The organism is Ignisphaera sp. (genome assembly GCA_038735125.1).
In the GTDB taxonomy this organism is placed as follows: domain Archaea; phylum Thermoproteota; class Thermoprotei_A; order Sulfolobales; family Ignisphaeraceae; genus Ignisphaera.
Genome location: JAVYNU010000006.1, coordinates 1 through 105,101, shown reverse-complemented (window position 1 = coordinate 105,101; position 105,101 = coordinate 1). Strand labels below are relative to the sequence as shown.

Genomic DNA, 105,101 nt, shown 5'->3' with positions numbered 1-105,101 from the left:
CCTCATGCAGCATATAGACTCTATTGGGTTTCATCAGCCTATGGAGTGTCGTAAAACTGCTTAACTTTACTGGCTGAAAGTTAAGCACCACTTAACTACACCATCAACCAGCAAAAGCCCCACAAAACCCGCAGGAAATCTTCACAGACTCTCATCAGCTTCATCAAACCTAAGGAGAGTCTTGAGCCCAAGATGGTACTCTCAGAGATGTTTGTATCCAAACCAGCCCATGCACATCTCCATAGATCAATTTTCATTAAAAGATATATATACCAGACCTGCTAGCCACAATACGTAGGGTAAGAAATAGTTAGTAAGATGGCTATGGATGGATTTGTATGAGCATAGATTCAGAGCAAAGCACTATTCCACGGAACTATGTTTTTGGTGACGAGGTTCTAGATCAGCTGCTTGCAGGGGGTATAGAGCCGGGGTCTCTGATACTGGTTCTCGGGCACCCTGGTGCGGGAAAATCAACTTTTGCTACACGTATAGTCTTCGAGAATGTTATGAGGTATAACATAAAAGGTGTTTATCTGAGCTTTGCTGAGACAAAAGCCAAGTTCTACTCCTATATGAGGAGATTCAACATAGATCTGGAGCTGGCAGAGAAGAAACAGCTGTTCGAATTTGTGCAAATGCTTACTATGAGCGGGAAAGACCTTCTAGACTTTACTGTTTCGACCTTGGGCCAAAAGGTTCTTGGTGAGGGCTACTCGATTGCTGTTGTAGACTCGATAACACCGATACTAAATGTTCTGACAACAGATGAGGCTAGAGCGTTTCTACACTCAACGCTATACAACCTAGTGTCTAACACCAACGCTCTTCTCATCTTGATTGCTGACCTCCCATTTGCAGTAGAGACAGTTGATTTGAGGGGTCTTGAGTTCATAGCTGATGCTGTATTTGTTTTTAAGACAAGGATTGAAAAAGGATTGATACACAGATTCATGGAGATTAGAAAGTTTAGGGGAAAACCAATTCCAATGGCTGAAATACCGTTCTCCATAGAGGACGGCAGAGGTGTAAGAATGTTGCTATCGCCAACAGTGATACAACCACCATATACAGCCTCTGTAACAAGCTATAGCGATGAGTGTAGCAACTTGGTTTGGAGAGGGCTTGCCTCTGGAAGCTATGTAGGTGTGGTAGCAACATGTAACGTTATACCATTAACATTTTGGGCACTTCTAGCAAGAATTGTCTTTAGCTATGGAGCAAACTATGGGATTATATCATTTAGAGACTCGCCAGAGAACATAAAGAACATTCTACGCAATGCTGCTGGCCTCATGAAAATACCGCCACACTACATTTTGAATAAGGCGGCATTCATTGAAAGTATTCATCCTGCTGCATATTCAACACAGCAGCTAGAGACCATTATACGCAATTACATTGATAGCAATATCCAGATCCTTGTATTAGATGGAATCGAATCTCTATATCTATACTACGACCCTATACTTGTTGACAGAATGCTCAAATCCATATCGATGTACGTCAAATCCAGCCCGTCAGTAATGTTTGAGCTTGTGGACAACATATACACACAGTCACAAACAATGCGATACGACATTATACACGAGATTTTATGTGATCAGGAGAAGCTTCTACACAGCGCCACAACCACAAGGACATCAACATCCTATCTAAGAACCCCAAGCTACATAGTAAAGGTGTATGATGATGACCTAGCTAAATGCATTGAAACACATCCTTTCACCGTTCCATCAACTTCTCAAAGTGGCTGAAGATAATGCCAGACGTGTATTATGAAGTTGAAGATAGTGAAATATATGTAGTTAAAAAAGAGCAGAAAGAGCCTCTAGCCCTGCTGGGCGTAACTTGGGTTGGTTTCGAGCTTCGTAGCCATGTTGTAGGAGGGCTCCATATCAGAAACTGGCTTGAGATACTGCAAACGGTGAAAGACCTTGGCTTCAACGCGATAAGAATACCGTTTTGCTCTGCCTCTGTCAGACCAAGGGTTTTTCCACATATTCGCTCGATAAACTACGCTCTTAACCCAGATCTCCTAGGTCTGGACTCTCCCACAATACTAGAGAAGATCATTGCAAAAGCAGCTGAGCTTGGCCTCTACGCGCTTCTGAATTTCCATAGCATCAGCTGTGTTGTTATGGAGCCTCTTTGGTACACACCATTGTTTAGTGAAGAGGATTTCATATCCACTTGGGTTTCCATTGCAAAAAGATATGGGAGATACTGGAATGTCATAGGTGCAGAACTCCTCAATAATCCGCATGGTAGAGGCCCTAGACAGGAGTACTATACAAGAGGAGATTCAGCTACTTGGGGTGTTGGCAATACCAAAACAGATTGGAACTTAGCCGCTGAGAGAGTGGGCAAGGCGATCTTAGAGGTTGCTCCCCACTGGCTGATAGTTGTCAAGGGCACTCAATTCACGAATCCCAAATCAGATGATGTGAAGCACTACCCAGACTCTACATATTGGGGCGAGAATCTCAGAGCGGTGAAAGACTATCCAGTTAATCTACCGAGAAACAAGCTGGTGTACGGAGTAAATACCTATGGCCCTGACATGTATGTCCAAGACTATTTCAACGATCCAAGCATCTTCCCGGAGAATCTCCATGTCATATGGGATCAGAACTGGGGCTATGTCAAAAAGCAACTGCGATACCCCGTGGTCATAACTGAGTTTGGTGGTAAGTGTGGCGATGGCGATCCCAGGGATGCTGTGTGGCATGAGAAATTCATTGAGTATCTAATTGAAAATAACTTTTGCCAGTGGTTCTATCTAGCGCTGAACCCCGAGCATGTTGAAACAGGTGGTCTTCTGAAAAACGATTGGAGAACTGTTAAAGAGAATAAATATGCTCTTCTGAAGAAGCTTATGGAATATTGTAGGAATAGGTATTCAAAGGCATAGAAAATACCTATAAAGACTAGCTATGTTTCCATATTCTCAAAGTCTATGCTATATCTAAGTATTGCTATGATCCCCCCAAGCATCTTTACCCTCTCCCCAGGTGGCGACCTACCCGGAACTATAACTACTGCACCACCCTTCTCCACGACATTTCTTAGAATTGCCTCAACCTTCTCTCGATTCTCATCAAACCCCGCAAGCATGTCATCAACCACAAGAAGCTTCTCAACAGCTCCTATACTAGCTGCAAGCTCCACATGGCTAAGCCCATATGCAACCCTATTGATATCTTTTGCAATGAGGTAATCAAATTCCTCAAGAATCCTAGACGCTTTCTCTATCGAGGAGTCTCTAATAATATTTCTAACAACATCTCTGTTTAGAAGTTCTTGGAGCCCTGCATAACCCCCATTAGCAACAGTATCCAAAAAAACCTTTACCCCACTATCCAGCGAAGCTATAGCGTCCCTCACCTTATTTTTCAAACTTCCTGGAGATGCAACAACAACAGCCTCGACATTATATCTGTGAGCAGCCTCAATAATTTTCTTAGCAAGCTCTGAAACAAGCTCTTTTTCAGCAGCCTCAAAATATTCATCGCTTAGAGGAAGAGAAACATTTCTCGAATCCAGAATCTTCATACCCTGCATCTGAAGAACTGCTATAGCATATTCATCGAAATCAACAGCCACGAGCATGACATTCAATGGCCTAACAATCTTCATAACCTCGTCTAAGACCCTTGGATCCCAAAAAACCTTTTGAACAGTAATCTCATCGCCAACACCAACAGAGATTGTGTGGTGAGATCCCTTAACACCAAACCTATCAGGACCTTCAACAACTATCCCATGAATCCTAAGCCTATTTGTAAAAGGCTGAAACTCCATCTTCTCAACCCTCACAGCCAAGATCATAGGTATCCTTCTCTTCTCATCGCCAATGCTAACATCCCTCGAAGTCCTAGCCCTAACAATATCACCTCTAGATATAATCATACTCAGAATCCATAAATCATCAAAACTATCAATACTAATACTTAAAACACCATCCCTATAATCCAAAACCTCTAGTCTCATCACATACCACACAAAGATAAAAACGGTGCACGGCCCCCACTATATGGATGTGTATTGTCTATACAAGCCAACCACACCATACCTCCCCCCGTAGACCCGCGAACGTCGACGGCCGGGGGTTAGGCTGCTCCCTTCCGGGCCTGACCGTCCCCCCGTTAGGATGGTAGCCACCTCCCTACAGAGATGGCCCCATCCACCGTCGACCCCACGGGGCGGGGCTCATAGCGGTGTGGTTGGCTTGTATAGACAATACACATCCATATAGCGGGTTACTGGCTCCCGCATTCGCCCATTTCGGGTCTGGGGGAGGGCGAGCCCCCCGAGCCCTACCCGTGCACCGTTATAGCATTGTGTTTGTGGGCTAATAAACTTTATATGTGGTTTAAGAATCAATACTTTGTCTAGCTAATAATTCATGTGATAGTCAAATAGGTTTAGTCTCAATAATGTTGATACTGTGTATTCTGATTTGGTTTCCATTTGCCTTTACGCCATGTTTTTAAGCTTGTTTTCTTCTTATCTCTTTTTTCGGTGGTTTGAATGGCCTGTACAAAGCCTGTTAAAGTTAAGCTGCCTGATGGTGGGGAGAAGGAGCTGGTTCCAAAGAAGGTTTGGAGCCTGTCTCCAAAGGGTAGGAAAGGGGTTAAGATAGGCCTATTCCAAGACCCAGCATCAGGAAAATACTTCAGAGCAAAAGTACCAGACGACTACCCAGAATGCAGCTAAAACAAAACAAACACACCCATGTAAAAACAAAACTTTTTAAACCATTTTTTACCCAAACTTCTAGGCTGTCTTTGTTGCTTCCAGCAGAGGTTCTAGAGGTATTAGATGTAGTTAGAAGGCATAACATTTGGAGAAAATTTGAGTGTATAAACCTGATAGCATCTGAAAACGCCATGTCTCCATTGACAAAGGCTCTATACGTCAATGATATGATGCATAGATATGCTGAGGGCAAGCCTGGGAAGAGGTTTTACCAGGGATCCATATTCATAGATATCATAGAGACTAGAACATCTGATTTGCTTGCAAAGCTGTTTAATGTCAGGTTTGCCGAGGTTAGGGCTATAAGTGGTAGTGTAGCTAATGCAATTGCGTTTAGATCTTTTGCTAGTGTTGGAGACGTTGCTCTTGTGCCAGCTCTTCAGAGCGGTGCCCACATATCCCATACAGAATTCGGTGTTTTGGGTGCGCTAGGCATTAAACACGTTGAAATGCCTTTCGATTTGGATTCGTGGAACATTGATGTTGACAAAGCTGTGAAGCTCATAGAGTCTATTAAACCACGCATAGTTGTTTTGGGGGCGTCGCTCTATCTATTCCCCCATCCAACGAAGTCTATAGCCGAAGCTGCACACTCTGTGGGGGCTAGGGTTGTCCACGATGTTGCCCATGTTCTTGGTCTTATCGCTGGCGGTGTATGGCCAAACCCTGTGCATGAGGGTGCTGATGTAGCAACAGCTTCTACCCATAAAACGTTTCCTGGGCCCCAAGGAGGGTTGATATTAACTAGCCGTGAGGATGTGTACAAACTGGTTTCAAACAATGTCCTCACATTTGTCAGCAACCATCATATCCATAGGCTTGCAGCAACTGCTGTTACAGCTATTGAGATGATGCATTTTGGGAGTGCATACGCTGAGCAGATAACTAGGAATGCTAGGGCTTTTGCAGAAGAGCTTGCCTCCCAAGGGCTACCTGTAGTTGCTGAGAATCTTGGATACACAAAGTCACATATTGTGGCTATAGACGTTAGAAAGTTTGGTGGAGGCGCCAAAATAGCTGGATTGCTTGAAGAGGCCAATATCATAGCCAATAAGAATATTCTGCCATGGGACAGACCACAAGATGCTCCAAACCCAAGCGGCATAAGATTCGGTGTCCAGGAGATGACTAGGTTCGGAATGAAAGAGGGGGAGTTCAAAGAGATTGCAAAACTCATAGCAGATATCATTGTTAGAGGGGCAGAGCCCTCCAGCATAAGGAGAAAGGTTATTGAGCTCAGAAAAGACTTTGTCAAGGTACACTACGGCTTCGATCTACCAGAGGACCTCGGTAAGAAAACTATATACGAGTTCATTGAAATGGGCATATAAAGTAATTTTGTATATTCTTTACACAGTCCAAGGATCCAACACATTTTTGGTATAGGCCATGGAGACGAGCAAAACAAAAGCCTTTCTAGAGATGGTTTTTCTAGAGGTTGTTGCCTTAGCCATATTCACAGCAATAGTTGGAGCAGGCATTTTGAGAAACTTGGATAGCTCTCTATACAACATACTCCGAATAGGCAACACATCAGTTGTCTCGGCATTTTCCGAGACTGGGAGCATATACATCTTTGTAGCAATAGTTGTAGCCCTTTTCATAGCAGATCTCATAAGATATAGACGGATAACCTTGTTTACAGCAGGACTGGCATTGCTGTTTATATTGAATAGCGCCTTGGTGTCGGTTCTCAAAATCTCTCTCCAAATTCCGAGACCGATTACCTCTAGCAACAACAGCTATGCAAACCTGCTCGAGGCGCTAGATGTCTTCAGCTACCCCTCGGGACACGCTGCAAGAGCCTTTGCAATAGCATCATACTACAGCACCTCTGCAAGAAAGCAGAGTAGGATCGTGGCTATATCTCTCTACATGTGGGCGATAGCAATAGCATTTTCGCGGCTTCTTCTAGGGGTTCACTGGTTTAGTGATGTAATAGGTGGTGTACTAGTCGGCATACTATCAACACACCTGGTAAGCATGTCCCTGCCTCACATAACCAAGACTCTCCCCAAGAAAATCATAAAGATTATAATTATATAGATCCAGGGCCAACAAAACCATTCTCGCAGCAATACATCATCAATACATATGTTGCCGCATATAATCACCTGCAGGGGTTTGCTAGCCAAAAACACAGAGCTAGAGAGAAAAGAAGAGTCTGTAAAGGAGCAGATAACGCTCCAACTATAACTGCATGCCAAGGTGACGAAGAGGATATTCACTACAGTGTTTCATTGTTTCATTTTGCATAAACATATTTTACAGAGACATGAAGAATATAGAGAAGCATTCCAGCAAATAGCAACGCAAATAGTAGTCCACTCGGATAGCTCCAAGCATTATACAAAGGGTTTGCCTGAACCGGGTAAAACGGCTTGATATCGGTGTATAGCGGTGAATCCATCAATATGTGGAGATCCCACCCAGCCAAACCCCCAACTAGATAACCAGCAGAACCAATTTCATTCTCTACCAGTGCCAATCTTTTGAAGAGCCCAGCATGCATTTTACGAGTAATATACATCGCATAGCCCAGCAACACCCCACATAGAGACCCCAACAAAAATGTGTGCATATAGCCATGAAGCGGATACCGCTGCAAAACACCGACAAACACAAGAAAAGGCTCTAAATCAACAACAACACTCGCTAAGATAAATGTGGGCCAATGAACCTTCTTACGGAAGAAATATCCTACCAAAAGCACGAAACCAAGATGATAAAGTGTAAAAGGCATATGTTGCTTACCCATACCAAATGCAGCCGAACACACCTATTTATTTAAACATTATTTACAGATTGTTTGTAGACTAGACGGCTTCTTTATGCATATTCTACTATTCTAGAAAGTCTCTAGATGGCTCCCTGAATAGACAATGGTTTAATAGATAGAGCATTAAACAATTGGCCAGCTATTTTAATGAATAGAGAGCAGAGCATAATATCTTCTAGGAGTTGTCAGTAACCCTAAATCGTTTACAGACCTCGCTAAGCACCTCTCTAACTACTGTGACAGTCCATACAAGATCCTTATGTGATATCTTCACGTAAACATCGTAGTCAACAACAACTCTCTTCCTTCTTAAATGAAAGAGCTTATCTGCTAGATCTGGATGACCTGACTCCTTCAATATATTGATTATTAGCTCATGTACACCACACTTACGAAGTTCTGAAAGCTGTCTTAAGTAGTTTAGATCTTCGTATTGAGGTCCTAATGCATGTCTCATCATTGTGAATACTGCATAGTATGCTCTACTGATTGCACTTCTAAGCAAACCCTCATCGACTTTCAACGGACAAGACAACACATTCTTATTACAACATTGCAAGACTGTATCTGCTAGCTCAAGAAACTGCTTACCTATAGTAGGAGCTCTACTCAGCAGGTTCCACCTCTACGTATATATACCTAGCAAATTCCTTTGCAGTATCGGCTACTTTCTTTGATAGCTCGCTCCATATCTTCTGCAGCTTTTGGCTGTCCCCCATCATCAGCACCCTTATTGATATAGCCTTCCAGCCCTCTTCAAAATCTTCATATGCGTCCACATAGCATGACACGAGCTTAGTCCCCTCGATGCGGCTAAGCTCAATACCTCTTCTAACCACCTCTACATAGCTCTTGATCACGATGTCTAGAGGTATTTTCAGCCCCTCGACAACCCTATCAATATTAGCAAAGACTCTAAACATTCCCATTCTAGAAATATGTTTAGCCAATTCTAGAAGCACATCAGGGGTGTTCACAGGGCCTATAATGACCCTTTCTATGGCGGAGCCTATCAAGTGTTGCATAGAGAGCAAACGTTCATAGAGCTCTGATATTACCATCTGCTGCAAAATAGGTTCTTTCATACACCATTACCCTCAATACGAAGTACTTTCGGTATCTCTTCGAGAAACAACTTCTCTAGCTCCTTAGCCAACTTTTTCAACTCATCTCCTAGCTTCATCTTCTCATCCGCTGTTAAAGCCTTTATATCCTTACCAGTAAGTATGTAGAGTCTAAAAAGTATAGCAAACATTCTTCCTACAACATCGGAAGGCAGTTTTTCTAAGAGCTTCTCCATAGCTTCGGGACTCATATACTCGCTCGTGAGCTGCTCTAGGGACTTCCCCGTATTTTTCTCTATCCTTCCTATTGCTATCAACATATCTCCGTACGCATCAACGAACTTAGTTAAAATGCTCATATACTCCTTATACTCCTCAAAAGATTCCTTCCCACTCATTTCATAGGAACCTCATTACGCTATTGTTTGTTGCACCCGCTCTCCTACTCTTTATTGTCTTACCTAAAAAACGCTACACACAACATGTGTAGATATATAACAACGCTTAAAAATTGTTAGCTAGAGTGAAGAATAGCTAACAATTTTTAACTCTTTGTTTACATCTATCACTATCGATGTTGGCTTACTACATGCTCCCACCCTAAGGCTGTGGATATCCCTAACTATTTTGTATTGACATTCGAGGTGCGCTACACTGCCAAGAACTATGAGCTAACAGATAAGATAGCTGGGAACCTGCTTAGCTATGGAATCAATGTCACAGGTTATCGGCTGTTGCTTCCCATAACACCAGATGGGGGCAATGCGAAGTCGTTCAAAGAGCTTGCGGAGATGGGTGTAGCGTGGATAAACCTCGAAAACGATCAGGTAACAATAAGCATGGATCTGCTGGGAGCAATGCAAAAAACTAGCACAAGCGACGCAGAACAAACAATATGCAGAGGCGGCTTCGGGTCAATAAATTTTGTCAAATCCAAAGCTTTTTGTCTCTGGTGATGTTCTATTATATAATGTGTTGCCCCTGATGTTACCCCTTCAATTCATTTCTCGTAAAACTTTTCTTCTCTGGTCATCGGGCGCTATATAAGGGGTAACTCATGCCCTCTTTGTGGCACATAAAGAAAGTGAAGAATAGGTATTATCTCTACCACGGAGGCAAGTACATCGAGCCAATTGACAAGATTGTAGAAGTATGGAAAATGATTGTGGCGCCGGGGGCGGGATTTGAACCCGCGCGGGGTTTTCCCCCACCGGCTTAGCAGGCCGGCGCCCTACCAGGCTAGGCGACCCCGGCTCGCAGAAAGTCCGATACAGTAGTTTTGGTGTTGGGCGTTATAAGGTTTTTACATAATTGGTTGCTGTTTTGCGGTAGATTTCAAATATATTCTGCTGGTAAAGCGTTTTTTAGTGGTTTTATGGCTAGGATTGATGTTGGCAGGGCTCCCAGTAGTTATGCTGATTTGGATTCGAGGAGTCTTGTTGAGAAGTTCATTGCTGTTTTAGAGGCTTCGGGGGCTGATGAGAAGACTGTTAAGAGTTATAGAGCGGCTTTAACGGATTTCTTCAATTTTGTTGGCTGGAAAAATGTTAGGGAGGTCGCATATGACGATTTCTATATGTGGAGAATTGAGAGACTGAGAAATGGTTTTCCCGGTGAAAAGTATGGGGATAGAAGGTCTAGAGAGGCAACGCTATACTATTACACAATATTTCTTAGAAGGTTTTTTGAGTGGCTTGGAATAGAAATCAAAATCCCACAGGTTAGGAGGCCCCGCAGAAAAGAGCCTCCGGTCCTTAAACAGGAAGAAATTGTAAGACTCTTTAACGCCGCCAGAGACTTTCTAGACATGTTGATTTTGGCACTGCTACTGGAAACAGGCTTGCGTTCTGAGGAGCTTCTAAGCCTCAGGTTTAGCGACATCGATCTGGAGTCGAGGGAGATAAAGGTAAGGAATGCTAAATACGATGAGGAGAGAACCGTTGTTATAGGGGATCTCACATACAACCTTCTCTCACAGCTACTATCAATAAAGGTTTTCGATCCAAACGAAAGGATTGTGCCCCTAAGCTATAGCGGGCTATACAAAAGGTTGAAGAGCCTTGCAAAAAGAGCTGGCATAGACCAGTCGAAAATCAGGCCACACATACTCAGACACACATTTGCGACTGAGGCTCTTAAGAAGGGCATGAACATAGTCTCTCTACAGAAGCTTCTTGGCCATAAGGATCTTAAAACAACACAAGTGTATCTACACATCATGAGAGAGGATGTTAAAAACGAATATCTAAAGATGTTTAGAGGTGTTTTGCCTATTCCAACAGCTCCTATGTCTAATAATGGTATTGAACAACAAAAGAATAAGAAAAGAGATGAGTTTACCTGTCCCTACTGTGGATCCGAAATCCCGCCAAACGCTAGGTTCTGCCCGTATTGTGGTGCTAGGATTCAGAAATAGCCTAATTCATTCATCTCTGTTTCAAATTCGCCGTCAAAGTCCTCTGTTCCCAGCAACTTGTATTTACCATCATCATCTATAGTGACGATACCGTCATCCATTAGTCTCACTAGGCATCTCCTAATCTTATCCTCACTAGCTATGCCTGCAAGCTTTGAATGCATATCCTTTAGAGTCTTAGGCCCTTCTCTAAGCATATTCAAAACAATTTCTCTAAGCTCATCCTCGTTAGGAGCTGTAAAAACAACGACATCCGGATCCTCATACAATACCTTTAGTGTTATACTCTCCACATCCTCAACTTCTTTATTCATATCCTCGACAACTCTATTGCTACCCCCATTCCCCCTCACATTACTATTCCTTCTAGACATATATGATCACTCAATTATATAGCAACACATTTTTACTTGGAGAGCTTAGAGGGCTCAACATAGATTACTTAACCCAGCTTATAGGCTTTTCACATACTAAAAGTGATGCTACTTATAAAAAGTCTACCCATAGAAACCACTTAGTTATGCTGGTGAGTCTTTATGCCATGTCCTTGGTATCAATATGGCTTTTGTACGTCTCCAAAACTTCCAGGCCCAACAGATGTCATTGTATCTGCACAGAGATGCTTATCTGATACAGAGTACAAAAGCTGTCAATACTATGTAGAGCCCTCAACATCTAAATCAAATCAGCAGAAGTCTGTTAGAAGAGATAAGCTAAAGATTTACACCCCAATCCACGCAATTCCACAGGAAATACATATAGAGTGTCCGTTTGCCACAATAACTAAAGTGGAGGGAAGTATACTCATAGCTTATTGTAAAATACTTGACAGGCCTCTAACAAAATACGAGGCAATAACTTGTAGCAAATATTGGAGAGACTGTCCCTACAAGCTATTGTCACCAGAGTAAAAAGCTATGCTGATATTGGGTACCTGGCTATTGCTGCTAGGCAGAAGAAAGTATCTTTAAACCATTGATATTCATCAACGCTATTGGTTATCACAATTAGTTTGGCCCCGCTTTCGCCACTCAGTTTCTCGTATTTTTCGAACTCTGGATGATCCTCACATATAAGAAGTTTTTCAATAACACCATTTCTAAGAGCTTCTTCAACATCCTTTTCTCCGTAGACCACATATCCGTCATCTTTGGCTATATGGAGCTTGAACTCCTCGAATGTGTTCAAAACCTCTACAAACCTCTGCTTGGATAGTATGTCCCTAGCCTTTGTAACCACTTCTCTAAGCCCTACAACACCTTGGTATGCAACATCTATGGGCTCTCCAATAACGAGGCTTCTAAGTCTATAGTCTAGGTTGTCTGCCTCTTTCAGAAAATCTAGTTTCGCATAACCTGGACCCGCTATAATGATTCCCTTCAGCTTCTTGGACTCCAGCAATGGAAGGAAGTAACTATTGGCTTTCTCAGCTACATGCTTATAGAACTCCTCGACCATCTGCTCTATAATCCTATCAAATCTTCTCTGACTCTGCCCACCCTTATGGTGCTTTCCTGGAATGAACCACTCAATCTCATCTAAAACAAGCACTCCAGAGGGTTTTAGCAGTCCTATTGTAGCCTCATCTCGTTCAATAATTATTATCCCATATACATCAGATTCCTCAACCATGGGCTCCAAAAACTCTGTGTGAAACTCTTTATCAGTTCTATAGAAGTATACAGGTACTGGATCAGGTGGCGAGAACATAAACACAATGTTGTCTCCAGTATCCTTGTTTATGCCTGCAAAGACCACTAACCCGTTCTTGGGAACTTCTCTAAGCATTGAAAGCCTCTCTATAGCTGCTGTCAAAGCCCATTGCACAGCGTCTCTGGTTTGCTTCAACTTTATGTTCTCTGTTATTGACAACTCTTGACGGAGCAGGTTAACGACATCGCTTATCGGCCTTCCAGGGGGTATATACAAGCTTAGAAGAGTTGTTGCATGGGCGCGCCACTTCTTCAACTCCTTTATTATTCTCTTAAGAGTTATTCTATCTACAGAGAGTTTCTCTTCTATGTCACTAAATAGACATCCCTCAAACACCTGCTTGGAGATGGTTTAATACTATCTATAGGCTTAAAAGCTTTGCTTATATGCACTTCGCTACGAGAAAATATATACATTAAAGCTCTGTTTCTAAGGCTACAGGTAGCTTGTAATGCAGAGGAACATGCAGGATCAAAGCACTTCTGATGCATCTGAAGGAATTCTCTTTCCCCAGCCTTCTGAGGTTTCCTTGGAACCTTTAGAAGATTCGCGCTATTCTCTATCGGATAAGGGGCCTAGATCTAGAGTTGTTGAGGCAATACTTCTGCTACTCTATGCAAAGCCCATGAAAAGCTCTGAAATAGCTTCAATTCTAGGCAAGAAGACAAAGCTCATAAGCAGCTATTTGAGTTATTGGAAGAGTAGAGGATATGTAGTGCTTAGGACAGGGTACTGGTTTTTGACAAAGAAGGGAGAAGAGCATGTGAAGGCTTTGCTGTCCTCGTTGGATACCCCTGTTCTATCCCCCTATGATGTGGTACGGTTAGCCCAGAAACTTATATCAGAACCAGTTCTAGAGACAATGAATAGCTGGAGAAGACAGGATGGAAAACCAAAGGAGACTGTAATACAGCAATTCACAGCCTCAAAAACTGGTTCGTTAGTGGGAAAACAGGGGACTAAAAACGAAAACACAGTCGAAAAGACACTTAAATGCCTAGAAAAGATAATAAGTTCAAAGGATCTCCTAGAAGATGAGACAAACATTCTTAGACACATGGTTAAGCACTATGCAGAGTGGGGAAGCACCTACTTGTACCTAGATCAGATAAGCGAGGAACTCCACTACCCATCAAATGAGCTCATGCTCATTCTTCGAAAACTGCAAACAAAGAAGCTGATATACATGTACACAGACAAGAGATTCGGTATTAGGGTAGGTCTTGGAAAGAGCCTCAAACAACTAATAGATGCTTGCCTAGCTAGATAGCTACAACCTCTTCTATGTGAGACTAAAATAAACTTCCAAAATCTCAAATCCATTTAGAATCCCATTCTTTAATATAATCATTATACAAACCATTAAGAAAAACTACACTCTCTGACAATAAGTTGTTGTATTAGTAGTTGTATTAATAGTCATAAACATGGTTGCTCCATCCATATTCCCCTACCAGTGGGACAAAGACGCATGGAACGCTGTCTCTAATTCTAATGTGTCCACTAGAGGTTTTCTCGACTATTTGAAGAATTTGCTCCCATCTATTACCCACAGGTATAACTAATCTGCCCCCAGGCTTTAGTTGCTTCAAAAGAGGCTCCGGGATTTTTGGTGCAGCTGCTGTAACAATTATCTTGTCGAATGGCGCAAAAATCTCAAGCCCCTTGCTGCCATCACCTATGGCAAATGTTATAAAATCTAGGAGTTGTGGGATAGCATTTGCAATGTTCTTTATAGCCCTTTTTGTTAGGCTCCCTATTTTCTCTATTGTATAAACATGTCCGTTACCCTTTGAGGTTATGTAAGCTAGAATCGCAGCTTGGTATCCAGAACCTGTGCCAACCTCCAATACTGTGTCCCCTGGTTGTACATCCAGTTCCTCGGTCATTATCGCAACCATGTGGGGAGCGCTAATCGTTTGTCCAAAGCCTATTGGCAGTGGGCTATCGACATATGCATACAACTTCATGTGCTCAGGTACGAAGTGTTCTCTTGGGATGGCTAGAAAAGCTTCTTCAACTTTTCTACTCTTTATTATCCCCTCACTCTTTAACGCATAGACCAGTCTTTTCCTCTCTTCCTCAAAATTCATGTCTGGCCACGCTAAACGCTTTTTTACTTGCCTTGTCCTAGCAGAATAGTTGCTAGACGGGTATTAATCTAAAATGGCAATGAGGAATATTGTGGTCTATGACCGTGTTGAAGCCAGAGGCCACGAAAGCATCAGGGCATTACATACAAAAACCTTTGAGTTGACCAAAGACATTGACTTAACGCCAAGAGGTGACTGCATAATAGGGGTTGGTCTCGATAAAGCCGTTGCCGAGCTTGATCCAAATCTCATCAACGTTATTAGAAAAGACCATAGCGTTGTTGTGTTGGTTCTCGAGGTTGGGGAATTGAGAGACGTGGTTTTGGCTAGGGGTAGCCAAAAACTTGTTCTAGGGGATAAGAGGAGGATAGTAGTTAGAAAAAGCAGGTTCATAGGCCCTGAAACACTTGCTATCGAGGCCAACAAGGCTGCTAGAGACATAGATAGAAGGATTATTCAAAGGCTTCAAAACCCATCATCAAGACTTGTGGTACACATTTACGCAATTGATATGGAGCCCTATATGAGTACAGGGTATGTGCCCAGTATCCGCACAACTCTAAATAATCTGGTAGGCATATAGAATGTTTTTAGCGTGGTGTACACATTGAGGATTGCTGTTGTTGTTAGAAGAGACTGTGAAAAGTGCGGCATTATTGCAAAGAATGTTTTAGAGTATGGTAGAAGTGAACTAGGCATAGATATGTGCATAGATATTGAGGTCGCAGATCAGATACAGTGGAGCAACATTTGCAGGGTTGGATATGACCACATAGATGCAGCAATTGTTATTGGTGGCGATGGCACGCTTTTCAGATTTCTTCACAGAATTGGCGATCAATGCAACATACCCATCTTCACTGTAAAGGCTGGTCGCAGAAATTTTTTGATGGAGGTAGCCCCCGAGGATGTTTTGAAGAGGCTGAGAGATTTTGTTGATGGCAGGTATATGGTTGAAGAGTATATAAGGATAAGGCCAAGGATACGCAACAGAAACTCGACGCTACCCCCTGCCATAAACGATGTTGTTGTAGCTGGCTGGGGCTCAAGCAAATTCAAGGTAATCAATCTCGATGTTTACGTAGATGAGGAAAAGCTCTATAGCGTGGCAGGAGATGGTGTAATTATAGCCACACCTGTAGGCTCAACAGCATATGCGCTGTCGGCAGGGGGTCCGGTGCTTGACCACTCTCTCAACTGCCTTGTTATTGTCCCTGTTGCACCGATACAATTCAATGCCAGACCCGTGGTTATACCGTCTGAGAAGAGGGTATCTATTAGGGTCGTCGATGGCGAGGCAGTTGCTGTTGTTGATGGGCAGGTGGCTGAGAATCTTTTTCCAGGTGATGTAGTCGAAGTTGTTAGAGAGTCTTGTACTGTGAAACTAGTTAGGTTTGAAAGGTTCTCGACGTATGCAAGGCTCTCCAAATAAAAGGGTTTTGCTGCTCGATACAGCGGCATTTATATCAGCAACTCATCTATATGTATATGACAGGTTGCTATATACAACACCTTCGGTCTTAGACGAGGTGAAAGACTCTGAAAGTGTTCAGAGATTGTCGTTGTCTCGCTCTGTGGATAGGATAGTTGTTGTGGAGCCTAGCAAAGAATACGTAGAAAAAGCGCTTGACCTAGCCAGAAAATCCGGTGCATTGGACAAACTATCTAAAACAGACCTAGAGGTTTTGGCCTTGGCTCTGCAACTGGTTTCAGAAGGCTATGATGTAACCGTCTTGACAGACGACTACGACTTGCAAAAGATTTTGAAGAGCATTGGAATAGCGTTCAAACCCATTAAAACAATTGGTATAAAGTAGGTACACCATTCAGCATCTCTTCACAATTTTTGCAATGAAGTAACCTGTAGTGTCGTGTATATGAGGATGGAATCTAGCAAACATTTGGCTATATCTAAAGCCGGGCACACCTCTCGAACATCTTTCACAAGGTATCTCAACCACATCGATGCACCTCTCTGCCTCAGCTATTTTTTCGATTATCTCCTCATTTTCCTCTACAGTTACAGTACAGGTGGAGTACACTAGCACGCCCCCAGGCTTCAACACTTTTATAGCTGATTTCAGAAACTGGAGCTGGTATTTAGACAGGGTCTCTATGTCTGTGTAGCTCTTCCTATCAATTATCTTCGGTCTTACGCCAAGAGATGAGCAGGGAGGGTCAACAACAATTTTGTCTGCTCTCAGCCAGCTAAAATCGATGTGCAAATACCTTGAGTCAGCTTGCCAGATCTCTGCCAGAGAATCTTCATGCAATCTTCTAAGATGTTCTCGCATTTCATCTAACCTCTTCTTGGAGTGGTCAAATGCTATCACATAGGATCTCCCACCAGAGTACTCTATAATGTGGCTTGTCTTGCCCCCTGGCGCGGCACAGGTGTCTACAACGAGCTCTCCTGGCTGGGGATCCAAGACATGTGTTACATACATTGCTGGCAGGCTCTGGGGATACAAATACCCATTTACATACTCTGGCAGCTCCCTAATCTTTGGAGCTCTATAAACAGACCTGGTAGTTTCTGCTGCAACACCTCTCCTAACCCCCCTTACAACAACATCCTCGCAGTCTACAACAGCAATAGCATTGGCTACAGGTGTGCCATCTTCAGCAACAACAGTCACCTCATTGCCTTTCGAAACACCCTTACAAGATATAACACCAGGGGCATAGACATTGGCGCCCATGTAGATAGACTCGGCGGCATACTTATCAACAACAATCCTCTTATCAAGTTCCTCCACCTGAAAAGGCCCCTGAATAGGAAAGTATATGGCCTCAGCTAACTGCTCATCCCTATAAACCTCTATCCCTCTACCCCTAAGCCTCTCAACAATTTCATCAACAGAAATCAAAAGCGTGTTAACTCTTGTATATAACCTTGAACCAGGCCTCCTAATAGCTTCTAAGAAATCTTTATAGCCCTCCCCATATACACGCATCAAAGCCGCTATAACACCACTGTCATATATTATCATAGCTAACACGCTGAACAACCATTAACGCTGATTAACGCTAATAAAACTTGTTACATAAAACTATATGTGTAGAAGATGACAAAAGTTGCCGGGGTGGCCGAGTGGTCAAGGCGGTGGGCTCGAGACCCACTGGGGCTCTGCCCCGCGCGGGTTCAAATCCCGCCCCCGGCGCCACCTATAATGTATTTCTGCATTACTCTGATCAATTGATAGTTATGGTTCCCCCGTTCAATACTTAGTGGGAATTCTCTTCCGAATCCAAACCCGTTGGTGGATGATTTGATAGTGCAAAATGTTGCTGATCTGAGCTATAGAGATAGGTGTAGCATTCTAGAGAAGGTCAGAAACTAGATTTCACGAAGACATGTAAGCGGTGGACGTAGCTACATACGAAGTTAATTCAAGAACTGTTTTGTGCAGCACTTACATCATGTCCTCGCACTTTACCGATTATGTAAACCGATAACAACAATAGTATATAGTATCGATGACTAATACCGCGTTGAAACATACTATGAGAGTTTAGGGTCGAGATTCATAAAAACCAAATCCATACTGTGTCATGTATATGCAGATGTTAAAGAAATGAAGGGGATATATGTTTAGATGCCCATATAAGCGGCGCTATTCTCTAATAATATTTATAATATTTAGTTTAACGGGGGTTCTCATGGTTAGGATTATCGAGGTAAGGTGTCTCGTTAAGGTTTATCCTCCTAATATTAATGCATTAAGGGGCATCACCTTTGATTTGGCTAGTAATGGTCTATTTGTTGTTTGCGGACCTAATGGTGCTGGTAAAACAACTCTTCTAAGGATTCTCTATACAGCTCTTCTACCCACTTCAGGTGATGCACGTGTTCTTGGCTATGATGTTGTTAAAGAAGCTGCTAAGCTACGTAGGTACATAGCTGCAGTTCCACAGGATGCTGTTCCAGAACCATATCTAACTCCTAGAGAGTTTGTAGAGCTTTACTTAATTGCAAGAGGTTTTTCCCGTAGTGATGCTGTTAAAGAGGCTAGGAGAGCTCTCGAGATCTTGGGTCAGGATCACGTTAAGGACAGGATTTGTTTGAGTCTTAGTGGTGGTGAGAGGAAGCGTGTTCTTGTAGCAGCCGCTTTAGCAACAAATGCTGAGATAATGTTTCTCGATGAGCCTACGGCTGGTCTAGATCCCTTAGGTAGGGCAAGCGTTCATGAAGCTCTCCGAAGCATTGTTAAAGCTGGCCACACCGTTGTAATGACTACGCATCTACTAAACGAAGCCGAAGATATAGCAGATCTCGTGATTATGATAAATAGGGGTGCACTCGCAGCTATAGGTAGACCTGAGGAGGTCAAGATGAACATCCTTATGTACAATTATCGTATAACTATACGCAATCTCAGGAAACAGCTAGTAGACGAATTGAAGGATATGGGCATAGAGCTTCGTATTGATGACAACAAAGCTGTTGTTTACATCAATAAAGCTTCGTTAAACGATGTGCTAGCACTCCTAGCAAGGTATGAGGTCGAGTTCTCTGTTGATAGAGTTGGTCTAGACGATGCTTTTCGAGAGCTCGTTAAGCAAGGTGCTCACTTTGGCTAAACTTAGCTCTATCCTAGCTATTGCAAGGATCTACTCAGCATGGTTCATGAAGAGTAGGCTTTGGATAGTTAACCAGCTCATCATACCCATGTCGGTCTATATCATGTTCCTCTTAGTGATAGGCAGGGGATTCGAGATCAATGCCCTTATAGGTGGCTTAGTTGCCTTAGCATGGAATGCTGGTAGCAACGCACTTTCGCAACAAATTTTCGATTACAGATTTTATTACAGACTTCTAGACATGTTTATAGCTAGCTCTGTAACGCCAGCAATGTTTATAGCTGGTACAGCTCTTGGGAGCCTGCTCAACGCCCTGTTACCAGCAATACCGATATTCATTCTCGTAGTCATCTACAAAGGGTTCGGCGCTGTTTCACTAATACCAGTATTCCTAGCATCGTGGATTCTAGGCTCAGTAACAGGCTTCTTCATGGCATGTAAGGTTAGGTCTCCAGCTAGATTCTATGCACTTGCAAACCTCCTATACTACCTGCTAACGATTCTTCCACCTGTCTACTACCCAGCAACGGCTATACCTGGTATTGGCATGTACATAGCGCTCCTCATACCAACAGCAACACTGAGCGACTTAGCACGCATAGCTCTATCCATAGAGGAGCCCATGAACACGCTCTACGACCTCACCATAGTCATCGTATACACAGCAGTAATGCTCACATTAACGTTACGGTATGCTGAATGGAGAGAACAGTAAGTATCGAGACTTCTACCCCAAGTAAGCCTAAAGCTGTTGGTGCTCCTAAGGTATTTCGAGCCCATCATCTTAACACCAATGGGGTCTCTAATTTCATCTTATTTCAACTCGAATCAGTCACGCTGATCATTTTCTGAGCGATTCAATAACTATTTGATTAAGCCCAGAAACGATTTTCGGCTTCCGAGACACTACAGATCCTTGAGACTGATTAATGTACGAGCATACCTTGAGAGCCTATGGGGATAACCCCGCACAAGTTCAAATCCTGCCTCCACCATATTCGAATGATCGAGATAATGTGTATAATCACGTTATTGAATTGAGGTAGATCACAAAAAGGCTGTAGCTGGTTTAAAGTAGTTACAAAAATCTATCTTTTATAATTGAATTCTAAGGGCTTGCAAAAACGTTTTTTGCATGCGATGATATTTCCCCGTTTACAATCTCGACGAGCTCTGTTGCAAGGGCTTTCAGATCTCTGTACATGTAGTGTGTGGCTATCAAAACCATGCCACCCCTCTCTCTAACTATCCTCATAATATCCTCGATTAAAAGCGTTGAGCGGGTGGAGTCGAGGTAGGTGAACGGCTCGTCCAGTACCAGGACTGTGGGCGCTGTGACCAGGGCTCTTACAATGGAAACTGTCTTTGCTTGACCGGCACTCAATCTATTTACACTTTTGTTTTCCAATTCTTTGAGTCCATATCGAGTAATGTAATACTCTACTATGGATTCGTCAACTCTTTTCTTAAGCCTTAGCCCAAGCTCTACATTGAATTTTACTGTGCCTCTAACTAGGATTGGCTTGTCGTGGACATAGACAATAGAGCCTCTAATAGAATCTCTCGAGTTGTTGTCCAAATCCCAGAAGCTTGCACCGTCTACTAGCACCCTACCTTTCGAGGGTCTTATTATGAATGAGACTATTTTGAGTAGAGTTGTCTTGCCGGCTCCATTTGGACCTATAAGCAGGTATGTTCCGGGGCTCTTAAACCTTAGGCTGATGTTTCTCAGAACATATGTTTCTCCATCGTAGCTATGCCAAACATTTTCCAGGGCTATCTCCATAGTATGTACTCACCAGCGATCTTAACAGCAAATGTTATTGCTATGGTTATGAATATCAGTATCAGCCCTATCCAAATAGCATACTCGTAGTTGCCTATAGACGTTTGAATGGCTATAGCTGTTGTTAGAACATTTGTGTAGCCCTCTATACCGCCGCCAACAATTAGAGCAACACCCAACTCACCAATGGCCCTTGAAAAAGATGTTAGATACGATGAGACTAGAATTGGTGTGAGCTCTCTTAGAAGCAATCTTGGAACATGTTTTTCCAGTCCCCCAAGCGATAGCACAAGCTCTCTAACACTATCTCTTAAGCTATAGAAGTGTCTGAACATGGTTGTAAAAGCCATTGGCAAGGCCACAAAAAACTCTCCTATGATTATGGCATAGGGTGTGTAGAGAATTCTGAGAAACCCCAGTGGCCCCCCAGGGAATAGAAGCATGTAGACAAGAAGCCCTATAACAGTTGTCGGCACCCCCACCAACGATTCGAAGAAGGATAGCACCATCTCAGCTCTCCTCCTCGTTAGTTGCGATACCAGCAAGCTGAGCAACGTTGCTGCAATAAAGGCCAGGAGAGAGGCCACGGAGGATACATACAAGCTTCTAAGGGTTATTGAAAAAATGGATTCTGCCATATTAAAAAGCCTTTTTGTTTAGCCTAGTCTTGTTAAAGCATGCCAAGCCTGCTCTATTAAACTTTCATTGCCTCTAACAGGATTTACAAGACCCTTGTACTTAGTTGATAGGAGATCCTGCCCACCATTCAATATATAGTCGCTGAGCTTAAGCGCTATATACCACGTGTAGGGATTGTCGCAGGAACTAGCTTTTGAAAGGTACATCGAATACACGTTGACTAGGTAGAGCGGATCTCTTTTAAGTATCACAATATTCTTTAGCTTGCCCTGGTTAACGAGATTTAGATAGCTTCCAATATCTGTTAGCGTATAGGCATTTAGGTTGTCGGCCATTAGAAGCGTTTGGGCCATTCCCTGCCCACTCTTTAAATACCATGGCCTCCCTTCTGGATTGAGCTTGGTTAGATTCCATATCTGTAGTTCTCTGATGTTAGTACCTGACTGGTCACCTCTGCTAACAAACTTTGCCAAGCCCTTTTCGCCAGCTTCGTAGATCCTCTTGAAGGCGTCGACAGAATCAGAGGCGTTTCTCACATTTGCGGGGTCGCTGGATGGGCCAACAACAACAAATTCGTTGTATCCAAAGATAGCGAGCCTCATAATCTTTCCTTGATTCATGTATTGTAGCTCAGGTGATGGCGCATGCACAAACCCTATACATGCCGAGCCATCCGCCAAAAGCCTCAGTGCCTCGCCACTGCCTTTTGCAAGGACATTGAATGTTATGTTCATATGGGTCAAGTTGTTGAAGTTGTTGAAGAAGTCGTTAAGTATACCGATTTGGTATAGAGACGTTGTTGTTGCAATCACTATAGAGTTTTGCTGAGGTGTTTCCACAGTTTTCTCGCTGTAGTGTCTCCCAATGTAGTAGCCTGCAATACCTGCTATAATCACTATAATGATGAAGGCTACATACAATAGTGTTTTTCTCATTGACTTCCCACCTGAGGCTCTACAGCCTTGGCGCGGCTTTAAAAGCGTTATCGCAGGTCTTGGATAACGGTTCTTGTCAAAAGACTTCATCACAGCTTGATTATCTCCCCAATGTTTTTAGGAGCTCTATAACCTTCAAGCGATTCTATTATCGATATAAATTCTCTATCCTTTAAAATACTTGCAAACCTCTTTACAAATTCAATGTCTACGCTATCCAGCGAGAATACAAAGTCGAAGCTCTCCCAAGCTATGGGAATAAACTTTATGTTGTACATCTTGGACAAACATGCTATGCCAATCCCTATATCTGCCTCATTTTCGCTAACGGCTTTCGCAACATCGTTGTGTGTCTTCAGTTCCACAGTCTTCAATATAACGTTCTTCTCTTCTATCCCATGTTTGCTGAGATATTTTCTCAAAAGTGTGTTGAAAAGGAGTCTAGTTCCCGTGGCAGGGGGTCTCAAAGCAATTACTTGCTCCCCGTTTACAACACCTCTCAAAATGTCTTCTACATCCATTGTAGACTTTTTTAGGAAGAATCCTTGGAGTCTTTCATAGCCTTTGACAACCACAACCTTGTTTTCTAGTCCAAACATTTTCAAAGTCTCTATGTTGCTGGGGATGAGATCGCTGTTCACTATATGTATTCCAGCAAAATCTGATTCTCCTAATGTCAGAGAGGCTATTCCTGTTAGAGACCCAACCCACTCAGCATATACAAGTGTCTTGCTTTCCTCAAGAGCTTTGATTAAGTGGTTGAAGGCTATGTCGTGACTTCCCCTATAGTACAAGAATATGTTCTTGGCCTCTGGATATAGATTCTTGAATTCACCTGCAAAGATTCTGTGGTACTGGGATAATGTTTTCCTCAGCAGTTTTAAAGCATCTTCAGACAGAATAACACCACCGCCTTCTCTCCCACCCTTCTTTACATAGCCTATGTTAATCACATCGTCTACTCTCTTAATCAAGTTCCACGCTTTAGAATATCGCATGCCAAGTGCTTTCGCAGCTCTATTTATAGAACCATACCTGTAGACATTAATCAAAAGCCTGAGAACATCTACATCAACAGTTTTAAGATCTCTAGCATTCGAGGAGGCATCAGCAGGCATGGCAATAAAACCTCTGGTTTGGTAAACCTTGCTAGAGGCGATATAAAGATATATTAGCTGAGCGCAAAACGTCTTAAGTAAGAATAAAATTTGGTCTAGAGTACACCATCTTGTTAACGCGCTAAGCAACTACATAATCTAGAGCCGCAAAGGGCTAATGGGATTCGATGGGCGGACTGATAAAATGATGAACCATTGTAGAGCCAAGGCCCGCGGAAGCATATTAAAAGTTTAAAACTCTTACACATTAGAAATTATGACAGGGCCCGTAGCTCAGTTTGGTAGAGCGCCCGGCTGATAACCGGGAGGTCGGGGGTTCAAATCCCCCCGGGCCCACTTCTGGCAAGGGTTTCAACAACTTATTAACCTAGGAAAACAGAGAATTTTTGCAACATGTTACTAGATCAACTAGCACACTGGTGCGGGGGTGCCCGAGCTAGGCCAAAGGGGGCGGGCTCAAGACCCGCTGGCGTAGGCCTGCGTGGGTTCGAATCCCACCCCCCGCACCAACACTTTTCTATATTAGAGAATCCACGAGGCGGTCTAATTGTCGACCAAAACTTTATTTGGATTGTGTCTAAAGATTTTTGGATTTGAGCCCATAGCTATTTATACAGGGTTTAGAGAAATAGCTTTGGCGAGATTCGATGGCAGACAATAACAGACGTGGATGGTTGCTGAAATGTACTGTATGTGGTGTGAGATGGGTTTTAGAGGTAAGCTTTGATATAAGGGATGTAAAGTCTGTTTATCACTATTGCGAGACATGTAAGAAGAACACTTTTCATGAGGTTTTAGGTAGAGTAGAGAATGTAAATAACAATGATAAGTAATGCTTTTAATCCGCACAACAAATGATTAACCAAAGTGGTTCTGTGGGCCGGTAGCTCAGCTGGAAGAGCGCTCGGTTTGCACCCGAGAGGTCCCGGGTTCAAATCCCGGCCGGTCCACCAAAACATAATTTTGAATTTTGTTCTTATATCCATGTCATTACCTGTACATGCTCTAGGTGCTTTGAGAGCTATCCATAAGTTAAGCAAAAAATTCTATTGTTGTGTAAGGGAGAACATAATAAAAATCGCAAGAAAAATTAACTTAATTTTTTTATATGAAAGCTTTTAAGTGTGCAAAAGCTAAGGAGATAACCGCAACAAACTCATCCCGCGGTACCGGCGGCAAAGCGGGACTCGGGAAAAATCCCGTGAATGAACTGCTTGAACTCCAACCGCGGGAATACAGTGCTATAAAACCTCATCTTGAATGGGGACCCGAATAGACCCGGGGATCCCTACCCCGGGGAGGTCGGGTCTCACAGGGGTGTTTCACCACCAGAGAACCACGCAACAGCTTTACTCCCGCCACCCCGCGGCCTTGCGGCCGCGATACCGGTTGATCCTGCCGGACCCGACCGCTATCGGGGTGGGGCTAAGCCATGGAAGTCGTACGCCCCGCAAGTGCGGGGTGTGGCGGACGGCTGAGTAACACGTGGCTAACCTACCCTCGGGACGGGGATAGTCCCGGGAAACTGGGGCTAATCCCCGATAGGCGGAGAGGCCTGGAAGGGTCCTCCGCCGAAAGGGCTAGACCGCTGTGAAGGTCTAGCCGCCCGAGGATGGGGCTGCGGCCCATCATGGTTGTTGGCGGGGTAACGGCCCGCCAAGCCGATAACGGGTAGGGGCCGTGAGAGCGGGAGCCCCCAGATGGGCACTGAGACAAGGGCCCAGGCCCTACGGGGTGCACCAGGCGCGAAACCTCCGCAATGCGGGAAACCGTGACGGGGCCACCCCGAGTGCCCCGAAGAGGGGCTTTTCCCCGCTGTAAGAAGGCGGGGGAATAAGCGGGGGGCAAGTCTGGTGTCAGCCGCCGCGGTAATACCAGCCCCGCGAGTGGTCGGGACGCTTACTGGGCCTAAAGCGCCCGTAGCCGGCCCGGTAAGTCCCCACTGAAATCCCCGGGCTCAACCCGGGGACGGGTGGGGATACTGCCGGGCTAGGGGGCGGGAGAGGCCGAGGGTACTCCCGGGGTAGGGGCGAAATCCGATAATCCCGGGAGGACCACCAGTGGCGAAGGCGCTCGGCTGGAACGCGCCCGACGGTGAGGGGCGAAAGCCGGGGGAGCGAACCGGATTAGATACCCGGGTAGTCCCGGCTGTAAACGATGCGGGCTAGGTGTTGGGCGGGCTTTGAGCCCGCCCAGTGCCGCAGGGAAGCCGTTAAGCCCGCCGCCTGGGGAGTACGGCCGCAAGGCTGAAACTTAAAGGAATTGGCGGGGGAGCACCACAAGGGGTGGAGCCTGCGGCTCAATTGGAGTCAACGCCGGGAATCTTACCGGGGGCGACAGCAGGATGACGGCCAGGCTAACGACCTTGCCCGACGCGCTGAGAGGAGGTGCATGGCCGTCGCCAGCTCGTGCCGTGAGGCGTCCGGTTAAGTCCGGCAACGAGCGAGATCCCCACCCCCAGTTGCTACCCCGGTCTCCGGACCGGGGGCACACTGGGGGGACTGCCGCCGATAAGGCGGAGGAAGGAGGGGGCCACGGCAGGTCAGCATGCCCCGAATCCCCCGGGCTGCACGCGGGCTACAATGGCGGGGACAGCGGGTGCCGACCCCGAAAGGGGGAGGTAATCCCTGAAACCCCGCCGTGGTTGGGATCGAGGGCTGCAACTCGCCCTCGTGAACGTGGAATCCCTAGTAACCGCGCGTCAACATCGCGCGGTGAATACGTCCCTGCTCCTTGCACACACCGCCCGTCGCTCCACCCGAGCGGAGGAGGGGTGAGGCCCATTCCACTACCGGTTACCCGGTAGTGGGGTGGGTCGAACCTCTCCTCCGCAAGGGGGGAGAAGTCGTAACAAGGTAGCCGTACCGGAAGGTGCGGCTGGATCACCTCCTTAAATAAAGGGTGGCGGGAGTAGAGCTGCGTGAATGTTCTCTGGTGGTGAAACACCCCATATGATGTTGCTCGAAACCCCAACTCACTGGGGTTTCGAGCAGAACTAGCAAAGGGGTTAATCCCCTGATGAGCGCTGTGCAGACCCGATACACACCAGCCCCGCCCCAGACCTCGGCAAGAAGCCGCTCGGTGGATGGCTCGGCTTGGGCGCCGAGGAAGGGCGCGGCAAGCGGCGATATGCCTGGGGGAGGCGCAGGCAGCCGTTGAACCCAGGATCCCCGAATGGGAATTCCCGCCACGGGTCAAACCCGTGGCATCCGGGAAACCTGGGCAACCGGGGAGTACCGGAGGGGAACCCCCCGAACGGAAACATCTTAGTAGGGGGAGGAAGAGAAACTAATAAGGATCCCCTGAGTAGGGGCGACCGAAAGGGGGGAAGCTCAAACCAAATCCTCACGGGATAACCGTGAGGAGATGTGGTGTTGAGGCCGTCTATCGAGGACAGGCCCGACCCACGGTAGCCGAAGTGGGCTGGAAAGCCCCGCCGTAGAGGGTGATAGCCCCGTAGGCTAAACCGTGGGGGGCTGAGATAGACGGCCAGAGTACCACGGCTTGGTTTTGCCGTGGGAAGCTGGGGGGCACCAACCTCCAAAGCTAAATACGTCCCAAGACCGATAGCGAACTAAGTACCGTGAGGGAAAGCTGAAAAGTACCCCGGAAGGGGGGTGAAAAGAGCCTGAAACCGAGCGGCTAATCACGGTGCGGCCCGAAAGGGATGATCTTTCCCGAAGGAAACCCGGGTGACCGGGGAGTACGAGGGAAGGGGACCGGGGTCGCACCGTCCGTCTTGAAACACGGGCCGGGGAGTTCACAGCCGTGGCGAGGCTAAGGGGGTTAACCCCGAAGCCGTAGGGAAACCGACGGCCCGCAGCCGAGGTCTTCCTCGGCGAGGGGCGGGGTCCGACAAGGGCCTGTAGTCACGGCTGTGAGACCAGAAACCGGGCGATCTAGGCGGGGGCAGGGTGAAGCCGGGGGTATCCCCGGTGGAGGCCCGAAGGGGTGCTGACGTGCAATTCGCTCCCATGACCTCCGCCTAGGGGCGAAAGACCAATCTAGCCCGGTGATAGCTGGTTCCCCCCGAAGTGCGTCCCAGCGCAGCCCCGCCTGAGGGTGCCCACGGGGTAGAGCTACGGATCGGGGGTTGCTGGCGGGATGACCGCCAGTGCTCCCGGTCCAACTCCGAACCCGTGGGCCCCGTAGACGGCGGGAGTGGGGCACCCGGGGTAAGCCTGGGTGCCGAGAGGGGAACAACCCAGACCGGGGTTAAGGCCCCTAAGTGCCGGCTTAGTGCCAATCTCAAAGGGCGTCCCGAGCCTTAGACAGCGGGGAGGTGGGCCTAACAGCAGCCATCCTCTAAGGAGTGCGTAACAGCTCACCCGCCGAGGCTCGGGGCCCCGAAGATTGGTCGGGGCTAAGCCGGCCGCCGAGACCCCGGGGCAGAGCCGCTATGCGGCTCTGATCCGGTAGGGGGGCGCCGGAGTGGGACAGAAGCCGGGCCGTGAGGTCCGGTGGACCCGCTCCGGGTGCGGATCCCGGCGGTAGTAACAGCAAAGAGGGGTGAAAACCCCCTCCGCCGGAAGGACCAGGGTTCCTTGGCTACGATTGTCGGCCAAGGGTTAGCCGGTCCTAAGGCGGGCCGTAACTCGGACCCGCCGAAAGGGAAAGGGGTTAATATTCCCCTGCCGCGGGGGTAGGTGCGGCAACGCAAGCCCTGTCCCCGACGCCTCGGGGTAGGCCGACTGGGGCAGTCATGCCCCAGCTAACTACCCGAAGGCCGGGGAGTGCCGTAAAGGCGAGAACCGGCTGAAGGGAGGAATGGCCGCCCGTTAGGGCGGTTCGGCCGAGCCCTGGGGCCCATGAAAAGGGGACAGGGAACGATCCCCCGCGCCCGTACCGAGAACCGCCACAGGTGCTCCTGGGTGAGGAGCCCAAGGCGTGCGGGGGCTAACCCGGGCTAGGGAACTCGGCCAAGTTAGCCCCGTAACTTCGGGAGAAGGGGTACCTGCGGTTCTGGGGTTAACCCCTGGAACCGCAGGTCGCAGTGACTAGGGGGTCCTGACTGTTTAATAAAAACATAGGTCCCCGCTAGCCCGAAAGGGTGTGTACGGGGGCCGAATCCTGGCCACTGGCGGTCCGTGAAACCGGGGTTCAACCCGGCGAAGCGCCGCTGAAGGCCGGGGGTAACTCTGACCCTCTTAAGGTAGCCAAATGCCTTGCCGGGTAAGTTCCGGCGCGCATGAAGGGATCAACGAGGGCCCCACTGTCCCAGCCCGGGTCCCCGTGAAGCCCACGGAGCCGGTGCACAGGCCGGCATCCCCCCGTAGGGAGAGAAGACCTCGTGGAGCTTTACCGCAGCCCGGTGTATGCCCCCGGCCTCCGCTGCATAGCGTAGGCGGGACCCTGTGAGAACGGGCCTCCGGGTCCGTTGGAGGGGCCAATGAAACACCGCCCAGTGGGGGCCGGGGGCATTACCCTGGGGATTACCCAGGGGACAGCACCGGGTGGGCGGTTCGGCTGGGGCGGCACGCCCGCGAAAAGGTAACACGGGCGCCCAAAGGCCAGCTCAGGCGGGTCAGAACTCCGCCGTAGAGTGCAAGGGCAAAAGCTGGCCTGACCCGGCTCTTGACAGTAAGGGGCCGGGCCGGGAAACCGCGGCCTAGCGAACGCTCGTGCCCCCTTGGTGGGGGCCGGGCATGACAGAAAAGTTACCCCGAGGATAACAGGGTCGTCGCGGGCGAGAGCCCACATCGACCCCGCGGTTTGCTACATCGACGTCGGCTCTTCCCATCCTGGGGGTGCAGCAGCCCCCAAGGGTGGGGCTGCCCGCCCATTAAAGGGGAACGTGAGCTGGGTTTAGACCGTCGTGAGACAGGTCGGACTCTACCCACGGGGGGTGCAGGCCGCCTGAGGGGAAGGTGACCTCAGTACGAGAGGAACGGGTCGCCGCGGCCTCTGGTGTAGCGGTCGTCTGGCAAGGCGTATGCCGCGTAGCTACGCCGTGGGGGGTAACCGCTGAAAGCATCTAAGCGGGAACCCCTCCCCGAAAAGAGGCGGCCGTTCCCGGGCTTTGCCCGGGAGGAGGGCTCCCGTAGAAGACGGGGTTGATGGGGCGGGGGTGTATGCCCCGAGGGGCTTATGCCCCGAGGGGTGTAGCCCACCGCTCCCAATCGCCCGACGCCAGTCTGGGACGGGGCTGGGTATAAGCGGGTCTGCACAGCGCTCATCGGATTTTCTATGAATGTGTTTCTCGTGATGTGGGCTATACCCTTATTTTCTCCTGGTGCAGATAACTTGGTTTAGACAAGTTCATAGATAAACGTCTATGTGGTGAGAGCTTCATGACCGTGGATCAGCAGGTAGGTGAGAAGCAGAAGGATGCTAAAAAGGCTTGGATACAGAAAATGATAAGAAGTGCCAAGCTTCATCACAAGCTTTGCCCATTTTACGATAGGAAAAAGAGGCTCTGTTTTCTCAAGCTTGGAGAGAAGTGTACACTTGATGGAAGGTTTGAAAATTGTCAAATATTTATTGGGTTTCTTGATAGGAGATATGATGAGATTGTTGCATCAGGCAAACCTCTTCCAATAGATTTTGAGGATCCTCTGGTTCAGTTTGGTGTTTCATAACTATGTGTGGTAATCCACTAGAAGATGTTAGAGCTTGTATAGCAGAGTCGCTTGAGGCTTCAGTGGATAATGTGAGGATGGGGTTCGATATCCCGAGAGAGGAGTTTGGAGATGTTTCAATAATTTTGTCAAAGGCTATGATAGAAAGAGATAAGGTTTCGCCAGAGAAGCTCAAGGGCTGTAGGTTTGTATCTCAAGCTGATCTGAAGGGGATATACCTAAACATTTTCTTGGATAGAGAAAAGTTTACGCAACTGGTTTTGGGCTATGTTGTAGACAAGAAGGATTACGGTGTTTGTAGAGAGAAGATACAGAGAAACATTGTTGTAGAGTATGTTTCTGCGAACCCCATACACCCACTACACATAGGGGCAGCGAGAAACGCTGCACTAGGAAGCTTCATAGCAAGGATTCTCAGAGCCTTTGGAAACAATGTGCAGACAAGGTTTTATATAAACGATGCTGGGAGGCAAACAGCTATGGTTGCTCTAGGATTCAAGCTTCTCAAAGAGATTGAGAAGCCGGCTAATATGAAGTCTGACCACTGGGTGGGGATAATATATGCTATAACAAACACTGTTGCCGAAATCCAGAGGATTAAGAAAGAGCTTGAAAAAACAAGTGGGGAGGAGGCAAAGAAGCTGAGGAGTGAGCTCGATGAGCTTATGGCTGATGCAGCCAGGCTTTACAGTGTCGCTCCAGACGCATTCAACATCATATCAGAGGCTATGAAGAGCATAGACTTTGAAGAGGAGGTATCAAGAATAATGAAAGACTATGAAGAGGGAGAACAAAGCACAACATCTCTTGTTAGAAGCATAATAAACATGTGTATAGAGGGATTCAAAGAAACCCTCAAAAGATTTGGTGTAGAGATAGAGGTCTGGGACTGGGAAAGCGACCTCATATGGAGTGGCGAGGTAGAGAAAATATTAAGCGAGCTAAGAAAAAAAGCAACAATACACAAAGGGGCTTTGGCAATAGACTTCAAGGAAATAGACAGGGAAGACATTAGAGAGAGGCTCAGAATAGAAAAAAGCTTGGAAGTACCACCACTAATAATACAGAGAAGCGATGGAACAACACTCTACACTGTAAGAGACATTGCATATACCCTGAAAAAATTCAGAGAATTCAACGCAGATATGGTAATAAATGTGATCGCATCAGAACAAAAGCTACCGCAATCACAGCTGAGACTAGCACTATACATGCTGGGCTACACAAGAGAGGCCGAGAACCTTATCCACTATAGCTATGAGATTGTAAATGTTGAGGGTACGAAGATGAGCTCTAGAAGGGGAAGGATAATAACATTGGACGAGATAATGAATGAGGCTAAGAAAAGAGTTCTGATAGAGCTCGAGAAAAGAGGTGGAGGATCAGAGGAGGTAGCGGAGAAAGTAGGCATAGCAGCAATAAAATTCTACCTACTATCAGTATCCCCATCAAGACCAGTGAAGTTCGCATGGGACTCTGTTCTAAACTTTGAAAGAAACTCTGCCCCCTACCTACTATATACATATGCTAGGACAGAAGGGATATTCAGAAAAGCAAGAGAGCTGGGAATAGAGCTGAACTGGACCAAAATGCTCCAGAAAATTGACAAGAGGCTAGCTGAAAACACTAGGAGGTGGAGACTGATAAAACTTGTTGCATCATTTCCAGACATTCTGTATAAGAGCTACAGAGAGTTGGATCCATCACCACTGGCTATATATACCTTGAAAGTAGCTGACGAATTCAATACTTGGTATGATGAAGAGCCAATAGTTCTTGAAAAAGATGAGAGTCTGAGAGACTCGAAAATACTGCTAGTGTATGCAGTAAATAAAGTACTTAGAAACTCTCTCCAGATGCTAGGTATAGAGCCCATAGACAGAATGTGAAAATGGTAAAAACTATGAGTGAATGCACAAACACTGTATCCACATACGATCTTGAGGGTTATGCGATGGCAGGTCTTGTAATGGAATCCAAATATGTATCGTGTGGAAAAGGAAAAGAGAGAATAATTGTTAAGCTAGCAGATGGCAGAACCGTGTGTAGCGAATGCACAGAAACAAAATTTATTGAAACAGCAAAAAGGGTTGTCGAGCTATACAAAGCATTTAGGTTGTTGCAGAAATGATGAATGGTATTACCACAGAGCCGCAAGCGATGAAGAAGACACTAGACACTGAACCATATTGACAGCTATAAATTTATAAACCTTTAAAGATAGATAGCTAGGAATCAATCAGATTTGCTTAAGGTGGTGAAAAACGCAGTTTTGTCCGAAGTGCGGAGGCTTAATGAAGCCAATGAAAAAAGATGATGGTTCAATGGTTTTGAAATGTAGTAAGTGTGGCTATGAAATACCCTTCTCCGGACCCTCTTCTGGAGCTGGCTATACAATGGGTATACAGACGTCATCTAGCGACAGGGTTAAAACAACATCTGTTATAAGTGAGGGGAAAAAGATTGGGAGGAAGAAGGAGGAGATAGAGCAGGAAAAAGAGGAGTACTACAAAGAGATTTTCCTCGATCTCCTCCACGAGGAGGAGTATGGCGGTGAAGAAACATAGATATTGATGTTGAAGATTATCTAAAGAGAATTGTTGATAAAGCCGAGAAAGAGTCCGACAATATATACAACAGATTGGTTGATAGTATTAGCTCTAAGAGATCGATCGCAATAATATATTGTGGATCTGTGGAGGGCGTTGCAAGGCATTTAGAATCAATTCTAAGAATATCAAAACCAGGGATCAATCTATTGACAATGCATGGAGATTATATACACAACATAATGCTACCTTATGTAAGCGAGTCTATAGACCATGCAGTAATCTTTTCACATAGCCTTGCAATATCATGCCTACAGAGAACATATCAATCACTAAAGCTTCTAGGTGTTGATCTTTCTGCAATTGCTCCAAAACCAATTAGTATAGAAAGGTCTTTGAAATTTGATGAAGAGAGCCTTATAGAAATCGATGAAAGAGTGTACAGGTTGGCAACAACTTTGGCTAGTATAAAACTTGGTGTTAAGCTTGGTGGCAGGGATATTCAAAGAATTAAGAGAATGGAGCAGGAGGTGACACTATCTAGCATAGTTGGGGATATAACGAAGAAGTTCGGTGAGGATGCTGATAAGGCTAGGGAATGCGATTTGGTCACAGCTACATACTCTATGCTGAGTGTCGCAGAGGAGCTTGGAGATCTAGGCTACTTATATACTACAGTCGATAAACTACACAAGTTTATAAGGATTGCAAGAAACGTTGCAACATTCTATACAACAGCAGAGGAGCACATAATGAGAGAGGTCATATTAAGTACAAAGAGGTTTACCACACAGAAAAGCTTTGTGGAGATAAAGATTAATACAGATCCTTTTACAGCACCATTATACGGATTGGTCATAGCCTCTTACATCTCATTGAAGAATCTTCGTAAAGAAGAGAGTACGAGATTAATTATATAAGCTTTTAGACTCTGCACAAAACTAGGAGTCTTGTGTGCGGCGCCGGGGTAGCTCAGCTGGTAGAGCGCGGGGCTGTTAACCCCGTGGTCGGAGGTTCGAATCCTCCCCCCGGCGCCAAACCAATGTTGTCAAACTATGATGAGGCTTGAAAGGGTTGATTTGTGATAGGCTCGCGCAGGTCTGAATCCAATGAAGATTTTCCTTGGAGTTACTGGTGCTAGTGGATGTGTTATAGCATTGCGATTAGCAGAGGTTTTGAATAGCCTTGGCCACGAGGTTTATGCAACAGTTTCAGAAAATGCACTGGTTGTAGTTGATTATGAGTGCAAAAATAGGAGCTGGTTCCTAGATAAGATAAAAAGCTTTTCAAAGGTTCTTTACAGCGAAAAAGATCTTCATGTAGCTATTGCTAGTAGTAGCAATGCTCTTGATGCATACATAATCGCACCAGCATCGATAAAAACCATTGCAATGATTACTAATGGGCTAGCCGATAACCTAATTGTAAGGGCTTCTTTAATAGGATTGCGAATGAAGAAACCTGTGGTAGCTGTTGTTAGAGAGGCCCCATTAGGTGTTGTAGAACTCAACGTTCTTCTCAATGCGGCTAAACTAGGTATATCAATTGTGCCTGCTGTTATAGGTTTTTACTCACATCCACAAAGTCTTAGAGACGTTGTAGACTTTATAGTAGGTAAGGTGCTCGATCTTTTAGGCATAGAGCATAATCTGTATAGAAGATGGGGAGGCTCTAAAGATCCTCAAACCCGAGATCCTTGCGAATACCTCTACGACTAAGCAAGTTCTTAAGGCTATCCGAGCCCTCTTGTTTCTCAACCTCCTTCAAAAACTCGTTCTCGGACTTTTCGCTACTCTTAATAGCTGCAAGGCATCTGCCATCCGGCAAAAGATATCTATTGCTACAGGATGCATATTGACACTTGTATCCAATGCAGTAGTCATTTACCCAAGTACACCATGCCATAGGCTTTCCATCAATAAGTTTTAGTATCAGTGCTCTTTTTGCACATCTGAACAAGGGACACGAAGGGCTGCACTGGCTTCCAATAGGCCTTGGTACAAGCTCTTGTCTACTCTCTTTATGCTCTACATATTGGCGGTGTATAGGCTTTGAATGTCTCTCATCTCTTCTAGTATAGTTCTCTCCTCTTGAGGCTTGGCCATGCCTAGGAAAGTGCTTACCTTGTCTCTCCCTACCATCTTCCTTCTTATTATGCAAACGATTTTCACCATTCCCAATAGACAAAACTTCTATTTCTGGGTTTATCCTATAACTTAACCCATTTAAAAATTATATAGTTTACAGAGTAATCCTTCTCATTTACAATAGCCAGAACAGACTTCTTCCTAACACTATGCCCCATCCTTCCAAGCCCCACTATGTCCACAGCCCTTAAATAGTCATTACTTGAAGCTACCGTTACAACATATGGTGCATGTTCGAGACCAGGACCGAGTTCATATACTGTAAAGTCTGATCCAAATTTCATTCCACTTCTAACTATGTAGCCTTGTTCCCTCAAATGCTTAAAAACAGTATACTTTCTCTTGAACTGTGGCATAATATTCACAAAATACTTTTCAAGATCGCTACAACTGATTCTGGATCCGTGAAGCAGCGGAGCTGCCACACCTTTTTCACATAGATACAATGATTCATACATTGATAAGATAAGTGGTGTATTATATACAGCGTTTGGATTGGGTTTTGCAACACCTAATGGCTTGCCTATGAACATCTTGAAAAGCTTCATAGCCTTCTCAACATCGGCTACAATACCCTTCCAGCCGACAATGTATATGCTTACCCTTAGCTCTTCTTCGCTATGTGAAGGCATAATAAAGCCTCGTATAGTTTAGATGCTGATTCCGCCAGATCCGCGGCGTTGTCTGATAACACATATGAGTATGTATCATCATACACATTATTGGCTAGAGCCTCGTAAACATAGCTCTCTATACTGTTTACGGTTTTTGACAGATAATCTATTGTTTCATCAATTTTGTTGCTTCTTGAGATTAATGCAGAAAAGTAGTTTGTTACAGTCTTCAGATATGAAATTATCATGTTCACTAATTTCTGTACCTGGATAAGGAATTCTTCATTTCCTTTTATTCTTTTCAGTGATGTATTTATAAGCACCAAAACCTTGTATACATCTTGAAGAATGTTCCTGATGTTGTTAAGCAAATTCATGTAATGCACTGTATATGAAAAAGTTGTTGAAACCTTTGCTAGGTAAATGTATGAAGACTCTATAGAATCCTTACAACTATGGAACAGAGCCACAGCCTTCTGAAGTCTATTTTTAGCACCTTCTAATCTATCTGAGATCATATCATCCAATATTTCTTTGATTATTTCAGCTAGTTGAGCGATCTTTGCAGTTGTATTGCCAAGGCTCTCTATAAGGGATTCCTCTGCTATTGATAATTGCATAATGTCTGGGCTCAGCACATCGCTAGGCAAACTCTCTTCACCATGATATGTTTACATCTGCTAAATTAGAAGCTGTAGAGAGAATATAAATGTTATCATGTTTATGCCTCTTTAAGAAGGGATTGCACATGCATATTAATGACTTTTGCAAGCTCTTTTATCTTGGCAATCCTTTCAATTTCCTCATCAATAACTATTTCAATGTTCATTAAACTTTTTCTATATGTTTCTAGATTACTCCAAAACTCCATCTCCTCGGTTGTGGCCACCTCGTATATGAAGAATGTGAGTAGATCCAGTTTGGTAAGAGATTCTTGGTCTAGCTCTTTTAGGTTGTACTGTGTTATGGAATAGAGTGTTGCACCAAGTTTCTGGGACAAGCTCTTTAGTTTTTTCACATACTGCTCAAATGTTTTTGTAGATGCGCTATTAAGTGGTTCTAGTCTTACCTTCCTACTTTTTCTTAGATGCTTACTATGCTCATGCACCACATTTTCTAGGAGCGTTATTATGCTCATGCACCTGTCCCAGATCTAAGCAGCTCTAATGGTGCATATACTGTTATCTGCTATACCATTCTTTTTCATTAGCTCGGGATTCACATAGACAAAGTTTGGAGATGCAGAATCATCTATCACAGCTTTTAATTTAAACCTCTTCTTGCCAGCCACACTAATTTCTATGTAATCTCTTATACTCAATTCTTTTGCCAATGATGAAGCAATTTTCGCTTCACTTTCATTAACACTATTGTCATATAGTAGTCTAAGCCGCTTCTCCTTTGCTCCTTGCTTCTTCCTAGACAAAACTTCTGATGGCGGTGGTACAACTGCTAGCAGCTTCTTCAAATCTATTTTCTCATGTTGCTCGATCTCCTCTGTAGCATCATTCTTAACACTATCACTACTCACGTCAAAAACCACCTTCAATTATCAATCAAGGAATATAGCTTTACATAAAATAAAAGTCTTTCTATCTTTAACTGCAAACTCTTTTTACTTCCTAACTTCTAATCTGACTGAGATTCTATTACTGGGTACCCCAAACCGAGGATGTCCACACCCTTAAGCCCCATATCAATCACCTTTGCAACATCATTAATTGGTACACGAATCTGTTTTCTAGTATCCCTATCTCTGATTGTGACATCTCTTTTGTTTATAGAGTCATAGTCTACAGTAATGACATATGGTATTCCAATTTCATCTGCTTGGGCATATTTCTTGCCTATTGATCCGCCCTCTAGGTATCGTACATAGTAGAGCTTTTTGAGCGTATTGAAGATTTCTTGAGCGATTTTCTCGAGAGGCTCCTTATCAACTAGCGTGGCTATGCCAACTTTTATTGGCGCTAGCCTCTTTGGTATTCTAAGCACGGTTCTGTCCCCTTCTTCGCTATAGGCATACTCTAACACAACATACATGAGTCTCTCAGCGCCAAAAGAAGGCTCAGCAACGTGGGGAATGAACTTCTCTGTCCACGCACTCTCTTCAACCGTTTCAATCCTTAGAACGTTTTTGGGTATGTCAACGCCGCCAATATTAATGTAATCGCCTTTAGTCTCTTCAACAATCTTCATAAGATCCTCATTACTTGTCGTAGCCAGGGCTCTAAATATTGTAGAGGCTTTGGCGCCAAACATGCTTACAATAGCATTTTTATCATATTTAACAACAACCCTCTTAATTATTTTAGGGGATTTTAACTGTCTTATAGCATATAGATCAGCTTTGCTAAACGCAATATGTCTTTCAAGATCGTAGACATGGCGATACGCATGCCCAGAAACCTCTAGTTTACCCAGCTTCTCAACAAGGACTATCTGGTCGAAGGTCTGTTTGGAGTAGTGTGCTCTTTCACTAGGTAGCTTCTCCTCAAAATATGTTTTTTCATTAGCTACACCAAGGGCATTGATAAACCTCTTTGCTATACACATCCAATATGCTAGCCAGGGGCTTATAATTATTTTTTCATTGAATGCCTCTACAACATTTACTGAAATATATTTATCCTCTCCTCTACTTCTCTGCTCAGCTGTTAAGATATTTATTCTCTCATTTGCACAATTCTCGTAAAGCAGTTCACAACGAGGGTCTGTATCGTCGTAGAAAAACTCTATTTCCATGATCGTAAACTCTCTTAGTCTTATCGGTCCTTGTCTAGGCGAGATCTCGTTTCGCGCTACCCTCCCTATCTGCGCTATTCCAACAGGCAGCCTTCTCCTCATCAATTCATATACACGTTTAAAGTTTATGAACATACCCTGGGCAGCTTCAGGCCTCAAATAGGCTAGGTTGCTTGGAGAGTATGGACCTATGTATGTTTGGAAAAGTAATAGAAATTTGTGGACATTTCCAAGAGGACCTCCACAGATAGGGCACTTAATGTTATTCTCTCTTATCAGTTTGTCTAGTTCCTCAGCACCGAGCCCCTCTGCTGATATTCCTAGCTTTTCCTCAACTAGGTGATCTGCTCTAAAGATTCTGTGGCACTGTAGACATTCCACAGCATAGTCTGTAAAGTTCTCTTCATGTCCGCTAGCCCTAAGCACCATTGCTGGTGTAATAATTGGGGTCTCGATCTCTATAACAAAGTCTTGGTGTTGTTTAATAAAATATTCTCTCCAAAGCTCAATAACGTTGTTTTTTAGTAACACACCCAGAGGTCCAAGGTCGTAGAATCCTGCTTGTCCTCCATAAATTTCATAGGATTGCCACAGAAAGCCCTTTCGAACAGCAAAGTCTATGATCTTATCATATTTTGACGACATCCTGCATCACTATATTGCTTACCTGTAGATATTCTCATCTTTTAACTTAAAAACTTAAGCTATAGAGAATTTAAAATCGTTTAGACGGGCGATAACATATGAAAAACATCTATCTAAGTAACATCTTAGAGTCAAATGCTTTTCTCGGATTCAATAAATCACTTGAAGAAACGCCATTCATGGTTGTTGGAGCTCCACTAGATATGTCAACATCGTATAGAGGGGGTTGTAGCAGAGCACCAAAAGCGTTGAGAGAAGCCTCAAAATCTCTTGAGCTCTGTACAGCGCTCTCAAATATTGATTTAGAGCAAATCGGTTTCCATGATCTTGGAGACATAGTTTTAGCACCAGGCGATATTTTACAGTCTTTGGCCCGGATCGAGAATGTCATTTACGAAATACTTGGATACAACAAAATCGTGTTTATACTGGGTGGCGAGCATACTATAACTCTACCAGCATTCAAGGCTTTTTCTAAGCGCTTTCAAGACCCATGCCTAATAGTTTTTGATGCTCACACTGATCTTAGACACGAGTATTTGGGATCTAGGTACAATCATGCAACAGTTATTAAGAGGGTATCTGAAGAGGCTCAATACAAGAAGATAATAATTGTTGGGGCAAGAGCTATAAGCAGAGAGGAGATAGAACAAGTCAAAAGCATGGATAGCAGAATAAGTGTTATTAGGGTAACAGGCTCAGTCCAGGCTAACGTTATAGAGCGCCTAGAAAAGGAAATTGAAGTCTGTAAAAATAATCCAAAGTATCTCTCAATAGACATTGACTTTATGGATCCATCGTACGCGCCAGGTGTTCAAACACCAGAGCCTTTAGGGTCAACACCAACAGATTTGTTGAATGCTATAAGTAGGATTGTAGACGAAAAGTTGCTTGCTATTGACATTGTTGAGATAACCCCAGAGCACGATCTTTCGGAGATAACAACTTTTTTAGGCGCTAAAATATTGACGGAAATTGCAGGGATGGTCGCAAGGAGGTTAAATATAGGAAGTGGTTGTTGGTAGCCGGGCGGGGATTCGAACCCCGGTCACGGGGGCCAGAGCCCCGCATCCTTGGCCGCTAGACGACCCGGCTTCATAGGCAGTTTATTTTTGTGGAGTATTTAAGTCTATGTCAATATTCTTAAACTTTAATTAAATGTTCAACAAAATCGATGCAATATATTGTGGCGAAAAGTTTATAAACCTTTTGCAAGAAGGATTAAGAGGCGTTATAAAAATGGTTATAAGGCCTTCTGAGCCTTCTCAAGAAGATATTTTATCTCAGTGTCCCAGCGGAAACATAATTTATGATGAAGTTAGGGGGGAGTGGATATGTGCAGATAGTGGTGAGGTTATCGCCGAGCATGTTATTGATAGAGGTCCTGAGTGGAGGGCTTTTACAGCCGAGGAGAGGGACAGGAGAAGCAGGGCTGGCGGTCCAATAAATGTTGCTCTACATGATAGTGGCCTCTCAACAGTTATAGACTGGTATGATAGGGATGTGACTGGAAGAAAGCTTGATCTTAAGAAAAGACTGGAACTTATAAGAATTAGAAAGTGGCATAGCAGAATGAGGATTCAAAGTGCTGTAGATAGAAACCTCATACAAGCTCTAAATGAACTCGATAGACTTGCTGACCAGCTGAACCTCCCTAGAACTGTTAGAGAAGAAGCTGCAATGATCTATAGAAAAGCTGTTGAGAGAGAGCTTGTGAGGGGCAGGGCTATAGATAGCATGGTTGCGGCTGCACTTTACGCAGCTTGCAGAATCCATGGAGTTCCTAGAACGCTAGATGAGATTTCAAAGTTTGCTAAAAGCACTAGAAAGGAGATTGCAAGATGCTATAGACTACTTCTTAGAGAACTTAGCTTAAAAATACCTATTGTTGATGCAGCAGACCATGCACAAAGAATTGCATCAATTTTAGGGCTAAGCGGGGCAACAGTAAAAACAGCTATCGAAATCATTCAGAAAGCTAGGGAACGCGGGGTCACAGCTGGTAGAGACCCAGCAGGTGTTGCAGCAGCAGCTGTTTACATAGCAGCGCTCTTAAACGATGAGAGAAGAACGCAGAAAGAAGTGGCAATGGCTGCAGGCGTTACAGAGGTTACTGTAAGAAATAGATACAAAGAGCTCATCAGTGTATTGAGTAGTGAAGAGCTTAAGGGCGGTAAAAAGTATTAGCAACTTGGCATCTTTGTATTGCAAGTACATGTAATTGTTGTCTTGACCAAGTCATCAAGGCTCATATAATTTTATTGGCTAGATAGCCCTAATAGTCTTTACTTCGCCACTTCTGGCCTTAGCTATAACCCTATATCCGCAATAAGGGCATCTTATAGTCATCATAACTGTTAGTTGAGATTCATCAAATTCTCTTCTGCATCGTATACATATATACTTGACCATGGGCAGACGCCTAGCATGTACTTAAACAGAGTCTGCACGAAGTAAACTTTTAAACTCTTCTGTACAAAGACCTTTTTGGGCATGTAAACAAATGAAATCAGAATTAGAGTGTATGGGACTACCACCAGAGCTATGCACACAGTTAGAAATGGAATCACAAGTAATCAAAATCAAGCTGGAACATAGAAAGATGGGTAAGGTTGTCACAGTTGTTGAAGGGATTGATGAAAAAGCATTTGATTTGAAAAAGCTAGCCTCTTACTTGAAAACAAAATTGGCTGCTGGGGGAACTATTAAGAACGGTAGAATAGAGATTCAAGGCGATCATAGATCAAGGTTGAAAAAAATATTGATTGAAGAGTTTGGTTTTAAACCGGAGAACATAGTGTTCATAGAAGAAGAGTGAGGGTGTAGTTGCTACATACAAAATATTTTTGCATAGAAATTGCGTAAAAAAGAAAATGCATTACTTACTCAGTGCGAGAGCTTATCATCATACATCCGACCTCAGATGGTTTGCTTATCATCATTTTCTAGCAAGTTGCAATACATACCTTGCTATATTTTTCGCTGGGTTAATACCTGTAACCTTTTGTATTCCTCTCCACTGGGGCGATGCATTAACTTCAAAAACTACGTAACCCTCCTTCGTTTCTCCAAAGTCTATGCCTGCATAGTGAAGCTTTAAAACATCTAAGATTTTAAATGAATATTCCTCCAGCTCTCTATCAAGTTTCTCAATAGGTTTTGCAATGGCTCCTTGCGCTATGTTTGTCTTCCAATTCTTGGGGTCAGTTTGTATTCTATAGTAAGCAGTAACAACGTCATTACCAACAACCAGCACCCTGATGTCCCTGCTAGGCTTCTCGATAAACTCTTGAACATATATAGGCTGTTTTATCTGTGCAAGAGTCTTTCCTATGGTATATGCAAGATCCGGATTATCAACCTTTATAACCCCAAAACCGAGACTGCCTATAAGAGGTTTTATAACAGCTTTAGAAAGTGTTTCAACAGCCTTGATTGCCGTGTAGTGATCTTCTACAACAATAGTCTTTGGAACTGGTATCCCAGCCCTACTGAGCAGGCATAGGCTTAGATATTTGTCTCTTGCTGTCACATATGACTCAACTGGATTCACAACTGGTATACCTGTAAGCTCCACATGTTTGAATAGGTCAACTCTTCGAAGATATGTTTCAACAGTTGTTGCAACACCTAAATCACGTAGGATAACAGCATCAAAGTCAACAGGTTTCAAAGAGCTTGTATAAACTATTTCATGGATCCCACCAATAAATGATGTTATATCTGATGGTCTTATATACGTAGCTTCACCACCTAACTCCTCTATTGCTAACATTATTTGTCTAACACTCCAGGGGGGTATGGGTTTATCTGCTACAACACCTACCTTCATACTAATCATCATTGTCCTAAGTCTTTCACTAAACACTTTTTGTAAGACATATAAGTGTTGTTAAAGATTTACAAAATATCTCTAGCCATTCTATCGCTATGGTTGAAACATATATTGCATCATATTCGCCAGCACCGCCAATAATCAACATCTTTGCTCTCATTTCATTGGTAAAATAAACACCATGTAGAATATCAGATCCTATTATTATGCCTAACTGCGTAACTAATGGAAGTACATGAGGATAGAATTCACTACCACCATACAGAAATGATGTCAATATAAAATATGGCATCACATATCTTAGAATATTTATGGCAAAAAATTTGCTAGTTATTATGGTATTTAATGATGATAATGCTATAGCCAAGCTAATTAGAAAAAATAGTGATAAATAGTCTATACTTTGGAAACTCCATAGAGCCATCAATGTTGATGTTACCAGAGGAACCACAGCCCCTCTTAGATCTAACGCTATTCTTCTAACAATCAAACTAACAGCATTCTTAGAAGCTTTTAATCTAATAAAATCTATGCTAAGAACTACTATCAGCACTGCTATAGCTATTGATATATCTTTCAATACTGCAAAGCTATAGACAATTATAGTTGCTATAAATAGAACATGGATTTTTGTATTCAATAGAATCACCTCTTAATGCATTTGATTAAAGCAAATAAATTAAGTTGTGAGACTGTTTATCTCAAGGTAATGAAAAGATGATAACGGAGGTTATCAAAGCACTGTTTTATGCGTGCAACAGCTACCCCAAGATATCAGCTCCTCACAGGTATAGCCTCTCAGATGATTTTGAGTTATGTGTTCTTTCTTCGATATTGCCAGCTACAACATCTCATGAGATTGTATACAATATTGTTGCTGAGCTCAGGTCTGGGAGGAGAACTATAAGGGAGCTAGAAATAGGCAAGATGATCACGAGGAATATAATGCTTCTTTTAAAGGAGCTGGGATACAACATTCCAATACCAGTTGTGATATCATCAACAATTATTTTGTACATAGATGCCTATCTTTCTAACAAAATAGAAAAAGAGTTTCATGAAGCAGTTAAAAAAGTTTTCAATGCTTTAAATTTAACTCCATCCCAAGAAACCGTGGAATTGCTTAAGATATTTAATAATGTAGGTGGAGAGTTTCGCAAAATTATTGATGCGAGTGAACTTACAGAGAGGAGGGTACTTACTGAGGATCTAAGCTTGGGTCAGATGTTTTCAATTATATCAAGATATAACAAAGGCTTTGCATTCTTTATATCACTACAAAGAATCTTGAACGTTTTAACAATGGCAGACAACCTCTTCAAATCTCTTCAAAGCATTAATAATATCTTATCAAAAATATTCATAGAGCTTGCGAAAGACGACATCCCAACTGGAATAGACTTTGATAAAACAGTTTTCGCTAACCTCATAAAAATAGATTTGGAGATGAGAAAGAAGGGCATTGATCTTACATATCTAATGCCATATATAATGCTAGCATCTTTCTACTTAGTGAAAACTAAATTGTAATTAGTTTAACGCCTTTATTAGCAGGTATAGAAACATTGTAAATAGCTGTGCCATTTATATTAGCTTCTGTTTTTTGAGAGTTATGAGCATGACCATGTATAGCGATATCAGGTTTTATATCCATGCCTTCTATTATAGGATATCCCAAGAAATGATATATCGATGGGTTTTCCCCAAAGATTGTGAGATAACTTGAGGCATAATGTGTTATCAAGATGGTGTAATAATCTTTTTTGCAGGCTCTGACCATATTTATGATGTTCCCTAAATTCCTAGAATAAATATTTTCAATTCCTTTAATATTTCTCTGTTGCCATGTAGTAGGCTTTTTTAATACTCCTCGATCTCCTACAAAGCAAATTTCAAAGTCATCTAACTTAACAATTCTGTAACTGTTATTAAGCCATATTACTTGAGGATAAGCCGAATAGTAATTTTCTTCTGTACCAAAATATTCTTCATTACCAAAGACCGCTATAACAATTGGCCTGCTATAAATGTGTGGAAAAAGCTTCTGTAGAACGGATAAGACTACTCTCATGTACTCAATCCTTCCCTTATCAACAATATCTCCAGCCATAACAATAAAATCAACATTCTTAACATTGATTCTATTTAATGAGGATATCAACATACTTAGATACTGCATGCCATGAACATCGGCAAAAGCAATAATTTTTATAGTCATAATTCCGACCAATCTAAAAAGCAAAATTCAGCATCTCAGCTTATAAAATCTGTGCAATGATTCAAATTTGTAAAGTTAAGGTGTTAAGGTGCTAAACAATGTTAAGGCCTAGGGGATGTAACGCGTCAGGGCATAAAGGCTGGTATGAAGTCAAATGTTCGATATGCGCTAAGAAACTTTATTTAGGAGACGACATTGTTTATCAGTGTCCCAAATGTGGATCCAAGTACAATTTGTATTACTGCCAAGCAGATGCTAAGAGGCTTAATATGAAATGCCCATTTTGTGGCTCAGATCTTGTGCTGGTAGTATATCCTACTTAGAGGGTTGATATGGGGGTAAGAGACTATTACATCGATGATCATAGAAAAGTTGTTTTTATAAACGAAGGCGAATCAACAATTATAATATCTGATTTGTATCCATGTCAAATAAAGGATATAGGTGATTTTAAAGACATCTATAAGGTGATAGAAGTAGATAACATGAAAATAATTACTAGGCATATTGATGTACCTAAACCGTTTATCGATGGAATGCTGGAAATAGCATGTATAGGCTCGACGGATAAATGTTTTTCAACAAGCATAATATTAAAGATTTCTCATAGCATTAACAATGTTTCGAGAATCGAAGAAATGATAAGAGATGTTATATCCTCGTATGAAAGATGCTTGCAAAACCACAAATAATTTGTATTTGTATCCTGTTTTTACAAACCATCTTGTTACAGGTTTAACCAATTTGGCTCAAGGAGAATTCCATTTTTATGTTATGATAGGATTTGATGCAACAAAGAAATGCAAGTATAAAACCTACTTGCGAATTACCTCAAGAAGCCTCTTTAGCTCTTCCTGGACCATTACTTCAATATCTTTGGAATGAACCCTTATAAGATGAAGATACATTCCTCTCTTTGTAAATGGTCCTTTGTCGCAGAGATTGCATCTCATCCCACTACCCTTTTTTACAAGCATTGAAGCCATTTTTTCAACAGATTTTTCAAAGATTGGAGCAATAGATGGTGCTACTAAGTCATCTAACTCATATTTTTGCGTAAGTGAAGCAGCCTTACGAGCTACATACTCCACTATTTTCTTTAATGCTATTTCCTGCCTCATTAGAGTTACACCCTTCAATAATATCTATCAAGAATTTACCTATTTTAAGGTGTGAGTCCTAACACCTACACCATTTCCTATCCTATCAAATGCTAGAGACCGGATGAGAATAAGGAACCTCAATAATAGAGCTATATGAAGTGCCATACCAATTTTATCTTACACAACTGTAAAAGAATAGCGAATTTCAGCTGTTAAGAAGGTTTATCATAAAAACATATAAAATTAATATTGGCATGTATTGCTACATGGTAACAAACTTGCACCGCTATAAAGCCTGTAGCAAAAAGATGGGATTTGCTGCAACAATACTACTAATATTAATTGCAGTGCAAACTCCTTACGAATTGAAAGGGCAAAACAATGTGTTGTTTGTTGACGAGCATAACATGCTATGGGCATATACGAATACATCAATTCCACAATCGCCCTTCAAAGATTTTTCAATAGCGTTCTCTTATAGCGGTATGAGAGCAACATTTACTATAGAAACAAGTTCAGCTAGCCAGAATGTTATATCCGTAGCTAATCTCACAATAAATATTATTGGTGGTGAGCGAATACACTATCTATATACATCGTTCGTAGAAAACAATACTGTGAAAAAGCTTGTAGAGAATGCTGAAGGAAACATTGCAATAGAGAAGGGTATAATATTAGTACAGTGGCATAAGCATGAGGTAGTAATGTTAGGCAAATTCAATGAGACGCATGTTTGGATTCCATTCAAGCAGCCCTTAGTAGAGCTACTGAATAATGTGTCAATTAATCCTGGCAAGGTCATAGCTGATGCTAGTGGGGTCTATGTAGCAGAAGCTACACAGGACAATCTTAGATCTATTTACTATCTTTTCGATGTTTATGTAAATAAGAGTAAGTACCTAAGACTCTATATAGGCCCTTCACAAAACTGTGCCATACTTGATTCTCTTCCAATGAGAACAGACATAAACATAGGCCTAAAGATGCGTGGATATGTTAATACATATATTATGTCGGTGGATGGCTCTATGCCTAGTGACATAGTAAACGGATACAAAGCAACTTTATGTGTACTACCTCTGCTGATCAAGCTCCAAGACATGATTCAATATATAGAGGCTAATATAACGCAAACAAACATTCACAGTTTTGCATCATTTAATCTATTTCTAACATCGGTTATACCAGTCTTCTTAAGAAACATTACAAATAGTTTAATAAATAGTTACGCCAATGCAGTTTCAGTGCCTTATCTAAGGGGGCAAAGCAATGTAATTGTTGTCTCACTTTATAATTACTCATCTTCAAAGATGGCATTAGCAATATATAACATGAACTCAACCAATGATATGAATTACAAGGAGATCTTATGCAACCTATCGAATTATACTATAGCCTCCTTTGTTAATCAAAATATTTGTGGTGAGATAAGTAATGCAGTTGTGATTGTGAGACACTCAAATATAACAACACCACCAGCTGTGCAAGGAATCTCTATGGATACATTTTTAGCATTATTTATGCTGATTATAGCAATAGTGGCTGTAGAAACTGGGATAGTGATATATATGACTCTGAAAATTATGAAACATAAAAAATGAAAGCAAAGCTCAGTATATACCCATTAGAAGCAATGCGGCAACTCTTTTTCCATTAATGAACCTCGTACTAACCTTCCTAGACCTTAGCACATCATCGACATATTCGGAATTCAGTAACATGCTTGTATCGATTTTCTTGGATCCTATAATAAAATTACATGAATAGCCAAAAGACGGAATCCAGACCTGGTATTCAGCAACATATCTGAATACTGATTTGATATTATTAGCTACATATTCATAGACCTGAGTATAGAAGAACCTTGAACCTGCTTGAGTAACCATAACACCATTTTCTGCCAGTATACTGTTCGTTTTGACAAAGAATTGCTCTGTATACAGATCTTTTGCAATTTCGCTTGAATAGGGGTCAGTCAGATCAAGTATAACCACATCATATTGCACACCTTTTTCATATTCTTTCTCGACAAATCTTTTTCCATCGTCGATTACTACCCTAGCCCTTCTGTCAAAGAAAGATCCTTGATGCATCTCTGGCAAATGTTCTTTAGCTAGCTCAACAACATCCTTATCTATATCAACCATAATAGCCTCTTCAACAGTACTATGTTTCAAGACCTCCCTAAGAGTGGCACCCTCGCCTCCACCGATTATTAAAACCCTTCTAGGGTCTGGATGTAGAACCATGGCTGGATGAACAAGTGATTCGTGATATATAAACTCGTCAGATGTTGTACTCTGGATATAGCCATCTAAGACAAGAGCCTTTCCAAAATCCCCAACCTCAGCCACGATAATTTCTTGGAAAGGAGACTTTTTAATTGAAATGAGGGCGCGGGTCTTCACCACCATCAAACTATTTTCGCCGATGCCTTGAACGATTACAGTTCCTAGTATCATTTTTCTCACATCGATATGCTTATCTATATCAGATGTTAAATTTAAATATAGGCTTTAAATACTTTGTATGTGTAGATTTGGAAGCTGTATGATGATCATACTAAACGCTGACTAATTTTACTGACTGGTGATGTGGGGCCAAAGCGCTGATGAACAAATGTGATGTGTTTAACATAAAAATCTATAATTCAATGGATTTCTAATCCTCTTACCATGTTAGCTTGATGGTATGCCATTTCCAGCAGACTGTTGTTGGGGCCTTTTATAATAATTTTTATTGGTTTTTTCTCTATAATAGTTATTATGCTACCCCTAACTATGTGTGCACTAGCTAACTTCATTATTATATCATCTTGAAAAGAGCACATAATTCTTGTTATCTTTACTTTTGCACCCTCATTAAACAGCGTCAAAGGTTTGTCGTCTTCAATTTCATGAAGTTCATTCTCATTATATTCGGGAAGTCCTGGGATCAGGTTTCCATGTGGACAAGTACTAGGTTTTTTCATAAATATCCATAGTTTATCAAAGAACTCGGAAGGCATGTGTTCTAGCATGTGGGCATATTCATGGGCCTTGATAAGGTCAAACCCAAGATAGTAGTAAAGAAAGTACTCTGCTAGTCTATGTTTCTTAACTATATTTATAGCGATTTTCCTTCCTTTCTCACTTAGCTTAACACCTTCGTATGGGAGCCATACCACGTAACCGTTCGACTCCAGTTTCTTTAGTGTTTTAGAGACTGTTGCAGCAGTAACCTTGAGTTCTTTTGCGATATCACCTGTTTTAGCGTATCCTAGTACCTCCTCTAATCTGTAAATAGCTTTTAAATAGTCTTCTAAAGCCCTCAAATCTCTATTCAAAACTTTATTCCCTTAGAAATATATCTAGCTATGGAAATTATTATAGATTTCTTTAATGAAATGATTGATTGGATCTAATTGATATATTAACTTAAGGTATGTGTTATTAAGGTTCTGCAAAACCCTTACAATTTATAGAGCAGCAGACTAGAAATTAATATTAATTGAGCAGGGTAAAGAAATGTTAGAAAGGCTGTCAAAAGTTATCAAGGAGGCAAACATAGGTGCAACAAAAATTAGAGTAGCATTCAGTAAATCGATGAGTGGAATATCTAGACCCAAACTGCTTAGAGGTAGAAGAAACTTAGAGGAAGACATCTCTGATATTGCTACAGTGCTAATTAATATGATGTTAATGGGCAAGGAGAAAGCAAGCAAATGCAGATACTACGATACTGAGACAGGTTTATGCATGTTTCATAGGCCAAATGTTATAGTGCCAACCCTAGAATACGTGAATAAGAATGGCGTTCTATACATTAATGCATCTAAACATCCAGAGATATGTGCAACATGCCCTTATTGGACTCCCAAGCAATAGGTTACCCAAACCCAAGTATATAGACGACTTTTCTTTCATGAACGTTAAAAATCCACACAAACAATTTACACAATTCATATTGTGAAATACTGTGTTAGTAGTAGCTTTAGATCCTCCACATAATGTTAATGTTGTAGAGTGGATTGAAAGAAGGTATAATGAGCTTAAGGATCTTGTTCAAGGCTTTAAGCTAGGACTTCCAGCAATTATAAGGGTTGGAGTAGAGGGTCTTGGCAAAATCTTCAAAGATTATAGTGGTCTTCTAATCGCTGATTTGAAACTTGCTGATATAGGAGACATAATGGCTATTACAGCAAGTATTTTAAAAGAACATGGATTTAATGCTGTAATAGCCCATGCTTTTGTCGGATACAGACAGGCGGTTGATGAGCTTAGTAATGTTTGTAGAAAGGAGGGTTTGAGACTCATACTAGTTGTTTCAATGTCTCATAAGGGTTCTGAAGAGTTTCTAGATAAGCATTTAGAAGATTTCATCGAGGTTGCTAGAGCTGCTGGTAGCTGGGGTCTTGTGGCACCAGCTACGAGACCCTTGATCATAAAGAAAGTTAGGGAGATTATTGGTAAGGAAATGAGAATCTTATCTCCTGGTGTTGGGGTGCAAGGTGCTGAGCCAGGTATGGCGATATGCTATGGCGCTGACTATGAAATCGTTGGAAGAGCTATAACATATGCTGATAATGTAAGGCAAAACGCTTTAAAGATTTTAGAGAGTCAGAGACAAAGGGTTGCAAAATGTCATGGATAGCAGTAGACCTATACAAGTGTGGAATGATCAAGATAGGTAGTTTTAAACTCACTTCAGGCTTAGAAAGCCCTTACTACATAGATTTGCGTCTTTTATATAGTTTTCCAGAGCTTAGAAACAGAGTAATAAACGAAATTATATCGAGGTTTAGCATATTAAAGCAATGCGATGTTGTCCTAGGTATTGCGACAAGCGGGTTAGTGCTAGCATCGATTATGGCAGATAGGTTGAATAAACCTCTTGCCTATGTTAGAATTGAGAAGAAGGAACACGGAACAAGATCGTTGGTAGAGGGAATAGTTGGCAACAAGGGTGTTGTAATAGTTGATGATGTTGCTACAACAGGTGGCTCTATAGAGCATGCAGTAGTGGCGGTCAAGGACACGGGGGGAAGAGTTCTTGCCGCCATCACAGTGATTGATAGAGAGCAAGGAGCAAGACAAAGACTAAGGAGATATGGAATTGAATTATATAGTCTTATCACAGCTCGCGAAATTTTTGATACGCTCTATAACAATGGGTATATAGATTTTGACACATATCATAAAATAATTAGATATATTCAAGCTACAAGCACAGGTAACATACTATAGAATGCAAGCCAAAGAGCTTATATTTTTGCACAACTAAATGACTCTCCTGGGTCTTTGTGAAAACCTCTTTTTACCAACGTGATGTCATATCGATATTAGACTTTGACAGGGAAAGCATTGAAACACTATTTGAGTATACAGATAAAATGATAAAATATGCTGACTCAAAGCTTAATCTATTAAACGGGAAGATAGTTTCATTAGCATTTTTCGAACCATCGACAAGAACTAGGCTAAGTTTCGAGGTTGCGGCTAAAAGGCTTGGAGCAGACGTTATAGCAATTGTTGGGGAGGAAGCTTTAAGTATAAGCAAGGGTGAGACACTTGCTGATACAATTAGAATGCTAGATTCATATTCAAATGTCATAATAATTAGGCATAGATATGAAGGGGTAGCAAAGTATGCATCAGAAATAGCTGAGCATCCTGTTATAAATGCTGGTGATGGTAAACAGCATCATCCAACACAGGCAATGATTGATTTGTATACCATTAAAAAGCTTTTCAATGGTATAGACGGTCTTGTTTATGGGGTATTAGGGGATCTGAGGTATGGTAGAGCTACAACATCATTCATATATGGTCTATCCCTGTTTAAACCAAGGAAGATATATATGATATCGCCTGAAAGTTTAAGAGCAAGAGAGGAGGTGTTGCATGTATTGAAGGAGAGAGGTATTGTCTTTGAAGAGAAGCGAAACTTGGAAGAGGTTATAGAGGAGCTAGATGTACTATATGTTATAAGGATTCAGAAAGAAAGGTTTCCAGACCCGCTGGAATACGAGAAGGTTAAGGGATCATATAAAGTTACACTTGATGTTATTAGAAGAGCTAAGAAAGATTTAAAGATTTTACATCCACTTCCGAAGGTAGACGAGGTTGATGAAAGAATTGATCACACACCCTATGCAGCATACTTTATTCAGGCAAGGTATGGGGTGCCGGTAAGAATGGCTCTTCTTACTCTCATTTTTGGTGTTGAGCTATGATTGAAGAGCCTACCCTCACGGTTTCTAAGATCAGAAATGGTACGGTGATAGATCATATACCTGCTGGAAAAGCTATGGATATACTAAATGTGCTTGGGATTGATGGTAAAGAAGGTTTGAGAATGGCGGTACTGATGAATGTTGAGAGTAAGAAGCTTGGAAGAAAAGATATAATAAAGATAGAGGGTAGAAGGCTTTCACCAGATGATTTAAATGTAATAGCTTTGCTAGCTCCAAATGCAACTATAAACATTATTGAGGATTTCGCTGTAATAGAGAAGTACAAAGTCTCATTACCGAATGTAATCACAGATGTTCTTAGATGTCCTAATCCAACATGTATAACCAACAAAAAGGGAGAGCCTGTTAGGACAAGGTTTAGACTGCTTTCCAAAGAGCCTCTCAGGCTACAATGTGAATATTGTGGAGCAGTCATTAGTGAGGGTGAGGTGGCTAAGCTGGTTGCTAGAAAGCGCTAAGTTAAGATATCTAATTAAACCTGCTAGAGTTGTTGAGAATGAATCTATATCTAGTAGTATGTACCTACTTAGAATTGAGTTGATTAACCATTCTGTAGAGATTGAGCCATTTAACTTTTTCAATATATGGATACCCAGGGTAGATGAGATTCCACTTAGCATAGCATATGTCAGCAATAAATCTCTATTTTTCATATACAGGATAAGGGGTGTGGGTACAAAAGCATTATCACAGTTAAAACCCGGTGAATTTGTGGGGATTAAGGGACCACTTGGAAAAGGCTTCAAACCTTCGAATAATAGAAGATGGCTTGTAGTAGCAGGTGGTGTAGGCATCGCACCTGTGCCATTTTTACTAAGCTTTGCAGCAAAAACAAATACAAAGATTGATGTGATTTGGGGTGTTAAAAAAAGTGATGAATTTTTTGATTTGTCAGATATTTTTGGTCTAGAAAAGGGTGGCTGGAGACTGATTAAAGTTTCAGAAGATTGTCAAGAAGGTTTATGCGGAACTGCATTGTCGGTTCTAAACAGTGTTAGTATTAATGATTATGATGTTGTATTGGCTATAGGTTCTCAGCAAATGTTGCTATCATTTTGCAGAATGTTTGAAGATAGAGATAATGTCTATGTATCGCTAGAGAATATGGTTAAATGCGGCATTGGAGTTTGTGGTTCGTGCTACGTGAAGGGGTCTCACAAATTGTTATGTGTTGATGGACCTGTTTTTAAATGCTCTGAAGTGGTTGAACACCTTGAGAGTGCTGTTTCTTAAAGCTCTACTTGATGAGGTTAGAGAGGTTACAGTATTTGTTGATGAAGATGGTTTTGTAACGCAGATAAAGAATGGTGTGTACAAGGAACTTTGTCAAGAATATGAATGCGAGGATCTAACAATGCATGGTATAGCTCTTCCAGGTTTCATAGATATTCATACGCATTTAAGAGGATTGATGTTGGCATACAAAGAAGATGAGGAAAGTGGGACAAAGGCTGCAGCTAGAGGAGGGTATACAGCAGTAGTAGACATGCCTAACACCGTACCCCGAATAGATAACTTAGATGCTTTCGAATCCAAAATAGCAAAGCTAAGCAGAAATGCCTATACGGACTTTGGTATAGCTATTGCACCTCCACAAAATAGGAGTTTTGACGAGTTCAAATCTCTTGTATTAAAACAAGAGGTTGTAGCAATTGGCGAAATATTCCCAGAAGAACTAAGCATGCTACCTCAAATTCTTAGCATCTTGGATCAGCTTGGAGTTAAAAAGCTTGTAATGGTGCATCCAGAGCATGAAAAATTTATTAATGAATGCGAAAAAGGTTCTAGGTGGTTATGCAGACCCTTAGAAGCAGAGATAAAATCGTTGATAGAGATACGCAAAACTGTATCTAGATCGTACCAGCATATACCACTCCATGTTACACATGCAACAAATCCTATTACTATAGCATATGCGAAGAATCATGGATTTACAGTTGATACAACACCACATTACATTTACTTGTCAAGCGAGGATGAATACAGAAAAGGTTGTTTAGCTAAGGTGAATCCACCACTAAGGCACATCTCTACAAGTATTTCAATGCTTCAATATCTACACCATGTAGACGCTATCACAACGGATCATGCACCACACTCAATCGACGAAAAAGCTAGGGATTTTTCCAGCTGCCCACCTGGCATAGCATCCATCGAGATAGCTCCAGCACTTATGTTAAATCTTGTTTCAAAAAATGTGATCAACTTAAACATGCTTACAAAGCTTCTGTCTTTAGGTCCATCAAGAATTCTTGGTTTAGAAAAATGGGGTTGTATTGATGTTGGATGCGTGGCTAGCTATACTATAGTTAACCTATGGAAAAATTGGGTTATAGATTCATCGAATTTCTATTCTAAAGCATCTTATAGCCCTTATGATGGTCTCGAAATTAGAGGGTCTGTTGAGGCAACGGTAGCCCGTGGTGTTGTTGTGCATTTAAGCGGAGAAATAGTTTCTAAGCCTATCGGTAAACCCATTGGGTGTCTACATCATGAATCAAGAGCCTTTGCTAAGGGTATCAATTGCTGGGATTAAGCTTTTGCATCCAATAATGAATGCAAGTGGGTTTCTGGGCTATTCAAGGGAGCATATACGTAGATTGACTAGCTATGGTTTTTCAGCTGTTGTCACAAAAACTATAACTCCATATCCCAAAAAGGGTTATGAGCCTCCAATAATAATTGCATTGCCTAATGGCGGACTTTTAAATGCTGTAGGACTTGAAAACCCTGGTAAAGAATGTATAAAGGAGATGGTTGAAGAGGCTAAAAAACTAGGGATACCAATAATAGTTAGTGTAGGAGGGTCAACAGAGGAAGAATTTGTTGAGGTTGCTGAAGAGGCTGAGCTTAGGGGGGCCACAGCTATAGAGTTAAACCTTAGTTGTCCTCATGCAAAAGGTTATGGAATTGAGATTGGGATAGATCCGCAGAAAGTATTTAGTGTTGTAAAAAATGTGGTGTCGGTTACAAAAATACCTGTCATAGCAAAGCTGGGATTATCAGACAAGGTTTTAGAGTCCGCTGGTAAAGCTCTAGAGGCTGGGGCTACTGGACTAACTTTAATTAACACGATTAAGGCTATGGCCATAGATATATACTCCTTGAAACCAATTTTAACAAATATATTCGGAGGATTGTCAGGACCTCCTATACATCCAATAGCTGTACGCATTGTTTATGAAGTTTATAAAGAATACAAAGCTGATATCATTGGCTGTGGTGGTGTATCAAAATGGGAGGATATAGCAGAGTTTGTGGTAGCTGGTGCAAAAGCTGTTGAAGTAGGTACAGCAATTATCTTTAGTCCAGCTTCACATAAATTTGTAGAGGAGATGCTGATTGGTCTAAGAAACTGGCTTAAAATGCTTGGTTTTAAGAGCATTGAAGAGACTATTGGTGTGGCACATAAGGTTTGAGTGGGACTATGCTCAAAGGGGATGTTATCATCAGAACCAATTGCTCAGATAGAGAGCGGTGGATTAAATTAATAAAGAAGGGGGAAATGAATGCAATAGATCTTTGCCTAGAAGAGTACTCTAAGAATGAGGTAAAGGAGATCAGTAAGATCTTAGAGGAGCATAACAGAATTATGATAGTATATGCAACACCTGTTCTGAATGTATTCTTTTTGCTTGTCGGGCGGCTCCTAACTATATTTAAGCAATTGCAAAAAATTAATGTTGAAATTGCATTAAGTAATAGATTGTTGTCGCAGATAAAACATTTCATACAACTCAAAGATAATGGATCAGTTGCTATAGAGAACCAATTGCGAAAAATATTGACGACCCTATACTGGGACATAAATATAGAGTTACATGTACGAGAGAACAGAGATTGTGTCATAGTGGTTGTTGGTTCAGGTATAACTTACAATAATAAGCTAAGTGAAATAGGGTATAGGATAGAACTCAACACCATAAAAGATATTGTATCAGCAAGCATAAGTTCGATAATCGAAGTCTTGAACTCTGAGGATTTCACTTTGAGAGGCTTTAAGACATTTATTGATATAGGAAAGGTTGAAGGCATTTACACATTGTATATCAGTAAGCTTATAGAGAAAAGAGTTATAGATGTAAAAGAAGTTTTCTAGCATGCTAAGATCCATATTTATGTAATGAACTATAAGATATTGTTATGAAGAAGTTAAAAGTATTCTGTTTTGGTGCCGCGGCCGGGATTTGAACCCGGGTCTCCCGCGCCTTTCTATGAGGGCGTCACGGGCTCGAGAGGCCCGCATACTTGTCCGGGCTATACTACCGCGGCACTATTATCAGAAATCAATTTGTAGTTACCTTAAAAGCTTATTTTAGCATTATATCATTATTAAGGCGATTTGTTGTATGATAAGACATAATAGGAGTATTATCAGGGACATTGCAGTAGAGCGAATGGAAATTTTGTTTAAACTTGGTGTTGAGGCTGTTGAGAATGGGCATATAGACCTAGCCAAGCGGTATGGCGAACTTATAAGGAGGATCTCAATGAGGAATAGGGTCAAAATTCCCAAAGAGATTAGAAGGTGGATTTGTAAGCAGTGTCATACTATAATGGTTCCAGGGTTTAATGCTAGGGTGAGAACCCGTAGAGATGGAAAGGTTTTAAGAATAGTAACAAAGTGTTTCTCCTGTGGTTGGGTACACAGATACCAGTTTGTGGTGAGAAGAGGTAGTGGCAGAAGCTAATAGATCTTTCAAAAATTTGAAAAAGATTAAAATAGCTCAGCATAGAGCTGATGTGAATATCGGGAAAAATGGTTTACATGAAGGTGTAATAAGCGAAATTAAAAGGCATTTAAAAGATCATGGAGCTGTTAAAATAAGGATTCTTAAAAGTGCGCGTAGCAATATTACTGATGAAGATATTAGAAGGCTTGCAAATCTTCTCAATGCTTTCATTGTGGATGAAAGAGGATATACATATGTGCTTATAAGCAGAAAGCGTGAAAAGAAAGCAAGAAGATGACTTGGCGTTGGTTTGATGGTTTATGGTAACAGTTAGAGATGTACCAGCAGATATGATGATAAGAAAGCTTGCAGAGTATTTGAAAAGTAATGTTTCAGCAGTCAAACCACCTTCATGGGTGTTATTTTCAAAGACAGGTTCCCACAGAGAGAGAGTTCCAGATGACCCAGATTGGTGGTATATGAGGGCAGCAGCAATACTCAGGAAACTCTATTTAGCCGGGGAGCCTTTAGGTATAGGTACGCTTAGGACTATTTTCGGAGGGTTAAAGAGGAGGGGGTCAGCACCTCCTCATTTCAGGAAGTGTGGGGGATCAAATATAAGAAAGATTCTTCAGCAACTAGAAAAAGCCGGCTTAGTTAAAAAAACGGATAAGGGTAGAGTAATATCAGATGAAGGGAAGAGGCTATTGGATATGCTAGCTTTAGAGATATTCAAAGATTTATTAAAAGCTAACCCTGAGCTCTCTAAATACGCTCCTAAATCATTGATTGCAACAACAAGTTAATTACCCACTAAAAAATATACATTTCAGACTATTGTATATGGTGATCTTAAGTGGCAGATGAAACAGTTATGTATAGTGATGATGAAGTAGAGGCATTACTTGAAAGAAGATATAGAGAGATGCTAGCTAGAAGACAAGAAGCGGAGCGAAAAAGGAGAGAATTGGAGGAGGAGGCAAGGAGACAGGAGATATTAAGAGCAATTTTAACCCCAGAGGCAAGGGAAAGACTCTCAAATATTAAGCTTGTGAGACCAGAGATTGCCAAAGCAGTTGAAGATAGGTTAATAGCCTTAGCAGTACAAGGTAGAATAACCCAGCCTATTACTGATGAAGAGCTTAAGAATATATTAGCGGAGATCTATGAGAGGACAAGGAGAGATTTTAGAATTAGTATACGTGAGAAATAAATGATGTTGTGTGTCTTAAATGGCTAGGAATAAACCAATAGCAAAAAAACTCAGACTTATAAATAGGGAGAAATCAAATCAACCTATACCCGTGTGGGTAACAGTAAAAACTATTAGGAAGGTTATGAGAGGCTATAGATTGAGGAATTGGCGCAGATTTAAACTAGGTGATGTGTGACATGCCTAAAGATAAAAGTGAAGGCATAATCTTAGTGCCTTTAAGACATGTTTATAGAGCTGGAAGTAGAAGGGATAGGGGAAAAAGGGCAATAGGATATATAAGAAAATTCTTGGAGAGACATTTAGGTGGTAGGGTTATTCTGGATCCTACAGTTAGTATGTATATCTACAGCAGAAAAATCGAGAAGCCGCCGAGGAAAATACTGGTGAGGTTCCTGAAAATAGATAGTGGTATATTCAAGGCTATGCTTGCTGTTGAGGTGAAGAGGTAGAAGGATGATCATTATTGAAAGAGCGAACTACAAAGGCAATCCAAATATAGGTGTATATGTTTTTGCAACAGATAAGTATGCTTTAATTCCCTTTGATGCAGACGAAAAATTCTCAACCCTCGTCTCAAGAATTCTCCAAGTTCCAGTTGTAAAAGCATCGATCGCTGATACTGGTTTGCTGGGAATATTCGTGGTAGGCAACAATAAGGGGTTACTTCTTCCACAATTGGTGAAGGATTGGGAGCTTAGATTGATAAAAAGTAGTATTGATTTGAATGTAGGGGTTGTTAAATCGAGGTATACAGCACTTGGAAATATATGCCTAGTTAATGACAGAGCAGCTCTTATTCATCCAGAAGCCTATGCAGATCTCAAAAGAGTTATTTTTGATGTGTTAGATGTTGAAACGGTTGAAAAAGGGATCATAGCTGGTTTTTCAACTGTTGGTTCAATAGCTTTTGTTAATAATATTGCAGGACTTGTTCATCCTGAGGCTAGCGACAAAGAGGTTGAGTATCTTTCAAATATTTTCCAGGTTCCATTTGATATAGGAACAGTCAATTTTGGAGTTGGATTTATAAAGTCTGGTCTTATTGGTAATACAAAAGGAATTATAGTTGGGGATAGAACTACAGGTCCTGAACTTTTGAGAATAGGTAAGGTGTTTAGGGTGATAACCTCATGGCAGATGTGAAGATATATAGAGTAGATGGAGTGATGCTAATATCAGTTGACAGACTACCAAGATGGCAAAGGTTTTCGATGGAAGTAAGGGCGCTGAACGAGAAGCACGCCCTGGAACATGTCTATTCCGTGCTTGGGAGCAGACACAAGGTTAAGAGAGCAAATATAAAGGTGCTTAAGATAGAGGAGGTGCCGCTCGAAAAAGTTGAGAGTAAGTATATAAGGGATTTGGCCACATTAACTAGGATGGTGATTTAATGAGTATTAATAGAACTGAAGCAGAAGAGGCTGTGCAACAACTGCTTCTCCAACTCGAGGAGCTTAGAGAGGCTATTAGAGTTGTGCAAACAAGGTCTCTCGCTATATCATCTGAATTACAGGAAATTAGGATAGCGTATGAGACGCTTAACAACATTCAAAAGCTTTCAGAGCAAAATGTCTTTACTTCGCTCGATAGAAATGGTTACGTATTTGTAAAAGCAAGGCTATCTTCAATTGATGAGGCAATCGTTAGGGTTGGTAGAGAATACTATGTGTCGTTACCAATAGACAAGGCAAAAGGAGTTCTTATGGAATATGAAAAAGAGCTTGCTGATGAACTAAGGGAGACAGAGTCCGAGCTAAAAAAACTAACAGAGTTATATAACCAAGTCCAAAGAAAGATACAAGAGTACATAGCTATGCTGCAAACTGGACAGAGAGGTGGAGGTGCGAAATAGAGCTAAACAAGGTATTTTGTGTTGTTTGGAAAAATAAAAAAGATTTTTCAAGATTTTACACAGCAGATAGCAAACACAATTTTGTATAAGACATTAGACGAGAAAGAAGTTGACGAGTATTGTAACAAGCTTTTTATGCAACTTGTAGAATCTGATGTTGCTTACGAAGTTGCTGAAAAGATTGTTAATGGCATTAAGCAACAACTGTTAGGGAAAAAGATTAGGAGAAGTGAGGACATAAAAAGCTACATAGATAAGGTTGTGGAAGAATCGTTGGAGAATATGCTTAAAAGTATAGGATCCTTCAATTTAATAAGCTTTGTAAAAACCACGTTATCCAAGGAAAAACCTGTTAAGATAATGTTTATGGGCATTAACGGTGTTGGAAAAACAACCACAATAGCTAAGGTTGCAAACACTTTGAAGGGTAATGGTTTAAGGGTTTTAATGATAGCTGCCGATACATTTAGGGCTGGGGCACAAGAACAACTCCAAAAACATGCAGAAAGGGTAGGCGTGGCATTTATTGGTGGTAGATATGGAGTTGACCCAGCAGCAATAGCGTTTGATGGCATTGTCTATGCGCAAAAGAATGGCTTTGATGTTGCTTTAATTGATACAGCTGGCAGAATGCATATAGATGTTGATCTGATGAACGAGCTTAGAAAGGTTGCAAAAGTTGTTAAGCCACATCTGAAGCTTCTTGTTTTAGATGCTTTGACAGGTAATGATGCATTAGAGCAGTTAAGAGGGTTTGAAGAAGCTGTTGGTGTAGATGCAGTTATTTTAACAAAAGTTGATGCGGATGCTAATGGAGGAGCGGCCCTAACTGTATTAATTGGTGTTGGAAAACCGATTGCGTATCTAGGTGTTGGCCAGAGGTACACCGACCTAATTGATTATGATCCTAGTGTTGTGCTTAAAATGCTTTTTAAGTAGATTTTTAGTGATAGCAATCGTGAGAGGGTAGAAAAGTGTCGAAAACACTGGAAGAAGCGTTCAAGAATATGGGAAAAGTGCTGGAACTAGCAGAGAAACCTGATGCGGATGAATTCAAACAAATCTTAAAACTGACTCTTCTAGGCTTCACACTTGTAGGTATCATATCATTTGCTGTAGCTACTGGACTCTACTACTTGATGGCAGCACTTGGCATAGCATCGATATCTTAAGGGATGGAAGATGGTGGAAGAGGCACAAAATAAAAATGAACAAAAACAAGTTGATAGTGAAGTGGCAACCTCAAAGCAAAACAACTTTTTTGCTGTTAGAACTACGGCTGGTCAAGAACTCAATGTTCTTCTGATGCTTGAGGTAAGAGCTAGAACAGCTAGTTTGCCTATATATTCAATTGTTTCGTTACCCAATCTAAAAGGTTATGTGGTTATGGAAACATCAGGTCTTCATGTTGTTTACGAAGCCATAAGAGGGTTGAAACATGTTAAGGGCAAGGCTTCTGGAACCCTCAAGTGGGAGGATCTAGAATCATTGCTAAAGCCTAAGTCCCTTATTGATATGCTAAAAGAAGGTGAGGAAGTAGAAATAATAGCAGGACCTTTTAGAGGAATGAGGGCAAGGGTTGTTGGCGTGGATAAAGTTAAAAACGAGGTCTCATTAAGTGTTTTAGAAGCGAGTTATCCATTAACAATAACAGTTCCTATAGACTATATTCGATTAGCCAAGAAGGAGTGATCGAACCATGGCTCGAATAAAAGTAGTGAAAGTACAGATAGAAGGAGGCAAAGCATCAAACGCACCTCCCTTAGGACCCGCTTTAGCTGATGCAGGACTTAATGTAAATGAAGTAGTTGAGAAGATAAATAATATGACCGAAGTCTATAAAGGACATACAGTTACAATTAAAATTGTTGTTGATTTAGACACCAAGAAATATGATCTATTCCTTGAGTTACCTACAACAACAAGTTTATTGCTAAACATGGCCAAGGTTTCAGAACCTTCTGGAGATCCTGCTCATAAAAAAATTGGCAACATAACTCTAGAGGATATCATTAAAGTTGCTCTACTTAAAAAACAAGAACTAACAGCAAAAAGCCTAAAAGCAGCTGTCAAAACAATTCTTGGATCAGCCAGAACCATAGGTCTGACAGTTGATGGAAAAGACCCTAAGGAGCTGATTGCAGGGTTAGAAAGAGGGTTATACGATGAAATTTTGAAAAAATATGAAGAGGAATGGCTTAAGAGGTGAAAAACTGTGAGTTCTTCCATAGGTGAGTTAAGAGAGCCTTTGAAAAAAGCAATTCAACTCGCTTTACAGGTAAAGAGACCCTGGAAATACGTACAATCAGTTGAATTAATATTAACATTTAAAGGTGTTGACGTGAAAAAACAACAAGAATTCAGATTTAGAGACACGGTGTTTCTACCCAAGGGAATTGGCAAAGATATTAAGGTTTGTGTTGTCACAGATGATACTATGGTTCAGAAGGTAACAGATGCTGGAGCATTTATGGCCATGGGTAAAAGTGATTTATCGAAAATTGATAAAAAAGGGGCCAAAAAGATTGCAAGTAAATGTGATTGGATCTTAGTCAAATCCGACTTAATGGGTGTGGCCGGCAGAGTTCTAGGGCCAGCGCTTGGACCTAGGGGCAAGGCGCCTATACCATACTCTCCAACAGCTGACATAACACAGCTAATCAATCGATACAAGAACGCTGTTAGACTCCATTCTAAGGAACAACCATGGGTAGGGTGCAAGATAGGTGTTGAGAAGATGTCACTAGATGACTTAGTTGAGAACGCTCTACATGTTTTGAATTATATAGAGGAAAAGATTAAAAGACCTCTATTACAAGTTGCAAAAATATATGTTAAAGCAACTAGCAGTCCACCAATAGAAGTTTTCTAGGGTGCTGACATAACATGAAAGCAAAATTTGCAAGAGAATTGAACAAGATAGTGAAGGCTTATTCCAAACAAGGAGTAGGAGAACAACACATCAGAAGAGCTCTTGAAGAAAAGAGGAAGGTTGTTGAAGAGGCAAAGAAGCTTTTACTGTCTTATAGAAGCCTTATTGTAATAAATGCAACTAACATTCCATCGAGGTACATAATGTTCCTCAGAAAGAGGTTGGAGGGCCTTGGCGTGGTTAAACTTTATAAAAATAACTTACTTTACATAGCGATGAAAGAACTCGGTATGGCGAATGCAGATGAGATGGCGAAATACTTGCAGAATCAAAACATTGTTGTATTTATAAATGTGAATCCATTTGAGGCTAGGTTACTGTTAGACAAGATTGCATTGCCTTGGAAGGCTAAGCCTGGTGATAGAATTGAGCATGAAATTGTTGTTCCATCAATCAACACAGGTGTTAAGCCTGGTCCTATGATGAGTCTCTTTAGCAAGCTTAAAATACCTATTCAAGTGAGGGATGGTGTAATTTGGATAGCTAAAGAAGCTGTCATAGCTAGACCAGGTGATGTTGTTACACCAGAGCTTTCATCGTTACTTGATAGACTTGGTATCGAGCCAAAGTTTATAAAGCCTAATATAAAAGTTGCTTATGAAAGAGGTATTCTAATACCTGGAGAAAAGCTTGTTTTGGATATTGATGCCGTAAGAAAGGAGTTTATTGATGCAATCTCAAATGCTATCAACATAGCCTCAGAGGTTGTGGTTCCAGACCCAATTGTGGTAAAGGCCTCAATTTTCAAAGCATATTCAAGGGCATTGAAACTTGCCATAGAAACTGGTATAGTAACAAAAGATACGGCAGCTATGGTACTGACAACAGCAGTTGCAAGAGCCTATGCTGTGGCATATGCTTTAGCATCTAGATCTTCTGAGCTTGCTCAACAACTACAGCTAGCTATTACAGCCATTTCACAAGCTAGCCAAAAAGCTGTTGATCAGCAGGCTCCTAAGGCTGAGGAGAAGAAAGAGGAGGAGAAGAAGGAGGGTGTTTCAGAAGAGCAGTTATCAGAAGGTTTATCAGCACTCTTTGGCTAATCAAAAGCACTATTTAAAGGTATTAACTTATTCGTTGCAATTTTCACTTTTTAAGAACTCTCTGATAAGCATGTATTGACAACGCTAGGAATTCGAGATTAAAACGAAGGTACATTTAAAAGCGTAATAATAGAGCTGAAATTAAAAGTTAACTAGAGCATCTTGGGCGGTTTACGTGGGACATGTCATTTAACCATAGAGCTAAACTAGACCTCTATATTTGCATGTCTCTTTCTAAGCTCTTCTTCATTTTTCCCAAGTCTATGCATAAGCTCAGCTATGATAGCGTCAAGAAATACCATGGCGCAGTCCTCAAAAAGTGTTCCAAGAGGGGCCAGTGGCTCGTGTAGCCCTAACACTTGCCTAGCAAAGTAGTCTTCCACTTCACTTATCTTTGTTCTTCCAGGAATCTCAACTACAACGTCAGCTATTTTCGCTAATGGAGAATCTATATAGGTTGTTATCGCAATAACAGTTGCATTAACCTTTTTGGCAGCTTCAGCGGCTGTCACAATAAGTGCGGTTCTCCCAGAGCCGGAAATAGCTACAACAACATCTCCTTTTTCAACAGGCGATACAATGGTGTCTCCCAGCACATAAACGTCGTAACCAAGATGCTTAAGTCTCATGGCGAAAGCTCTTCCGACAAGACCACTTCTACCAGCACCCATGACAAGTATTCTTTTTTTCTCTTTATAAGCCTCCTCCAAAACCTTGACAAAGGCCTCAACTTGGGTTTTTTTGAGAACTGATAGAGAGTTCATCACAAAATTGGCAATTTGTAAAAAGGCTCTGTAAAACATTGGCAAGGACTCAGCTAATTCAGGGTTGCTCAAATTTCTCACACCTACGTTGTCCTCAATCTCTAGTAAATAAAATAAGTTTTTATTAAAGACCAAATCTTTATAAAGTATCGGAAACCAGCAATAAAATTCAAAAGCGTGTCCCGCCTAGAATAGATATAGTGTTTGGGCCGCCGTAGCTCAGCTCGGTAGAGCGCCGGCCTTGTAAGCCGGTGGCCGCGGGTTCAAATCCCGCCGGCGGCTCCAAGGATTGAATTCTAATGTACTCTAATCTATAAGACAAATAATAAGTGGTGTATGGCTGTAAAACATTTTTGTATCAATTATCCATATTAATTGCAAAAGGTTTTGTTCGAATTTATTGATAGAGTATTACGTGATTTGAAATAGTCATTATAATTTCTTGTTTATTGCAAGTAGCAGAATATTATTTATTGTTTTTAAATAACTAGGCAATGTTTTTTAACGTTGTCAGAGTTACATGTAGAATTAGAGTTTGTATTCTTTCTAAGTAGGTCAGCAAAAGAAAAAGACAGAGTTATTTTTATCAGAATATCTGGTTGATCCAGCAATTGTATATAGAAGAGGGAAAACTCCACGTAAATAACTATATCCAATTTTATAGTCCTTGTAAGAAACAGAGCAAAGCAAAATATAGTAAAAATCTAAGTTTCTGTTCCTTCATTGGATTGGAAGTTTTGGCGGCCTAACACCTCTTTGTCCTTGGTATCTACCAGTATATGGTTTCTGAATAGGTGTGGAAACTTTTGAGAATACTATGTGGAGAAACCTAGTATTCTTTTTGATTTTTATTGGAAAAGTTGATGTATGAATCTCTATTGTTATTTGACCCTCAAATCCACCATCGATTATTGTTGGGGGTATCGATAAACCCATTCTTGCAAATGTTGATCTAAGTTCTACAAATGCCATAAGTTCTGGGGGGACCTTAATATACTCGACTGTTGTAGCTAGATATATTTTCCTTGGTTCAAAGATTATTTCATCTGTTTTAAAGCAGTTATAAAAGGTGTTTATATCAACATTGGCATCGTATGGATCTAAAACTTTGTTTACCTCATTTAAAATACATACTTCGTCTCCAATTCTCAGATCCAAGCCATTCTCTCTAACTATCTCATTTGAAAAAGGCTCTATTACAAGCCTTCCACTTCTTATGTAGTTAATTAAATCAAAATCCGATAGTATCACAAAATATACACCCTAGATGAGATTTTGTTACATCAATACCTAATACATTGTGTATAAATGCAAAATTTAAAAGTAGTATTGGATTTGGCTCTGAATCTTTATCGACATTTTGCAGCATACTCCATATTGAGATTGCGCTCTTTAACATCACCATATGGTCTTTCTTCGTAGAATACCCTGCTTTCGTAAACAAATAGCTTGGTCTTGGGATCGTACCAGCAGTCTGGCTCTAGCCCTGCCTTTAAGCATCCTTCTGCAAGAAATGTTTCTACGTCCCAACAGTAATCCACTGGAACTTGTGGTAGAAGTGTTCCGGAACTCCACCCCCTTGAAACTATTATCCCATGTGCACCAATTATGATTTCATTTAGCGGGTTCTTTACTGGTGCTGGAGGTGATAGGATCGAAACCTCTATTACAATATCGTTAAGCTCTTCTTCCCTTAGTGGAGGGAATCTTGGATCTTCAGTAGCGGCCGCAATTGCTGATTCTATTACTACCCTTGCTAATGATGAAATTGGTTGTAAAAATCCTATACAACCTCTAAGCTCTTTCTCATTTGAACCAACAATTCTTTCTATGGTTACAAAACTCATCCCACGTTTTAGAAACTTCTTATTTATATCTTTATCAGGCTCAAGTTTAATACCCTTCTTTATATACTCCTCTATTGCTTTTCTAGCTAATCTTACTAGATAAGTTCCATCCTCTAACGTTAATTCACTTGGTAAAATGATGTCACCTTGGCTCATTCTCAGCACCTATACCACTATCTTCTACACTAACTCTCTTCATATTAATAGCTATGTTTCCTAGCATACTAGCTTTTTTAATTTTAGAACTCTCTAGGATCTCATTTATTGTTTTCCAATGTGTTCCCCGCCAGTAGACTTTTTTACATGAAGGGCATATCCAAAATTCTTTATACTTCAATGCAATATTTTTAGAAACTCTGTGTGCAACATCGGCAATCGATGTTGTGTAGCGAAGAGGAGCGTTACAGTTTGGGCATCTCGTATCATTCTTATTAAACTCTAGCTGTATGTTAAACCTAGCAGAAAGTTCAGCTAAAACAGAACTTATATCAGGATCTTCAATAAAAAAGGCTCTTATATGTAATTTTTTTGCTCTGTTGTAGAGTCCTTGATCTCTAGTCAAAAGGATTCTATCTTCGTTTCTCGCTATTTTCAGAAGGGTCCAATCATCTATTTTCCTATGATATAGCGTATCATAGCCTAAAAGCCTTAGCCATCTAGCCACATGACCAAGCATTGAATCCACTATGAACCTTGGGTGGCTTGGCATTAGCTCTTCCTCTTTTTATGCAAAAACTATGTTGTATATTTTGATTATAAGCTATTTAGATGTTTCTCTATAGCATGTATAGTCGAATAGTGTTTTGGTCGTTCTATTTTCTTCGTGTAACAGCTTTTTTACTGTAGCCCAAGACCTTCTAACAATTGGGGGAATCTCTTTATGAAGTCTATAATAGTTTTTCAGCCATTCTATTGTTTTCCTATCACTTGGATAGCCACTACCAAAATTGCCATATATAGCCTTGAGGCTCTCTATATGCTTATCGCGCAGAACCTTTGCTACTATGCTTGCAGCTCCAACCACTACATATTTGGAATCTGCCTTAAATTCTGCAAAAATTTTTAAGTCATTATCTACTGACTTCACTTTCTCTGTGATTTTACCCGGATCTGTGAATGCGTCTATATAAACCTCGTCTATGTATATCAACTTCTGGGCTCTTCTAATTAAATCTAGAATAGCATTCATCTCTAAAACATTAATATTATATTCGTCTATCTGATTAGGCTGGATCCTGTTTACAATAACTAGAGATGAAAGAGAGAGTATTATAGGAAGCAACTGCTCTCTTTTTGTTTTAGATATTTTTTTGCTATCATTTACCCCAGCTACCTGTAGTGCTGGGAGGTATCTATTCTCCATAGCAACTAAGGCTATGAACATATCACCTATAAGTGGCCCTCTCCCAGCTTCATCAATACCAGCCAAAATCTTTGTATACATTATTACTACCTTGAAGTCTCTTCCATCTTTATAGCATCCTAAGGCCCTAAACTCGAGTTAGAGCTTAAATATTAAAATTAAATATCATTTTTAAATTAGGTCAAAATAAGGAATTTTGAGTTCATATTAGTGGAGAGATAATCATATGGATGATGAGCATTTTGAACCATCTTGAAAGGTATAAAGGTTTGATGCAACCCTAAGAAAGCACAAGAAGACAGAACATGAGAAAATGAAGTAACATCATAAAAACCTACATGATGTTTGAATCTTACTTTTCTATCTCTCTTAAGACGTTTTTGAGCGTTTGCGATGGTGTTTCAAGAAGAGTGATTCTCTCTTTTGCGAACATTTTATAGTGCTCTAATTGTTTAGCTGGCATATCTATTAAATGTCTAAATGTTTCATATGTTTTTTGCATATCCGATACATGGAATAGTGGAAAGCCCCATTCGGATACACATTCATTTACATAAAGTTTCATGGGGAATAAGCACATACCTGGTGTTCCAAGTAGTGCTGCCTCCCTTGCCATGGTTCCTCCACCAGTAATAACAATTTTTGCATAGTAACTAATCTTTGAAGCGTCTACATCTTCGGCATTGCTTGGGATAATGACATTCGAGTCTTTTTTATGTTTATACATCAAAGGATCATCTTTATATCTTGGTATGTAAAAAACCTTGTAACCTTTTGCTATGGATTCTGTAATAATCTTTTCAAGCAGTGCAATAATATTATGCCCCTGCATTGTGTAATATGAGGCCTTTGTCTCTGGTGGTCTAATCACAACATATTCGTATGGCTCTAAACCCCATTTACTTATGTAGTGAGAGTCTGGATTGAATTCTTTTAGCCACTCTACCTCATCTACGCCGTGGAATTGCCTAATGATAGTTTCTTCCCTGTATACATATTTTTCAATCTCTTCTTTAGGAATACACGAAGAAAATATGACAGCGGTTGAAAGAGGCAGGGAAAGTCTTGAGGGAGCTTTGCTGTGTGGACTATCAGTGAATGCAATGTACGGTTTTCCCAAGCCAAAGGCTATTCTGGATGCAACTGGATTGGGAAAGGCTATCAGAACATCAAAATCTTCTAAAATCTCAAGAAGAGACAACATTCTTTTTGCTTCTTCAATAACCTTTTCTTTTAAACCCTCAACATATTGTCCAACAGCTTTATATTCTATGCCAATGCTTCTTAAAACAGAGAATGTGTATTCATAATTCCTTGCAGTTAAAATAACCTTGTAACCATTTTCTCTTAGATTTAGATAAATATGGCCAAAAAGTTTTGCCTGTTTTGGCGTTAAAACGTCTATCCATATCCTCATCAATTTTTTCTACCGCATTATTGCATAAATAAACTTTTAAACAAATTTATAAAGTGATTGCTCTTCAGAATATGCAAGATCTATCATTGGCTGGGGTGAAGCTAATGCAGAAAACAATCGAAAGAAAATTGTTTGGGACTGATGGTGTTAGATGGATCGTGGATAGAGAAGATGTATCATTTCCCTTGAGACTAGCTATGGCTATAGCAAGTCACTTTCCTACAGGGTCTAGAGCATTGATAGGCAAGGATGCAAGGATTGGCAACAATCTAATTTACAATCTAGTCATAGCGGGGCTGGTCTCAGCTGGTACAAAGGTTTATGATGCAGGCTTCATACCTACGCCAGCTCTACAGTACTGTGTTAAAGAATGTGGTTTTGATTACGGCGTTGTTGTTACAGCAAGTCATAATCCCCCTGAGTGGGTAGGAATAAAAGTTGTTTTAAGCGATGGTATAGAAGCCCCGCCTGAGGTTGACGCTGAAATAGAATCGTTGTTATTTGAAGCAAAATTTAGGCACCTGTCTTGGTATGATTTAAAACCTGTTGAGAGATTCGATTCAGCAATAGATTATTATGTGAATGGTGTTAAGAAACACTTCGATGCTGAGAAATTTAGAGGAAAAGAGATGAGGGTTGTTGTGGACTGTGCTAATAGTGTTTCAGCTTTGACAACACCTAGAGTTTTAAAAGAACTTGGTTTAAAGGTTCTAACAATAAATGCTGACCTAGGCTTGCCCTATAGACCATATGAGCCAACAGCCGAAACTTTAGTGGATCTAATGCAGATTGTTAAAGCTGTTAATGCTGATTTTGGCGTAGCCCACGATGGAGATGGTGACAGAGCCATTTTTGTTGACGATCAAGGTAGATTTGTGGATGGTACAATTTCTGCAATAATATTGACTAACTATGTGTCCGAGAAGAACCCCAACCTGCCAAGAAGAGTTGTTACAGCCATATCTACAAGTCATATTCTATCAGACAAGTATCTGATTAAAAATGGTATAGAGGTTGTATGGACAAGGGTTGGTTTCTTAAACATAGCAAGAAAAATTGCTGAGCTGGGTGGAGCCATTTCTGGGTTTGAGGACAATGGTGGATTTGCTTATGTCCCTCATCAACTAGTTAGGGATGGAACAGCTTCAGCGGCTTTAATGGCTGATATGCTTATAGAGAAAAGCTCTAAGCTTTCATATATTGTGGATTCAATTCAAAAGCCAGTTATACTAAGAGCAAAGATTCCAATTACTAATAGGGAAGAGGGATTTGCTATTGTGGAAGCTCTAAAAACATATTATAGTTCATATGAAACAATTGATATAGATGGGATAAAGGTTGTTATGGATAGTGCAGCATTTCTTGTGAGACCAAGTGGTACTGAACCATTGCTGAGGATAACTGTGGAGTCGTGGGATGAAGCAGTATCGAAGAGGATATTATCTGAGTTGCTAGACAAAGTAGAGGAAATCAAGAAAAGGTTAGGAAGATGAAGCATAGACTCCTAAATTATCTAGCATGTCCTTACTGTAAAGACAAGGGTTTTCCCTTGAAATTATTTGTAATAGAAGCTGTGCGATACGAGCATAGAAGGATTCCACAGAATGCCCAAAAACCACTCTGCGATTTGTACTGTTCATTCAAAAATGCTTATATCAAGGATCTTAGTGAGAAGAATGAGGAAGCACCATGCGATGAATGCATAAAGATTGAGGTGAAGACAGGTGTTCTTTACTGTGAAAATTGTGGTAGATGGTATCCTATACTAGATGAAATTCCTAGGCTATTGCCAGATAATTATAGGAAGAAAGAAGAGGATGTCGCATTTCTTAACATATATAAAGATAAAATACCAGAGGAAATTAGATTGCATGGAAAACCATATAATTTATTAAGCAAATAACACAACTTAGGTTAATGTAAATACAGGAAAATGGCATGGTATTATTTGGGTGCAACATAAAATGTCTTCAATGTATGACAGCTTAACGCAATGGATTGAAATGCAGAAAAAGGTTAAGGAATGGTTCGGCAATGTTAATGAGAATGCCAAGAAAGGTGACAGACTCGAACTGATACTTTATACCAGAATGGCTTTTCAGCACATGATTAGGACGCTAAAAGCATTTGATAACTGGCTTCAAGACCCCTTTATAATCAGTAACATGCCTAAAGAAGAGCTTGAGTTTGTGTGGGCCACTGTTTACAATATACTGCAACAATTAATAGATTTAGACATTAAGCATACATCTGAGTTTAGAGATTACATATCTAAATTAGAGAAAGAGGGTAAGCTGAATCCTCTTTTGCTAGAGTTGTTTAGTGAAAGTGGCGGTAGAAGAAGAAGAGGAGAACGCGAAGGCATATCATTATCAATTTAATCAGAGGACACTAAGCAATTCACTTCAAAATATATCTAAATAAATTTTTGATTTGTTTTCATTTGTTTTCAGCATTCTTTATTCTTTTACTACTTTAATAGTTATTTTAGTTATTTCCTAACTTGTTTCACTAGTTGTGTTGCTGTCACAACCTCTTCATCTATTGCAACTACCTTGCTCTTCAATTCTTCTACTGAGCTTAGAACCTCAGATAATTTTGCATCCATGATTTGTAATGTTTCCAAAAACTCTTTTCCTCTACTGGTCAGCTGAAGCTTTTTGGTTTTTGGATCTGCTTCGATCAGACCTACATATAACAAGGCTTTTAGGTCCTCAAGCAGATCTTTTACTATAACTCTGTTGCCCAACTTGACAATTGTGTAACCTAGATCTATCTTCTTTTCGTCGTGGAGTATAGTTACTAAATAGGACAAGCCCTTTTCGCTGACTGCGTTTAGCACTTTAATTATGTGTAGCAATGTCATTTTTCTCTTATCATTTTTTATCGTATCTATTGTGACAACTTGTGTTGAAAATGTTTTAAGTTCCTTAGTTTTTTGTTGTTGTACCTGTTTTTCAGGCATTTTGAAAACACCAAGCAATTTACCTTACTTTGTTAACATCTGTAGTGTACTTAATAAGCTCACTAGCTTCATTACCATAAACCTTAATGAAGAGACTCTCACTTGGTATGGCACGTTGATTGTCTGAAACAGCCCTCAACTTGTTTTCAATAATTGTTTTTAATACTTCTATCATATGGTAAATAGATGTTGCAATACTGATAGCAATCTTATATGTATTTGCTTGCAGAACCAAGAATCTAAGTAGTGCAACTAGTAGAGTTATATTAATTATGGTTAGAATAATGATTACAAGGCTCGCAGATGGATGCAAAATTAAACCAGCTAAAGAGGCTGTCAATGATGGGAGAATAGCTAAAGGCTCTAGAGTAAGCACCAATAGCAATTTAAGGTATAGCGATAAAAGTGTAGCCATTATTATGAACAATGTTATGAATGTGAGGGATAAGAAGCTAGTGATATTTAATATTTGAAATTGATATAAGATGGCTAATGAAGTGATGCTAGAAACCATTGAAATAAATGTTACAATCGTAAGAAGCAGGCTCAATCTAACTGTACAAACACTGAATTCAATGCCTAGCTCTTTTACATCACTTGAAATACCTTTGATAATGGGAGTAACCTGAGTTAAAAAGTCTTTAAGCTCACTTTTTTCTAAGAGTTCTTTAAGATTAGTTAACTGTGTAAGGATTTTTTCCAATATTTTTAGCGATTTTATAGAAATGAGAAATTGTTGACTTTTTTCCAGTTCATGGATGGAACTCCTTAGATCATCTACATTAAGACCTAGATGTGAAAGGGTAGCAACTAAGTTGCTAAGTGTTTTTCCAAGATCTTTTTCTATAACCATGTTTTCAGCCTAACAAAACCAAGATTATGTGCCATGCATTTTCGAAGACATGTTTCCATGCTTCAAAGGTTTTGATGACAGTCTCTCTCCAAATATATTCGTACAGCTGTATGACAAGGTAAATGTAGATATATGGCGTTATTTGGACCGCATAGAAACTGTACTGCGATCTAGAACCGACAAGCCAAAGCATTACATAGGCTAAAACAAACCCAGTTAGTATAAACCAAGGTTTTTTACTCACGGAATCAAAGACTCTATAAGCTGTTGTGAGCATCAATAGAATAAAGCTTAGAGCATAAGCCGGCACAAAGCCTTGTGCATATATCGTCACTCCCATTGGGTATATGTAAAGGGGGAAAGAGTTTAGACCGAAGAACCATTCCCAGGGAGCAGATGATATAGGACATTCATTTCCAACACATTTGACTCTAAGATGCCATGAGATGGCTCCTAACATACTTTGGTTGAGCCATGTATCCAATCCAAACTTGAGTATTATTGGTATTGACACCGCTAATTGGAAAAAGATAAAGGATAGTAGCATCAGTATGAAGAGATCCACGGATCTAGAGACTATTTTTAGGAATCTTTTTTCACCTTTTCTAATAAGGTTGTTTATATATAACAAAAGTATTGGTAGAAAGGCTAGAAGTGCTGTAAATTTGAATGTAGATGCAAAGCCTAGTGCTATAATGGACTCTCTATATCTTTCATTAACGGCTAGTAGAATTGCTAGGGCTGTAGACATAGCCACATATATATCCAGTAAAGCAATAGAGGCAAGATTCCTCATCATAGGATCAACAGCTATTGCAGAAGCTATTATGAGTCCAAGCTCATTGGATTTTGTGAGCTTTTTTGCAATTAGAAAAGAGATTATAACCGTTAGAGAACCCATTATAATTGATGGAATGCGCCAATAAAGTGGTCTATCTCCAAGCAAAGCCATGACAATAGCTATTATGTACTTTGCCATTGGGGGATGCTCAAGATTAAAATAAGTGTTTATACCTTCGGCATCGCCTAGGATCCATCCATAGACAACATCACTCGCATTGGTGGTAGCTGCAAACCTCTTTATATTATTTGCATCTTTTGCGTGAACGTAAATAGCGTTTATCTTATTAAAAGATGTTGTGATAACTGTTACTTCATACTGTGATGCAATTGATGCGGCCTTTAAAGCATCATTTTTAGTGGGGTACACTAATGTTGCATTAAATCCGCCTACCTGCTTAGGCTCTAGTCCAAATACTGCTCTCAAAATATTTCTAGCAGCATCAACATACCACACCTCATCAGATACATAGCCTTTTGCACCCAAATAGAATCTCTGTAGCTCCTCTTTCTCAAAGCTTAGAGCTTGCACTGCGGCTAGATATATATGAACAGCAATGATTGCTAACAAAATAACTAATGTAATATAATCAAACTGTTTTTTCACCATGTATACCCGCTGACCATTTTTGTTGGCTGGGTATGGATATAATTTCTATTTTATAGACACTTTTAATAATTTTCATCAGGTCATAGTAACAGCTCACCTAAGATAAAAGGTTATAAGCTTGGAATTGTATAGAGATAAATTGATGTAGATGATTGGTGAAGTTTTTTGAGTATGATAAGAGAGGTAAAGGAAGAATCGAAAAGAGAGATGTTGAAGAGGATAAGTGCACATAGCCACATAAGGGGGCTGGGTTTAGATGAGAAAGGTGAGCCAAAATACATTGCAGATGGTCTTGTGGGACAGCTAGAGGCAAGGAAGGCGGCTGGAATAGTTGTTAAGATGATTAAAGAGGGTAAGCTTGCTGGAAGAGGAATATTGTTTGTTGGTCCACCAGGCTCGGGCAAAACAGCGCTTGCAATTGCAATAGCAAGAGAACTTGGCGAAGATACACCCTTCGTAATGATAAATGGTGCTGAGCTTTATTCGACTGAGGTTAAAAAGACGGAAATTTTGATGAGAGCTGTTAGAAGAGCAATTGGGATCAGAATAAGGGAGTTAAGAAGGGTTTATGAAGGTGTTGTAAAGGAGATCAAGTTTGCTTTAGCATCTCACCCATTTAACCCATATGTTAAGGTACCACGTGGTGCTAGAGTAACCCTTGCTACAAAGGATGAAGAGAAAACACTAGAGGTAGACCAGTCTATAGCTATGCAGCTTGCGCAACTTTCTGTAAGGAGAGGTGATTTGATAAGTATAGATGCTGATTCTGGTGAGGTTTTTAAGCTTGGCAGAGTGAAGGGGGTAGAAAAGGCAAAATACTATGATATAGAGACATCTAGGGTTTTAGAGGAGATTCCAAAGGGGAGGATATTCAAGGAGAAAGAGATTGTGAGAACTGTTACGCTACACGACTTGGATGAAGCATACGCGGCGCAGAAGAGGGCTGTAATATCATTGATTGGTGTTGGATCCGAGGAGAGGGAAATAGATCCCGAGATCAGAAAAGCTGTTGATGAATCTGTTAGAAAAGCGTTGAGCGAGGGCAAGGTAACCCTTGTTCCAGGTGTGTTATTCATAGACGATGTGCATATGCTTGATATAGAGGCATTCAGCTTTCTAACAAGAGTGATGGAAAGCGAGTTCTCACCAATACTTATACTCGCCACAAACAGAGGTATAACAAGAATTCGTGGCACTGATTATGAAGGCCCTCACGGCATGCCTCTCGATCTTTTGGATAGACTTCTAATCATAAGTGTAAGACCATATAACCCAGATGAGATAAGGGAAATAATAATGATCAGAGCCGAGGAGGAGGAGATAAAACTCTCTAAGGATGCAATAGAGTATTTAGTTAAGATAGCAAGTGAAAGAAGCTTGAGGTATGCAATCCAATTAATGCAGCCAGCTAGAATCATTGCCGAGAGGAAGGGCAGAGACGAAATAAAAGAAGAGGATGTTGAAGAGGCATGCAAATTATTTATAGATGTTTCACAAAGCGTTGAGTTAGCAAAGAAATGGGAGAGCAAGTTCCTTAAATAGATTAAGCTTAGGATAAAAAGGTTGGAATGTTATGTCTCAAGATACAGACCTAATGCAGAAATTTCTAAAGTTTATGGACTATGTTCATCCTCTGGGGAAAAATGAAGAACATATATATACAGTTAATGAACTGGCAGAAATGTGGGGCATCGATAGAGAAAAGGTTAAGACTATTCTGAGGAAGTTGCGAAGAGAGGGCTTCATAAGAAGAACCAAAGGTGGTGGATACAAACTCACGCTAGCTGCAAGGATTTTGATTAGAATATATAAACGGGTCAAAAAGTAAGAAGTTCTTAGATGATGATCACGGCTGTTTCTGAAAACTTGATGACAACCCGTGTTACTGAGCAACTCTATTAATTAACTAGGTAAAGTAAGTGGGGAAACCATGTCAAATTTTGATATTGTTAATCTGGTTTATGGTTGGCGTATAGAGGAGGCTAGAAAAAAGTTGGAAAAGAAGCTTGAGAATGAAATTTACATTACTGATCTAATTTACTGTCCACTAAAATACCACTACCAGAGGATGTATAAAGAGATAGCAATAGCAAATGCGTTTGACCCTATTACAATATCTGGAGAGCTAATTCATTTAGGCATTGGCAAGGTACTTGCAGATCTCTTAGGTAAGGATAATGTAAAATTAGAAGTAGAATATGAGAAGGAGATGGTGATTGATGGTGCCACATATATTGTAAAAGGGCGTGTAGATGCTGTTGTAGGTGATTGGCTAGTAGAGATTAAGTCTAGCAGATCTGATTTAAGCATTCCACATCAGCATCATACTCTACAGGTTAGGCTATATCTTTGGTTAACAGGATTAAGAAAAGCTGTATTGCTCTATATTACACAAAACAGGATATCACAGTATTTCATAGAAGACCCTGTTTCAGATGGTGAAGTAGCAGATCTCATTCGAAGTATTCTGTCGTTAAAACCAGCTCCTAGATACAGTTGGGAGTGTTCATACTGTCAATACGCGATTTTATGCCCTAATAAGAAAACAACGCAATCATGATAAAGGCAGAAATGAAAGCTATGCCGCTAACTAAATGAATAAAACTTCAAAAAGGTTTAGCTATTTATTTAGCATAGAGCTTATAAGCCTGCTACTCATAGCTAGCCTGTCTCTAGGCGTCAAACAAAAATGGATCAAGGCAATAAAAATCAAACTGAAATGGATAGAATAGTAGGAAAGCATGTGTATGGAAATCTATATGAAGTCGATGTAGATATAGCTAAAGATGAGGATAAGCTAAGGCAAATAGCGATAGAGGCGGCTAAGATAGCTAACATGACTTTGCATGAGGTTAAGAGTTGGAGCTTTGGAGGGAAAAAAGGGGGTGTATCAGTGATAGCACTTGTTCTCGAAAGCCATATAGCTATTCATACTTGGATAGAATATAGATATGCGACAGTCGATGTTTATACTTGCGGCGAGAAAAGCGATCCCTGGAAAGCATTTGAATACATTGTAAGAAACTTAAAACCAAAGTACTACACAGTAAACTACGCAGATAGAAGCAGCTTCGAAGCAATAAGATCATAATCATAAATAATGCGATAAGTCGTGATGATGGTAAAGGCACTGATGTGTGATGTAGCTGAGCTACTCTGATTCTCGTTTATATAATGTTTTTTAATTTCACTTAATTGGACATGATGTTGGTGTCCTAGCCTGACTAAAAATAATGATGAGTTGATTCCGGCGCTGAAGTGTATGTTCTTAGTGATGAACTGGAAAGCTTATGTGAATAATGCAACGCATGCCCATAAAATCTCTTATCAATTCTTGAGAGGGAAGGGAATAGTCTTGCGCTAATAACACATGTGTTAATATTTGAACTATCTATCTATTTTTAAGCCTAGGCTGTAAATAATTTGTACAACTGCAGAGTGGTGATGATAAGTGGATAAGATAGTTGTGATTGGATTAGGTGAGGTCGGCAGTGCAGTTTATAGAGTATTTGAATATAGTGGCAAATTTGAGGTTTATGGATATGATATAGATCCTAGCAAGACAATTAATAGGCTTGAGGAAATTCCCCAAAATATTGATTTCATGCATATAGCAATACCTTATTCGCCAAGATTTGTTGATATCGTGAAACAGTATGTAGCTAAATTTAGGCCAGGATATATAGTGATACATTCTACAGTAGCTCCAGGGACAACGAGAGAGATTTACAATGAAACCTCTATTCCAACAGCATTCTCGCCTGTAAGAGGGAAGCATCCAAATATTGTTAGACATCTATACTTTTGGCCCAAATGGGTTGCAAGTCTTCCTTTAGGAAAGTTATCAATTTTTATCTTACATCATTTTCTCGCCGGATTCAAGGTGAAGGAGTATAGAGGTAATCCGGAGACACTGGAACTAGCAAAACTGTGGGAAACGGTTTACAGAGCTATAATGATAGCTTCTTGGCATGAAATACATAGGATCGCCTTAAGGTTTGGTGCAGACATAGAAGCTATTGCGCAATTTGTTGGTGAAGTACATGAAGTTTTGCATGATAGACCAATATACTATCCAGATTATATAGGGGGGCACTGTCTTATTCCAAATACTAAGATACTTAACTCGGTGTATCCATCAAAGATATTTGAGTTTGTATTGCAGTCGAATGAAAAGAGGATAGATGAATTGAAAGATGAGAAGGTGCGTAGTGACGTTGAAAGAATGAAGCTACTGGTTCAAAGGTACATTAACAGAGATTATTATTCGTGACGATTTTCACATGAGAAATGCTTTTAAGTAGAATCAGGAAGATGTTAGAGTATCTCGAGTAACGGTGAACAAGAAATGACATCAGAATATGCTTTACCACCATACATTGAAGAGATGTTCAAGTTTGATGTCACAGATAGTGATATTGAAGCACTTAAAGAAACGTTAAGGGATATGAAGACACAGGTCAAACTAAAGCTTTTCACAACTGGGAATAATAGGCAATGTTTCTCATGCTTAGAGACAGAAAAGTTGCTGAATGTTTTAATTGAAGCAAGTCCGCCAATAGGTTCCGAGAAAGCCATCATAATTGAAAAATACGATTTAGAAACAAGCACTGAAATGTTCAAGAAATACGATGTTAGTAGGGTACCAACCATACTGCTTCTCGATGGTGCTATAACGTACTATGGAATGCCAGCAGGAGAAGAAATTAAAGCGTTAGTTGAAACAATCATTAGAATAAGCACAAGCGATCATGGACTTTCTACGACAACTATCAATGAATTATCCAAGTTGAAGGGCAAAGCCATTATCGAAACTATTGTGACACCACCATGTCCCTACTGTCCATATGCTGTCTTGCTGGCAAATATGTTTGCATATGCCAGTAAATTGTATGGGTTCAACAATGTAAAATCTGTAGTTGTTGAGGCATATGAGAATCCAGATATAGCAGATAAATATGCTGTTACAACTGTTCCCACAATTGCAATAAATGGTAGAGTTGTGTTTGTTGGATTACCATATGAGACACAGTTGCTTAAAGCAGTAAAGAGACTAGCACAACTAGAGTTGTAAAAGATCAAACTATTTTTGGTTGTAGACAAAGTCTTATTTGGGATTCAGATAATGGTGCCATAGCCATTCTTATAACGTTATGCCTATAATCATATTCGACATCATCTATTTGAATTTTCATGACCCTACTGCCATAAACCTTAATGATGCTGTTGATAGCATTGCTGGTAATGTTGTACGAAGTCATTTCTATGCAACGATTATAGAAGTTATGTGGAATTAGAATTGAATATGGGTCGACAACCTCTATAAGAGGTGTATAATGTAATTTGCCAATGGCTATGTTAGATCTGTGTATAGCTGTCTCTACAAGTAATCTCCTAACGGCTGGTACCACAGGCTCTCTTGATACATACATGCAATCCCCATGGTATTCGATAGAGATGTGATGACGACTTGAATATGCAATTCTAGCTGGATCCTTAAAAACTATAGATAAACCCGACTTTTTTTCTTCCAGTATGTTAATGGCTATGACTGATGATAATCCGCTGGTCATCGCTAATTCAGCCTTTAATAATGCAAAAGGCTTAGCTCTAACTATTTGCAGAGACTCGAACTTTTTAGAAGAATAAATGGTGATGTAATTATTGCTTCCACATATTTTACAAAGATTATCCAAGCAATAGATGGAGCTTTCAATTGAGAACTCAAAAGAAAAACCGTCATATTCAAAACTTTTTGAATGATGTTTGAGAACCTTATCACTGTCAATGGGATAGCATACAGACATTCCTAGGCAAAGAAGGTGCTCTTCTCCCCATATAACATTAGATGTATAGGGAAAAATATTCACAAGCTCGTCTCCTTGTCCATCAGAAAAACCGATGCTCTGCATAAACATAAGGAAACTATGTGCTATATGGTCCGTTCGCGATAATATCTTCATCAAATCTGTAGGGGGCAAGTTTCGTCATCCCATTTCAGAGGCTACCAAATTCCTCATTAAAGGTCCATCGGCTACGACCAAGATCATCACTTATCCTATATATGATTCTACTCACAGCAATATATGTTTTAAACATTAATGGGTCACAAGTTTAGAATTCTACGTGAAAATATATAGAGTCCATAGATGATGAGGAGACCAATGAAAATCAACAGTGATAGTGAAAACCCATCACCAAGAATTTTTCGTAATATGTTTATGAAACTTAGAATAAGTAGGATAATCGCATCTATCAAGGCTACAAATATAGTTGAGTACATAACAACCTTTACAATATTTCTTCCAGTGGTACACCTACTCAATATTTTCAACCAATCTAATTTCTTAATTTAAAATTTAAAATTATTTTAATAAATTATTAAAGAACTAAAGTGATACATAAAGGTAGTTCATGCATGGCTAACAACGTTAACGAATATTTTGTTCAACTAGCATATAAGTGGAGTAAAATATTAAACGAGGAAAAGCTGTATCAAGCAGATCCAGACAGTTCCAAGCCAAAATTTTTCATAACTGCTGCCTACATGTACCCTAATGGACCTATTCACATAGGCCATGGAAGAACTTATCTTATAGCTGATATCATAGCTAGGTTCAAAAGATTGCAGGGATACAATGTATTATTTCCAATGGGATTTCACTATACAGGAACACCAATAATAACAATGGCTGAGGCTATCGAAAATGGAGATAAGGATCTGATTTATCTGCTTAAGAATGTTTATGGTGTAACTGATGAAGATATCAAAAAAATGGTGGATCCATTATACTTGGCAAGATATTTTCATAGCGTGTCAAAGGAAGTCATGAAGCTCTACGGGCTCTCAATTGATTGGAGGAGAGAATTCACAACCATAGATGAAGACTATAAATCATTTATACAATGGCAATTTCTTACACTCTATGAGAAAGGGTACATAGAGAGAGGTACGCACCCCGTAGGATGGTGTCCAAGACATGAAATGCCTGTGGGAATGCATGACACCAAGGGTGATGTTGAGCCAGAGATAGGAGAATTTGTGGCAATACTATTTAGGGACGAGAATGGTGTGGCATATCCAACAGCTACATTGAGACCCGAGACTATATTTGGCGTGACCAACATATGGGTGAATCCAGATAGGTACTATCTAAAAATAAGGTTAAATAATGGAGATTTATGGATAGTTGGAGAAGATGCTGCCTCGAGACTTAAATATCAGTTAGACTTCGAGGTTGTGGATAGGTTTTTAGGAAATTCTCTTATTGGTATATTTGTCACAAATCCAATTACAGGAGAAAGAGTACCTGTATTGTCTGCGCCATTTGTTGATACATCATTTGCTACAGGTATTGTTATGAGTGTCCCTGCTCATGCACCTTATGATGCTATTGCCTTGGAGGATATTAAGAGCAATGAGAAACTAAAAGAATTTGTTAGTGGTATAGCGCCAAAGGTAATTATCGAAGTTGATGGGGAAAGAATTGCTACAGCTTATCAAGCATTAAAGCAATTCAAAATCTTATCGCAAACAGAGAGGGAGAAGCTCGATGAAGCAACCAGATATGTGTATTCACTAGAATATCAAAGAGGATTTATGATTAAAGATCTCAAGGTTTTAGATCAATTCAGAGAATATATAGAGAAGGAGGTATGTGGCAGCCCTGTTAAGAATGCTCGAGAAGCTATGAAGAACCTTATGGTGAATAATAACTTGGGTGTAATTGTATATGAAATATTGAATAGACCTGTTTATTGCAGATGCGGTACAGAAATTGTTGTGAAGTTGCTAAAGGATCAGTGGTTTATAAATTATGGAAATGAATCTTGGAAGACCGTTGCAAGAGAAGCTTTAGAGAAAATGAAGATAGTGCCTCCAGAGGCGCGGGCACAATTCGAAGCAACAATAGATTGGCTTAAAAGAAGGGCATGCGCGAGGACTAGAGGACTTGGAACACCTTTACCTTGGGATGAAAAGTGGATTATTGAAAGTCTTAGCGACTCAACTATATACATGGCTTTTTACACAGCGGTTCACAGAATTAGGGAGATTTTGCATGGGATTAAGGCATTGCCTAAGGAATTCTGGGATTATATATTCTTGGGTAAGGGTGATTCAGAAAGTGTAGCCAGGTTAATAAATGCAAAAGGCAAGGATATTGAGGATCTGAGAAAGGAATTCCTATATTGGTACCCCTTAGATATGAGGGTTAGTGGTAAAGATTTGATTCCAAATCACCTCACATTCTTCATATTTAATCATGTGGCTTTGTTTCCAAGTAGCCTATGGCCTAAGGGTATAATAGCCAATGGATGGGTTCTCATAAAACAACAGAAGATGAGCAAGTCTGCAAGAAATATAATACCTCTTAAGAATCTTATTGATGAATATGGGACAGATATAGTTAGGCTATTGTTAGCATTGAATGCTGAGGTTTATCAGGATGAAAACATAGACATGGATATGCTTAGCAAATTAGGTAAATCTGAATATCCTCAGCTATTGCTAGATATACACGATATGATAATCCAAATCTATAATAATGCGTCTAGACTAAGAGCAGAGGAAACAACTCTTGATCAACTGTTTTTCACAAAATTCGATTACATTGTCAACGAAATAGTGGAGTTAATGGAGGAGTACAAATTAAGGGAGGCAGGAATCAAGATATTCTATGAAATAAAAGAGCTGATAGATTCATATCTAAAGCTTGTTGAAACACCCTCAAGGAGGATTATAAATGCGATTAAAATATGGCTTGGTCTAATAAGCGTTTACACACCATATATAGCAGAAGAGATATGGAGCAAAACATTTGCAGAAGGTAGGATAACGGCGGAGGTACTTGAGCTACCTAAGGGATACGACAAAAACATGTTAATGTCGTTTAGATATGCTGATACGATAATAGATCACATAAACAACATAGCAAAAGCTTTGAAAAAGCCTAGTATTAACCTAGTTGTTGTATATGTTGCTTCAAAGAATATGCAGAAGATTATGAAGAATGTGCTTAAAACATTATCAATCGGTTTAAAAGTGAATGATATAATAGATAACGTATCTAAAGAAATGAATTTGAGTAAAAAAGAATTTGGAAAGGTAATTAAGGCACTCTATGATGTTGCAGTAGCAGTTCCAGAGGATCTGAGGAAACTCTATATGGAGAGTGATATTGATGAGTTAGATGCCTTAAAGATAGCGAAGATATATATCGAGAAGAGGCTCAACGCAAGGGTTATGATATATGATGCAGAAGACCCAACGGCACCAGATTATGGAGCAAAGAAGAAGATAGCGCAACCTCTGAGACCCGGTATATATGTTGAGTAATAACGCTTTTTTATCTCAGTAAAGCTTATTTTGCTAAATAATAGCTGAAAAACCCTATGGTGAGAAATAATGAGTTCGGAGATGGGAGGAAGAACAAAGGCTAGGCTTGTGGAGGTGCGAAGAATTGTGGGTAAGAAGCGTATAAGAGATAAGACATATAGTTATGATTACTATACACTATCATTAAACTTGTATGTGCCGAGGAATATTGTTGATAAGTATGGCAAAGAATTTGTTGTTATTAAGGAAGAAGAAACAGGCATAATCACAATAATGCCAAGAAAAATAGCGGAAGAGAAGGGGATAAAAATAGAGAGTAGTAAGTGAAGGTAGGCTTAAATAAAAATATCTCCCCAATAATACACAGATTTTTAAGGAGTCTTCAATGACAAGTTCTAATCCAAGGTTCTATATATTTAGTGAAGAAGATATTAAAAAGGGGTATGCTACAGACATATACTTCGTTAGAAGCAGGGAGATACTAGAAAGATATGATCTTTGCAACAAAATTGTCAGATATGAGATTCATGCATATGGTCTTCCGAATAACTACAAATGGGCTGTTTTCACAGGTCTGGAAGAGGCTATAGCACTATTACAAAATTTACATGTAACACTTTACTCCGTGCCTGAGGGAACATTGTTTTCATCGTTGCAACCACTAGCTGTATTAGAAGGCAAAATATGTGATATAATAACAATAGAAACATCATTACTAGGCATATTGAGGTTTTATAGTAGTGTATCAACAAAAGCAGCTAGGATAAAGAAAAAAGCTGGCAATAAACAAGTAGTATTCTTTGGGCTAAGAGTTCAACACCCAGCAATAGCACCTGCATTAGATAGAGCAGCCTATATAGGGGGCTGTGATGCCGTTTCTGGAGCCTTTAGCAAAGAATACCTCGGTATCGAACCAAAGGGAACAATACCACATGCGTTAATAATAGTTTTTGGAGATCCAGTTAAAGCATGGAAAGCATTTGACAGTGTGATGCCAGAGGAGGTTCCCCGCATTGCTCTTGTCGATACATTTTATGATGAACGCTATGAAAGCCTGCTTGCAGCACAAGCCCTTGGGAAAAAACTGTGGGGAGTTAGGCTTGATACACCAAGAAGCAGAAGAGGAGATATCTACCTAATTGCTCAAGAAGTTAGATGGACCCTTAAACTCCACGGATATGAGAACATTAAGATAGTTATAAGTGGTGGTCTTGATGAAGACAATATAGAAAGATTAAGAGATGTTGCAGATGTTTTTGGTGTTGGTACATCAATAGCGTTTCCACCATCAGTTGATTTAAGTATGGATATTGTAGAAATCTATGATGAAAAAGAAGGGAGGTGGATTCCAATCACAAAACGGGGTAAGCTTCCGGGGTTTAAGCAATTATATAGATGTAAACCAATTATTGAAGACTATGTAGATATCCCAGGAAAAACAATTATGTGCAGTAATGGCGAAATAGCAAAGCCCATGCTTAATAAGGTGTTAGAAGACGGAAAAATATTGGCGCAGCTCCCTGAACCTCATGAGATAAGGCAATATGTATTAGAGCAGCTTAAATATGTTGAAATTTGATAAAAATTTAATGCTTTTTATGCAATATAATACTCAAGTCTAGTAATTGTAGGTTAAATAATGAAAACCATTATAATAAGAGTTGATGAAAAAACATATGAAGAACTATTGGCCAAGGCTAAGTCAGAAGGTTTTCTAACTGTCTCTGAATATGCTAGGGCCCTAATAGTTAAAAGCTTAGGGAAGGAAACCGTAGCAAAAGAGGTGGCAGAAAAAGCAGAGAAATCAGTCACTATGACAGCCGATAAGATAGTGCAACTTCTTGAACGGAGAATACAAGATAAAATTAACCCTTTTACTTCGAAAATAGATGAGCTCAATAGGAAGTATAGCGAGTTTATCGAGAGACTAGAAATATTAGAAGAGAGAATAAAGAATCTAGAGGAAAAAATATCCTCATCTCATCAAGTTGCTGAGAAATCTGTGACCAAGGAGAAGAAAGGAGGGGGCAGAAAATCAGCTATAGATATTCTTCGTGAACAAAAGGTAATATTTGAAAGAGACATTGCGACAAGAATAAGGGATAGAGATAGTTTTTTCAGCAAGCTTGAAAGAGAAGGGGCAAAAATTATTGAAGGAAAGGATGAGAGAATAGCAGTAGAATCTGCTTACTGGAATGAATTTATTAAAAAAATAGAAAGCTTGGATACTAATAATGATGAAGAATTGCAAAAAATCTTAGATGCAATAGACATGCGACTCTTTAAAAAACTCAAGGAATCTGCATTACTTGTATACAATACAACATTAAAGAAGTGGCAAGTACTCGTCTAATCATGGATGTGATGAAGCCCGTGCCTCAGCTGATGAAATGATGTTAGAATCCCCAACTGACTTTGATATACCAATACAATGTCTAATTGTATGTATAATCATCTCAATGTCTTACCTAAAGGTTAAAAACAACATCATTACCTGATATACATATCCTAAAATAGTGTATATTTTGCTGGGTTTAAAACTCAGAAAAATTGGCATTAGGTTTTTAGTACAGTTAATGCCGGTGTGGATCTATGGAATTTGATTGCTCAGCATGAATCTAAATAGATCTTATTTTTTGGGATAATGAAAGAGACTGACTTAATTATGATGATAGGAGCTTGGAAGCTTTAGCACAGACGCTAAATTCATCTGAGTACCTTAGTAATGCTGTAGAAACTTCTCCAATTAATCTCATAATGATAGACCTCTTAGTAATGGCATTATCAGCATCGTTTATTAAAATAGTATCGCTAAATTCATTGAACTTTATTTTTATCTCTCTCTCACTGAATGATATCGAGTTTTTGTGATAGGAGGCAGTGATAGATGTACCATCATATGAAATGCTTATTTGAGGCTCAATTCTTGATAATGATACAATCGGACCATTTTCATAGTAAAACCACTTAAAGCATATCCTACCATTCTTTATATTGCTAAACGTTTTATCCATTACTATTGCCTTGCTCAGGAATGTTCTAACGGAGGTTATAAACGATACTACCTCTGATAAAACTTGTAGATATCTTTTATCAACTTTGCCCGAAGTTGCTTTCTTCAACGTATCTTCATATGCTTTTTCTAATGTTTGGACATATTTGAGCATATAGGAGATATTCATACTCTGTATCCTCTAGAGTTCTCTTAATTGATAAATCATTTTTATAGTGAATAGCCATCTTTATTCTACTTCAGTGAAAGGTTTAAAAGCTTTGAAAGCTTTTAGGTGCATGTTTAATGTCTAATAAGAGCACTCCAATACTGTCACCTGAATTAAACGTGTTAAATATGGGTTGTTGGAGGGTGAGGACAAAGGGATTTAATATAGGATAAGTAAATTATTGGTTGAGTATGGAATGTGCAAATATAAAATGAAGCACGGCTCAGAATAAGTTATCAATCTATTAAATATTAGGCATATCATATATTCTTTGATATCAAACAGAAGTAGCATAATCTATGTACTTCATCTAATTCAATGGAACAGTTATGACATACTTTTCTTCCGCAGTTGCTACATCTGCCCACCGACAAAGAACTCCTACATATATCACATAAAGTCTCGGCACATATAGCGCACATTCTATTCTTTTCATTGTAGTGCGTTTCGCATACATATCTATTGCATATTGTACATATATATTTAGCTGGTTTAACTTTGCAAATCTCGCAATATGTGACGTATAAGCTTAATTTTGTTTTAGTGTCTAAAGATTTATAGAGGGATGACCTAAGGAGCATCTCTGACTTATGATGTTGGGTGGAGCGACGGGGACCTCGCATAATTTTTCCTAAATAGCTGATGCATTTGCATTTTTAATATTGTTAATTAAGCTTTGTATACTAAGATCATTTTTAGAATACAATATTTTTTTACACATGTTTAACAATTCACTACTTTGCACAATGTTATTCTCTATATAGATTCTTATACCAAGATCAAGATATTTAGTGAAAATATCTCGGTATCTAAAAGCATTTTTTGTTGATGATGCAATAAATATTAATGTAAAGAATTTTCCTCTGCTTCTTCTGGTCTCTAGTGCTGTAAAATCTAGTAATTTTTCCAGTTCCTTCTCTGGAATGTTTTCAGATGCTATACTACAAATCATCTTTCCCACACCCATTTGCTTTCATCTTTATAATCGAAAATCTTTATACCTAATGCCAGGAGTTCTTGTCTTATTCTATCACTTAATTCATATTCTTTTCTCTTTCTAAGCTCAGTTCTAACCCTAATTATTAGGTCAACAAGTTTCTCTATGAGCTCTAAATCGACGGCGATTTTCTCCTTTAGATACTTATCCAAAACACCTAGCACAGTGTTAAAGTTTACAAGGATTGAGTAGGCTCTTAGCGCTAGCTCATATGTTTCTTTTCTCATGACATCCTTAAATATTGTAGAAAGAACATTGTTTACTGCTTCTAGTGCTTTTGGAGTATTGAAATCGTTTGACATGGCCTCGTGGAACATCATTTCACCGGCTTCCAACTTGCTTAAAATTGAAATTTCTTCATCGGTTAAATAATGTGATATTCTCGGGCTTTTTATTATGTTTCTCAAATTTTCAATAGCTGTTACAAGTCGTTGGTATAAAACTCTGTACTCTTGTAATATATTTTCATTGAATTCAAGTTGTTTTCTGTAATGTGCTGAAAAAACCCAGAGACGAAGAACCTCTGGCGAGAATTTTTCTATAGCCTCTTTAGCCGTTATTACATTGCCTAGACTTTTACTCATTTTTTCTCCTCTTACTGTTAAATAACCTACGTGAAGCCAGTATTTTACCCAAGGCTTTACACCATATGCTGCCTCGGCCATAGCGATCTCATTTTCATGGTGAGGGAATATAAGATCTTGTCCACCACCATGTATGTCAAACTGTGTTCCAAGATACCGGCTACTCATTACAGCACATTCTGTGTGCCACCCTGGTCTTCCACGTCCCCATGGAGACTCCCACCATGGTTCTCCAGGCTTTGCTGCTTTCCATAATGCAAAATCGTATGGATTTCTTTTCTCTGCTAAAAACTCTTCCTCTTGACGCCATTCCTCACTCTTAAACCTTTTTGAAAGTTTACCATAATCCGAAACTGTTGACACATCGAAATATACAGAACCACTTGGTGCTACGTAGGCATGGCCTTTTTCAATGAGTTTTTCAACGAATTCTATTATCTCTTTGATATGTTCCGTAACCTTGGGATGAATATCAATAACTATGTCAAGCTTCGTCAACACATCTAAGTATTCCCTTGTATACCTATCTGCTATTTCACTCCAAGACACACCTTCTTCATTGGCTCTTTTAATGATTTTATCATCTATATCTGTAATGTTTTGAACGTGTATGAAGGTATATCCCCTAAGCTTGAGGTACCTCTTTATAAAGTCAAAGGCTAGATAGGCTCTTATATGCCCTAAATGAGTATAGTCATAGACTGTTGGTCCGCAAAAGTATGCTTTTATCAATGGAGGTGAAAGAGGCTGGAAAGGTTCTACAGATCTTGTTAACGTATTATATATTTTTATTGACACAAAAGTTTTTCACCATAATCAAGATTTGTTGTTTGCTAGACTTAAAAAAGATTTTCTTAAAAAATTTCATGTATAGCATAGAAAAACAGTGATTTCATGTTATTAATGGGTTTATCAATAGCTTAAAAAGTTTATAGTGTAAAATGGTCTTGGTGCAAACAGAGTGTCCTATTACCAAGGTAGGAGAAGAGGGCTTTACATAATTGATGAAAGATTTGTTGGTAGAAGCATAGAGGTTTACACCATTGATGGTAGTAAATTAATGGGCCTAGTTGATGAGGTTACAAATCATGAGATAGGAATGCTAGTTGAAAACGTTGCCGTAATTGTTTCTAGACAGGCTATAGTATATGTGGTTACAGGGCAGAGCGATGTTCATGGCTATGGAGAATGTTGTGATAAGGAATACGTTCTTGACGAGGATTTGATAGGATCCGATGCTGATATAAAACTTGTTAATGGTCAAGATTTGAATGGAAGGATTGTGAAGATATCTAGGAACGAGGTTGCTTTGCTACATCAAAATAGAGCTTATGTGATCCCACGAGGGGTAATATCATATATTAAAATATTGAAGAGGTTGTAAAATGAGCTTTAACGTCTTAATAACCCTAGATCCAAGCAAAGAGAACATTGATTGGGCATTTTCACAAGTGAATAACTGTGTTGGAACCTCATATGTTATTGTAAAGGTTAGATCATCACTTATTCTGCTCAGCGTATCCGAGCCATATAGATTCTGGTTTGAAATGAAGAAGTGCTTGCAAGGAAAAGACACACCTATACATAGGATTATACCAGTGGATGATTTAGTTGATCCCATGATACATAAGGTTGCCGAAAAAGCAAGGAGCCTTGCACTTGCGAGAATCCCTCCAAATGCCTCATATAGAATTACGTTGCATGGTAAGATATTCAAAGTAGATGATAGTGGAAAGCTTGTCAAGATGCATACAATTGAAGCTATAAAGGTAATCGCTGAGGGAATCGAAAGAAGGGTTGATTTAGAGAATCCTGAGTGGGTTGTGTATATAAGGACAGTACCCATGAGAAGATGGTATATAGTGGCTACGATAAGTGTTGCTAAAGCCGCTGTTTTCAAAAATATTAGACTCGGTGAAGCAGTGGATCCACTATAAGACAATCATGGTATATAATGCTTGTCTAAGTAGATGAAGATCTCCACTGGAACTTAACTTTTGATGACCTCATTATGAGCCCTAATACTAAGAAGAGTATGCCAATACTGATAATTATACCTAAATATTTTGAAGCAGGTTGTAGAATTATCATTCCATATCCGGAATCATAGCTCGCAACTTCATGGCTTTTCCAATAAGTGGTTATAGTTGTAATGCTATGCACCGCTTTTTATCCCTCCGTACTTCTCTAAAGCATTTTTAGCTTTGTTTATATCTGATACATAAAATCTATATGCATACCGCGTTGATCTATCAATTATCTCAAAAAAATTCCTTTTCATATTAATGTTTACTTGATATCTATTGGTATCTATTGGGAATGTTAAAACAAATCCGCTGGCTTTTATTCCATCACTTCTTATCTCATAGCTGTTAATAGGCATTATCATCTTCTTAGGAGTTACAAAGTATGTTGCGATTCTGATGATACTGATCAATATTGAATAAAATATGATATATCCAACAAATCTATGAAGAACATTATTAGATGTAATTATTGGAGACAAGGCATTCGATACAAAACCTGCAAGAAGGAACCAAAGTATTAGTGGTATGAAAGTCATCATAATCATTGTCACGAATTGAGGTCTCAATTCTTTTTCTAACTCATCATCTTTTAGCGTTAGGTTCATAATTTCCTGAGGTGAAGCTTTAAGTATAATTATTCCCTTGATTTCAACGCTCTTTTTTCTCATTATAATTCTTGGTATGGCCATAGCTATAAACATAAAAGCTATGATGTATATCACATTGGCTATGTAGATGAAGCTTGGTGGTATAAATGTGGAAATAGATGAAAAGGCAACTATAGTGATAATCGTTATCCCAACTGTGTATAATACTGTCTTTGATAGTGGCATTAAGTACAACACCTAAATGTTGAACATAATTTTTAATTGCATGTTCATAATACTGTGTTAAAAAATCTTTTTATTTAAATTTTTCATGCTGTTTTACTATATAAATCTTATCTCCATTCAATCTTATATTTATCTGTTCAGTCATTTCCTTGTATCTGCATACAGGGCAAAGATAATTATATGAAATTATCACCTCCTTTCCTCTGTGCTCACTCTCTATAGCCACTTGCAATGTTGTTCCACATCTTGGGCACATGACTAGGCTTCTTCTTATGATGCTCATTATGTTGCTCCTCTTGATTTCTAATTTGTTGTTTTAGCATTGTAGCCGCGTCTCTAACTCTATAACCAAGATTATTACTGTAGCCGCTCATAAATTTTTTGTCTAGCTCCTACTATGATATTTTAAGGCGGTTGTTTTGGAAACATTATTTAAGATAAGAGTTGAAAAGTTAGTTAATGAGGTCAAAAAGTATTTTGATGCAGATGTCATTATCTTGAGAAGTTTTGATGCACTTTCATATCTCTTTGCAGATATGTATAATCCGCCACCAAATGAACTGTCGATTATGTATATGATTATAAATACAAAAACATTAGAGGCAATTACATATATTTCATTGCTTGATTATTTTCGCGCCCTTGAATATTATGGCAATGTTTCGATGGTTAGGTTTGTACCAGTGTTCTCTAGTTCGATGAAATTACCAAATGATGTAAGTGTGATTAGCTTTGAAGAGATGAGAAGATTTATTGAGAATGCTTTGAATAATGCTAGGGTTATAGCATCAGATAATATGTCTTCTTGTGAATCAAGATTGTGTGTGAATATTAGACCCATTATCGACCTAGTTAGGAGAGTGAAAACAGATGCAGAGATTTCTCTAATTAGGGAAGCTATTAACATAACTGAGAGAGCACTTAAGGAAATTTCAGCATTGATAATTCCTGGAACTAGTGAAAAAGAGATAACAGGAAAATTAATAGAATTAGTGTTAAACTATGGCGCAGATGGTATTGCATATTCACCTATAGTTGCTATAGGCAAGAACACTGCAAAACCTCATCATTTGCCCCAGACTACACGATTTGAAGGCGCGGAGCCAATATTAATCGACTTTGGTGTAAGATTCAGGGGTTATGTATCAGATGTAACAAGGATTTTTGTAAAGAGTAATCTATCTCCCGAATATTCTGAAATACATAAATACATTGAATTAATAAGTGGCGTTATAGATGCTGTAGTAAGTGAGTTGAAGCCCGGTGTCAAGGCAAGCTTCATAGACTCTATAGCAAGAAACTTATTGAAGAAAGAAGGCTTAGATCAATTCTTTATTCATGGTCTTGGACATGGCATTGGGGTTGATGTACATGAACCTCCTAGGCTTTCCTCAAATTCCACGGATACTTTAATGCATGGCGATGTTATTACAGTTGAACCAGGAATATATATGTACAACAAGTTTGGTGTTAGAATAGAAGAGAATGCATATATTAATGAGTCCGGAGGAAAGGTTTTAACCTCCCTGCCTAGAGTCATATACCTATAACGTGGTGTTTAATATTGTCTGGTTTCAGAATAAGAATGTTTGAACCTTTTATAGAAGATGAGGATGTAAATGCTGTTGTATCTGTGTTGAAATCTGGTTGGCTTGCTCATGGACCTATTGTAGAATCTTTTGAGGAAAAATTTGCAGAGTATGTGGGAGTTAAATATGCCGCAGCTGTAAGCAATGGAACAATCGCACTAATGCTTTCACTGAAAGCCTTAGGTATAGGGAATACTGACAAGGTTCTGGTACCTGACTATACATTCATAGCTACAGCAACTAGTGCATTAATGGTTGGAGCAACACCAATATTTGTAGACGTAGACTATAAAACATTTAATATGGATGTGAATGATCTTCAGAAGAAAATTTCTGAAGTTAACCCCAAGGCTATTATAGTTGTTCATCTTTTTGGTCATCCTGCAGATATTAGAGCTATAAAAGAAATAGCATCCGATAAGAAAATAATTCTCATAGAGGACGCTGCTCAAGCACATGGTGCAGAGGCCTGGGGTAAAAAGGTAGGTAGTTTTGGGGATGCAGCAATATTTAGTTTCTATGCAACAAAAAATATGACTACAGGTGAGGGTGGAATTATTGTATCAGATAACAAGCAAGTCATTGAAAAAGTTAAATTGCTTAGGAACCATGGGCAAACAGCTAGATATATTCATGAAGAACTTGGAGGAAACTATAGAATGACATCAATCCAAGCAGCTCTAGGAGAAGTACAATTAAAAAAACTTGACAAATTAAATGATATTAGAAGGAAAAATGCAAGCTTGCTAACTGCAAAGCTTAGTGATTTGAAGGACTATATTGAACCTCCTTATGAGGCGCCATGGGCGAAACATGTATATCATGTATATGCATTAAAACTATTCACTAATGTGAATAGAAAATGTGTTATTGAATGTATGAGCTCAAAAGGAATTGAAACTGCTATACACTATCCTCTACCCCTTCATAAACAACCACTATTCCAGAAGCTAGGTTACAGAGATTGTTGTAATACTGCTTCTACACTTGCTGAAAGAGAATTGAGTATCCCCATTCATCCTAAATTAACGGATAGAGACATAGATTTCATTGCTGAGGCCTTTAAGCAGTGTTTAAAATCATGCATCTAAGGAATAGAATGAACTTTATTTTGATACTGATGTAGTTATACAAATCTAAATAGACCTTATATTAAATTATCTATTAAATTATCTCGTTGTCACTTGGAACGTACTTTATTGTTATGCCTTGGAATTGCTCGCCAAACCATCTTAATCTATCTTGAATTGATTTTCTAATTGACTCGTTGATGGCAAACCTTTGGCGAGACCACATGACAGCATCTTCATTTATATTTCCTTCAGACTTGCTGGCAGCAAGCCTGATTAGAGCATCTATTTCAGCATGTGTAAACCACCTTGTCGAATCAGCGATGATGTCTAAAATCTCTGGTTTCAATTCTAAGCCATATCTTCTTGCACTTTTAATAGCTATGTATTTTCTAAATTCTCTGTCCGGATATCCCATAAGCATTACAACATCTATTCTACCAGGTCTTATCAAAGCTGGATCCAGAAGTTCAGGTGTGTTCGTAGTTAAAATGACTAGAGGTCTTTGCTCGCTCTGTAGAAATCTGAGAAATATTGTTATTTCAGATACGTGTGTCTCATGAATAGCTAGATGTCTGCCAACAAGAAAGTCAACATCGTCTAGAAGCACAGTTACATCATTCTTACGTTTTACAGCCTGTAATGTCTCCTCCAAGATCTTCTCTGTTAATCCATACCACATAGAACGATATGTGCTGGGACGTAGTTCCACTATTCTCATTTTTAATGCGCTTGATATAGCCTCTGCAGAAACAGTTTTTCCAACGCCTGGAGGGCCAGTAATCAGAATTCCTCTAGGGGCATAAGGAGCTTTGTTCAATATTGGTTTAACTATTATTGTTTCAATATCATTTCTAAGCTTTGGAGGTATATCATTCAGACTCCATTCAGATTTTCTTATGGGTATCCTAACCTTTATAGCCTCATTGAACTCTGGAATAGCAATTTCAACAACATCGCTTTCTTTCTCTAAGGTAAGCTGGACAAGTAGTGTATACACCCTTTGTGGTGGCGCAGAATCCAAATCATTTCCGGCTGTTCCACGGAGCTTGTACGCTATTAAATTCCAAGACATCTTATAGAACTGTCTAACCATATTCATTTTAATGTTTTTCTCCATAGCCTTTACAATAGCTATGAAAAACGTTGGTCTTTTACCAATATTCCTAAAGCTTTTTCTAGTAACCAATGCAACTGTATGTAATGTTGCGACATCATTCTTCGGTATACTGATGTAGGAGATGATACATTGGAGCTGAGGATCAAAATTATGCAAATACAAAGGAATAGTTGAAGTAGCCATTAAATAGACAACATAGCTTAGTTCGTCATCACCGAGCTTTGTAAAATTTTTGCTTTTTACCACATGTTTAATGTTAATGTTGATTGGCTTATTCAAATCCTTTGAAATTATGTTAGCTAAACCTATAACCTTAAGATTTGCCTTCACTGGCGCAGTCTCTAGTACAGCAACCTTGTAATCGCTAAGCTTGACCGGTGTGAAAGTTACTAGCCTGATGTGCTCAACATTATGACTCACTATTAACTGCACCTCAAACTAAGCCTTGTTTGCTGAAGAGCTTTTAAATGCAAGATCTAAAACACAATATTGACGGGCTGAAAGAACGGTCTAATTTGTATTGATATAGTGAAACCATAAACTTATAGCGCGGGATAAAATGATTTCAGTTTATCGATCACAGGTTTGTAGAATCTTCTATAAGGTTCTCCCTTAATCATTTTTTCTATCAAATCTTTTGTCCGCACATATTTTTGTTCTTGGAACACCTTCTCTCCATATTTTTTAATGTATTCTTCAACTGGAACACCATATGTTTTCTGTGGGGTGTCCCTATATATATCGTTGAGTATATTAAAGGCACAGAATGGCACTATTCTTCCATCAGGTAAAGCATAGTGAATAACGCATCTCATAACTCTTTCCACATCGTAGTTCCATTCATCCATGAAATGCATCATTCCTAAGAATAGGAACTTGTAATGGAATTTTCCTAGAGCTTCATAGTTTCTATGTATGAAAATGTCTAGTAATATGGATCTCAGCTCCTTTCTTATCTCATCTGGCACCTTATCCCAAAGTACAAATCTATTCAATATAGACAGTATTGTTGTGGCTCCCAGAATTTTTGTTAGGAATTTTGGTTTCTCCTTGATAGATTCATATCTTTTCTCCAGATAGTCCAACAACCCCTCTGCATCTATGAATCTCGTTATTGGTATGAATTCCACATTGTTATCAATTCTCTTTACATACACATATGTAGCAGCACCACAGGCTGGATGTGTGGTGAACTCTGCCCTCTTTGAAGGATCCAATAGCTCCAAAAACCTGGCTATCGGTATGGCTGCACCAACAGGGAACCAATCATTCTTTGTTATTTCTCCATCCAACTGCTCCTCAACCTTCTTTATAACCTCTGGAATTGTGATCCTATACCTGCTCCTATCCTGTTTTCTCATCATGCCCACAAGACTAACCGGCTGGAAGTTGACTGCTCTTACAACATCCATATTGTACGCTGCCACCTTGATTATGTCGCCCAGTTCACTGTCATTAACGTTTTTAATGACCGTCGGAACGAATACTACACTTGTCATACCACTATTTCTAAAAACTTCGATAGTGTATGGCACTTCCCAGTGGTTTTTAGAATTTGTCTCTGGGGTCACACCATCAAAACTTAGATATACTGTATTTACCCCAGCTTCTCTCAAACCTTTGGTATATTTAATGGCTTTTTCAGGATTCTCTAAATAAAGCTTAGCAAACTTTATTCCATGCGTATTCAATTGTATGTGTCTAACCCCCATTTCTCGCAGAGTCTTTACAATATCGTAGAGATCTTCTCTTAATGTTGGCTCTCCTCCTGTAAGCTGAACAGCAACAACAATATTCGGCTGCTTCTTTACGGCTTCAACCATTTTCTTGATATCTTCAATTGAAGGCTCGTACACATAACCTGCTCTTTCAGCATAATAGAAACAGTACCAACAACTTAAGTCGCATCTGTTAGTTGCAACAATATTCAATAGAGCTGTGTGTGATTTGTGCAATGGGCAAAGACCGCAGTTGAATGGGCAGGGAGCAGTCGCGGCAGTATATACATGTCCAGGACCTGTTCCTTCAAAGCCATATTTCTCGAACTTTCTATACATTTCAGCATCTTCAAAGTATATTTCTTCGATTTCGCCATGCTCTGGACAATGTCTCCTTATATACAACTTGTTATCTCTTTCAATTATTACAGCAGGTAGAAGCCTGAAACAGTATGGACAAAGAGATGAAGTATATCTTATCAGTCTTTCGTCATTTCTTACGCTAGGAACAAATCCTCCAAGGGGAATAACCCTTTTGCCAACATACACAACATTTTTTTCTCTATCAATGTTAGCAACAATCATTGGCTTTTCGAGATCTGGCAACCAAAGCACCCACAAATTGTACTATCATCCTTTGTAACCCTGTAATATATATTTCTTTCGCATATGACATTGAAGCACTATTGAAAGCATAGATACATTGAATTCCTTTTTGGGTTTGATATCTAAAGAGGTTAGTGTAGTGGTAATAACAGTTCTTGGTGTTCTTGGGTGAGCATTCCAAAGATTGTCTTTGTGGTTCCAGATACTATGATAAGGCTATGGGATTACATACCTGATATAGAATTGATGATCAATAGTATTAGATGGAGATGGAGTAGACCACCAGCATCTTCTATATGGGTTGATTCAGGGGGTTATCAAATAATGGTTAAAGGGATGAAATTATCAGTTGAAGATGTCTTTAATAGGTACAAAGGAATTGAGGGCGATTACTTCATGTCCTTAGATATTCCTCCATCCCGCTTTTGCTGTGCAACAAAAGAGCTTGTGAGAGAGAACATAAAAAATTTTGAATATCTATACACAAAACTTGACTACAAAAATATCATCCCTGTTATACACTGTTATGAGAGTTCATTACTATTCGATGCCATAGATGCATACCAAAGATACGGAACTAAAATGGTTGCTTATGGAGGTGTAGTCCCACCTTCACTTGCAAAAGGAGGCAGAGGAAGCAGAACAACACCGTTGATTCCACTAGCAATACTAACTAAGCTTTTTAATGGAAATGTTCATGCATTAGGAATCGGCGGAACATCTACACTATATACAGCATTAAAAATCATTGGAGTGAGATCTTTGGATTCATCATCATGGAGGGTGAAGGCTGCTTATGGTAAGGTTGTTGTGCCAGGATATGGAGAGAGATATGTGGGGAATGGTAAAGCAAGTTTTGGAAGAAAGGATCTATCAAGAGATGAATATGAAAAACTAGTTGAAGCACTTCAAAAATCACGATTCCCTTACATAAACGAAGTCGATACGCTTATTAAATCATTTCGTGGAAGAGCTATAATAAACGCATGGATTGTGAGGCACTACCCTAGTGTATTCGAGAATTCCAATGGATACTCATGGATCGTAAGATATGCAGAGGTGCTTAACAGACTTAATATCGATGAGCTTGTAGAAATGCTGGATAAAAGAATAAAGAATATCTATGGCTAATACTCGCATGTTTGACAATTGCTATGCGCAATATCCTCTATAGCTTCGCTAATATTACCTAACGATGTTAGTACATAGCTTTTCTGTTGCTGCCCACCCTCTTTTGCGGGCCTTTGACTCATTTCGCCATGATTTTTCTGCGACAATGACTGGCTCATTTTCACACCTACATATATGACCTGTTGAGTCTTAGACTTATCCCTGTAAATCGTTATTCCTTTACATCCAAGTAACCATGCAAGAGCATAAACAGTTCTCACATCATCTATAGTTGCATCAAATCTCATATTAACAGTCTTTGAAACCCCAGCACAAACCCACTGCTGCCATGTAGCTTGATGAATAACATGCCACTTAGGATCAACATCGTGGGCTGTTCTAAAGATTGCTCTCAGCTTTCGTGGTATAAATGGTATTTCAGCTACACTACCTCTTTCAGCAATAAGCTTTATTAAATCGCTATTGTCAAGTTCATACTTTCTCAAGTATTCTAGGAATAGACTATCAATTTCAATGAATGTTCCCACAGTAACATGTCTCTCATAAGCGATTGCAAACAGAGGCTCTATGCTTGATGATGTACCTGCTATTATACTTATTGTGCCTGTTGGCGCTATGCTTGTTAGTGTAGCATTTCTAATTCCTATTCTTTTTCTAAGCTCCTCTACATAGCTCCAGTTAATGGGGGGTCTATCAGATATTAATTCCAGTACCCTCTTGCTAGGGCGACCATCAATATTCGATATCCTAAGTAATTCCTCTAGAGGCTTTGCTGTCGTCCATGTAGGTCTATATTTTTCAGGGTCATAGGCAGGGAAAGAGCCCCGCTCTTTTGCAAGCTCTATGCTAGCTAGTGCAAGGTTATACTCAATCCATTCGCCAAGGTAATAAGCAAGATATATGGCATCAACACTATCATATGGTATTCCAAGCTTCACTAACATATATGCCCAGCCCATTACGCCGACGCCTATCTTTCTAGTTCTTTTGGCTGCTTGTTCAAGTTGTGGTAAAGGCCATTTGGCAACGTCAATGACGTTGTCCATGAACCTTACAATAACCTTCAAGTCTTCTTCTAGCTGCTTCCATGCAATTCTAGGCAAACCTTCAGAATCTATGTACACATATTTTGATAGGTCAATACTTCCAAGGTTGCAACTTTCCCATGGAAGAAGGGGTTGCTCTCCGCAAGGATTAGTTGCATTTATTTTGCCAAGGTACCACACTGGGTGTCTTCTATTAATTGTATCAATGAATAGAAGTCCAGGGTCTCCAGAATCCCAAGCATTTCTAACAATTTTCTCAAACAGTTTTTGAGCATCCTCATACTTTACAATAGCATTTGTGTTCTCTGCTATAGTCATGGCCTCGTCTAATGTTACAATAATAGAGTTGTCTATCCATACACTACCACCTTTGAGCTCTAATTCTTTTATTATCTCTTCTTGAACCCAATCCTCATGGATATAGTGCCTCGCTTTAGATATTATATAATACCTCGAATCATTGCCTAGATCTGGACGCAGGTTAGTCTTTCTTGGGTTTATTAGGGGGACCTTTCTTCCTTTGATTACAGCATCCATGAAATAGTCGTATGCACCAACAGATATATTGAAGTTTTGTAGGTTAACATCTTTGAGCTTTCCGCTTTTCACATCTATAAACTTCTCTATGTCTGGGTGCCACACATGGAGGACACCCATATTAGCTCCTCTTCTTTTACCACCTTGCTTAATCACATCTGTATTAGCATCAAACATTTTCATAAATGAAATAGGACCACTTGCCACACCTCCAGTTGATGCCACTACATCTCCTTCGGGTCTCAGTTCTGAGAAATCAAATCCTGTTCCACCACCCTGTTGAAATATTATTGCTTGGGCCCTTACAGCATCATATATACCCTCACCATCTGGGGTTGTAATTGCATCTCTAACTGGTATTACAAAACACGCTGAAAGAATCCCAAGCCTTGTACCAGCATTCATCAATGTTGGTGAGTTGGGCAAGAATCTTAAATCACTCATTATATCATAAAACTTCTCCTCCCAATATTTAGAAACATTATTGCAATACTCATCACTATACCCAGAATTCTTGCAGTAGATAAACTCAGCCTTGGCAATGGCCTTGGCAACTCTTCTAAACATCATCTGGGGGGTTTCTAGAAATCTTAGCGTGTTAGGATCTTTAAGCAAGTATCTACTAGCCAGTACCTTTACAGCGGAGAACTTTAATTTCATATCTCTTGGATCTATCGAAATAGGTTTACCTTTGCCATACACATCTTTATAAATTTTGCCAAGCTCATATACCTTTGCTATTTCAAACCATTTAGGATCTTCTATACCCTTTGAGATGAGAATCCTCTCTACCCTATCAATAATCTCATCTGTGGAAACCTCGGTTCTATCCTTAAGTTCAGCAATAATCTCCTTCACGATGTTCTGTATTTCTTCCTCACTACACATATCATTACAAGACATAAAGATGCTTCTCATCAGCTTACCAATATCGAATTTCTCTTTGGTGCCTCTCCTCTTAATGACGGCTATATTTACAGCTTCTGTGCTTTGTATACCCAAAATTGTTGATAACCCTCTCTGCTCAACTACCATGAATTACTGCCCCTGGTAAAGTATATTATTTGCTTAGGTAACTAATATGTATAGAGCTAAACGAAACTATGTGTACATCATCATGGTACCAGTATTAACAAAAAGTTTACCTCAATATGAAAATGTTTCAATGTTTCTATGTAGCTATAACGCAACTTCAGTGTGTTTATATATTTCTACTAGATTGTGTCTAACTTTCATCGTAGTTTCACTAATTTTCAACTGAACCACAATTTCATATTTCATAAAAACATATTTATGTATTAAAGCATTGCTTTACATGTTTTCTAATAATGTATACTGTGGCAAAACAAACTTAAGCCAGTGTGACACAATGGTGTTGAAACATGCCCAGATCAAAACGATCTAAGGAGGAAACCGCCGAAGCTACAGATTCTAAATACAAGTCTAGGTCGAGGGCATCAAACAAAAAACGTTTTGTGGATACTGAAGAGTGGGTTTCAAGACATGTTAGTGATCTTATATCTTCTATTGGCCTAGAATTTCTAAATTTAAGTAACGATGAGTACATTACAGTGTTTACAAGAATTGTTGATGTGCTTAGAGGAGAGTCTTCAACTCTAGATCTAGACACCATCATTAGAAGGATTAGGAGAAACCTCGATAAGGTTTATCCGATGATAGCATCGGCTATTCTTGAGCTAAGAGAGCAATTAGATGAGGCTCAGCTAGAGTTTGTGATTAACAATATAGGCGATTCTGTGTTGGCTTACGCTCCTAGGCTATATAATGATGCTTTGAGATTTGGTAGAACCGATTTAATTGAAAGGCTAAGGGATTTGTGGAGACACACATGGTTGTCAAAGCGTTATCCGGTTCTTCCATTGCAGTGTCCCAGATGCGGATTCAATTCTTTGATGCCAGATCTATCCTGCCTAGTTTGCGGAGCCTCTATTTCCGAAGGAGAACTAAAGAAATCCATTAATTTCAAGAACATGATTACAGAATTTGCATATAAAGAGTCGTTGGACGGAGTGAAGAAAGCTTTAAGCTATGGCTATGTTTACTTAAGTAGTATAGGTATAAAGCCTCCTAGTGAAGCTAAGGATGTTTTAGATATTGAGATTCTTCTAACTAATGAAGAGAGAAATATTTTATTAGACATACTCAAGCAACGTGAGAAACAAGATGGTTATTGAAATAAGAAGTCGTGAAGAGGCTAGCAAATATATTTCAAAGCATAAGCTAATCTTAATTGCATTAACATCTAGAAACACCGATAAAGATTATATCACTAGACTTCTAAAAATAATAGAAGAAGAATCGCACCCAACAATATACACAGCCTTAGTCTATGATACAAGTAGCGAAAACAAGAGAGCTCATCACATTGAGTTGAATCTCTACATAGATGGCTTCTGTGTTTTTACCCAAGAAGGTATTTTTAATGATATTGAAAATGATATCATAGCACTTAAAAGAGGCATTAGAGAAGCTCTCAAGTCGAGATCTATACAAGTAAAATTCATGAAAAGATGAATTATAATGATGACTAAAACCCATAATTTGTTATGTTCCTCATGTGGCAAGAGAATGGCCACATACTATAGATTGACATCAGGAGAAAAACTGTGTAGACTTTGTCTATTCAATAGTGTAGTGAAACAAGTGCGAAAAACATCTTATTACTACAAAATGTTTAGAAAAAACGAGAGGGTGATTTTCGCAATAAGAGGCGATGACATAGCTTTGTCTCTGGAATCGTTTTTCGTGCTAAGCAATGCTATGAAAGACTTTGATTTAGAATACAAAATTCTGTGCCCAGATAACTTAATTGATTGCAAGATCATAGGGGAAGAGGTTAAGAAACATGTTAAAAATAACTTCGAAATCTATGAGGTGAAATACCCTGTCGACATAATTTCGAAATCAATTATCTACATGACTAAATATATAGATGCTTATGCTACAAAAATAGCACTAGAGGATCATGTGGAGTATGTGACATCTCTATTATTCAGAGACGAAATATCAATGATGTTAATCCTTGGTCTCTTACTCATATCAAAAACTGTTTTTGGGGAGGGTATGCCAATAAAATACGTTGAAAATATAAAAATAGTAAGACCATTTTATAATGTGTTTTCGCAAGACATTCTTTACCTAGCCTATTCATCACAAGAGATTCTGAGAATAAATGATTCTGTAAATAGAATTGAAATAAATGTTGATGGATATATTAAAAAGGCTTACAATATATTAACTAAATCACCAGAGCTAATGTATTCAAGTTCAAAATCAATTGAAATGTTGCAAAGCTTTATTATATCGAAGCCAAGCAGATGCTACTTGTGCGGATCTTTTAGCGATGAGGTTGTTTGCGAGTATTGCAAGGCTTTTGCGAAGATTATTAAGGGATGAACATAGCTTGGAATTTTCATAAAAACTTATATAGAACCTCTTCTAAACACTGACTAAATAATGGTGGTGTAAATATGGCAATGTATGGCGTACCTGTACTAATACTGAAAGAGGGCACTTCAAGAACTCATGGAAGAGAAGCTCTGAGAGCTAATATCATGGCAGCACGTGTACTGGCAGAAATATTAAAAACAAGCTTGGGTCCCAAAGGCCTTGATAAAATGCTTGTCGACAGCTTTGGCGACATTACCGTAACGAATGATGGTGCAACAATAGTTAAGGAAATGGAGGTTCAACATCCAGCAGCAAAGCTATTAGTTGAAGCGGCAAAGGCGGTTGATGCTGAGGTTGGAGATGGAACAACCTCAGCTGTTGTTTTGGCAGGTGCCTTGCTTGATAAAGCCGAGCAGCTCTTGGACCAAGGCATTCACCCAACGACTATAATAGAAGGTTATAAGAAGGCTTTATCAAAGGCGCTAGAAATTCTTGATGAGATAGGGATGAAGGTTTATGTTGGTGATTTAGACAAGCCTGAGGATAGGGAGAAGACAAAAGCCGAAATCAAGAAGGCTCTATACACAACACTAGCAAGCAAATATATTGCAACACCTGATGTCATAGACAAGCTAATGGACATGGTTATTGATGCTGCCTTCAAAGTTGCAGAGAAGAGATCTGATGGAACATATGATGTAAAGCTTGATATGGTTAAGATAGAGAAGAAGAGGGGTGGTAGCTTGCTAGACAGTATGCTTGTTTATGGTGTTGTTTTGGATAAGGAGGTTGTCCACCCTGCTATGCCTAGGAGGGTTGAGAATGCTAAGATTGCTTTGCTTGATGCACCACTAGAGATAGAAAAACCAGATATTACTGCTAAAATAAACATAACTGCACCGGAGCAGATAAGAGCGTACCTTGAAGAAGAAGCAAAGATAT

Annotated in this window: 118 protein-coding genes, 9 tRNA genes, 2 rRNA genes, 1 other RNA gene and 1 pseudogene; 82 read left to right on the top strand and 49 right to left on the bottom strand. The window is 40.0% G+C overall.

Translation table 11 applies throughout. The annotated features are described in order from the left end of the window. The first annotated feature begins 338 nt into the window (after positions 1 to 338). Positions 339 to 1,757 carry an ATPase domain-containing protein gene (locus QW284_07490; protein ID MEM0339504.1) on the top strand — a complete coding sequence of 473 codons (1,419 nt, stop codon included), beginning with the start codon at positions 339 to 341 and terminating at the stop codon, positions 1,755 to 1,757. 5 nt (positions 1,758 to 1,762) lie between these two features. Continuing rightward, a complete protein-coding gene (locus QW284_07485) occupies positions 1,763 to 2,914 on the top strand; it encodes a glycoside hydrolase family 5 protein (GenBank protein MEM0339503.1) in 1,152 nt (383 codons plus the stop codon). Between the two features lie 20 nt (positions 2,915 to 2,934). On the opposite strand, the gene QW284_07480 is transcribed toward QW284_07485, so the two are convergent. Together QW284_07480 and ffs are read right to left on the bottom strand one after the other, a co-directional pair. After that, positions 2,935 to 3,993 (bottom strand): mRNA surveillance protein pelota, encoded by a 1,059-nt coding sequence (locus tag QW284_07480; GenBank protein ID MEM0339502.1) that lies wholly within the window; start codon positions 3,991 to 3,993, stop codon positions 2,935 to 2,937. A 26-nt stretch (positions 3,994 to 4,019) separates the two neighbouring features. Continuing rightward, positions 4,020 to 4,330, bottom strand: an RNA gene (ffs, locus tag QW284_07475) — signal recognition particle sRNA. 203 nt (positions 4,331 to 4,533) lie between these two features. Here ffs and QW284_07470 point away from each other — a divergent pair. The 3 genes from QW284_07470 (at position 4,534) to QW284_07460 (ending at position 6,807) form a co-directional block, all read left to right on the top strand. Continuing rightward, on the top strand, positions 4,534 to 4,719 hold the full coding sequence (locus QW284_07470) for a chromatin protein Cren7 (protein ID MEM0339501.1): 186 nt from the start codon (positions 4,534 to 4,536) through the stop codon (positions 4,717 to 4,719). 71 nt (positions 4,720 to 4,790) lie between these two features. Then, positions 4,791 to 6,092 (top strand): serine hydroxymethyltransferase, encoded by a 1,302-nt coding sequence (gene glyA / locus QW284_07465; protein ID MEM0339500.1) that lies wholly within the window; start codon positions 4,791 to 4,793, stop codon positions 6,090 to 6,092. A gap of 58 nt (positions 6,093 to 6,150) precedes the next feature. Then, positions 6,151 to 6,807, top strand: a complete 657-nt coding sequence (locus QW284_07460) for a phosphatase PAP2 family protein (protein MEM0339499.1) — start codon at positions 6,151 to 6,153, stop codon at positions 6,805 to 6,807. Positions 6,808 to 7,006: 199 nt separating this feature from the next. Here QW284_07460 and QW284_07455 read toward each other — a convergent pair whose 3' ends face one another. From QW284_07455 to QW284_07440, 4 genes are all read right to left on the bottom strand, one after another. Continuing rightward, positions 7,007 to 7,468, bottom strand: a complete 462-nt coding sequence (locus QW284_07455) for a hydrolase (protein ID MEM0339498.1) — start codon at positions 7,466 to 7,468, stop codon at positions 7,007 to 7,009. Between the two features lie 247 nt (positions 7,469 to 7,715). After that, positions 7,716 to 8,099 (bottom strand): hypothetical protein, encoded by a 384-nt coding sequence (locus tag QW284_07450; GenBank protein ID MEM0339497.1) that lies wholly within the window; start codon positions 8,097 to 8,099, stop codon positions 7,716 to 7,718. A 46-nt stretch (positions 8,100 to 8,145) separates the two neighbouring features. Next, positions 8,146 to 8,625: a hypothetical protein gene (locus QW284_07445; protein MEM0339496.1), complete on the bottom strand. Its 480-nt coding sequence runs from the start codon at positions 8,623 to 8,625 to the stop codon at positions 8,146 to 8,148. Further along, positions 8,622 to 9,002 (bottom strand): hypothetical protein, encoded by a 381-nt coding sequence (locus tag QW284_07440; GenBank protein ID MEM0339495.1) that lies wholly within the window; start codon positions 9,000 to 9,002, stop codon positions 8,622 to 8,624. Before QW284_07440 ends, QW284_07445 begins: the two co-directional genes overlap by 4 nt. A gap of 210 nt (positions 9,003 to 9,212) precedes the next feature. On the opposite strand from QW284_07440, the gene QW284_07435 reads away from it, so the two are divergent. Next, positions 9,213 to 9,560, top strand: coding sequence for a hypothetical protein (locus tag QW284_07435; protein ID MEM0339494.1), 348 nt, complete (start codon positions 9,213 to 9,215; stop codon positions 9,558 to 9,560). A 210-nt stretch (positions 9,561 to 9,770) separates the two neighbouring features. Here QW284_07435 and QW284_07430 read toward each other — a convergent pair. Continuing rightward, positions 9,771 to 9,858 (bottom strand) — tRNA-Ser (locus QW284_07430). Between the two features lie 121 nt (positions 9,859 to 9,979). On the opposite strand from QW284_07430, the gene QW284_07425 reads away from it, so the two are divergent. Next, entirely contained in the window at positions 9,980 to 11,020 is a 1,041-nt protein-coding gene (locus tag QW284_07425; GenBank protein MEM0339493.1) for a tyrosine-type recombinase/integrase, read from the top strand. On the opposite strand, the gene QW284_07420 is transcribed toward QW284_07425, so the two are convergent. Continuing rightward, positions 11,011 to 11,394, bottom strand: coding sequence for an ArsR family transcriptional regulator (locus QW284_07420; protein MEM0339492.1), 384 nt, complete (start codon positions 11,392 to 11,394; stop codon positions 11,011 to 11,013). The two genes, QW284_07425 and QW284_07420, sit on opposite strands and share 10 nt — an antisense overlap. Positions 11,395 to 11,556: 162 nt before the next feature. On the opposite strand from QW284_07420, the gene QW284_07415 reads away from it, so the two are divergent. Next, positions 11,557 to 11,931 (top strand): hypothetical protein, encoded by a 375-nt coding sequence (locus QW284_07415; GenBank protein MEM0339491.1) that lies wholly within the window; start codon positions 11,557 to 11,559, stop codon positions 11,929 to 11,931. Positions 11,932 to 11,935: 4 nt separating this feature from the next. Here QW284_07415 and prf1 read toward each other — a convergent pair whose 3' ends face one another. After that, positions 11,936 to 13,069: a peptide chain release factor aRF-1 gene (gene prf1 / locus QW284_07410; GenBank protein MEM0339490.1), complete on the bottom strand. Its 1,134-nt coding sequence runs from the start codon at positions 13,067 to 13,069 to the stop codon at positions 11,936 to 11,938. Positions 13,070 to 13,184: 115 nt separating this feature from the next. On the opposite strand from prf1, the gene QW284_07405 reads away from it, so the two are divergent. Next, the gene (locus QW284_07405; protein ID MEM0339489.1) at positions 13,185 to 14,003 is read left to right on the top strand and encodes a replication initiator protein WhiP; all 819 of its coding nucleotides are present in this window, start codon (positions 13,185 to 13,187) and stop codon (positions 14,001 to 14,003) included. A gap of 142 nt (positions 14,004 to 14,145) precedes the next feature. Here the strand turns inward: QW284_07405 and QW284_07400 are convergent, their stop codons facing one another. Beyond that, positions 14,146 to 14,826, bottom strand: coding sequence for a protein-L-isoaspartate(D-aspartate) O-methyltransferase (locus QW284_07400; protein MEM0339488.1), 681 nt, complete (start codon positions 14,824 to 14,826; stop codon positions 14,146 to 14,148). A 73-nt stretch (positions 14,827 to 14,899) separates the two neighbouring features. Here QW284_07400 and QW284_07395 point away from each other — a divergent pair, with 73 nt between their 5' ends. From QW284_07395 to QW284_07385, 3 genes are read left to right on the top strand one after another with little or no spacing between them, the layout of a single operon-like run. Then, on the top strand, positions 14,900 to 15,409 hold the full coding sequence (locus QW284_07395; GenBank protein ID MEM0339487.1) for a DUF371 domain-containing protein: 510 nt from the start codon (positions 14,900 to 14,902) through the stop codon (positions 15,407 to 15,409). A 24-nt stretch (positions 15,410 to 15,433) separates the two neighbouring features. Further along, positions 15,434 to 16,258, top strand: a complete 825-nt coding sequence (locus tag QW284_07390) for an NAD(+)/NADH kinase (GenBank protein ID MEM0339486.1) — start codon at positions 15,434 to 15,436, stop codon at positions 16,256 to 16,258. Then, positions 16,239 to 16,643 (top strand): DNA-binding protein, encoded by a 405-nt coding sequence (locus QW284_07385; protein ID MEM0339485.1) that lies wholly within the window; start codon positions 16,239 to 16,241, stop codon positions 16,641 to 16,643. The genes QW284_07390 and QW284_07385 overlap by 20 nt, the downstream gene beginning before the upstream one ends. Positions 16,644 to 16,652: 9 nt before the next feature. On the opposite strand, the gene QW284_07380 is transcribed toward QW284_07385, so the two are convergent. Beyond that, positions 16,653 to 17,819, bottom strand: a complete 1,167-nt coding sequence (locus QW284_07380) for a PUA domain-containing protein (protein ID MEM0339484.1) — start codon at positions 17,817 to 17,819, stop codon at positions 16,653 to 16,655. Positions 17,820 to 17,906: 87 nt separating this feature from the next. Between QW284_07380 and QW284_07375 the strand changes: the two genes are divergently transcribed. The 3 genes from QW284_07375 to QW284_07365 all read left to right on the top strand — a co-directional run bounded on the left by QW284_07375 (position 17,907) and on the right by QW284_07365 (position 20,125). Beyond that, positions 17,907 to 17,993, top strand: a tRNA-Ser gene (locus tag QW284_07375). A gap of 496 nt (positions 17,994 to 18,489) precedes the next feature. Beyond that, positions 18,490 to 19,410, top strand: coding sequence for an ABC transporter ATP-binding protein (locus QW284_07370; protein MEM0339483.1), 921 nt, complete (start codon positions 18,490 to 18,492; stop codon positions 19,408 to 19,410). Continuing rightward, on the top strand, positions 19,403 to 20,125 hold the full coding sequence (locus tag QW284_07365; protein ID MEM0339482.1) for a hypothetical protein: 723 nt from the start codon (positions 19,403 to 19,405) through the stop codon (positions 20,123 to 20,125). Before QW284_07370 ends, QW284_07365 begins: the two co-directional genes overlap by 8 nt. A gap of 393 nt (positions 20,126 to 20,518) precedes the next feature. On the opposite strand, the gene QW284_07360 is transcribed toward QW284_07365, so the two are convergent. The 4 genes from QW284_07360 to QW284_07345 are packed head-to-tail and all read right to left on the bottom strand — an operon-like array spanning position 20,519 to position 23,888. Continuing rightward, positions 20,519 to 21,196, bottom strand: a complete 678-nt coding sequence (locus tag QW284_07360) for an energy-coupling factor ABC transporter ATP-binding protein (GenBank protein ID MEM0339481.1) — start codon at positions 21,194 to 21,196, stop codon at positions 20,519 to 20,521. Continuing rightward, entirely contained in the window at positions 21,187 to 21,834 is a 648-nt protein-coding gene (locus QW284_07355) for an ABC transporter permease (GenBank protein ID MEM0339480.1), read from the bottom strand. Before QW284_07355 ends, QW284_07360 begins: the two co-directional genes overlap by 10 nt. 18 nt (positions 21,835 to 21,852) lie before the next feature. Next, positions 21,853 to 22,860: a substrate-binding domain-containing protein gene (locus QW284_07350; GenBank protein ID MEM0339479.1), complete on the bottom strand. Its 1,008-nt coding sequence runs from the start codon at positions 22,858 to 22,860 to the stop codon at positions 21,853 to 21,855. Further along, positions 22,860 to 23,888 (bottom strand): substrate-binding domain-containing protein, encoded by a 1,029-nt coding sequence (locus QW284_07345; protein MEM0339478.1) that lies wholly within the window; start codon positions 23,886 to 23,888, stop codon positions 22,860 to 22,862. Before QW284_07345 ends, QW284_07350 begins: the two co-directional genes overlap by 1 nt. A gap of 262 nt (positions 23,889 to 24,150) precedes the next feature. Here QW284_07345 and QW284_07340 point away from each other — a divergent pair. The 13 genes and pseudogenes from QW284_07340 to QW284_07280 all read left to right on the top strand — a co-directional run bounded on the left by QW284_07340 (position 24,151) and on the right by QW284_07280 (position 34,733). Then, positions 24,151 to 24,224: transfer RNA gene (locus QW284_07340), tRNA-Ile, on the top strand. An 85-nt stretch (positions 24,225 to 24,309) separates the two neighbouring features. Further along, positions 24,310 to 24,397: transfer RNA gene (locus tag QW284_07335), tRNA-Leu, on the top strand. 138 nt (positions 24,398 to 24,535) lie between these two features. Next, positions 24,536 to 24,721 (top strand): hypothetical protein, encoded by a 186-nt coding sequence (locus tag QW284_07330; GenBank protein ID MEM0339477.1) that lies wholly within the window; start codon positions 24,536 to 24,538, stop codon positions 24,719 to 24,721. A gap of 44 nt (positions 24,722 to 24,765) precedes the next feature. Next, a tRNA-Ala gene (locus QW284_07325) sits at positions 24,766 to 24,841 on the top strand. Positions 24,842 to 25,270: 429 nt separating this feature from the next. Further along, a 16S ribosomal RNA gene (locus QW284_07320) occupies positions 25,271 to 26,779 on the top strand. Positions 26,780 to 26,945: 166 nt separating this feature from the next. Continuing rightward, a 23S ribosomal RNA gene (locus QW284_07315) occupies positions 26,946 to 30,026 on the top strand. Together the 16S and 23S rRNA genes with 1 tRNA gene alongside form the textbook arrangement of a ribosomal RNA operon. A gap of 152 nt (positions 30,027 to 30,178) precedes the next feature. After that, entirely contained in the window at positions 30,179 to 30,466 is a 288-nt protein-coding gene (locus tag QW284_07310) for a hypothetical protein (GenBank protein MEM0339476.1), read from the top strand. Between the two features lie 2 nt (positions 30,467 to 30,468). Beyond that, positions 30,469 to 32,355 carry an arginine--tRNA ligase gene (locus QW284_07305; protein MEM0339475.1) on the top strand — a complete coding sequence of 629 codons (1,887 nt, stop codon included), beginning with the start codon at positions 30,469 to 30,471 and terminating at the stop codon, positions 32,353 to 32,355. A gap of 14 nt (positions 32,356 to 32,369) precedes the next feature. Next, complete coding sequence (locus tag QW284_07300) at positions 32,370 to 32,597, top strand: hypothetical protein (protein MEM0339474.1); 228 nt, start codon at positions 32,370 to 32,372, stop codon at positions 32,595 to 32,597. 148 nt (positions 32,598 to 32,745) lie between these two features. Then, positions 32,746 to 33,033, top strand: a pseudogene (locus tag QW284_07295) (DNA-directed RNA polymerase subunit M). Between the two features lie 128 nt (positions 33,034 to 33,161). Further along, on the top strand, positions 33,162 to 33,935 hold the full coding sequence (locus QW284_07290) for a hypothetical protein (protein ID MEM0339473.1): 774 nt from the start codon (positions 33,162 to 33,164) through the stop codon (positions 33,933 to 33,935). A 41-nt stretch (positions 33,936 to 33,976) separates the two neighbouring features. After that, positions 33,977 to 34,052: transfer RNA gene (locus QW284_07285), tRNA-Asn, on the top strand. A gap of 72 nt (positions 34,053 to 34,124) precedes the next feature. Then, on the top strand, positions 34,125 to 34,733 hold the full coding sequence (locus QW284_07280) for a UbiX family flavin prenyltransferase (protein MEM0339472.1): 609 nt from the start codon (positions 34,125 to 34,127) through the stop codon (positions 34,731 to 34,733). Here QW284_07280 and QW284_07275 read toward each other — a convergent pair. The 6 genes from QW284_07275 to glyS form a co-directional block, all read right to left on the bottom strand. Beyond that, positions 34,687 to 35,175 (bottom strand): hypothetical protein, encoded by a 489-nt coding sequence (locus QW284_07275; GenBank protein MEM0339471.1) that lies wholly within the window; start codon positions 35,173 to 35,175, stop codon positions 34,687 to 34,689. The two genes, QW284_07280 and QW284_07275, sit on opposite strands and share 47 nt — an antisense overlap. A 49-nt stretch (positions 35,176 to 35,224) precedes the next feature. Further along, on the bottom strand, positions 35,225 to 35,794 hold the full coding sequence (endA, locus tag QW284_07270; protein ID MEM0339470.1) for a tRNA-intron lyase: 570 nt from the start codon (positions 35,792 to 35,794) through the stop codon (positions 35,225 to 35,227). Further along, positions 35,767 to 36,426: a hypothetical protein gene (locus tag QW284_07265; GenBank protein ID MEM0339469.1), complete on the bottom strand. Its 660-nt coding sequence runs from the start codon at positions 36,424 to 36,426 to the stop codon at positions 35,767 to 35,769. Before QW284_07265 ends, endA begins: the two co-directional genes overlap by 28 nt. Before the next feature lie 71 nt (positions 36,427 to 36,497). After that, positions 36,498 to 36,914, bottom strand: coding sequence for a hypothetical protein (locus QW284_07260; GenBank protein MEM0339468.1), 417 nt, complete (start codon positions 36,912 to 36,914; stop codon positions 36,498 to 36,500). Between the two features lie 15 nt (positions 36,915 to 36,929). Continuing rightward, positions 36,930 to 37,307 (bottom strand): hypothetical protein, encoded by a 378-nt coding sequence (locus QW284_07255; protein ID MEM0339467.1) that lies wholly within the window; start codon positions 37,305 to 37,307, stop codon positions 36,930 to 36,932. 98 nt (positions 37,308 to 37,405) lie between these two features. Continuing rightward, positions 37,406 to 39,166, bottom strand: coding sequence for a glycine--tRNA ligase (gene glyS, locus QW284_07250; protein MEM0339466.1), 1,761 nt, complete (start codon positions 39,164 to 39,166; stop codon positions 37,406 to 37,408). Between the two features lie 98 nt (positions 39,167 to 39,264). Here glyS and speB point away from each other — a divergent pair, with 98 nt between their 5' ends. Beyond that, on the top strand, positions 39,265 to 40,191 hold the full coding sequence (gene speB, locus QW284_07245) for an agmatinase (protein ID MEM0339465.1): 927 nt from the start codon (positions 39,265 to 39,267) through the stop codon (positions 40,189 to 40,191). On the opposite strand, the gene QW284_07240 is transcribed toward speB, so the two are convergent. Continuing rightward, positions 40,186 to 40,261: transfer RNA gene (locus QW284_07240), tRNA-Gln, on the bottom strand. The two genes, speB and QW284_07240, sit on opposite strands and share 6 nt — an antisense overlap. A 144-nt stretch (positions 40,262 to 40,405) precedes the next feature. Between QW284_07240 and QW284_07235 the strand changes: the two genes are divergently transcribed. After that, a complete protein-coding gene (locus QW284_07235; protein MEM0339464.1) occupies positions 40,406 to 41,353 on the top strand; it encodes a transcription initiation factor IIB in 948 nt (315 codons plus the stop codon). Between the two features lie 78 nt (positions 41,354 to 41,431). Here QW284_07235 and QW284_07230 read toward each other — a convergent pair whose 3' ends face one another. After that, positions 41,432 to 41,578 carry a DNA-directed RNA polymerase subunit P gene (locus QW284_07230; GenBank protein ID MEM0339463.1) on the bottom strand — a complete coding sequence of 49 codons (147 nt, stop codon included), beginning with the start codon at positions 41,576 to 41,578 and terminating at the stop codon, positions 41,432 to 41,434. Positions 41,579 to 41,669: 91 nt separating this feature from the next. On the opposite strand from QW284_07230, the gene yciH reads away from it, so the two are divergent. Further along, a complete protein-coding gene (gene yciH / locus QW284_07225; protein ID MEM0339462.1) occupies positions 41,670 to 41,984 on the top strand; it encodes a stress response translation initiation inhibitor YciH in 315 nt (104 codons plus the stop codon). A gap of 120 nt (positions 41,985 to 42,104) precedes the next feature. Here yciH and QW284_07220 read toward each other — a convergent pair whose 3' ends face one another. Together QW284_07220 and QW284_07215 are read right to left on the bottom strand one after the other, a co-directional pair. Then, entirely contained in the window at positions 42,105 to 42,998 is an 894-nt protein-coding gene (locus tag QW284_07220) for a RimK family alpha-L-glutamate ligase (protein MEM0339461.1), read from the bottom strand. Positions 42,999 to 43,026: 28 nt separating this feature from the next. After that, complete coding sequence (locus QW284_07215; protein MEM0339460.1) at positions 43,027 to 43,641, bottom strand: DUF1614 domain-containing protein; 615 nt, start codon at positions 43,639 to 43,641, stop codon at positions 43,027 to 43,029. 77 nt (positions 43,642 to 43,718) lie between these two features. Here QW284_07215 and QW284_07210 point away from each other — a divergent pair, with 77 nt between their 5' ends. Beyond that, on the top strand, positions 43,719 to 44,531 hold the full coding sequence (locus tag QW284_07210) for a hypothetical protein (protein ID MEM0339459.1): 813 nt from the start codon (positions 43,719 to 43,721) through the stop codon (positions 44,529 to 44,531). Here QW284_07210 and QW284_07205 read toward each other — a convergent pair. After that, the gene (locus tag QW284_07205) at positions 44,521 to 45,219 is read right to left on the bottom strand and encodes a metallophosphoesterase (GenBank protein ID MEM0339458.1); all 699 of its coding nucleotides are present in this window, start codon (positions 45,217 to 45,219) and stop codon (positions 44,521 to 44,523) included. The genes QW284_07210 and QW284_07205 overlap by 11 nt on opposite strands. Before the next feature lie 98 nt (positions 45,220 to 45,317). Here QW284_07205 and QW284_07200 point away from each other — a divergent pair, with 98 nt between their 5' ends. Next, positions 45,318 to 45,542: a hypothetical protein gene (locus QW284_07200; GenBank protein ID MEM0339457.1), complete on the top strand. Its 225-nt coding sequence runs from the start codon at positions 45,318 to 45,320 to the stop codon at positions 45,540 to 45,542. A gap of 9 nt (positions 45,543 to 45,551) precedes the next feature. Further along, entirely contained in the window at positions 45,552 to 45,911 is a 360-nt protein-coding gene (locus QW284_07195) for a hypothetical protein (GenBank protein ID MEM0339456.1), read from the top strand. 123 nt (positions 45,912 to 46,034) lie between these two features. On the opposite strand, the gene QW284_07190 is transcribed toward QW284_07195, so the two are convergent. Next, positions 46,035 to 46,340 (bottom strand): hypothetical protein, encoded by a 306-nt coding sequence (locus QW284_07190; protein ID MEM0339455.1) that lies wholly within the window; start codon positions 46,338 to 46,340, stop codon positions 46,035 to 46,037. A gap of 248 nt (positions 46,341 to 46,588) precedes the next feature. Between QW284_07190 and QW284_07185 the strand changes: the two genes are divergently transcribed. Beyond that, complete coding sequence (locus QW284_07185; GenBank protein ID MEM0339454.1) at positions 46,589 to 47,923, top strand: hypothetical protein; 1,335 nt, start codon at positions 46,589 to 46,591, stop codon at positions 47,921 to 47,923. A gap of 9 nt (positions 47,924 to 47,932) precedes the next feature. On the opposite strand, the gene QW284_07180 is transcribed toward QW284_07185, so the two are convergent. Together QW284_07180 and QW284_07175 are read right to left on the bottom strand one after the other, a co-directional pair. Then, positions 47,933 to 48,784, bottom strand: a complete 852-nt coding sequence (locus tag QW284_07180; GenBank protein MEM0339453.1) for a spermidine synthase — start codon at positions 48,782 to 48,784, stop codon at positions 47,933 to 47,935. 188 nt (positions 48,785 to 48,972) lie between these two features. Further along, the gene (locus tag QW284_07175) at positions 48,973 to 49,647 is read right to left on the bottom strand and encodes a metal-dependent transcriptional regulator (GenBank protein ID MEM0339452.1); all 675 of its coding nucleotides are present in this window, start codon (positions 49,645 to 49,647) and stop codon (positions 48,973 to 48,975) included. Positions 49,648 to 49,828: 181 nt separating this feature from the next. Between QW284_07175 and QW284_07170 the strand changes: the two genes are divergently transcribed. The 9 genes from QW284_07170 to QW284_07130 all read left to right on the top strand — a co-directional run bounded on the left by QW284_07170 (position 49,829) and on the right by QW284_07130 (position 56,656). Next, the gene (locus QW284_07170) at positions 49,829 to 50,188 is read left to right on the top strand and encodes a hypothetical protein (protein MEM0339451.1); all 360 of its coding nucleotides are present in this window, start codon (positions 49,829 to 49,831) and stop codon (positions 50,186 to 50,188) included. A 91-nt stretch (positions 50,189 to 50,279) separates the two neighbouring features. Next, positions 50,280 to 50,954 (top strand): orotidine-5'-phosphate decarboxylase, encoded by a 675-nt coding sequence (pyrF, locus tag QW284_07165; protein ID MEM0339450.1) that lies wholly within the window; start codon positions 50,280 to 50,282, stop codon positions 50,952 to 50,954. Continuing rightward, positions 50,942 to 51,547 carry an orotate phosphoribosyltransferase gene (gene pyrE, locus QW284_07160; protein ID MEM0339449.1) on the top strand — a complete coding sequence of 202 codons (606 nt, stop codon included), beginning with the start codon at positions 50,942 to 50,944 and terminating at the stop codon, positions 51,545 to 51,547. The genes pyrF and pyrE overlap by 13 nt, the downstream gene beginning before the upstream one ends. Positions 51,548 to 51,603: 56 nt before the next feature. Beyond that, positions 51,604 to 52,536: an aspartate carbamoyltransferase gene (gene pyrB, locus QW284_07155; protein ID MEM0339448.1), complete on the top strand. Its 933-nt coding sequence runs from the start codon at positions 51,604 to 51,606 to the stop codon at positions 52,534 to 52,536. Further along, the gene (pyrI, locus tag QW284_07150; protein ID MEM0339447.1) at positions 52,533 to 53,015 is read left to right on the top strand and encodes an aspartate carbamoyltransferase regulatory subunit; all 483 of its coding nucleotides are present in this window, start codon (positions 52,533 to 52,535) and stop codon (positions 53,013 to 53,015) included. Before pyrB ends, pyrI begins: the two co-directional genes overlap by 4 nt. Further along, a complete protein-coding gene (locus QW284_07145; protein MEM0339446.1) occupies positions 52,999 to 53,790 on the top strand; it encodes a dihydroorotate dehydrogenase in 792 nt (263 codons plus the stop codon). The genes pyrI and QW284_07145 overlap by 17 nt, the downstream gene beginning before the upstream one ends. Further along, positions 53,777 to 55,093 carry a dihydroorotase gene (gene pyrC / locus QW284_07140; GenBank protein ID MEM0339445.1) on the top strand — a complete coding sequence of 439 codons (1,317 nt, stop codon included), beginning with the start codon at positions 53,777 to 53,779 and terminating at the stop codon, positions 55,091 to 55,093. Before QW284_07145 ends, pyrC begins: the two co-directional genes overlap by 14 nt. Beyond that, entirely contained in the window at positions 55,050 to 55,976 is a 927-nt protein-coding gene (pyrD, locus tag QW284_07135) for a dihydroorotate dehydrogenase PyrD (protein MEM0339444.1), read from the top strand. The genes pyrC and pyrD overlap by 44 nt, the downstream gene beginning before the upstream one ends. 8 nt (positions 55,977 to 55,984) lie before the next feature. Continuing rightward, a complete protein-coding gene (locus QW284_07130; GenBank protein ID MEM0339443.1) occupies positions 55,985 to 56,656 on the top strand; it encodes a hypothetical protein in 672 nt (223 codons plus the stop codon). Between the two features lie 70 nt (positions 56,657 to 56,726). Here the strand turns inward: QW284_07130 and QW284_07125 are convergent. Continuing rightward, positions 56,727 to 56,829: transfer RNA gene (locus QW284_07125), tRNA-Glu, on the bottom strand. Positions 56,830 to 56,906: 77 nt separating this feature from the next. On the opposite strand from QW284_07125, the gene QW284_07120 reads away from it, so the two are divergent. The 15 genes from QW284_07120 to QW284_07050 are packed head-to-tail and all read left to right on the top strand — an operon-like array spanning position 56,907 to position 64,273. Then, the gene (locus QW284_07120) at positions 56,907 to 57,248 is read left to right on the top strand and encodes a ribonuclease P protein component 4 (protein MEM0339442.1); all 342 of its coding nucleotides are present in this window, start codon (positions 56,907 to 56,909) and stop codon (positions 57,246 to 57,248) included. Further along, positions 57,235 to 57,528: a YhbY family RNA-binding protein gene (locus QW284_07115; GenBank protein MEM0339441.1), complete on the top strand. Its 294-nt coding sequence runs from the start codon at positions 57,235 to 57,237 to the stop codon at positions 57,526 to 57,528. The genes QW284_07120 and QW284_07115 overlap by 14 nt, the downstream gene beginning before the upstream one ends. A 22-nt stretch (positions 57,529 to 57,550) precedes the next feature. After that, a complete protein-coding gene (locus QW284_07110) occupies positions 57,551 to 58,036 on the top strand; it encodes a 30S ribosomal protein S19e (protein MEM0339440.1) in 486 nt (161 codons plus the stop codon). Between the two features lie 50 nt (positions 58,037 to 58,086). After that, the gene (locus QW284_07105) at positions 58,087 to 58,443 is read left to right on the top strand and encodes a DNA-binding protein (GenBank protein ID MEM0339439.1); all 357 of its coding nucleotides are present in this window, start codon (positions 58,087 to 58,089) and stop codon (positions 58,441 to 58,443) included. Between the two features lie 19 nt (positions 58,444 to 58,462). After that, on the top strand, positions 58,463 to 58,621 hold the full coding sequence (locus tag QW284_07100; GenBank protein ID MEM0339438.1) for a 50S ribosomal protein L39e: 159 nt from the start codon (positions 58,463 to 58,465) through the stop codon (positions 58,619 to 58,621). Position 58,622: 1 nt separating this feature from the next. Beyond that, a complete protein-coding gene (locus QW284_07095) occupies positions 58,623 to 58,895 on the top strand; it encodes a 50S ribosomal protein L31e (protein MEM0339437.1) in 273 nt (90 codons plus the stop codon). Between the two features lie 4 nt (positions 58,896 to 58,899). After that, positions 58,900 to 59,589 (top strand): translation initiation factor IF-6, encoded by a 690-nt coding sequence (locus QW284_07090; GenBank protein ID MEM0339436.1) that lies wholly within the window; start codon positions 58,900 to 58,902, stop codon positions 59,587 to 59,589. Beyond that, positions 59,577 to 59,837 carry a 50S ribosomal protein L18Ae gene (rpl18a, locus tag QW284_07085; GenBank protein MEM0339435.1) on the top strand — a complete coding sequence of 87 codons (261 nt, stop codon included), beginning with the start codon at positions 59,577 to 59,579 and terminating at the stop codon, positions 59,835 to 59,837. The genes QW284_07090 and rpl18a overlap by 13 nt, the downstream gene beginning before the upstream one ends. After that, complete coding sequence (gene pfdA / locus QW284_07080) at positions 59,837 to 60,298, top strand: prefoldin subunit alpha (protein MEM0339434.1); 462 nt, start codon at positions 59,837 to 59,839, stop codon at positions 60,296 to 60,298. Before rpl18a ends, pfdA begins: the two co-directional genes overlap by 1 nt. Positions 60,299 to 60,316: 18 nt before the next feature. Then, on the top strand, positions 60,317 to 61,237 hold the full coding sequence (ftsY, locus tag QW284_07075; protein MEM0339433.1) for a signal recognition particle-docking protein FtsY: 921 nt from the start codon (positions 60,317 to 60,319) through the stop codon (positions 61,235 to 61,237). 35 nt (positions 61,238 to 61,272) lie between these two features. Then, on the top strand, positions 61,273 to 61,470 hold the full coding sequence (locus QW284_07070; GenBank protein ID MEM0339432.1) for a protein translocase SEC61 complex subunit gamma: 198 nt from the start codon (positions 61,273 to 61,275) through the stop codon (positions 61,468 to 61,470). Between the two features lie 10 nt (positions 61,471 to 61,480). Next, positions 61,481 to 61,990, top strand: a complete 510-nt coding sequence (locus tag QW284_07065; protein ID MEM0339431.1) for a transcription elongation factor Spt5 — start codon at positions 61,481 to 61,483, stop codon at positions 61,988 to 61,990. A gap of 7 nt (positions 61,991 to 61,997) precedes the next feature. Beyond that, positions 61,998 to 62,507: a 50S ribosomal protein L11 gene (locus QW284_07060; GenBank protein MEM0339430.1), complete on the top strand. Its 510-nt coding sequence runs from the start codon at positions 61,998 to 62,000 to the stop codon at positions 62,505 to 62,507. Positions 62,508 to 62,513: 6 nt separating this feature from the next. Further along, positions 62,514 to 63,170: a 50S ribosomal protein L1 gene (locus QW284_07055; protein ID MEM0339429.1), complete on the top strand. Its 657-nt coding sequence runs from the start codon at positions 62,514 to 62,516 to the stop codon at positions 63,168 to 63,170. A 14-nt stretch (positions 63,171 to 63,184) separates the two neighbouring features. After that, positions 63,185 to 64,273 (top strand): 50S ribosomal protein L10, encoded by a 1,089-nt coding sequence (locus QW284_07050; protein ID MEM0339428.1) that lies wholly within the window; start codon positions 63,185 to 63,187, stop codon positions 64,271 to 64,273. 206 nt (positions 64,274 to 64,479) lie between these two features. Here the strand turns inward: QW284_07050 and hxlB are convergent, their stop codons facing one another. Continuing rightward, positions 64,480 to 65,037, bottom strand: coding sequence for a 6-phospho-3-hexuloisomerase (gene hxlB / locus QW284_07045; protein ID MEM0339427.1), 558 nt, complete (start codon positions 65,035 to 65,037; stop codon positions 64,480 to 64,482). A gap of 208 nt (positions 65,038 to 65,245) precedes the next feature. On the opposite strand from hxlB, the gene QW284_07040 reads away from it, so the two are divergent. Continuing rightward, positions 65,246 to 65,322 (top strand) — tRNA-Thr (locus QW284_07040). A gap of 435 nt (positions 65,323 to 65,757) precedes the next feature. Here the strand turns inward: QW284_07040 and dcd are convergent. From dcd to QW284_07015, 5 genes are all read right to left on the bottom strand, one after another. Beyond that, positions 65,758 to 66,288: a dCTP deaminase gene (dcd, locus tag QW284_07035; protein ID MEM0339426.1), complete on the bottom strand. Its 531-nt coding sequence runs from the start codon at positions 66,286 to 66,288 to the stop codon at positions 65,758 to 65,760. Between the two features lie 98 nt (positions 66,289 to 66,386). Further along, a complete protein-coding gene (locus QW284_07030; GenBank protein MEM0339425.1) occupies positions 66,387 to 67,040 on the bottom strand; it encodes a TIGR00296 family protein in 654 nt (217 codons plus the stop codon). Beyond that, the gene (locus QW284_07025; protein ID MEM0339424.1) at positions 67,027 to 67,593 is read right to left on the bottom strand and encodes a Mut7-C RNAse domain-containing protein; all 567 of its coding nucleotides are present in this window, start codon (positions 67,591 to 67,593) and stop codon (positions 67,027 to 67,029) included. Before QW284_07025 ends, QW284_07030 begins: the two co-directional genes overlap by 14 nt. 51 nt (positions 67,594 to 67,644) lie before the next feature. Beyond that, positions 67,645 to 68,328: a ribonuclease HII gene (gene rnhB / locus QW284_07020; GenBank protein ID MEM0339423.1), complete on the bottom strand. Its 684-nt coding sequence runs from the start codon at positions 68,326 to 68,328 to the stop codon at positions 67,645 to 67,647. Positions 68,329 to 68,599: 271 nt separating this feature from the next. After that, entirely contained in the window at positions 68,600 to 69,664 is a 1,065-nt protein-coding gene (locus QW284_07015) for a DUF354 domain-containing protein (protein MEM0339422.1), read from the bottom strand. 104 nt (positions 69,665 to 69,768) lie between these two features. On the opposite strand from QW284_07015, the gene QW284_07010 reads away from it, so the two are divergent. From QW284_07010 to QW284_07000, 3 genes are all read left to right on the top strand, one after another. Continuing rightward, positions 69,769 to 71,157, top strand: coding sequence for a phosphoglucosamine mutase (locus QW284_07010; GenBank protein MEM0339421.1), 1,389 nt, complete (start codon positions 69,769 to 69,771; stop codon positions 71,155 to 71,157). After that, the gene (locus QW284_07005) at positions 71,154 to 71,567 is read left to right on the top strand and encodes a Trm112 family protein (GenBank protein MEM0339420.1); all 414 of its coding nucleotides are present in this window, start codon (positions 71,154 to 71,156) and stop codon (positions 71,565 to 71,567) included. Before QW284_07010 ends, QW284_07005 begins: the two co-directional genes overlap by 4 nt. A gap of 61 nt (positions 71,568 to 71,628) precedes the next feature. Continuing rightward, a complete protein-coding gene (locus tag QW284_07000; protein ID MEM0339419.1) occupies positions 71,629 to 72,045 on the top strand; it encodes a DUF2153 family protein in 417 nt (138 codons plus the stop codon). A gap of 110 nt (positions 72,046 to 72,155) precedes the next feature. Here QW284_07000 and QW284_06995 read toward each other — a convergent pair whose 3' ends face one another. The 3 genes from QW284_06995 to QW284_06985 are packed head-to-tail and all read right to left on the bottom strand — an operon-like array spanning position 72,156 to position 74,929. Continuing rightward, positions 72,156 to 72,629, bottom strand: coding sequence for a hypothetical protein (locus QW284_06995; GenBank protein ID MEM0339418.1), 474 nt, complete (start codon positions 72,627 to 72,629; stop codon positions 72,156 to 72,158). A gap of 19 nt (positions 72,630 to 72,648) precedes the next feature. Next, complete coding sequence (locus QW284_06990; protein MEM0339417.1) at positions 72,649 to 73,482, bottom strand: hypothetical protein; 834 nt, start codon at positions 73,480 to 73,482, stop codon at positions 72,649 to 72,651. Between the two features lie 4 nt (positions 73,483 to 73,486). Continuing rightward, on the bottom strand, positions 73,487 to 74,929 hold the full coding sequence (locus tag QW284_06985) for a glycosyltransferase family 39 protein (GenBank protein ID MEM0339416.1): 1,443 nt from the start codon (positions 74,927 to 74,929) through the stop codon (positions 73,487 to 73,489). A 168-nt stretch (positions 74,930 to 75,097) separates the two neighbouring features. Here QW284_06985 and QW284_06980 point away from each other — a divergent pair, with 168 nt between their 5' ends. From QW284_06980 to QW284_06955, 6 genes are all read left to right on the top strand, one after another. Beyond that, the gene (locus QW284_06980) at positions 75,098 to 76,474 is read left to right on the top strand and encodes a RuvB-like domain-containing protein (protein ID MEM0339415.1); all 1,377 of its coding nucleotides are present in this window, start codon (positions 75,098 to 75,100) and stop codon (positions 76,472 to 76,474) included. A 31-nt stretch (positions 76,475 to 76,505) separates the two neighbouring features. Beyond that, on the top strand, positions 76,506 to 76,760 hold the full coding sequence (locus QW284_06975; GenBank protein ID MEM0339414.1) for a helix-turn-helix domain-containing protein: 255 nt from the start codon (positions 76,506 to 76,508) through the stop codon (positions 76,758 to 76,760). 102 nt (positions 76,761 to 76,862) lie between these two features. Next, on the top strand, positions 76,863 to 77,492 hold the full coding sequence (gene cas4 / locus QW284_06970; GenBank protein ID MEM0339413.1) for a CRISPR-associated protein Cas4: 630 nt from the start codon (positions 76,863 to 76,865) through the stop codon (positions 77,490 to 77,492). A 129-nt stretch (positions 77,493 to 77,621) separates the two neighbouring features. Then, on the top strand, positions 77,622 to 78,023 hold the full coding sequence (gene speD / locus QW284_06965; protein ID MEM0339412.1) for an adenosylmethionine decarboxylase: 402 nt from the start codon (positions 77,622 to 77,624) through the stop codon (positions 78,021 to 78,023). A 360-nt stretch (positions 78,024 to 78,383) separates the two neighbouring features. Next, positions 78,384 to 79,205 (top strand): GDP-mannose dehydrogenase, encoded by an 822-nt coding sequence (locus QW284_06960; GenBank protein ID MEM0339411.1) that lies wholly within the window; start codon positions 78,384 to 78,386, stop codon positions 79,203 to 79,205. A gap of 75 nt (positions 79,206 to 79,280) precedes the next feature. Further along, complete coding sequence (locus QW284_06955; protein ID MEM0339410.1) at positions 79,281 to 80,006, top strand: thioredoxin family protein; 726 nt, start codon at positions 79,281 to 79,283, stop codon at positions 80,004 to 80,006. 4 nt (positions 80,007 to 80,010) lie between these two features. On the opposite strand, the gene QW284_06950 is transcribed toward QW284_06955, so the two are convergent. Both QW284_06950 and QW284_06945 read right to left on the bottom strand, forming a co-directional pair. After that, positions 80,011 to 80,850 carry a hypothetical protein gene (locus QW284_06950; GenBank protein ID MEM0339409.1) on the bottom strand — a complete coding sequence of 280 codons (840 nt, stop codon included), beginning with the start codon at positions 80,848 to 80,850 and terminating at the stop codon, positions 80,011 to 80,013. A 188-nt stretch (positions 80,851 to 81,038) separates the two neighbouring features. Then, positions 81,039 to 81,257: a hypothetical protein gene (locus QW284_06945; protein ID MEM0339408.1), complete on the bottom strand. Its 219-nt coding sequence runs from the start codon at positions 81,255 to 81,257 to the stop codon at positions 81,039 to 81,041. A 93-nt stretch (positions 81,258 to 81,350) separates the two neighbouring features. Between QW284_06945 and leuS the strand changes: the two genes are divergently transcribed. From leuS to QW284_06925, 4 genes are all read left to right on the top strand, one after another. Then, a complete protein-coding gene (gene leuS / locus QW284_06940) occupies positions 81,351 to 84,269 on the top strand; it encodes a leucine--tRNA ligase (protein ID MEM0339407.1) in 2,919 nt (972 codons plus the stop codon). 69 nt (positions 84,270 to 84,338) lie between these two features. Further along, positions 84,339 to 84,596: a hypothetical protein gene (locus QW284_06935; protein MEM0339406.1), complete on the top strand. Its 258-nt coding sequence runs from the start codon at positions 84,339 to 84,341 to the stop codon at positions 84,594 to 84,596. A 58-nt stretch (positions 84,597 to 84,654) separates the two neighbouring features. Beyond that, on the top strand, positions 84,655 to 85,848 hold the full coding sequence (locus tag QW284_06930) for a nicotinate phosphoribosyltransferase (protein MEM0339405.1): 1,194 nt from the start codon (positions 84,655 to 84,657) through the stop codon (positions 85,846 to 85,848). A gap of 60 nt (positions 85,849 to 85,908) precedes the next feature. Beyond that, on the top strand, positions 85,909 to 86,622 hold the full coding sequence (locus QW284_06925; GenBank protein MEM0339404.1) for a hypothetical protein: 714 nt from the start codon (positions 85,909 to 85,911) through the stop codon (positions 86,620 to 86,622). 310 nt (positions 86,623 to 86,932) lie between these two features. Here the strand turns inward: QW284_06925 and QW284_06920 are convergent, their stop codons facing one another. From QW284_06920 to cysS, 3 genes are all read right to left on the bottom strand, one after another. Further along, the gene (locus QW284_06920; GenBank protein ID MEM0339403.1) at positions 86,933 to 87,451 is read right to left on the bottom strand and encodes a hypothetical protein; all 519 of its coding nucleotides are present in this window, start codon (positions 87,449 to 87,451) and stop codon (positions 86,933 to 86,935) included. A gap of 670 nt (positions 87,452 to 88,121) precedes the next feature. Next, a complete protein-coding gene (locus QW284_06915; GenBank protein MEM0339402.1) occupies positions 88,122 to 88,457 on the bottom strand; it encodes a hypothetical protein in 336 nt (111 codons plus the stop codon). Beyond that, positions 88,439 to 89,869: a cysteine--tRNA ligase gene (gene cysS / locus QW284_06910; protein MEM0339401.1), complete on the bottom strand. Its 1,431-nt coding sequence runs from the start codon at positions 89,867 to 89,869 to the stop codon at positions 88,439 to 88,441. Before cysS ends, QW284_06915 begins: the two co-directional genes overlap by 19 nt. Positions 89,870 to 90,032: 163 nt before the next feature. On the opposite strand from cysS, the gene QW284_06905 reads away from it, so the two are divergent. Together QW284_06905 and QW284_06900 are read left to right on the top strand one after the other, a co-directional pair. Next, positions 90,033 to 90,455, top strand: coding sequence for a hypothetical protein (locus QW284_06905; protein MEM0339400.1), 423 nt, complete (start codon positions 90,033 to 90,035; stop codon positions 90,453 to 90,455). A gap of 1 nt (position 90,456) precedes the next feature. Beyond that, positions 90,457 to 91,008 (top strand): hypothetical protein, encoded by a 552-nt coding sequence (locus QW284_06900; GenBank protein MEM0339399.1) that lies wholly within the window; start codon positions 90,457 to 90,459, stop codon positions 91,006 to 91,008. A 218-nt stretch (positions 91,009 to 91,226) separates the two neighbouring features. Here QW284_06900 and QW284_06895 read toward each other — a convergent pair whose 3' ends face one another. Both QW284_06895 and QW284_06890 read right to left on the bottom strand, forming a co-directional pair. Then, a complete protein-coding gene (locus QW284_06895; GenBank protein ID MEM0339398.1) occupies positions 91,227 to 91,931 on the bottom strand; it encodes a DUF2208 family protein in 705 nt (234 codons plus the stop codon). 70 nt (positions 91,932 to 92,001) lie between these two features. Further along, positions 92,002 to 92,214 carry a hypothetical protein gene (locus QW284_06890; protein MEM0339397.1) on the bottom strand — a complete coding sequence of 71 codons (213 nt, stop codon included), beginning with the start codon at positions 92,212 to 92,214 and terminating at the stop codon, positions 92,002 to 92,004. Between the two features lie 136 nt (positions 92,215 to 92,350). Between QW284_06890 and QW284_06885 the strand changes: the two genes are divergently transcribed. After that, positions 92,351 to 93,481 (top strand): M24 family metallopeptidase, encoded by a 1,131-nt coding sequence (locus QW284_06885; GenBank protein MEM0339396.1) that lies wholly within the window; start codon positions 92,351 to 92,353, stop codon positions 93,479 to 93,481. A gap of 14 nt (positions 93,482 to 93,495) precedes the next feature. After that, positions 93,496 to 94,611: a DegT/DnrJ/EryC1/StrS family aminotransferase gene (locus QW284_06880; GenBank protein MEM0339395.1), complete on the top strand. Its 1,116-nt coding sequence runs from the start codon at positions 93,496 to 93,498 to the stop codon at positions 94,609 to 94,611. Positions 94,612 to 94,684: 73 nt separating this feature from the next. On the opposite strand, the gene QW284_06875 is transcribed toward QW284_06880, so the two are convergent. Both QW284_06875 and QW284_06870 read right to left on the bottom strand, forming a co-directional pair. Beyond that, on the bottom strand, positions 94,685 to 96,130 hold the full coding sequence (locus tag QW284_06875; protein MEM0339394.1) for an AAA family ATPase: 1,446 nt from the start codon (positions 96,128 to 96,130) through the stop codon (positions 94,685 to 94,687). Between the two features lie 122 nt (positions 96,131 to 96,252). Next, complete coding sequence (locus tag QW284_06870) at positions 96,253 to 98,034, bottom strand: radical SAM protein (protein MEM0339393.1); 1,782 nt, start codon at positions 98,032 to 98,034, stop codon at positions 96,253 to 96,255. A gap of 168 nt (positions 98,035 to 98,202) precedes the next feature. Between QW284_06870 and QW284_06865 the strand changes: the two genes are divergently transcribed. Continuing rightward, positions 98,203 to 99,165: a hypothetical protein gene (locus QW284_06865; protein MEM0339392.1), complete on the top strand. Its 963-nt coding sequence runs from the start codon at positions 98,203 to 98,205 to the stop codon at positions 99,163 to 99,165. Here QW284_06865 and QW284_06860 read toward each other — a convergent pair. Next, positions 99,162 to 101,783, bottom strand: a complete 2,622-nt coding sequence (locus tag QW284_06860) for an adenosylcobalamin-dependent ribonucleoside-diphosphate reductase (protein ID MEM0339391.1) — start codon at positions 101,781 to 101,783, stop codon at positions 99,162 to 99,164. The two genes, QW284_06865 and QW284_06860, sit on opposite strands and share 4 nt — an antisense overlap. Before the next feature lie 347 nt (positions 101,784 to 102,130). On the opposite strand from QW284_06860, the gene QW284_06855 reads away from it, so the two are divergent. The 4 genes from QW284_06855 to QW284_06840 form a co-directional block, all read left to right on the top strand. After that, positions 102,131 to 102,943, top strand: a complete 813-nt coding sequence (locus QW284_06855) for a hypothetical protein (protein MEM0339390.1) — start codon at positions 102,131 to 102,133, stop codon at positions 102,941 to 102,943. After that, on the top strand, positions 102,933 to 103,283 hold the full coding sequence (locus QW284_06850; GenBank protein MEM0339389.1) for a hypothetical protein: 351 nt from the start codon (positions 102,933 to 102,935) through the stop codon (positions 103,281 to 103,283). Before QW284_06855 ends, QW284_06850 begins: the two co-directional genes overlap by 11 nt. A gap of 129 nt (positions 103,284 to 103,412) precedes the next feature. Then, positions 103,413 to 104,165 carry a hypothetical protein gene (locus QW284_06845; GenBank protein MEM0339388.1) on the top strand — a complete coding sequence of 251 codons (753 nt, stop codon included), beginning with the start codon at positions 103,413 to 103,415 and terminating at the stop codon, positions 104,163 to 104,165. A gap of 74 nt (positions 104,166 to 104,239) precedes the next feature. Beyond that, positions 104,240 to 105,101: TCP-1/cpn60 chaperonin family protein (locus tag QW284_06840; protein MEM0339387.1), on the top strand; the 862-nt coding region annotated here is incomplete at its 3' end.

Bases quoted from the DNA above. Each gene is read 5' to 3' on its own strand.
- leuS (MEM0339407.1), top strand. From the start codon at position 81,351: ATGGCTAACAACGTTAACGAATATTTTGTTCAACTAGCATATAAGTGG.
- QW284_06915 (MEM0339402.1), bottom strand. From the start codon at position 88,457: ATGGGTGTGGGAAAGATGATTTGTAGTATAGCATCTGAAAACATTCCA.
- QW284_07220 (MEM0339461.1), bottom strand. From the start codon at position 42,998: ATGAAGGTAGGTGTTGTAGCAGATAAACCCATACCCCCCTGGAGTGTT.
- QW284_07100 (MEM0339438.1), top strand. From the start codon at position 58,463: ATGGCTAGGAATAAACCAATAGCAAAAAAACTCAGACTTATAAATAGG.
- QW284_06975 (MEM0339414.1), top strand. From the start codon at position 76,506: ATGTCTCAAGATACAGACCTAATGCAGAAATTTCTAAAGTTTATGGAC.
- QW284_07460 (MEM0339499.1), top strand. From the start codon at position 6,151: ATGGAGACGAGCAAAACAAAAGCCTTTCTAGAGATGGTTTTTCTAGAG.
- QW284_06990 (MEM0339417.1), bottom strand. From the start codon at position 73,482: ATGGTTATAGAAAAAGATCTTGGAAAAACACTTAGCAACTTAGTTGCT.
- QW284_07440 (MEM0339495.1), bottom strand. From the start codon at position 9,002: ATGAGTGGGAAGGAATCTTTTGAGGAGTATAAGGAGTATATGAGCATT.
- endA (MEM0339470.1), bottom strand. From the start codon at position 35,794: ATGCCTTCACATAGCGAAGAAGAGCTAAGGGTAAGCATATACATTGTC.
- QW284_07200 (MEM0339457.1), top strand. From the start codon at position 45,318: ATGTTAAGGCCTAGGGGATGTAACGCGTCAGGGCATAAAGGCTGGTAT.
- QW284_07470 (MEM0339501.1), top strand. From the start codon at position 4,534: ATGGCCTGTACAAAGCCTGTTAAAGTTAAGCTGCCTGATGGTGGGGAG.
- QW284_07350 (MEM0339479.1), bottom strand. From the start codon at position 22,860: ATGAAGTCTTTTGACAAGAACCGTTATCCAAGACCTGCGATAACGCTT.
- QW284_07360 (MEM0339481.1), bottom strand. From the start codon at position 21,196: ATGGAGATAGCCCTGGAAAATGTTTGGCATAGCTACGATGGAGAAACA.
- QW284_07025 (MEM0339424.1), bottom strand. From the start codon at position 67,593: ATGCCAAGCCACCCAAGGTTCATAGTGGATTCAATGCTTGGTCATGTG.
- QW284_07425 (MEM0339493.1), top strand. From the start codon at position 9,980: ATGGCTAGGATTGATGTTGGCAGGGCTCCCAGTAGTTATGCTGATTTG.
- QW284_07310 (MEM0339476.1), top strand. From the start codon at position 30,179: ATGACCGTGGATCAGCAGGTAGGTGAGAAGCAGAAGGATGCTAAAAAG.
- QW284_06850 (MEM0339389.1), top strand. From the start codon at position 102,933: ATGGTTATTGAAATAAGAAGTCGTGAAGAGGCTAGCAAATATATTTCA.
- pfdA (MEM0339434.1), top strand. From the start codon at position 59,837: ATGAGTATTAATAGAACTGAAGCAGAAGAGGCTGTGCAACAACTGCTT.
- pyrE (MEM0339449.1), top strand. From the start codon at position 50,942: ATGTCATGGATAGCAGTAGACCTATACAAGTGTGGAATGATCAAGATA.
- QW284_07050 (MEM0339428.1), top strand. From the start codon at position 63,185: ATGAAAGCAAAATTTGCAAGAGAATTGAACAAGATAGTGAAGGCTTAT.
- QW284_06950 (MEM0339409.1), bottom strand. From the start codon at position 80,850: ATGTTTATGCAGAGCATCGGTTTTTCTGATGGACAAGGAGACGAGCTT.
- QW284_07420 (MEM0339492.1), bottom strand. From the start codon at position 11,394: ATGTCTAGAAGGAATAGTAATGTGAGGGGGAATGGGGGTAGCAATAGA.
- QW284_07370 (MEM0339483.1), top strand. From the start codon at position 18,490: ATGGTTAGGATTATCGAGGTAAGGTGTCTCGTTAAGGTTTATCCTCCT.
- QW284_07385 (MEM0339485.1), top strand. From the start codon at position 16,239: ATGCAAGGCTCTCCAAATAAAAGGGTTTTGCTGCTCGATACAGCGGCA.
- rpl18a (MEM0339435.1), top strand. From the start codon at position 59,577: ATGGCAGATGTGAAGATATATAGAGTAGATGGAGTGATGCTAATATCA.
- QW284_06935 (MEM0339406.1), top strand. From the start codon at position 84,339: ATGAGTTCGGAGATGGGAGGAAGAACAAAGGCTAGGCTTGTGGAGGTG.
- QW284_07305 (MEM0339475.1), top strand. From the start codon at position 30,469: ATGTGTGGTAATCCACTAGAAGATGTTAGAGCTTGTATAGCAGAGTCG.
- QW284_06925 (MEM0339404.1), top strand. From the start codon at position 85,909: ATGAAAACCATTATAATAAGAGTTGATGAAAAAACATATGAAGAACTA.
- QW284_06920 (MEM0339403.1), bottom strand. From the start codon at position 87,451: ATGAATATCTCCTATATGCTCAAATATGTCCAAACATTAGAAAAAGCA.
- QW284_06895 (MEM0339398.1), bottom strand. From the start codon at position 91,931: ATGCCACTATCAAAGACAGTATTATACACAGTTGGGATAACGATTATC.
- QW284_06955 (MEM0339410.1), top strand. From the start codon at position 79,281: ATGACATCAGAATATGCTTTACCACCATACATTGAAGAGATGTTCAAG.
- QW284_06860 (MEM0339391.1), bottom strand. From the start codon at position 101,783: ATGGTAGTTGAGCAGAGAGGGTTATCAACAATTTTGGGTATACAAAGC.
- QW284_06930 (MEM0339405.1), top strand. From the start codon at position 84,655: ATGACAAGTTCTAATCCAAGGTTCTATATATTTAGTGAAGAAGATATT.
- QW284_06900 (MEM0339399.1), top strand. From the start codon at position 90,457: ATGAGCTTTAACGTCTTAATAACCCTAGATCCAAGCAAAGAGAACATT.
- QW284_07090 (MEM0339436.1), top strand. From the start codon at position 58,900: ATGATCATTATTGAAAGAGCGAACTACAAAGGCAATCCAAATATAGGT.
- QW284_07330 (MEM0339477.1), top strand. From the start codon at position 24,536: ATGGCAGACAATAACAGACGTGGATGGTTGCTGAAATGTACTGTATGT.
- QW284_07195 (MEM0339456.1), top strand. From the start codon at position 45,552: ATGGGGGTAAGAGACTATTACATCGATGATCATAGAAAAGTTGTTTTT.
- QW284_07300 (MEM0339474.1), top strand. From the start codon at position 32,370: ATGAGTGAATGCACAAACACTGTATCCACATACGATCTTGAGGGTTAT.
- QW284_07015 (MEM0339422.1), bottom strand. From the start codon at position 69,664: ATGAGGATATGGATAGACGTTTTAACGCCAAAACAGGCAAAACTTTTT.
- QW284_07010 (MEM0339421.1), top strand. From the start codon at position 69,769: ATGCAGAAAACAATCGAAAGAAAATTGTTTGGGACTGATGGTGTTAGA.
- QW284_07405 (MEM0339489.1), top strand. From the start codon at position 13,185: ATGCAGAGGAACATGCAGGATCAAAGCACTTCTGATGCATCTGAAGGA.
- QW284_07235 (MEM0339464.1), top strand. From the start codon at position 40,406: ATGGTTATAAGGCCTTCTGAGCCTTCTCAAGAAGATATTTTATCTCAG.
- QW284_07395 (MEM0339487.1), top strand. From the start codon at position 14,900: ATGGCAATGAGGAATATTGTGGTCTATGACCGTGTTGAAGCCAGAGGC.
- glyS (MEM0339466.1), bottom strand. From the start codon at position 39,166: ATGTCGTCAAAATATGATAAGATCATAGACTTTGCTGTTCGAAAGGGC.
- QW284_07095 (MEM0339437.1), top strand. From the start codon at position 58,623: ATGCCTAAAGATAAAAGTGAAGGCATAATCTTAGTGCCTTTAAGACAT.
- QW284_07170 (MEM0339451.1), top strand. From the start codon at position 49,829: ATGTTAGAAAGGCTGTCAAAAGTTATCAAGGAGGCAAACATAGGTGCA.
- QW284_07120 (MEM0339442.1), top strand. From the start codon at position 56,907: ATGATAAGACATAATAGGAGTATTATCAGGGACATTGCAGTAGAGCGA.
- QW284_07205 (MEM0339458.1), bottom strand. From the start codon at position 45,219: ATGACTATAAAAATTATTGCTTTTGCCGATGTTCATGGCATGCAGTAT.
- QW284_07380 (MEM0339484.1), bottom strand. From the start codon at position 17,819: ATGATAATATATGACAGTGGTGTTATAGCGGCTTTGATGCGTGTATAT.
- QW284_07485 (MEM0339503.1), top strand. From the start codon at position 1,763: ATGCCAGACGTGTATTATGAAGTTGAAGATAGTGAAATATATGTAGTT.
- QW284_07005 (MEM0339420.1), top strand. From the start codon at position 71,154: ATGAAGCATAGACTCCTAAATTATCTAGCATGTCCTTACTGTAAAGAC.
- speB (MEM0339465.1), top strand. From the start codon at position 39,265: ATGAAAAACATCTATCTAAGTAACATCTTAGAGTCAAATGCTTTTCTC.
- yciH (MEM0339462.1), top strand. From the start codon at position 41,670: ATGAAATCAGAATTAGAGTGTATGGGACTACCACCAGAGCTATGCACA.
- QW284_06890 (MEM0339397.1), bottom strand. From the start codon at position 92,214: ATGAGCATCATAAGAAGAAGCCTAGTCATGTGCCCAAGATGTGGAACA.
- QW284_07190 (MEM0339455.1), bottom strand. From the start codon at position 46,340: ATGAGGCAGGAAATAGCATTAAAGAAAATAGTGGAGTATGTAGCTCGT.
- rnhB (MEM0339423.1), bottom strand. From the start codon at position 68,328: ATGTATACAAAGATTTTGGCTGGTATTGATGAAGCTGGGAGAGGGCCA.
- QW284_06995 (MEM0339418.1), bottom strand. From the start codon at position 72,629: ATGCCTGAAAAACAGGTACAACAACAAAAAACTAAGGAACTTAAAACA.
- cas4 (MEM0339413.1), top strand. From the start codon at position 76,863: ATGTCAAATTTTGATATTGTTAATCTGGTTTATGGTTGGCGTATAGAG.
- QW284_06855 (MEM0339390.1), top strand. From the start codon at position 102,131: ATGCCCAGATCAAAACGATCTAAGGAGGAAACCGCCGAAGCTACAGAT.
- QW284_07400 (MEM0339488.1), bottom strand. From the start codon at position 14,826: ATGAATTTTGAGGAAGAGAGGAAAAGACTGGTCTATGCGTTAAAGAGT.
- QW284_07060 (MEM0339430.1), top strand. From the start codon at position 61,998: ATGGCTCGAATAAAAGTAGTGAAAGTACAGATAGAAGGAGGCAAAGCA.
- QW284_07210 (MEM0339459.1), top strand. From the start codon at position 43,719: ATGATAACGGAGGTTATCAAAGCACTGTTTTATGCGTGCAACAGCTAC.
- hxlB (MEM0339427.1), bottom strand. From the start codon at position 65,037: ATGAACTCTCTATCAGTTCTCAAAAAAACCCAAGTTGAGGCCTTTGTC.
- QW284_07415 (MEM0339491.1), top strand. From the start codon at position 11,557: ATGCCATGTCCTTGGTATCAATATGGCTTTTGTACGTCTCCAAAACTT.
- QW284_07280 (MEM0339472.1), top strand. From the start codon at position 34,125: ATGAAGATTTTCCTTGGAGTTACTGGTGCTAGTGGATGTGTTATAGCA.
- QW284_07185 (MEM0339454.1), top strand. From the start codon at position 46,589: ATGGTAACAAACTTGCACCGCTATAAAGCCTGTAGCAAAAAGATGGGA.
- QW284_07260 (MEM0339468.1), bottom strand. From the start codon at position 36,914: ATGAGCATAATAACGCTCCTAGAAAATGTGGTGCATGAGCATAGTAAG.
- QW284_07130 (MEM0339443.1), top strand. From the start codon at position 55,985: ATGCTCAAAGGGGATGTTATCATCAGAACCAATTGCTCAGATAGAGAG.
- QW284_07030 (MEM0339425.1), bottom strand. From the start codon at position 67,040: ATGAGCCAAGGTGACATCATTTTACCAAGTGAATTAACGTTAGAGGAT.
- QW284_07445 (MEM0339496.1), bottom strand. From the start codon at position 8,625: ATGAAAGAACCTATTTTGCAGCAGATGGTAATATCAGAGCTCTATGAA.
- QW284_07000 (MEM0339419.1), top strand. From the start codon at position 71,629: ATGTCTTCAATGTATGACAGCTTAACGCAATGGATTGAAATGCAGAAA.
- QW284_07065 (MEM0339431.1), top strand. From the start codon at position 61,481: ATGGTGGAAGAGGCACAAAATAAAAATGAACAAAAACAAGTTGATAGT.
- QW284_07180 (MEM0339453.1), bottom strand. From the start codon at position 48,784: ATGATACTAGGAACTGTAATCGTTCAAGGCATCGGCGAAAATAGTTTG.
- QW284_07490 (MEM0339504.1), top strand. From the start codon at position 339: ATGAGCATAGATTCAGAGCAAAGCACTATTCCACGGAACTATGTTTTT.
- QW284_07345 (MEM0339478.1), bottom strand. From the start codon at position 23,888: ATGCCTGCTGATGCCTCCTCGAATGCTAGAGATCTTAAAACTGTTGAT.
- QW284_07230 (MEM0339463.1), bottom strand. From the start codon at position 41,578: ATGGTCAAGTATATATGTATACGATGCAGAAGAGAATTTGATGAATCT.
- pyrD (MEM0339444.1), top strand. From the start codon at position 55,050: ATGAATCAAGAGCCTTTGCTAAGGGTATCAATTGCTGGGATTAAGCTT.
- QW284_07110 (MEM0339440.1), top strand. From the start codon at position 57,551: ATGGTAACAGTTAGAGATGTACCAGCAGATATGATGATAAGAAAGCTT.
- QW284_07480 (MEM0339502.1), bottom strand. From the start codon at position 3,993: ATGAGACTAGAGGTTTTGGATTATAGGGATGGTGTTTTAAGTATTAGT.
- QW284_07355 (MEM0339480.1), bottom strand. From the start codon at position 21,834: ATGGCAGAATCCATTTTTTCAATAACCCTTAGAAGCTTGTATGTATCC.
- pyrI (MEM0339447.1), top strand. From the start codon at position 52,533: ATGATTGAAGAGCCTACCCTCACGGTTTCTAAGATCAGAAATGGTACG.
- speD (MEM0339412.1), top strand. From the start codon at position 77,622: ATGGATCAAGGCAATAAAAATCAAACTGAAATGGATAGAATAGTAGGA.